We start from the raw sequence: 111,560 nt of genomic DNA, 5'->3' as shown, positions 1-111,560 counted from the left end.
CTCGAACTCCGCCCGCCGGGAATGGACAAGGGCGCCGCGCTGCGCTCACTCGCCACCGAGCTCGGCAGCGCGGCGGTCCTCTACGCCGGCGACGACCTGGGCGACCTGGCCGCCTTCGACGCCGTCGAGGCGCTTCGCGCCGAGGGAGTGCCGGGCGTCAAGGTGTGCAGCGGCTCCGACGAGGTGATCGCGCTGGCCGAGCGCGCCGACCTCATCGTGGACGGCCCGCCCGGGATCGTGCGCCTGCTCGAGTCCCTCACGAGCGAACTCTTCTGACGCCTCCGGTCCGGCGAACCCCTCTCAGCCCTCGTCGTCGGCGAGGATGCCGTACAACCGCCTTCGCGCGTCGTTGATCACGTCGAGGGCGCGGTTGCGCTGGTCCTCGCTGCCGGCGTGCATGACCTGGCGGAGCGCCATCGCCAGCTGTCCCATCGCCTTGTGCACGTGTGTGGCCGCCTCGCCGGCGTCCTCGGTGATCTCGGCCCACGGTGGGGCCTCCTGGGTCTCGGCCTCGGCGCGCCCGGCGTCGGCCAGCGCGAACAGGCGCTTGCCGGACGACTGCTCGCCGGAGATCAGCCCTTCGTCCTCCAGTAGCTGCAGCGTGGGATAGACCGATCCGGGGCTCGGCCGCCACAGCCCGCCGGTACGGCTCTCCAGCTCCTGGATCATCTCGTAGCCGTGCATGGGCCGCTCGGCGAGCAGCGCCAGGATCGCCGCGCGGACGTTCCCGCGCTTCGTGCGGCGACCGCCGCGGCCACCGCGTCCGCGCGGGCCGAAGCCCGGGCCGAAACCGGGCCCCCAGCCGCCGAAGGCCGCCCGCTCCTCGCTGTGCATGGATCGTCTGTGCATGACCATCTCCCCAACGATCTATTAGCGATATATCGTACGCGATCCTCGACGGAGAAGCCGCCGCACAGAGGTCAGATCGTGGCGTGGATGCTGTTGAGGATGCGTTCGGTGAGGTCCGGAGGGCCGGTCTGCTTGATCCGGACCCACATCGCGAACCTGTTCGCGGAGTCGCGCAGGCCGACCTCGTTGACGGTGATCGAGCCACCGCACTTCCACGGCGTGATCCGGCCTCTCAGCGAGCCGTGGCGGTACGCGCGCTCGGGTCCGCGCGCGCAGCGCGCGCTGTGGTTGCCCAAGCCGACCGGTGGCAGCTGGAACTGCAGGTCACGGGTCAGCCCGGCGAACACTCCGGGGACCGCCACATCGTCCCGGACGAACTGGTCATAGTCGGGTGTGGCCCGCAGCGCGGGCGCGGTCGCGCCGTCGCTCACCGAGACGGGCCACCGGTTGTGCTCTTTCTGGAGCTTCCAGGACGGCGGCACTTTGAGGCTCAGCCGCCCCGTCGTGTCGGTGACGTTGACCAGGTCCTCGCCGTGCTCGACCGTCACTTGCGGCTTGTCCGGGGAGGAGCCCGCCAGCCGGGCGATGGTGTACGCGCCGCCACCGCCGGCGACGAGGACCCCGGCGAGCCCGGCGGCGACGAGGATCCGGCTGCGGCGCGTCTCTCCGGTGCGCACCCCGTGATCGGTGTGGCCGGCCGGTTCGTGCCGGGGGAGCGGGAAGTCCACGACCGTCTTGTCCGCGGGGCCCTCCACGCTCGGCAGCGGCTGCCGCATCGTCTCCTCGTGCGAAGGCGCGCCGCGGTGACGGCCACGGCCGCTGGAGGAGGCTTCCGTCCTCGTCGGGTCGGCCACCGTAGGGTCGCCGTGCACCGGCGAGCTGCCGCTCGCGGTCGGATCGCCCGCGGTCGAGTCCTCGGCCACGGTGTGGTCCGCGGATGGGGCGGGTTCGGCGGGCGCGAACCGGATCGGGACGCTCAGTGCCGCCGCGAACGCCTCCGCGGACGGCCAGCGGCGTTCGCGGTCGGCCTCCAGGGCCCGCATCACGATGTCGTCCACGGCGGGCGGCAGGCCGGGCCGGATCGCGCTGGGCGGCACGAGCACCGGCGCCGTGCTCGGCGCGCGGCCGGTGACCAGGTGGTAGGTCAGCGCGCCCAGGCCGTACACGTCGGCGCGCACGTCGAGGCCACCGCCGAACCTCGCCTGTTCCGGTGACATGTACCCGGGGGTGCCGACCGGCAGGGTGAACGCGCCCGAGGCGTGCGCGAGCGCCTTGGCGAGACCGAGATCGGCGATCAGGAGGCGTTCGCCACCGTCCGTGGTCGACTGGAACAGCACGTTCGACGGCTTGAGGTCGCGGTGAATGACCCCCAGCCGGTTGATGACCTCGACGCCATGGGCGACCTCGGTGGCCAGCCGCAGCGCCTCGGCGGTGCTCAGGTCACGCTTTCTCATCCGATCCGAGAGCGTCCCGAGATCGGCGTAGGACATCACGAAGTACGGGCGCCCGTCGTCGAGCTCACCGATGTCGTGCACGCGCACGAGGCGTTCGGAGTCGGCGCGGCGCAGGATCTTGGCCTCTTCGAGGAACCGGTTGCGCACGTCAAGGTCGTCGAGCAGTCCGCCGGCCAGTACCTTCACCGCGACTTGGGCGTCGAGTACCTCGTCGTGGGCAAGCCACACGGAGGCGAATGCTCCTGATCCAAGAACGCGATCGATTCGGTAACGGCCGACGGCCGGAGGCATGGACACCCCCGTATCATGCCCAATACGGGGCGATGGTGAGGGCGAGGACAGGTCATGGCGTACGACGAGCGGACTGAGGAATTGGCTCAGCGGGCCGCCGACGGAGACCGGGAGGCTCTCAACGCACTACTGCGAGTGATCGAGCCCGACGTCCTGCGGCACTGCGCGCGGTTCCTGCCGTGCAGACAGGATGCCGAGGAAGCGTGTCAGGACGCGTTGATGCAGGTGGCAAGGAACATCAACCGTTTCGAGGGCCGGTCGCGCTTCACCACGTGGCTGCACGTCGTGGTGGCCAACTCCGCGCGGTCGACCTACCGCTCGCTCAAGCGCCGCTCGATGGAGCAGGCCGGCGAGCTGCCGGAGCAGCGTCCCGATCCGCGCCGTACGAGCGTCATCGCCGGCTCCCGCGTGGACATCCTCGACGCGATGGAGGACCTGGAGCGCCGCAAGCCCGACCTCATCGAGGCGCTGGTGCTGCGCGACGTGTCCCAGCTGGAGTACAGCGAGATCGCCACCCAGCTCAACCTGCCGCTCGGCACGGTCAAGTCACGGATCCACGAGGCCCGCAAGCAGGTACGCCAGTCCCTCGGCGACAGCTACACCTGACCGGGGCTACCTCAGGGCGGCGAGCTGGTCGGCGAGCCAGCGCTGCGGGGGCAGGGCGGTGGCCGCCTCGGCGAGGCGCTTGCACCTCTCGGCGCGCTCGTCCGGCGGCATGAGCAGCGCCTGGTGCAGCGCCTCGGCGGTCTGTGTCACGTCGTAGGGGTTCACCATGATGGCGTCGTCGCACATCTCGCCGGCGGCACCGGCCTCGCCGGACAGCACCAGCGCACAGCCGTTCCGTGACAGCGTTGGGCCCTCCTTGGCGACGAGGTTCATGCCGTCGCGGATCGGGTTCACCAGCAGCACGTCGGCCATCCCGTACGCGGCCAGCGAGCGCGGATAGTCGTCGTTGACCTGCAGGATCAGCGGATCCCACGAGTCACGGCCGAACTCATCGGAGATCTCCGCCGCGATCCGCTGCACGGCCGCGGTGTACTCCCGGTACTCCGGCAGGTCGTGCCGCGACGGGTAGGCGAAGGCCAGGTGCACGACCCGGCCGTGCCATTCCTGGTGCTTGGCGAGCAGCTCGCGGTAGGCGGCCAGGCCGCGCACGATGTTCTTGGACAGCTCGGTGCGGTCGATGCGCACGATGAGCCGCCGGTCGCCGACCTGCTCGCGCAGCGCGGCGGCGCGGGCGGTCACGTCCGGCTCGGCGGCGCGTGCGCGCAGCGCGTCGCCGTCGACGCCGAGGCCGTGCACGCCGACACGCGTGACGTGCCCGCGATGGGAGACCGTACGCGCCCGGCGGTCGACGCTCGCCCGCAGGACCGCGGCGCAGCAGTCGAGGAACGCCTCGGCCCACCGCTCGGTCTGGAAGCCGGCGTGGTCGGCGCCGAGGATGCCCTCCAGGACCTGCCGCCCGATGTCGTCCGGCAGCAGCCGGTAGTACTCCGGCGGGGCCCACGGCGTGTGGGAGAAGTGCGTGATCTTCACGTCGGGCCTGCGCTCGCGCAGCAGCGTGGGGACGAGCGCGAGGTGGTAGTCCTGCACGGCGATCTTCGCGCCGGGAGAGGCGTCACGGGCCAGCGCGTCCGCGAACGCCGCGTTGTACGCCTCGTAGGACTGCCAGTCGCGGCGCGAACGGGCGTCGAAGTGCGGCTTGTTCGGCGTGTCGAACAGCATGTGGTGCACGAACCACAGTGTCGAGTTGGCGACCGCGTTGTAGGCCCGGTGGAACGTCCCCGCCGGGATGTCCAGCATCCGGACCGCGCCGACGTCCGGGACGTCCAGCCGCCCGTCGGCTACGCGCCGGGCGGCGGCCCGGTCGGCGTCCGACAGAGTGGCGCAGATCCACAGGATGTCACCGCTGAGCCCGGCGAGGGCGGAGACGAGACCGCCGCCACCGCGACGCATCGACAGGGTCCCGTCGTCGGCCAGCGAGAACGAGACAGGGCCGCGGTTGGATGCGACGAGCACCTGCGTGTCAGCCATGGGGGGAGGGTAACCGGCCGTTGTTAACAGCGATCGCCAAAGGTCGGCAGCTGCCCGATTCGTAACCATACGGTTGCTGTACGTAGGTGGTATTCGTACTCTGGGGCGTCTCGTGACCTGAGACCCCGGCTGGCCAAGAACCGGTCAGTCGCGTATACAATTCCCGATACAACTTAATACCGCTCATCCAGAGGGGTGGAGGGACCGGCCCGTTGAAGCCCCGGCAACCCTCCCGGACATGCGGTCATCAGCGCGGCCATCGCCGCGCCGCAACTCGCCGAATCTGACGCGAGGCCGCCCGGGACAGGTGCCAACTCCGGCTCGTGACCAAGGTGGCACGAGTAAAGATGAGGAGAGAGGCCTCGCTCCATGTCGCTGACTGCCGTCCCGAACCTCGGCCCCGCGACCGCACTCACCTGCCGTGAGTGCGGACAGTCCTACGATCTCGGCCCGCGCTACGCCTGTGAGCAGTGTTTCGGCCCGCTCGAGGTCACCTACGACTACTCCAACGTGAGTCGTGAGCGGATCGAGGCGGGTCCCCGCAACATCTGGCGCTACCGTGACCTGCTTCCGGTGCCGCCGAACGTCACCGAGACACCCAACACCGAGCCCGGCTTCACCCGCCTGGTCCGCTCCGACAACCTCGCCGAGTCGCTCGGCCTGCGGTCGCTGTGGGTCAAGGACGACAGCGGCAACCCCACGCACTCCTTCAAGGACCGGGTCGTCGGAGTCGCACTGGCGGCCGCGCGCGAGCTCGGCTTCAAGGTGCTGGCCTGCCCGTCCACGGGCAACCTCGCCAACGCGGTGGCCGCCGCTGCGGCACGCGCGGGCATCCGCAGCGCGGTGTTCGTACCCTCGAACCTCGAGCAGCAGAAGATCGTCGCCACCGCGGTGTACGGCGGGACGTTCGTGACCGTCGACGGCAACTACGACGACGTCAACCGGCTGGCCTCCGAGATCGCCGGCGAGCAGGAGGACTGGGCGTTCGTCAACGTCAACGTCCGCCCGTACTACGCCGAGGGTTCCAAGACGATCGGATACGAGGTGGCCGAGCAGCTCGGCTGGCGCCTCCCCGACCAGATCGTGGTGCCGATCGCCTCCGGCGCGCAGCTCACCAAGATCGACAAGGCGTTCCAGGAGCTCATCACGCTCGGCCTGGTGGAGGACAAGCCGTACAAGGTGTTCGGCGCCCAGGCGACCGGCTGCTCGCCGGTGGCCGCGGCGTTCAAGGCCGGGCACGACGTCGTACGGCCGGTGAAGCCCGACACGATCGCCAAGTCCCTGGCCATCGGCAACCCGGCCGACGGTCCGTACGTCCTGGACGCGGTCCGGCGGACGGGCGGTGCCATCGAGGACGTCTCCGACGAGGAGGTCATCGAGGGCATCGGGCTCCTCGCCCGTACCGAGGGCATCTTCGGCGAGACGGCCGGTGGCGTCACCCTGGCCTCGCTGCGGAAGCTGGTGGCCTCGGGCGCGCTGGACCCGGCCGCCGAGACGGTCATGATCAACTCCGGCGACGGACTGAAGACTCTCGACGCCGTCGCGGCGGTCGCCCGGCCGTCCGCGAACATCGCCCCTTCGTTCGACGCATTCCGAAAGGCGGGCCTGGCATGAGCTCGATCAGCGTGCGAATCCCCACGATCCTGCGCAGCTACACGGGTGGCGAGTCCGAGGTGAAGGCCTCGGGAGCGACGGTACGAGAGGTCGTCGCCGACCTGGACGCCAGTTTCTCCGGGATTGCTGCCCGAATCCTTGATGAAAACGGCAAGATCCGCCGTTTTGTGAATGTTTACGTGGGTGAAGAGGATGTGCGCTTCGCCGACGGACTCGACACCGTTACGCCCGATGGCGCGCAGATCTCGATCATCCCCGCGGTGGCCGGCGGCTAGGCATACGAGCGAGTCAGGGCGTTTTTCCCTTCACTTGGCAAAGTTCCCATTTCAATGATCCTTGATTGACCAGGATCGGCCGTCCGATCATCTTGGGTAAAGGGTGTTCCACGGACGGTAGCCGTGTGTATGGTCGGCGATGGTCATCGCGGCTCGATCCGTGCTGGCCATCGGGTTCCGCGCCTCCGGCGGGCCCGTGTCGGTAGCCGTGGGAATGACCACGGGGAATTGCCTGGTGGGAGTTGTTAGGAATGGCACAAGGCACCGTCAAGTGGTTCAACGCGGACAAAGGCTACGGCTTCATCGCGGTCGACGGTGGCAGGGACGTGTTCGTGCACTATTCGGCCATCGTGGCTGATGGCTACCGCAGCCTTGAGCAGGGGCAGCGGGTCGAGTTCGAGATCACACAGAGCGACCGGGGTCCGCAGGCGGAGTCGGTCCGCATGCTCTGATCCGCATAGCTCGGACGAGGCCCGGCGCATCGAGCGCCGGGCCTCGCTGCGTGTCCGATGCCTGGTGGGAGAGTTATGGCTTGCACTCGCTGGGGTAGAGTGCTAAACACAACGTTGGCACTCTGATGTTGAGAGTGCCAACGCCAAGTAAGTGATCGAGGCGACGAGGCCTCTCACCCCGGCGACGGCATGGTAGTCGCCGGTGAGGTCGTCCGTCGCGGGCGTCGACTCGATCCAGTTGATAGCCACCCCGTTCCGGGAGGATCTGGAGCCTATGGCTGCAAAGATGATCGCGTTCGACGAGGAAGCACGACGCGGCCTCGAACGCGGCATGAACCAGCTCGCCGACGCCGTGAAGGTCACCCTTGGCCCCAAGGGTCGCAACGTCGTGCTGGAGAAGAAGTGGGGCGCCCCCACGATCACCAACGACGGTGTCTCGATCGCGAAGGAGATCGAGCTCGAGGACCCGTGGGAGAAGATCGGGGCCGAGCTCGTCAAGGAGGTCGCGAAGAAGACCGACGACGTCGCGGGCGACGGCACCACCACGGCAACCGTTCTGGCTCAGGCGCTGGTCCGCGAGGGCCTGCGCAACGTCGCCGCCGGCGCCAACCCGATGTCCCTCAAGCGGGGCATCGAGTCCGCCGTCGAGCGCGTGAGCGAGGAGCTTTCCAAGATTGCCAAGGATGTGGAGACCAAGGAGCAGATCGCTTCCACGGCCTCCATCTCCGCCGGCGACCCCTCGATCGGCGAGATGATCGCCGAAGCGATGGACAAGGTCGGCAAGGAAGGCGTCATCACCGTCGAGGAGAGCCAGACCTTCGGCCTCGAGCTTGAGCTCACCGAGGGCATGCGCTTCGACAAGGGATACGTCTCCCACTACTTCGTGACCGACCCGGAGCGTATGGAGGCCGTCTTCGACGACCCGTACATCCTGATCGCCAGCTCGAAGATCTCGGCCAACAAGGACCTCGTGCCGGTTCTCGAGCAGGTCATGCAGAGTGGCAAGCCGATGGTCATCATCGCCGAGGACGTCGAGGGCGAGGCCCTGGCCACGCTGATCGTCAACAAGATCCGCGGTGTCTTCAAGTCCGTCGCCGTCAAGGCTCCGGGCTTCGGTGACCGCCGCAAGGCCATGCTGCAGGACATCGCGATCCTGACCGGTGGCCAGGTCGTCAGCGAGGACATCGGCCTCAAGCTGGAGAACACCACGCTCGACATGCTCGGCCAGGCCAAGCGTCTCGTGGTGACCAAGGACGAGACCACCGTCGTCGATGGCGCCGGCAACTCCGAGGACATCGCGGGCCGGGTCAACGAGATCCGGGTCGAGATCGAGAACAGCGACTCGGACTACGACCGCGAGAAGCTCCAGGAGCGCCTCGCCAAGCTGGCCGGCGGCGTCGCCGTCATCAAGGCCGGCGCGGCGACCGAGGTCGAGCTCAAGGAGCGCAAGCACCGCATCGAGGACGCCGTCCGCAACGCGAAGGCAGCCGTTGAGGAGGGCATCGTCCCCGGTGGTGGCGTCGCGCTGCTGCAGGCGGGTGCCGGTGCGTTCGACAAGATCGAGCTTGAGGGCGACGAGGCCACTGGTGCCACGATCGTCAAGCGCGCTCTCGAAGAGCCGCTCAAGCAGATCGCGATCAACGCCGGCCTCGAGGGCGGCGTCGTGGCGGAGCGGGTTCGCTCGCTCCCGCCGGGCGAGGGCCTCAACGCCGCGACCGGTGAGTACGTCAACATGTTCGACGCCGGGATCATCGACCCGGCCAAGGTGACGCGTTCGGCACTGCAGAACGCCGCTTCCATCGCGGCGCTCTTCCTGACGACCGAGGCCGTCATCGCGGAAAAGCCCGAGAAGAACGCGGCTCCGGCCGCTCCTGACGCGGGTGGCATGGACTTCTAGGTCCGGCAAGCAGAAGGGGCGGTCCTCGGTGCTGGGGCCGCCCCTTTCGCATGCGCGCTTTAGGACATCTCTGCCGAACATGCCCTAATTACCGATCCGATATCTGTCCCGTATGTGCCGGTCCGGCCGGAGTCGTAAACTTCGCGCGTGGATCTCTTCAACTCCCCTGTGCTCGTTTACGACCAGCCGCCGGAGATGTTCTCGGTCCAGGCGAAGTACACCATCTGGAATCCGCAGGGCCATCCGGTCGCGAACGTCGCCGAGCAGGGCGTCAATGGCGCCCAGAAGGCCTGGCGTGTACTCAACCAGCGCCGTAACGACCAGGCCAAGCGGGACCTGCTGGTGACCCGGCCTGATGGCATGCCCTTTTTCTGGGTGAACAAGCCGTACTCCTATGTCGGCACGCCCAAGATCGATGTCGTCACGCCCCAGGGGCAGTTGATCGGCCATCTTCGGAAAAAGGCCCTGCAGGGGTACGAGATGCTGGATGCCTATGGCCGCCAGATCGGCTACTTCGACTACATGCGCGCCCAGGTCACGGACTGGCAGAACATCTCGATCGCGAGCTTCCGCCGGGCCGGGGGAGCGGGCGACCGCCTGGCGCAGATGTTCAGCGGAGCGGATCGGTACGTCCTCCAGCTGAACTTCCAGCTGCCCGAGCCCATCCGTACGCTGACGCTGGCCTGCCCGCTGGCCTACGACACCACCCGGTCCTCCAACCGCGGCCTGGGCGGCGTCCTCGGCGCCTAGGGCGTGTCTGACAAACCCTCGTCCGGCTGCGCGACGCCCAGGCGGCGCCTCGCCGCGTTGTCGTCGGTCGCCAGCCAACACCAGGCTGACTCCCTCCTCCGCCTTGCGACGCACCACCTGGACGCCGCTCGCTACGAACAGGATTTGTCAGACACGCCCTAGGGCCTAGAGGGGCTCACCGGACTCCAGCAGCGTCTTGAGACTGGACAGGATCACCGGCCAGCCGTTGCTGACGCCCTTGAGGATCTCGCTGCCGGGCTCGAAGCCACCGTGGGTGACGGTCAGCTTGACGGCCGACGCGGTCGGCTCGATGTCGAAGGTCACCTGGGTCCGGGGTTCCGCGGCGTAGGCCTTCAGGGTCTCCTCGGGCACGTCGCCCGACTCCGCCCACTCCGCGGTGAAGGTGTGCCAGGTGTAGGAGAGCCGCCGGTAGGGGTCGGAGACGAGGACCACCTGCTCAGGGTCGCGGGTCTCCGCGCCGCGCTCCCGCCAGACCATGGGCGCTCCCTCGGTCCAGTCGGACTCGAACTCCACGCCCCAGTAGCGGGCGGTGAACGCCGGGTCGGTGAGCGCCTGCCACAGCTTCTCCGGCGTCGTCTTGATGTGGGTGACGTAGACGAACTCGGGCTTGGTCATCGGGGCGTCCTCCAGTGCGGACTTCAGATCGGCGAGTGCGTGCACCCGCGTACGGTCGTAGCGGTTGATCCAGCGCTCGGTGATCTGGTTGATGGGTGCGGCGTTGAGGTAGTGCAGCTTCTCCCGGCCCTGCCGGACCGTCGTGACCAGGCCTGCCGCCTCCAGGACGGTCAGGTGCTTGGTGACGGCCTGCCGGCTCATGCCGGACTCGGCGCACAGCTCGCGCAGGGTCTGGCCGTTGCGGGCGTTCAGACTGTCGAGCAGCCTGCGCCGCGTCGCGTCCGCGAGTGCCTTGAAGACCGCGTCCATTCCCTGTCTCCGAACATAGGCAACCATTTGGTTGCATGACAATTTAGGCAGCCGGAAGGTTGCATGTCAAGAAACGGCTATACAACTTACCGGTTGTGCAAACCAATGGTTGTGGATACGGTCGGGGCATGGCAGTCGTTGAAGACGATTTGACGCTGGTGTTCTCGGCGCTGGCCGATCCCACCAGGCGGGCGATCCTGGAGCGCCTGGCCCAGGGCGACGCGACGGTGAACGAGCTCGCCGAGCCGTTCGCGATGACCCAGCAGGCGGTCTCCAAGCACGTCAAGGTGCTCGAGCACGCCCGCCTCATCTCGCGTACCCGGACCGCGCAGGCACGGCCCTGCGTTCTGGAGACGGTGCGTCTCGACGCGGCCGTCGGCTGGATCGCGCGTCACCGGCAGGTCTGGTCCGACCGGCACGACCGCCTGGAAGAGCACCTGGCCGTCCTGCGGGCCGGGCGGCGCGACGACGAGGAGACGACGCGATGACCGGGACGGGCGAGCTCACCTACCGGCGGGTGCATCGGGCCTCGCCCGAGCTGCTGTTCGACTGCATGACCACGCCGGAGCACCTCGCGCACTTCTGGGGTCCGGCCGGGACGAGCACGCCGGTCGGCGACATCGTCATCGACCTGAGGCCCGGCGGGGTCTTCGAGACCACCATGGTCAACGATGCCGACGGCAGCACCTACACCATGCGGGCCGTCTACGCCGAGATCCACCGGCCCGACCGCCTGGTGTGGATCGAGCCCGGCGTCGAGGGCGGCATGCGGACGACGATCACCTTCGTGGACCTGGAGGACGGGCGCACCGAGGTGGTCACCCATCAGACCAACGTGCCGGAGGCCTACCTCGGCGCCGAGGCGAGGGCCGGGTTCGCCACCAGCCTCGACCGCTTCGACGTCTACGTGGCCGGCCTGCGCGACGCCCAGGAACATCCACGGAGTTAGGGAGCACTCGATGCCGGTTGTCACCTCGGCCGACGGCACCGTGATCGCGTACGAGCGCACCGGCAGCGGGCCGGCGCTCGTCCTCGTCGACGGAGCCCTGTGCCATCGCGGGGGAGGGCCCATGCGGCCACTCGCCGCCCTGCTGCGGGACGGCTTCACCGTCTACGCCTACGACCGCCGGGGGCGGGGTGAAAGCTCCGACACGACGCCGTACGCGGTCGACCGGGAGATCGAGGACCTCCAGGCCCTCATCGAGGAGGCCGGGGGTACGGCCTACGTCTACGGGATCTCCTCGGGAGCCGCTCTCGCCCTGGCGGCCGCGGCCGCCGGCCCGTCGATCACCAAGGTGGCGCTCTACGAGCCGCCGTTCATGGCCGAGGTCGAGGACGGTGCGCGGATCACGGACTACTCCGAGCGGCTGAGCGAGCTGCTCGACGCACGGCGCGACGGCGACGCGGTGGAGCTGTTCATGACGAACGTCGGTGTTCCCGCGCCGGCCGTGGCCGGCATCCGGGCACAGCCGGGCTGGGCCGCCCTGGAGGCGGTCGCCCCGACGCTCGCCTACGACGACCAGGTGCTCGGCGACGGTGGCGTGCCGCGCGACCTGGCCGCGGCGGTCACCGTCCCGGCACTGGTCCTCGCCGGGACCGGCAGCCCGCAGGGTCTCCAGCAGGCCGCGAAGGCCACCGCGGACGCGCTCCCCACCGCCGGGCACCTGACCCTCGAGGGCCAGACGCACGACGTGTCCCCGGAGGCGCTGGCCCCCGCGCTGGCCGCCTTCTTCGCCGCCTGACGGCCGACGGCCCGGCTCAGATCTCCTTGTCGGCGAAGACGTCGTCGGCGTCGATGATGCGGTAGGCGTAGCCCTGCTCGGCGAGGAAACGCTGCCGGTGGGCGGCGTAGTCCTGGTCGAGGGTGTCGCGCGCGACGACGGAGTAGAAACGCGCGCCCTTGCCGGACGCCTTCGGCCGGAGCACCCGGCCGAGCCGCTGGGCCTCCTCCTGCCGCGACCCGAACGTGCCCGACACCTGGACGGCCACGGCCGCCTCGGGCAGGTCGATGGAGAAGTTGGCGACCTTGGAGACGATCAGCACCGAGATCTCGCCGCTGCGGAAGGCGTCGAACAGACGCTCGCGCTCCTTGATCTTGGTCTCACCCTTGATCACGGGAGCGTTGAGACGCTCACCGAGCTCGTCGAGCTGGTCGATGTACTGGCCGATCACCAGGGTCTGGTCGCCGCGATGGCGCTCGACCAGGGCCTCGACCACCGAGGACTTCGTCGGGGTGGTGGCGCAGAACCGGTAGCGGTCCTCCTGCTCGGCCGTCGCGTACGCGAGGCGCTCGGACTCGGTCAGCGTCACGCGTACCTCGACGCAGTCCGCCGGGGCGATCCAGCCCTGTGCCTCCATCTCCTTCCACGGAGCGTCGTAGCGCTTCGGGCCGATGAGGGAGAACACATCGCCCTCGCGGCCGTCCTCGCGTACGAGGGTCGCGGTCAGGCCGAGGCGGCGGCGGGTCTGCAGGTCGGCGGTCATCCGGAAGATCGGCGCCGGCAGGAGGTGCACCTCGTCGTACAGCACCAGGCCCCAGTCACGCGCGTCGAACAGCTCCAGGTGGGTGTAGACGCCCTTCCGCCGGGTCGTCATGACCTGGTACGTCGCGATGGTGACGGGACGGATCTGCTTCTTGGTGCCGGTGTACTCCCCGATCTCCTCCTCGGTCAGCGTCGTGCGCTTCAGCAGCTCCTGCTTCCACTGGTGCGCGGAGACGGTGTTGGTGACCAGGATCAGGGTGGTGGCCGACGCGTGCGCCATCGCCGCGGCGCCGACGATCGTCTTGCCCGCGCCACAGGGCAGCACGACCACTCCGGAGCCGCCGTGCCAGAAGGACTCCGCCGCGTCGCGCTGGTAGCCGCGCAGGCCCCAGCCGTTCTCGACCAGGTCGATCTGGTGCGCCTCGCCGTCGACGTACCCGGCGAGGTCCTCGGCCGGCCAGCCGATCTTCAGCAGCGCCTGCTTGAGCGTGCCGCGCTCGCTGGGGTGCACCGCCACGGTGTCGTCGTCGACGCGTGTGCCGAACATCGACTGGAGCTTCCGCGCGCGCAGTACCTCCTCCAGCACCGCACGGTCCGACGACGCGAGCACCAGGCCGTGCACGGGATTCTTCTCCAGCCGTAGCCGTCCGTACCGGCCCATGGTCTCGGCGATGTCCACGAGAAGGGCGTGCGGGACCGGGTAGCGCGCGAAGCTGATGAGCGCGTCGACCACCTGCTCGGCGTCGTGGCCCGCGGCGCGCGCGTTCCACAGCGCCAGGGGCGTGATCCGGTAGGTGTGGACGTGTTCCGGGGCACGCTCCAGCTCGGCGAACGGTGCGATCGCCTTGCGGCACTCGGCGGCCGAGTCGTGGTCGACCTCGAGCAGGAGGGTCTTGTCGGACTGGACGATGAGCGGGCCGTCGGTCACGTGGTGCCTTTCAACGTGGGGGTCACAGTGTCCAACAGCCGGAGCCCCCCTGGAGCTTCCCGCGCCGATTCGTGGCGGCGTGGCCTGGGGCCTAGTCGCTGAAACCGCCCGCCGCGAAGACGAGGACGAAGAACCCCACGGTCACCACGATGTCGGCCGCGAAGCACGCCCAGGCCGCGATGGTCAGGCGGCGGGCGGACTCGGGGTCGGTGTTGACGCGGTTCAGCGCGATCGCGGAGGTGATGATCCCCGGGATCCAGGCGATGCCGGAGCAGAAGAGAACGGCGGCGATGATGTTGGCCACGAGCGCGGCCACGGTCGCGCCGCTGCTGCCGGACCGCGGAGCACCGGCCGGTCCGTACCCGGCGTAGGGGTACTGCCCGTACGGATCCGGTGAGTACGGGGTCTGCGCGTACGGGCCCTGTGGATACTGGCCCTGCGCGTACGGGTCCTGGGGGTACGGTCCCTGCGCGTAGGGGGTCTGGCCGTACGGGTCGGGGCCCCATCCCGGTGGCGGCGTATCCTGCGGCTCCTGTTGCCCGTAAGGGCCTTGCTGGCCGTACTGACCGTACGCGTCGCGCCAGTCCGACTGACCTTGCGGATCCTGCCACGTCATGGTGGGTCCCCCACGTGGATGTCCAGAGGCGGTAAAGCCACCTTCAAGCATGACCTGTGGATAGGACGCCTGGGATCACAGTTCGGTTCAATCTCGACTGCCGTTTCGCGGCGGAATGTCAGCCCGAGCCGTCGACGTCGGCGACCCCCGTGATGCGGTGCAGGGCGAACCGGTGGATGGCGGCGCGGGTCGCGTCGTACGCCGTGAGGAAGCCGCCCTCGATACGCGCGGGTTCGATGATGCGGCTGGACGCCTGTCCCTGCTGGTCGAGGTAGCCGATCCAGACGCGCGCGCCGCGGTCGGCGGCCTCGCGCAGATGCTGGACCATCGCCGCCGCCGGGGAACGCGGCGGGGCCCCGTACGGCACGGAGACGCGCGCGGCCTCGTCGCCCGCGCGCAGCGCGCGTACCGCCGCGGTGATCACCGAGACGTCCGGCCCGGAGCCGCGTGCGGCGTGGCGGGCCTGCTCGTACGTGCCGTGGCCGGCCGACTCGGCGCGCTGGGCGTCGAGGCGGGTGATCACGACCGAGCCTTCGGGGGACTCGGCCACCGGTGCGTACCCGAGCTGGCGGAGCGCCTCGAGCAGCTCGGCGCGGGGCACGCGCGAGGCGAGAACGGTCGGCGCGAGCCGGTGCAGCCGCAGCTCGTCCGACCGACGGTCGGCCATGATCTCCCCGAGCACGGCGGGGTCGTCGCTACGGACGTACGCCGAGGCGATGCCCACGCGCAGCCGGCCGTGCCGCCGGGCGACGTCCTCGATCAGATAGGTCAGCGGCTGGGGCAGGTCGGTGGCCGAGTGCTTCGAAAGCAGGTCGATCAGCTCGGCGGCGCCTCGGCCGGCGTCGAGCGCGCGGCGTACGGACTCGGGGGTGAAGCGGTAGACCGTGGCTCCACCCGTCGACTCGACGTCTGCCGCGAGCGCCAGCTCACGGGCCAGGTCGGCGACCAGCGGGCCGGGTGCGACGGCGGTCAGGTCGGCCTGGATCAGCACGTGGTCGACCGGCATGGGCAACACCTTGAGCAGGGCCTTGGCGGCGCCCTCACCGGCCAGCAGCGCGCCGGTGTGCGCCGCCGCCGCCCGGAAACCGGTCACGCCCAGCGCCTCGGCCTCGCGGAGGGTCCAGCCGACGAGACGCTCACGCAGCGTGCCGCCCCGCCGCGGCTGGAGCCAGGCGAGATGGGCATAGACGCCCTCGACCGTCGGCGCGGTGCCGGGCGGGGCGTCGGTGAGAGCGGCGAGCACCGACCGGCGTACCTGCGGGGCACTGGCCCGGATCGCCTCGTCGGACAGCGCGTTGATCAGGCGGTCGCGGTCGTCGCGTTCGCCGGCGAGGCCGGGGACGCGGTCCATCCGCAGCCAGGCCTCGGCGAGGGCGACCCAGCGGCGGTCGGTGTCCTGGAGCCGCCACAGGTCATACGACTGCGTCGGCAGCCACAGGGCGTCGCCTCCGCGCCCGCCCGTGCCGGACCCGTCGTAGTCGCCGCTGCGCGAGAGCAGCCCGGCGGCGTACGCGACCTCGATCAGGAGCGCCGCCGTCCACTCGGGCAGATCCAGGCGTACGGCGGCCGCCCTCAGGTCGCGGATGCCGAGCCCGCCGCTGCGGAGCACGCCGGGAGGGTCGATGCCCCAGCGATCGAGCATCTCCTCGACGGTGCGGACGGTGGTGAAGGCCTGGCCGCCGGCGGTGCGGTCGACCAGCGACCGGTTGCGTACGGTGCCGTCGAGCGGCGGGGCGGTGGTCTCCAGGTCGCGGAAGACGCGGCCGCCGCGGAGGTATCGGCCGATCTCGCGGGGGAGCGTCACGGTGCGGTCGTCGGTGGCGACCAGCAGCCCGCGGGCGAGGAGCCGCTCGATCGGGGAGCTCGCGGTGACGAGCGTGACGGGACGGCGCGCGCCGTCGACCTTGCCGATCGGCGGGCCCCAGGCGAGCCGGTCGAGCGCGGCCCGTGCCTCGGGTCCGGCCTCCTCGACCAGGGCGCCGATCCGCTCGCCGATGGCGTCCACGGAGTCCAGGCCGAGGTCGTCCAGCAGCATCGCCAGGCGGTCGGACGGATAGGACGCGAAGGCCTCACGGATGGGCGGGCCGAGGCCCGCCGGATGAGGAATCGCCTGCCGCGCGCCGGGCGCGGCGCGCAGCTCCTGGTCCGGGCCCCAGACCAGGGCGAGGGCGCGCAGCCGGTCGAGCGGGCCGTGCACGTCGGCGCCGACCGCGGCGGCGAGGTCGTCACGCGTCGTGGGAGTGGGGAGCACCAGCAGCGCCTCGAAGACGTTCAGCGCGAACCGGTCGAGCCGGTCGAGCGCCCTCGACAGAGCCGAGGGCGCCGAGGCGCGCGAGGACAAGGCGGTGATGTCCGAGGGAACCGGGGTGATCAGTTCAGGGCGGCACGAGAAGAGCGCGCGCAACTCGTCGTCATCGCGCGCCCGCAGCCATTCCGCGTAGGTTTCCGTGCTCACTCCCACAACGGTATTCGGGGTCGGGACACGCCGGACCCTCAGACGGCTTCGGCCGTCTGGCCGGTCAGTCCCATGGCGAGACGGGCCCACGCGTCGATGAAGCGTTCTTCGTCCACGCGCTGAGGGGGTTCGTGCAGGGCGTCACTCGCGAGCCAGTAGTTGACGATCGAGCCACCGAGGGCCAGGGCGATCGCGTCCCAGTCCTCGTCCATGCCGGCCATCTCCGGCTGGGCGGCCAGCCACTTGGTGATCATGTCGTAGAGCGGGTTGACGATGCCCTCGCGCATCTCGGCGACGAGGTTGGGGAACTTGTCCAGGTCGCGGAAGAGCACACGGATGAGGTCGGCCTCCTCGCGCATCTTGCCCATTCCCATGGACGCGGCGAGCCGCAGCCGGTCGACCAGCGGCTTGTCCTGGATGCCGGAGGCGTGCTGGAAGGTCACCGAGACCTGCTTCGAGGTCCGCGTGATGTGCTCGCGCACCGCCGCGGCGAGCACCTCTTCCTTGGAGCGGAAGTGGCGGTAAAGTCCGCCAGCGCCCGGTGACAGGCCCGAGGCGGCCTCGATCTCCGCGACGGACGTCGCGGCGTAGCCCCGTTCGGCGAACAGCCGAAGCGCCTCGGAAACGATCCGTTCACGCGTCGATCTCTGCATTGTGTGTGCTCCTCCCTGAAAAGCGTAGGCCATGAAAGCGCTCACTGACGTCGCGTTGTGGCGCCGAGGCTCTTACGTGATGTGATGCGCTGCGGCAAGATGCGGGGAAATGCGCGAGGAGGCGGCCATGTCCCAACCGTCCTACAGCCACGGAACGTCGGATCTTTCACTGCTCGGCCAGACCATCGGCCAGAACCTTCGGCATGTCGCGTCCGTCGTCCCGCACCGCGAGGCGCTCGTCGACGTGCCCAGTGGCTGCCGGTGGACCTACGGGGAGTTCGACGAGGAGGTCGGCACACTCGCCCGCGGACTGATCGCCGCCGGGATCGACAAGGGCGACCGGGTGGGCATCTGGTCGCCGAACAACCCCGAATGGGTGCTGCTGCAGTACGCCACCGCCGAGATCGGCGCGATCCTCGTCAACGTCAACCCGGCGTACCGGACCCACGAGCTGTCCTACGCGCTCCGGCATTCCGGCGTGAAGCTCCTGATCAGCGCCGTGGCGTACAAGACGAGTGACTACCGGGGCATGGTCGAGGAGGTACGCGGCGACCTGCCCGCGCTGGAGCGGGTGATCTACCTCGGCACGGACGAGTGGACGGCACTGTCGGCCGCGGGCGCCGCGCTGGACCCCTCGCGTCTCGTCTCACGGATGGCGGCGCTCTCGCCCGACGACCCCATCAACATCCAGTACACCTCGGGCACCACCGGCTTCCCCAAGGGCGCGACTCTCTCGCACCACAACATCCTGAACAACGGCTTCTTCATCGGCGAGCTGTGCCGCTACTCCGAGATCGACCGGGTGTGCGTCCCGGTGCCCTTCTACCACTGCTTCGGCATGGTGCTCGGCAACCTGGCGATCACGACGCACGGCGCCTGCATCGTCATCCCCGCCCCGGTCTTCGACCCCAGGGCCACGCTGGAGGCCGTGCAGGCCGAGCACTGCACCTCGCTGTACGGGGTGCCGACGATGTTCATCGCCGAGCTGGGACTGCCGGACTTCTCGTCCTATGACCTGACCTCGCTGCGTACGGGCATCATGGCGGGCTCGCCGTGCCCGGTCGAGGTGATGAAGCGGGTCGTCTCGGAGATGCACATGGACGAGGTGACCATCTGTTACGGCATGACCGAGACGTCACCGGTGTCCGCGCAGACCCGGTACGACGAGGAGCTCGACCGCCGCGTCTCCACCGTCGGCCGCGTCCATCCCCACATCGAGGTGAAGATCGTCGACCCGGACACCGGCCTGACCGTCCCGCGCGGCACCCCCGGAGAGCTGTGCACCCGCGGCTACTCGGTGATGCTCGGCTACTGGGAGGAACCCGACCGGACCGCCGAGGTGATCGACGCCGCCCGCTGGATGCACACCGGCGACCTGGCCACCATGGACGAGGCGGGGTACGTCAACATCGTCGGCCGGATCAAGGACATGGTGATCCGCGGCGGGGAGAACCTCTATCCGCGGGAGATCGAGGAATTCCTGTACGGCCACCCCGACATCGAGGACGTGCAGGTCATCGGCGTACCGGATGTGAAGTACGGCGAGGAGCTGTGCGCCTGGGTCAAGCCACGGCCGGGCTCCACCCTGACGGAGGAGGGCGTAAGGGACTTCTGCCGGGGCAAGCTGGCACACCACAAGATCCCGAGGTACGTCCGCTTCGCCGACGGCTTCCCGATGACGGTCACCGGAAAGATCCAGAAGTTCAAGATGCGCGAGACCTCGATCGCCGAACTCGACCTGGAAGCCGCCTCGACGACCGAAACCGCCTGAGCCTTCCGGGCCACGGTGGCCCGCGTCCTGCGCGCGCCGTGCCCTCCCAGGCAGCCCTTCCCGTGCGGTCCCCGCGTCGCGGGGGAGGGGCTGCCCGGCTCCGTCTCAGCGGATGCGGCGGATGAGGCTCGAGACGACGCGGCCGGCGACGAGGTAGACGACCGCGGCGATTCCGTAGTTGACGAGCACCGCGACGCGTTCGTCCTTGGGGACGAACATGTCGCGGAATCGCCACGCGAACCAGTCGGCCCAGTCGTTGACCGTCCGGACGATCGAGTTGTCGTCATTGGCGCTGAAGACGACGAAGGCGATGTGCAGGGCGAGCAGAACGCAAATGATCATCGCGATGACGCGGACGGCGGCGGCAGCGGTGTCCGAGACGCGTCTCATGCCCGTACGCAGGCCGTTGCCCTCGCGGGCCCGGCGGCGGGAACCCTGCCGCTCGGGACGCGCCGAATCCCCGGTGTCCGGCGCGGTTCTCGGGACGGGCACCGTCGGGGTCTCCTGCTCGTCCCCCTCTTCGGTGTCTTTAATGGTCTTGCCTGACTCTTCCCGCCATTTCGCCATATTCATTTCCTACTCGGGGGGAGTGGTCTCTCAGCGGCGTGGTTTGGATGATCGCCGCTGGGTATATCCGCATCGCGTTAACCGTTGTTTCGGGCCCGTACTAATACGAGTTCGACCGGTGACGAAATCATAGATCCAGATTTCGCGCAGACTCCGCGCCCTCCCACTCGGATCCCGTCGCATCGCCACTGCCGGGAGGGCGCGGGCTCGCGGTCCCCGGGGACGTACGTACCCTGGGGCCCGTGATCGCCATTGGCTTCGACCTGGATCTGACTCTCGCCGACACCCGGAAGGGTATCGCTGCGACCTTCGGCGAGCTCTCCGCGCGTACGGGTGTGCTCATCGACACCGACGCCGTCGTCTCCCGGCTCGGGCCGCCGCTGGAGACCGAGCTGCTGAACTGGTTCCCCGCCGAGGACGTGCCCGAGATGGCGGCGCTCTACCGAGAGTTCTACGGCGAGATCGCGGTGCCCGCCACGACCCTGATGCCCGGTGCCGCAGGGGCCGTCGAGGCGGTCAGGGCACACGGCGGTCGCGTCATCGTGGTCACCGCCAAGAGCCAGACGCACGCCGAGTCGACCGTCCGAGCCCTGGGCATGGAGGTCGACGACGTGGCCGGGTCACTGTTCAGTACCGCCAAGGGGACGGCATTGCGCCGGTTCGGTGCGACCGTCTACGTGGGGGATCACGTCGCCGACGTCGACGCGGCACGTGCCGCCGATGCCCGCAGTGTGGCCGTCGCCACCGGCCCGTACGACTCGGCTGCGCTCTTGGCGTACGGAGCCGATATCGTGTTGCCCGATTTGCGGGTTTTCCCGGAGACTTTGACCGAACTGATCAACCCAGGTCCCTCATCGAGGCAATAACCTTGATATGGCCTGTCCGGACAAGAGCTAGCAACGAGGTCACCTGTGCCCAGTGGCAAGGTCAAGTGGTATAACGCCGACAAGGGGTTCGGCTTTCTCACCCGTGACGACGGCGGTGAGGTCTTCGTTCATTCCTCCGCGCTGCCCGCGGGGGTCGAATCGCTCAAACCCGGTCAGCGCGTGGAGTTCGGTGTCGTCGAGGGGCGTAAGGGACAGCAGGCGCTGAGCGTACGTCCGATCGACGCGCCGCCCTCGGTGGTCAAGTCCAAGCGCAAGAAGCCCGACGAGATGGTCATTCTCGTCGAGGACCTCATCAAGCTGCTCGAAGGCGTCTCCGAGACGTACCGCAGAGGCAAGCACCCCGAAGGCAAGATGGCCAAGAAGCTCGGTGACGTGCTGCGCGCGGTCGCCGACGACTTCGAGGCGCAGTAGCCGCCCCCTGATCAGGCGGCGGTGTCGGCCACGGTCGGCTCGCCCTCCCTGCGCCTGCTGCGGCGACCTGCGACGCGGCGGGTCGCCCGGCGGGTCAGTAGCCCCACCAGGGTCACGGCGAGGGCGGCGGCGATGATCGCCAGGGCGATGTGGCCGTTCGGGGCGATGATCGACATGCCCAGTCCGGCCAGTCCGCCGACCACCCACACGAGCTGGTGGATCGTCTCCGACACCGCGAACGTCGAGGAGCGGACCTCCTCGCCGATCTCGCGCTGCACGATCGCGTCGAGCCCGAGCTTGCCCAGGCTCTGGCCGAGCGCACCGACGAAGGCGACCGCCAGCGCGGCCACCAACCCGAAGAACACCGCGCACACCGCGGCGGTCAGCGTCGCGACCAGGAGCGTGGAGAACACGATGCCCAGCGGCGCGCGCGCCTTGAGCAGCGCGCCCAGGCCCGTGCCCACGAGGCCGCCGAGGCCGGCCGAGGCGGCCAGCATGCCCAGCGCGATGTTCGGCGACACACCGTGGACGAAGCCCTTGGTGCGCAGCAGGAAGGCCAGATAGAGGATCAGGAACCCGGACAGCGCGCGCAGCGCGGCGTTGGCGCGCATCGCCTCGCCGACCACCGGGCCGACGCGCAGCAGGGTCCGCCAGCGGCCCGGCGTACGGGACGGGGCGGCCTCGGGTATGGCGTCCGGGGCGGGGGCCGTCTCGGGGGTGTCCACGTGGCTCGGCAGCCGGATGCCCAGGATCGCGCCGGCGATGAACACGAGTGTGGCGATCCGCAGCGCCCAGCCCGCGTTGGTCACCGCGATCAGCCCCGCGCCGAGCGGGGCGGCGATCGAAGCCGCGACGGTGCCGCAGAATGATGCCCGGGCGTTCGCCGTGACCAGATTGAGACCTTCGGGAAGCACCCGCGGTGTGACGGCGCTGCGTGAGACGCCGAACGCCTTGGAGAGCACGAGCGCGCCGAACGCGGCGGGCATCAGGGTCACCGGATCCTTGTGGAGAACGGCTCCGGCCATGCCCCAGCACAGCAGCCCGCGGGCGAGCATGGTGCCGGCGATGGCGATGCGCCGGGCGTGACGCATGTGGTCCAGCGCGGGTCCGATGAGGGGCGCGACGAGGGCGAACGGGGCCATCGTGACGAGCAGATACAGCGCGACCTGGCCTTGTGCCTGCTCGACGTCGAGGTTGAAGAACATGGTGCCCGCGAGGGCCACGGCGATGAGCGCGTCACCGGCGCTGTTGACGGCGCCCAGCTCGATCAGGTTGCCAAGGCCCGTACGGCCTGCCCCACCCGCATGGGTGGCCCGGCGTGTCGCATGCCCGATGCTCTGTGTCATCGTGCGCACCGCCCGCCCGGCGTTGCCCGTCCGTGCCCGCAAAGTCATAGCGTAAGTCTGCCTCTTCGGGGCAAACCCATGCCCGTCTATGGGCGACAATCGTTTATGTGAGCCCAGTGCGTTCTACCAGTCCGGTCGCCGCGAGGCGGACCCGCACGCCTACGGTCGACGCCGCCGCGGCCGCCGCCGTCGACGTGGCGCGTGCCGCGGCCGAAGAGACCTCATCGCCGGAGTACGTCGGCGAGCACCTTGGCCTGCTCCCTGAGGGGGAGCGGGTCGTCACCCACTACTTCACCTGCCTTGATCCGGCCTACCACGGCTGGCGCTGGGCGGTATCGGTCGTACGCGCCTCGCGCGCCAAGAACGTCACGGTGAGCGAGAGCGTGCTGCTCCCCGGAGACGGCGCCATGCTCTCGCCGGCCTGGGTGCCGTGGAGCGACCGGCTGCGCCCGGGCGACCTGGGCCCCGGCGACCTGCTGCCGACCCAGGCCGACGACCCCAGGCTCGTGCCCGGATTCACCGACACCACCGGTGAGACCGACGAGGAGCTCTTCTGGGAGCTCGGCCTCGGCCGCCCTCGGGTGCTGTCCGCCGAGGGCCGCGACGAGGCCGCGACGCGCTGGCACTCCGGTGACGCCGGTCCGGCGACACCGATGGCCCGTTCGGCCCCGGCACACTGCGAGACCTGCGCCTTCTTCGTTCCGCTGGCCGGTTCGCTGCGGCAGGTGTTCGGCGCGTGTGCCAACGAGTACGCGCCCGACGACGGCAAGGTGGTCTCCCTCGACCACGGCTGCGGCGCGCATTCGGAGGCGGTCGTCCTGCCGCCCACGTCAGAGTCGGCCCCGCCGATCGTGGACGAGCTGGGATACGACGTCATGCCGTCCGCGACGCTGACCGACGAGGAGGCCTTCGGTCACAGCTGACCGAAGACGGCCCTATCCCGTACACGGTCCGCGCGAGCTCCCCGCCCGGTCGCCGTAGCCGGCACGCCGCCCATCGGCGTGCCGGACAGTGATCACCGACGGCTCATCCGCGGTGACTTCAACGGCCCCGGCCGGTGAAAGGTGCACGATGGAGGATCCGTACGGCACTGCCGCGATTCGCGAGCGCGTCCTGGCGGCGTGGTCGGCGTCGCCGTCCCGGTTCCGCGAGGACGCGAACGCCGAGGAGGACCACGCCCGCGGCGGTTACCGCGACCGCGTGATCATCGAGCTGGCCCAGAACGCCGCCGACGCGGCCGTCCGCGCCGGGGTGCCGGGGCGGATCCGCCTCACCCTTCGCGACGGTGTGCTGACCGCCGCGAACACCGGCGCCCCCCTGGACGGCGCGGGTGTGGACGCCCTCAGCACGCTCCGCGCCTCGGCCAAACGCGACGAGACGGCCTCGACGGGCCGCTTCGGAGTCGGCTTCGCCGCCGTGGTGGCCGTCAGCGACGAGCCCTCCATCGTCTCCCGCCGCGAGGACGGCTCAGCCGGTACGGGAGTGGCCTGGTCGGCGGAGAGGACACGGCTCGCGGTGGCGGCGGTTCCGGAACTCGCGGGGGAGCTGGAGCGCAGAGGCGGCGACGTGCCGGTCCTGCGCCTGCCGTTCCCCTGGCCGGGCCATCCCGTCCCGCCGGGCGACGACGGATTCGCCGCGGGGTTCGACACCCTGGTGCGGCTGCCCCTGCGGGACGCCGACGCCGAGACGCTCGTGCGGCGCCTGCTCGACGAGACCGGCCCTGCGCTCATGCTCGCGCTTCCGGCACTCGCCGAGATCATCATCGACACCGGCGAACCCCGTACGCTCACCGCCGCCTGGGACCGTACCGGCGAGTCCCGCCACGGCACGGCCATCGGCACGGTGGCCATCAACGGGAGCACCTGGCGTACGGCGGAGACGCACGGTAAGGCCGACTCGTCCCTGCTGGCCGACCGCCCGGTCGAGGAACGCGCCGAATGGCAGGTGCGCTGGGCCGTCCCGGACGCGCCGGCCAAGGGTGAGCTCCCGCAGGGCGTACCGGCCGTGGTCCACGCGCCGACGCCCAGCGACGAGCCGCTCGGCCTGCCCGCCCTGCTCCTCGCCACCTTCCCGCTGGCGCCCGACCGGCGGCACGTCGCGCCCGGCCCGCTCACGGACTTCCTCGTCGAACGCGCGGCCGCGGCCTACGTCGAGCTGCTGCCGCCCACACCGCGGCTGCTCGACCTGGTCCCCGGCCCCGTCGCCACCGGCGAGCTGGACGCGCGGATCCGCCGGGCGATCCTCGCCCTCCTCCCCGGCACGCCGCTGCTCCCGATCTCCGCCCCGCCCGCCGGCGGCGGCGAGATGGCCGGCGACGACCCGGCGGAGCTCGGCCTCGCCCCCGTCGGCGAGGAGACCGTTCTCGTACGCGGCCGGGACGCCGTCGCCCTGGACGGGCCGGCCGCGCTGCCGAACGTGCTCGCCGACGTCGTGCCAGGGCTGCTTCCGCCGGACTGGCCGGCCCGGCATCCGGCGCTCGCGGCGCTCGGCGTACGGCGGCTGAGTGTCGCGGAGCTGGTCGACGCGCTCGCCGGGCTGGAGTCCGGCCCCGGCGGGGACCCGTCCTGGTGGCGGCGGCTGTACGCGGCGCTCGAAGGCGCCGACCGGGAGGCGCTGACCGGGCTGCCGGTACCCCTGGCCGACGGCCGTACGGTGCGGGGTCCGCGCGGCCTGCTCGTCACCGACCCGGCCGGCCTCGACGCGCTCAGGCTGCGGGTCGTCCATCCCGGCGCGGTGCACCCGTTGCTGTTCCGGCTCGGCGCCGTGGAGGCCGGGCCGCGTGCCGTACTCACCGACCCGGCCACCCGCGCCGCGGTGGCCGCGTCCTTCGACGAGGACGACGCCGAGTCGATCTGGGACGCCGTCCTGACCCTCGTCGCCCGCGCCCACCTGCGCCCCGGTGAGGAGCCGTGGCTGGCCGAGCTGGCGCTGCCGGGCGACGACGGCGAGCTGTACCCGGCCGGTGAGCTCCTCCTGCCCGGCGCCCCGCTGGCCGGCGTGGTGGCCGATGACGCGCCGTTCGGGGTCGTGGACGCCGCGCTGGTGGAGCGGCACGGCGCCGAGACCCTCGAGGCGGCAGGGGTGCTGCGGACGTTCGCCCTCGTACGGGCCGAGGACGTCATCGAGCCCGAGCTCCACCTCGACGGCGAGGAGGAGTGGGCCGACGAGCTCGGCGGCGGGTTCGTCGTGCCGGAGTTCACGGCCGTACGCGACCTGGAGTTCGTCGCCGACTGGACCGGGGCGTTCGCGCTCCTCGCCGAGCCGCCGCTGCGCGCCGCCCTCACCGACCCGGTGCGCGTGCTCCTCGCGGACGGCGGGCAGGTGACCGTCCCGTCCTACACGGCGTGGTGGCTGCGCCGCCATCCGGTGCTGAACGGGCGGCGGCCGGGCGAGCTGTGCGTGCCCGGCGACCTCGACGGCCTGTACGACCCGGCTCCCGTGGGCCTGGACCCGGAGATCCTGCGGGCGCTCGGCGTGCGCACCTCTCTGCGGGTGCTGCTCGAGGATCCGGACGGCCCCGCCGAGCTCCTGGACCGGCTGGCCGACCCGGCCCGTCTCGTGTCCGGAGACCGGCTGCACGGGCTCTGGCAGGCGCTGTCCGCGGTCGAGCTCGACGTGGACGCACCCGAGCGCGTACGCGCGTTCGTGTCCGGCGAGCCCGAGGTGGTGCCCGCCGGCGACGCGATCGTGGTCGACCGGCCCGATCTGCTGCCGCTGCTCGTGTCGCAGCCGCTGCTGTTCGTCCCGGTGGAGGTGGCGGACGTGCTGGAGCTGGCCCTCGGCAGCGAGGAGGTGCCCGGCGTGATCGAGTCGGCCGGGACGCGGGAGCCCCTGCCGGCGGTGCTGCGCGCGGTGCTCCCGGAGGCGCCGGAGTCCTATGTCCGGCACGACCGGCTCGTCGTGGACGGCGAGGAGGTCCCGTGGTGGTTCGAGAACGGCACGGTGCACGCCGGCGGCCCGGCGGGACTGGCCCGGGGCGCGGCGTGGGCGTGCGGGCGCTGGAGTGACCGGCTGCTCGCCGCGGCCGTGCTGAACGACCCGTCCCACCTGCCGACGCTGCTCGCCGAGGCCGTCTTCGACTAGACGCTGGATCGGCCGCACCCTGCGGTGCCCGCGAGCCCGCACGGACCCGTCGTCCGTCAGGAAGCGGCTTTCACGCTTGGTCGACCTGCTCGGCCTTTTTGGCCGCGGCGTGGCGTTCGGCCGCGGCGGCGCGGCCCCGGTGGAGGCGGGGGATGTACCAGCAGCCGAACAGGCCCATCGCGAAGCCGGTCACGCAGACCCAGCGCCACCAGTGCTGGTCGGGGTCCAGCGGCACGATGAGCAGGACGACGAACGCGACCGCGAACGCCACCGCGCCGACGGCCGAGACGAGAACGTCGTTGGTCTCCAGCGGGGGCGGGTCGGGATGCCGCGGTTGCGTCATGTGATCAGCGTATCCGCCGACGCCTGATCGGCTCCAGAGCAGCGGAGATCACGTCAGAAAGGTCTTCCATCCTGTATGCCGCTTCTGTCACTCTGCGTAGGTAATTTTCGGGCTCGGGGCCACGTACGAGGAGAGATGGCACGTGACGACGACTGTCGGCGCTGAGCCGCGGAGCGGCCTGGATCGGTATTTCAACATCTCCGAACGCGGCTCGACCATCGGCCGGGAGATCCGTGGTGGTCTGGCGACGTTCTTCACCATGGCCTACATCGTGGTGCTGAACCCGCTGATCATCGGCACAGTGCCGGACAAGTCCGGCGCCGTCCTCGGCATCCCCAAGGTCGCGGCGGCCACCGCTCTTGTGGCGGGCATCATGACGATCGCCATGGGCGTCGCCGGCCGGTTCCCGCTCGCGATCGCCACCGGCCTTGGCCTGAACGCCTTCGTGGCCACCACGCTCGCCCCGTCGATGACCTGGCCGGAGGCGATGGGCCTTGTGGTGATCGAGGGCATCGTGATCGCCGTCCTCGTGCTCACCGGCTTCCGGCTCGCGATCTTCCGCGCGGTGCCCGAGGGGCTCAAAGCCGCCATCGGCGTCGGGATCGGCCTGTTCATCGCGCTGATCGGTTTCGTGGACGGCGGCTTCGTACGCCGGGTGCCGAACGAGGCCGGCACGACGGTGCCGGTCCAGCTCGGGATCCAGAACAACCTGCAGAGCTGGCCGGCGCTGGTGTTCGTGATCGGCCTGCTCGTCACCGCGGTCCTGGTCGCCCGCCGCGTCAAGGGCGCCATCCTCATCGGCATCGTCGGCACGACGATCCTGGCCATCATCGTCGAGGCGATCGCCAAGGCCGGCCCGACCGTCGTGAAGCCGGGTGTGATCAACGACAAGGGCTGGAGCCTGAACGTCCCGAAGCTGCCGGGGATTCACCACATCGCCGGCACGCCGGACCTGTCGCTGGTCGGCCACTTCACCCTGTACGGGGCGTTCAGCCGGGTCGGCGTCCTGGCGGCGGTGCTCTTCGCCTTCACCCTGATCCTGGCCGACTTCTTCGACGCCATGGGCACGGTGGTCGGCATCGGCAGCGAGGCGGGCCTGCTGGACGAGCGGGGCACGCCGCCCAACATCGGCACCATCCTGTTCGTGGACGGCGTAGCGGCGGCCGCGGGCGGTGCCGCGTCGGTGTCGTCGGCCACGGGCTACGTCGAGTCGGCGGCGGGCGTCGGCGAGGGCGCGCGCACGGGCCTGGCCAACGTGGTCACCGGCGTGCTGTTCCTGCTCGCGATGTTCCTGGCCCCGATCGTGGCGATCGTCCCGTTCGAGGCCGCCACCCCGGCGCTGGTCGTCGTCGGCTTCCTGATGCTGAGCCAGATCAAGCGGATCGACTTCAGCGACTACGAGATCGCCATCCCGGCGTTCCTCACGATGGTCATCATGCCGTTCACCTACTCGATCACGAACGGGATGGGCGCGGGCTTCATCTCCTACGTCGTCATCAAGGCGGTCCGCGGCCGGGCGCGCGAGGTGCATCCGCTCCTGTGGCTGGTGGCGGCGCTGTTCGTCGCCTACTACGCCATCATCCCGATCAAGTCCATCCTCGGGGTGAGCTGACCGCGTCCCCCGCTCCGCCGTGGTGCGGAGCGGGGGCCAGGGGTCAGCCGGTCTCGGCCGGGCAGAAGGCGTCGCGTGCCGGGCGGTGTCCGGTGACCAGGAAGTCGGTCACCAGCCGGTCACCGCAGGCGTTGCCGTGCGCCAGGTACACCTCGTGGCCGCCGGAGTCCACCGAGACCATACGGGCGCGGTCTCCGAAGGCCCGGCGCATGGGGCCGGCCCGCCGATCGGACCTCGGGCCAGCCCTACCCGGACGCCTCTCCGGCGGGGGCCGCGGACACCCTGCGTACGCCTGGCCGGTACGTTGCGGATACGGGATCGACCGAGGTGCGGAGGGGTACATGGAGTTGGTGCATTCCGGCAAGGTCCGGGACGTCTACGCCGATGGCGAGGACCTGATCCTGGTGGCATCGGACCGCGTGAGCGTGTACGACGTGGTCCTGCCGACGCCGATCCCCGACAAGGGCGCGATCCTCACCCAGCTGTCGCTGTGGTGGTTCGAGCAGCTCGCCGAGGTCGCACCGAACCACGTGATCTCCGAGGACGTCCCCGCCGAATGGGCGGGGCGTGCGATCCGGTGCCGGCGGCTGGAGATGTACCCGGTGGAGTTCATCGCCCGCGGCTACCTGGCCGGTCTCGGGCTGGAGGAGTACGAGAAGCAGGGCACGGTCTCGGGGGTGCCGCTGCCGCCGGGGCTGGTCGAGGGATCGCGGCTGCCCGAGCCGATCTTCACCCCGACCACGAAGGCGACGGTCGGCCACGACGAGTTCATCACGTTCGACGACGTCTCCGCCGAGATCGGTGCCGAGACCGCCGGACGGCTGCGCGACCTGACCCTGGAGGTCTACCGCCGCGGCGCGGCGCTGGCCCTCGAACGCGGCATCATCATCGCCGACACCAAGCTGGAGTTCGGGCGCGCTCCGGACTGCACCCCGGTCCTCGCCGACGAGGTGCTGACGCCGGACTCCTCGCGGTTCTGGCCGGCCGACGAGTGGAAGCCGGGAGGTCGCCAGCACTCACTCGACAAGCAGTTCCTGCGGAACTGGTCGGCCTCGGTCACCGGCTGGGACCGTACGCCTCCGGGCCCGCAGATCCCCGACGACGTCGTGTCGGCCCTGCACGCACGGTACGCGGACGTCTACGAGCGGATCACCGGCTCCCCGTGGGCTCCCTGAGCGGCCAGCGGTGCAGGGTCTCGTAGCGCACCTCGGCGCCCAGGTGACTCTGGACGAGGTGGATCTCGCCGGCCGTCCACGGGGTTCCCTCATAGGTCCTCAGCGCCTCGACGATCGGCCGCAGATCGAGCGGTGAACGGCAGCGCGCGACCGTGAGGTGAGGATGGAAACGCAGGCTGCGGCCCGTGTCGATCCTCTCACGCCGCCCTGCCGCCAGGCAGGAGTCCGCGAGGCCCTTCAGGTCGGTGTGGACGCCGGTCCACAGGGTGCGGGCGGTCTGCGCCCTCGGGAAGGCGCCCGCCCCGGCGAACGCCAGCTCGCGCCGCGGATGCCGGCCGGCGGCGCGTTCGAGGCGTGGCAGCAGCCGCGGGACGGTGCGGTCGCCGACCTCACCGTAGAAGGCGAGCGTCACGTGCCAGGACTCCCGGCGGGTCCAGCGCAGCTCCGGCCGTTCGTCGCGGCAGGGGGCGAAGGCCGCCTCGATCTCGTCAAGGGTGTTCGCCGGCGGGATGAGGGCGACGAAGAGTCTCACCCCGCCAGGGTCTCACTCCGTGTCGCCGAGCCCGTCGGCCATGCGCGGCCGTGGCCGCAGGGCCTCCAGCGCCGTACGGGGAGCCATGACCGCGACGACGCCCATGACGGCGGCGACGGAGACGACCCCGCCGATGACCAGACCCGAGCGCGGCCCGAAGACCTCGGCGAGCCAGCCGAGAAGCGGCGCGCCGATCGGTGAGCTGCCCGCGAAGACCAGCATGTACAGGCCCATCACCCGGCCGCGCATCCACGCCGGCACGCTCAGCTGCATGACGGCGTTCGCGGTCGTGTTGAACGTCAGCAGCGCGACGCCCGTGGGGATGAGCATGACGAGGAACAGGCCGTAGTTCGGCATCACACCGCTGACGATCTCCAGCACGCCGAAGAACGCCGCGGCGATGAGCATCAGCCGCATGCGCGGGCGCTTGCGGCGCGCGGCGAGCAGCGATCCGGACACGGCGCCGACCGCCAGCATGGTCGAGGCGAGGCCGAACGAGGAGGCTCCGCTGTGGAAGACCTCGCGGCTCATCAGCGCGGTCGTCATCTGGAAGTTCATCCCGAACGCGGCGACGAAGAAGACGATGATCAGCAGCATGACGAGGTCGCGGCGCTCGCGTACGTAGTGCAGTCCCTCACGGAGCTGGCCCTTCGCCCTCGGCACACGCTCACGGACGTAGAGCTCGTCCTCGCGCATGAGGTAGAGGCCGAGCAGCACCGCGCCGAACGAGGCCGCGTTGACGATGAAGACCGGGCCGGTGCCGATCAGGGCGATCAGCACGCCGGCGATGGCCGGGCCGACGATGCGCGCCGTGTTGAAGATCGCGCTGTTGAGCGCGATGGCGTTGGACAGGTCGTTCGGTCCCACCATCTCGACCGCGAACGTCTGCCGGGTCGGGTTGTCCACGACCGTCGCGACGCCCAGCCCGAACGCCAGCGCGTACACGTGCCACACCTGCGCCGTGCCGGTGAGGGCGAGGACGCCCAGCAGGAGCGCGAGCGCCCCCATCACGGCCTGGGTGATCATGAGGATCCGGCGCTTGGGGAACCGGTCGGCGAGCACGCCGCCGTACAGCCCGAAGAGCAGCAGGGGCAGGAACTGCAGGCCGGTGGTGATGCCGAGCGCGGTGCCGCTGCCGTGGGTGAGGCTCAGGATCAACCAGTCCTGTGCCACCCGCTGCATCCAGGTGCCGCTGTTGGAGACGACCTGGCCGGTGGCGAACAGCCGGTAGTTGCGGTTGCGCAACGACCGGAACAGGCTTACCCCCTGCTGATCCGCTCCAGGATCGGCGCCGCCTGCCGCAGGATCGCCCTCTCCTCCGAGGTCAGCTCCCCGAGTCTCTGCGCCAGCCAGGCCTCCTTGCGACGCCGCTCCTCCTTGAAGAGCTTGTCGCCCGCCGGGGTCAGGCTGAGAATCACCTGGCGCCGGTCGGTCGGATGCGGACTCCGGGTCAGCAGGCCCTTGTCCTCCAACTGTGCGATCACCCTCGTCATCGAGGGCGGCTGCACTTTTTCGTGCTCGGCGAGCTCGCCAGGAGTGAGCGCCTCGTGCCGGGCCACCGCGCCGAGGGCGGCGATCTGCGTGGCGGTCAAGGAATGACCGCCCTCCGCGCGCATGCGGCGCGAGAGTCGTGAGATCGAGACGCGCAGCCCCGCCGCCAGGCCCGCACGGCTTCTGGTCTGTGACGTTTGCATGTTCATTAGCTGAAGTCATTACTCTTGCTAACGATATATGAGGCGTTGTCATTCCGCCAGCTCGTTAGCGATGCTTACGACCTCGGCCCTCTCCTTCTGCTGGGAACGGCGGCGCGCTCATGGTCGCCGGACGGGACCGCGCACCACTCGGCCGTCCGGCGCCGGCGTCGGCGACCGGGCTCGACGGGCCCACGTCGACGGTCGCGTTCGCCGGTGGAGAAGGGATGTCATCTGGGGCGCTCGGACCACCGTCAGATGGAGCCAATGCTCGCATATGACGATGAAGCGCCATGTATCTCCCCAAACGTCCTTCCTGTCGCGGGAGTTCCGCACTAGGGCGGAGCGGGGGCCTGGAGGCGATGGGTGAGGGACGTGTGGCGGCGCCCGGCTCCCGCGGTGCGCACGGCGGCCGCCAGCGCGCGGCGTGAGCCGGTCAGGACGACGAGCCTCTTGGCACGCGTGACCGCGGTGTAGAGCAGGTTGCGCCGCAGCATCATCCACGAGCTCGTGGTCAGCGGGATGACCACGGCCGGGTACTCGCTGCCCTGGGAGCGATGGATCGTCATTGCGTACGCGTGGGCGAGCTCGTCCAGCTCGGCGAAGTCGTAGTCGACGTTCTCGTCCTCGTCCGTGCGCACGGTCAGCGTCCGCTCCTCCAGGGAGAGACCCGTGACGACCCCCACCGTGCCGTTGAAGATGCCGGCGGCGCCCTTGTCGTAGTTGTTGCGCAGCTGGGTGACCTTGTCCCCGACGCGGAAGACCCGGCCGCCGTAGCGGCGTTCGGCCCGGTCGTCGCGGTGCGGGGTGAGGGCCTCCTGCAGCAGGGTGTTGAGGGTGCCCGCGCCGGCCGGTCCGCGGTGCATCGGGGCCAGCACCTGGACGTCACGGCGCGGGTCGAGGCCGAAGCGGCGCGGGATGCGGCGGGCCACGATGTCGACGGTCAGCTCGGCGGTGGGCTCGGTGTCCTCGCAGGGGAACAGGAAGAAGTCGGGAAACCCCTGGACGTGCGGGGACTTCCCGGTGTTGATGCGGTGCGCGTTGACCACGATCCCGGACTTCTGGGCCTGCCGGAAGATCTTGGTGAGGCGTACGCGGGGGATCGCGTCGGCGGCGAGCAGGTCGCGCAGCACCTCGCCGGCGCCGACCGAGGGAAGCTGGTCGACGTCGCCGACCAGGAGCAGGTGCGCGCCGCGCGGGATGGCCTTGACCAGCTTGTTGGCCAGGATCACGTCGACCATCGAGGTCTCGTCGACCACGACCAGGTCCGCGTCGAGCGGGTCGTCGCGGTCGTAGGCGGCATCGCCGCCCGGCTGCAGTTGCAGCAGCCGGTGCACGGTCGCGGCCTCGTGGCCGGTCAGCTCGGCCAGGCGCTTGGCCGCCCGCCCGGTCGGCGCGACCAGGACGATCTTGGCCTTCCTGGCGGCCGCCAGCTCGACGACGGACCGGACGGTGAAGCTCTTGCCGCAGCCGGGGCCTCCGGTGAGCACGGCGACCCGTGAGGTCAGCGCGAGACGTACCGCCTCCTCCTGTTCCGGGGCGAGCTCGGTGCCGGTGCGTCCGCGCAGCCAGGCCAGAGCCTTGTCCCAGTCGACGTCGCGGAAGCCGGGCAGGCGATCCTCCTTCGCGTGCAGCAGGTCCAGGAGGCCGCCGGCGAGAGAGCGCTCGGCGCGATGGAAGGGCAGCAGGTACACCGCGGGCACTTCGCCGCCGGCCACGGGCACCCGCTCCCGCACGACCTCCTCGGCGGCGACCGCGTCCGCCAGGCACGGGCCGACGAGCTCACGTGGCACCTCGAGGATCTTCGTGGCCTCGGTGACCAGATTGGGCTCGGGCAGGTAGCAGTGCCCGTTGTCGGCCGCCTGCGAGAGGGTGTACTGGAGCCCGGCCTTGATCCGTTCGGGGCTGTCGTGCGGGATGCCGATGGCGCGGGCGATGGTGTCGGCGGTCTTGAACCCGATGCCCCAGACGTCCGCGGCCAGGCGGTACGGCTCCTTGCGTACGACCGCGATCGACTCGTCGCCGTACTTCTTGTAGATCCGCACGGCGAGCGAGGTCGACACGTCGTGGCCCTGCAGGAAGACCATGACCTCCTTGATGGCCTTCTGCTCCTCCCACGCGGCGCCGATCCGCTTCGAGCGCTTGGGCCCCAGCCCGTACACCTCGACGAGCCGTGCGGGCTCCTCCTCGATCACCCGCAGGATGTCCGTGCCGAAATGGCCGACCATCCGGTCGGCCATGACCGGGCCGATTCCCTTGATCAACCCCGACCCCAGGTAACGCCGGATGCCCTGTACGGTCGCCGGCAGCACGGTCGTGTAGGAGCGCACCTCGAACTGGCGGCCGTACTTCGGATGCGTGGTCCACAGCCCGGTCAGCCGCAGGCTCTCGCCGATCTGCGCGCCGAGGAGCGGTCCCACCACGGTCAGCAGGTCCGGCCCGGTCCGGTCCGTCGCGACGCGCGCGATGGTGTAGCCGGTCTCCTCGTTGGCGTAGGTGATCCTCTCGAGCACCGCCTCCAGCTCACGCAACCCGGCGGCGTCAGGCGCGTTGGTCACGGGAGACATCGTGCCGCAAATGGCGGCACGCGGTGATTCGCGGGGGACCGCCGGGAAAAGGAGAGCGACCCCGCGGCCGATGCCCTCGTACCGGCCGCGGGGCCCGGGGCGTGTCCGGCGGACACGCCCCGTGGATCAGGCGGCGCAGACCGCGCTGACGCGGTGGCGGCGCTGGGCGAAGTCGCGCTCGCGGTCGGCGGCGTCGAAGCCCAGCCACACCTTGTCGGGCATCCGCAGATCGCCCGGCCGCGCGGTCGGGACGAAGGTCTCGCTGCGCATGACGCCGTCCTCGATCGTGAGGTGCGTGCCCTCGCGGATCAGGACCGCGGACTGGAAGCGCACACGCGTGCCGCGCTCCAGGGTCCGGAACCAGGCCGGGTTGGAGGCCCAGTAGATGTTCCGCTCGCCGTCCATGGCCACGCAGAGCGGGCTCAGCGCGGCGCGTGCCAGGTGCAGGCGGCCCGGGTCGGCCCGGTCGACCCAGGCGAGCGCGGTACGGCCGTGCAGGGCGCTCAGGACCTCTACCGGCCGGTGCCCGGCGGCCAGCGCCTGGTAGATCACCTCACTGTCGGTGGCCCCGATGGCGGGCGGCAGGGCGAACCGGGTCCGCAGATCCGCCGCCTCGACGTCGCCGTTGTGCGTGCCGGCGAGCGAGCCGACCAGCAGCGGACCGGCGTTCACGAGCTGGTCCGGTGAGCCCTGTGTGGCCCAGCGGGTGTGGCCGAGCGCCACCGGTGCCCGGTCCAGGTCGGCCAGCAGATCGGACCGCCACACCGCGGTGAACCGGCCGCGGCCCTTGACCACCCGGCAGCCGCCGTCGGTGACGTCGCCCTGGATCGTCGGTGTCACGACGTTCATCGCCCCCGGCCGGCCGAACAGCGCCACCCCGGCCGATTCGACGCCGCGTTCTTCGGCGAGCATGCCGAGCGCCACGAACGCGTCCGAGGCCCATTCCGGGTGTCGCGCCCCCGAAGCGCGCAAAAGACCGAACAGTCCACACATGGATCGCACCCCCATCTGTCCCCCTGCTGCTCCCATATGACGCGTCGATCGCTCCGGCGGTTCGCCGCATTCGCCGACCGCATAGGCTCATCACGTGAACCGTGCTCCACGATGGTTGCTGCCGGCCGTCCTGGCGGTCCTCGTGTCCGCCGTGATCGTCGGCACGATTCTCCATTGAGTCGCCCGCGCCACGCTTCGCGTCCCCGGCGAGCGGTGAGGATTCCGAGCATGCCGCTCACCAGCCTGTTCCTCGTCGCCTTCGCCGCGCTCGTCACAGCGGCGATCCCGGGCGCCGCCGCGGCGGCCGATGACGGCCCGGCGAAGCTCTGCACGATCAAAAACCCGCGGATCGATGAGTCGAGCGGCCTGGCCGCGAGCCGGCGCCATCCCGGCATCGTCTACACCTTCAACGACTCCGGCGGCCGGGCCCAGGTGTACGCCCTCGGACCCGACTGCCGCACGCGGGCGACGCTGACGCTCGCCGGGGCGAGCAACCGCGACTGGGAGGCGATGGCGCTCGGCCCGGACGGCATCTACGTCGGCGACATCGGCGACAACCTCGACGGGGCCTGGCCGTACGTCACCGTCTACCGGATCCCCGAGCCGACGGTGCTGCGCAGCCAGACGCTGCGCGCGACCGCCTACCGGATCAAGTACGCCGACGGGCCGCGCAACGCGGAGACGATGATGATCGATCCGCGCAGCGGGCGGCTCTACATCGCGAGCAAGGCGTTCGGCGACTCGCTGTACGAAGGGCCGAAGAAGCTGCGCACGAGCGGCTTCAACGTCATGCACAAGGTCGGCGGCGCCCCGTTCTACGCGACCGACGGGGCGTTCTCCCCGGACGGCCGGACGTTCGTGATCCGCGGCTACTGGGACGCCGAGATCTACAGGGCGCCCGGCAAGAAGCTGACGGACGTGTCGATCCCGAACCAGAAACAGGGCGAGGGCATCACCTTCACCGCCGACGGCCGGTCGCTCCTGGTCAGCTCCGAAGGAGTGCGGCAGCCTCTGTGGAAAGTGCCGGTTCCGGCCAGCGCACTCCCGCCGAAGGCCAAGTCCGCGGCCCCCTCCGAGCAGTCCGGAAAGGGGCACGCAGGGGGTTCTACCAGCGGTTCGAACAAGTTGTCGGTGACCGCGATGGTGGCGGTCGCGGGAGTGATCGTTCTGATCGCCGCCTTGTTCGCTCGCAGACGAGGGTCATGACGGGATGGGCGCTGACATGTCACGATCTGTTCTCGTGAACCTCGAGCTGATCGGCCTCCGCGCTCCGGCGCGCCGGCTGCGTCCGGTGGCGGCCGGGCCCTTCGCCCTTTTGTCGCTGGTCGTCGCGTTGTTGCCGATCCGGCCGGCCGGGGCGTGGCTGGCCGCCGTGGTCGCGTGCAACGTGGTGCCGTGGCTGCTGGGCCTGCGTGAGGCACGGCCGGGGAGGTGGCGGCTGTCGGCGAAGGGACTGGAACGCCTCGCCGCCGACGGCTCGGTCCTGGAGGCGTACGCGCTGGACCGCGTGGAGGAGTTCGCGCTGACCGCGGACGACGGGATGCTCACGATCTTCCACCGCTTCGGCGTCACCGTGGCCGGATCCCTCGCGGACATGGGCTTCGATCCGCTGACCTTCTACGTCACGGCCCGCCGCCTCGGCATCACCACGCACGTGATCGACGGTGACCGGTCGGTCTTCGAGGACGAGAGCCTCCCCCCGGAGGACGACGCTCCCCGCGCGCTCGGCCGCCGGGCCGAACAGCGCCTGCGCGACCAGGAGGCGGCACTCCTCGCGATCGTGCACGAGCCGCGGACCGCCGGGCGTACCGACGCCGGGCGGCTGAGCACGACGGCGACCGCGTGGCGGCGTACGACGACGGTCGGCCTCCTCGTGACACTGCTCTCGCTGACCATGGTGGCCCGGATCGCGCTGGGAGGCGGCCTGGAGTTCGGCAGCCGGCTGATCGGCGGGCTGTGGGCGCTCGCCGGCGGGGTGGCGCTGATCGCCGCGCGCCGCCGCCGGCTCGCGGGCGCGCCGCTGACCTGGAACATCACGCCATCGGAGCTTCGCGTACGGCACGCGACGGTCGGTGAGTGGCGTGTGCGCGCGGACGCCGTCGCCGCGGCGGTCGTCGGCCCGGGTTCGGCCATCGACCCGGTGACGGGCGGGCCGGTCGCCGACCAGACGGTCGTCACGGTGTTCGGCCACCGGCTGGAGATCATCGCCCGGCTGCCCGCACATGGCCTGGACGCGTTCCAGCTCACCCACGCGCTGGACGAGCGCGGCTACCACGTCATCACGCCCGACCAGGGCACCGTACGCCCGTCGGAGTACGGCCTGGCCGGCCTGCCGGAGATCTTCTCCCGCGTCCCCGGCGGACGGCTCGTGGTCGACGACGACGGGATCGGCTGGGCCGACGGTGCGGGCGACGTCATCCTGCGGATGCCGCGCGACCGCATCGGCGGGATGGAGCTGCTCACCGTCGACGGCCACGCGTGGCTGCGGATGTACGACGACGAGGGCGATGAGTTCCTCGCCGCGCCCCTGTCGATGCTGCGCATCTCGCGTACCGACCTGCGCGACGCCGCGCGGCGCGTCCAGCTCCCGATCACCGACGCGGAGTACGACGCGTACGTCAACGCCACCTTCTACGGGTCGATGACGCACGTCGAGGCGGTCACCGGGCCCTCGCCGGAAAAGCCGAAGGCGCTGCCGGCGGCCCAGCTCGACGTGCCGCCGCGTACCCGCGCTCTCGCCTACGCGGTGACCGCGACGCTGTGCGAGCTGGTCGCGGTGCTCGGCTCGCTGTGGCTGCGCGTCGACCTCGGCGGGTTCTGGACCGCGCTGGCGTGGGCGGCGCCGTCCGGCCTCGCACTCGGCCTCGCGGGCGCGTGGCTGTACGACCGCAACCGTCCGCAGCTGCGCGTCTCGGCGTCCGGCATCTCGTCGGTGACGCGGCTCGGGCGCACCGAGTGGAGCGTCACCCGGCAGGCCCTGGGCGGGGTCGGCATCGACGAGGCCGAGGCGCCGAGGCTGGTGGTGTGGAGCCCGGCCGGGCGAGTGCTGCGGCGTGTGTCGTTCCCGCCCGACCTCGCCGAGCTACGCCGCGAGTGCGAACGTCACGGCCTTCCGTGGGGGCCGCCCGACGCCGGGCACAGCGCCGCGCCGCCTCCCGAGCTGTGACCCGTTGTTGTCCGGACGCCCGGACAACGATGATCTGGCCGTCCGAGCGCGAGTCGTCTCCATGCTGCCGCAGGAACCAGGCCGCCACGGACGGTTGGGAGAGCGTTGTTCCAGGCTGGACACCGGAGCCAGGCATCCGCAGCGCCTTGTCGGAGGGCGGCGGGGAACTGGTCGAACGGGTATAAGAACGACGAGTCAACCGCCTGAGGTTCAGTCGCTGTGAACTCGCCGACGGGATCCACACGTATGTCAAGGTCGAGCTCCGCGTAGGTAGGTACGCTTCTGGAGCTATTGCGTTTGCTTCGTTTGCTGCACATACTGCGATTAGAAGGGGGGACGGGGATGAGCAACCTGACAACAAAGCGTTCGATCCAACCGGGCGAGATCGACGCCGCGGTCGCAGCGCGCGCGGTCCGAAGGATCAAGGACTATCTCATGCGTCATCCTGACCAGCAGGCGATCGAGGTCGGGGGCGAGGTCGGAGATGAGGATCCGCTGATCGTGCCGCGCGACGCGGTGGCGATGCTCGCCTACATCCTCACGGAGGCGGCGGATGGCCGGGGAATTTCGATCATTCCCTCGCACGCCGAACTGACCACCCAGCAAGCGGCTGACATGCTGAACGTCTCTCGCCCTTATCTGATCAAGCTGCTGGAATCCGGCAAGATCGACTTCCGGACCGTCGGGACACATCGCCGTGTCACCGCCCAAGCGCTCATGGAGTACAAACGGCATGACGGCCTCAAGCGCCGTGCCGCCGCTGACGAGCTCGCCGGCCTCAGCCAAGAACTGGACCTTCCCTGATCCTGGCCTTCGTTGTCGTCTATGACGCGAGCGTTCTGTACGGGAACACTCTTCGGGACTTGCTCATTCGCATCGCTCAAACAGGCATGGTGCAGGCGAAGTGGACCGAGGAGATCCTCGATGAGGCGTTGGGAACCTTGTGAAGGATCGCCCTGACATCCCGCACGAGAAGCTGCGGCGGTTACGCGAGCTGATGAACAACTCCGTCCCGGACTGTCTTGTCGACGGCTATGAGGCACTGACCGACGGCCTGAAGCTGCCCGACCCCGACGATCGACACGTGCTCGCCGCCGCGATCAAGGCCCATGCGCAGGTCATCGTCACGTCCAACCTGGTCACCGGACGACTTCGTACTCGACCAAATCGAACTCGATGACAGGATCGTCTGGGCATGCCTCCAGCAGAGTGTTGATTCCCGCGTCAACCACCGGAGACGATTGAGGACGTGCTGACCGCGCTGGAGCGCGCGGGTCTGGTGGAGTCCGTCGCCGCGCTACGGACACGACCCGAGCGGTAGGTCACCCTCCCTTCCTCACGGGGCCGCATCGTCACTGCCGGTCGTCCATCGACCCTCTCGAGGCGCCCTAGTCGGCTCCCGTAGGGAGAAAGCGCACGCCGTGCCGGCCCACGGCGGCCGTATGAGTGATCAGAGCCTCTCGACGACGTGGTCGACGCAGGCGGTGAGCGCCTCGACGTCGGCGGGGTCGACCGCCGGGTACATCGCGATGCGCAGCTGGTTGCGGCCCAGCTTGCGGTACGGCTCGGTGTCGACGATGCCGTTGGCGCGGAGCACCTTGGCGACCTCGGCGGCGTCCACGCCCTCGAAGTCGATCGTGCCGACGACATGTGAGCGGCTGGCCGGATCGGTCACGAACGGTGTCGTGTAGGAGGTCTTGTCGGCCCAGGTGTAGAGCCGCTGGGCGGAGTCGGCGCAGCGGCCGGTCGACCAGGTCAGCCCGCCCTGGGCGAGGAACCAGTCGATCTGGTGGGCCATGAGCAGCAGCGTCGCGACGGACGGGGTGTTGTACGTCTGGTCCTTGCGCGAGTTGTCCAGGGCGACCTTCAGGTCGTAGAAATCCGGGACGTAGCGGCCGGATCCGGCGATCTCCTCGATCCGGGCCAGCCCGGCCGGCGAGACCAGCGCCAGCCAGAGCCCGCCGTCGGAGGCGAAGCCCTTCTGCGGCGCGAAGTAGTACACGTCGGTCTCGGCCACGTCGACCGGCAGGCCGGCGGCTCCGCTGGTGGCGTCCACGAGGACCAGGCCGTCCGCTCCCGCCGGCCGCTCGATCGGCATCGCCACACCGGTCGAGGTCTCGTTGTGGGTGAAGGCGTAGGCGTCCACGCCCTCCTCGGCCACCGCGCGCGGGTGCGTACCCGGCGCGGTCTCGATCACCGATGGGTCCGACAGCCAGGGGGCCTTCTGGGCGACCTTGGCGAACTTGGAGGAGAACTCCCCGAACACCAGGTGCTGCGACCTGTCCCGCACCAGGCCGAACGCCGCGGCGTCCCAGAACGCGGTCGTGCCGCCGTTGCCCAGCACGACCTCGTAGCCGTCGGGCAGCGAGAACAGCTCGGACAGGCCCTCACGTACCCGTCCGACGACGGACTTGACCGGCCGCTGGCGGTGCGAGGTGCCCATGTAGGTGGCGCCGGTCGCGGCCAGGGCGCTCAGCTGCTCCGGGCGGACCTTGGACGGGCCAGAGCCGAATCGGCCGTCGGCGGGCTTGAGGCTTTCCGGGATCACGATGTCGGTCACTCAACGAAGCCTAATGAAGTCACGCCGGTGTTCTCAGCCAGGTCCGCGATGTGAGACCACGTCCTGACGCCGGCCGCGCCGCCGCAGCAGCGCCCGTCCCGCGAGTGACACGAGCACCAGCAGGCAGATCACCGAGACGCTCGCCGGGTACAGCCACGGTCTGCCGGCCCGGTGCGCGTCGACCGCCGCGCCGCCGGAGTCGTAGGACAGCAACGCGAGCGCGCCGGCCATCACCCAGGCCACGATCGCCCAGGACGCACGGTTGCGCCGCCCGGCGCGTTCGGCGCGGGCACGCTCCTCCCGCAGCTCGGTGTCGTCGGCGTCTTCGTCTCGTGGGCCGGTGTACATGGATCCCATTTTTCACCCCTGTCCCAGGGGCTGTCCCGAAGTCCCGCCGGGGACTTCGGGACAGGCCCGGCGGACGCGTACGGCCCGCTGATGCCTTGGCATCGCGGGCCGTCGTGTCCCCTTGGACGGGCCGGCTCAGACCTTGTGCGTGAGCTCGGCCGAGCCGTCAACCTCAGCGACCGGGCGGGGGGCCGGGCCGATGTAGTGCGCGCTGGGCCGTACGAGCCGGCCGGTGCGCTTCTGCTCGAGAATGTGCGCGGCCCAGCCCGCCGTGCGTGCGCACGTGAACATGGCCGGCATCATGTGCGGAGGCACCTCGGCGTAGTCGAGGATGACCGCCGCCCAGAACTCCACGTTCGTCTCGATCGGGCGGTCCGGGCGGCGCTCGCGCAGCTCGGCCAGCGCCGCGTCCTCCAGGGCCTTGGCCGCCTCGTACCTCGTGGCGCCCAGTTCCTTGGCGGTGCGTCGCAGTACGCGGGCGCGTGGGTCCTCGGCGCGGTAGACGCGGTGGCCGAAGCCCATGAGGCGCTCGTGGTGGTCGAGGATGTCGGCCACGACCTTGCGGGCGTCTCCGAGCTGCTCGACCTTCTCGATCATCGGCAGCACGCGTGCGGGAGCACCGCCGTGCAGCGGACCGGACATGGCGCCGATCGCGCCCGACATCGCGGCCGCGACGTCGGCGCCGGTGGAGGCGATGACACGGGCGGTGAACGTGGAGGCGTTCATGCCGTGCTCCGCGGCGGACACCCAGTAGGCGTCGATCGCCGTGATGTGCTTGGGATCCGGCTCGCCGCGCCAGCGGATCATGAACCGCTCGGTGATGGTGCGCGCCTCGTTGATGCGGTCCTGGGGGACCATCGGCAGGCCGAGACCGCGAGCGCTCTGGGCGACGAAGGACAGGGCGGTGACCGACGAGCGGGCCAGGTCCTCCCGTGCCTGCTCGTCGCTGATGTCGAGCAGCGGACGCATGCCGTAGGAGGGAGCGATGATGGGGAGGGCACTCTGGACGTCGACGCGCACGTCGCCGGAGTGCACCGGGAGGACGTGGGGTTCGGCCGGGGCGAGCCCGGGGTCGAAGCTGTTGTCGACCAGCAGGCCCCATGCGTCACCGAAGGAGACGTGGCCAACGAGGTCTTCGATGTCGACTCCCCGGTATCGGAGAGCGCCGCCCTCCTTATCCGGTTCCGCGATCTCAGTCTCGAAGGCTACGACGCCCTCGAGACCGGGTTTGAAGTCGGACATGTTCTGTCCTGCCTTTCGTCCCCTGTGGTGTACAGACCCGATTGATAATTGAACCTCTTCTTGCCCGGTGGTCTGTACCCCTGGGGGTGTGATATGCGCAATTTTTTCGTTTCCGGCAACTCTATGCGGGAACCCTGCCGTGTCACCCCCCGGGGGACGCGAGAGAATGTCCTGTCGTGGAGCAAACTGATCCCGCCGGCCTCCGGAGGTCCTACAAGGATGCCCCGTTGGACGAACGCGACCTCGCCCCCGACCCGTTGAGCCAGTTCGACACCTGGTTCGCGGATGCGGTGGCGGCGGAGTTGCCCGAGCCCAACGCCATGGTCCTTGCCACGGTCACCGCAGACGGTACGCCCACCCTCCGTACGGTCTTGCTCAAGGGGTACGGTCCAGAAGATTTTCGCTTCTTCACGAACCACGGATCGCGCAAGGCGCGGGCCATCGCGGAGAACCCCCGGGTGTCACTTCTCTTCCCCTGGCACCCCATCCGCCGGCAAGTGATCATCGAGGGGATCGCGGAGCGCCTGAGCCGCGAGGCGTCCGCCGCCTACTTCCGCACCCGGCCGCACGGTTCGCAACTCGGGGCGTGGGCGAGCGAGCACCAGTCCGCGGTGATCACCCGTGAGGAGCTGGAGCAGCGGTACGCCGAGCTCGCACGCCGCTGGCCGGACGAGGTGCCGCTGCCGGACTTCTGGGGCGGCTACCGCGTGGTGCCGACCAGTGTGGAGTTCTGGCAGGGGCGGCCCGACCGGCTCCATGACCGGCTGCGATACCGTCGTGTCCACGCGGACGAACCAGACAAATGGGTGGTGGAGAGACTAAGCCCGTGAGTTCCGACCCCCAGCCCTCATCCCCCGACCGGCATGCGACGGCCTCCTCAGCCGACATCGACGGCGAGACCGATACCGACATCGGCGACGTCCGGAGCGACCCCCGCGCCGCGCGCGGATCACTGTCCGGACGTGCCGGGCGGCTGGCCCGGCGGGCCGCGATCGACACGCGCCCGCTGGGGCATGTGGCGTTCCGGCGGCTCTGGCTGGGGCAGGCGGTGTCCTTCACCGGCTTCCAGCTCACCTCGGTCGCCATCTCTGTCCAGGTCTATGACCTGACGAAGTCCTCGCTGTGGGTGGGCCTGCTCGGCCCCGCCAACCTCATCCCGCTGATCATTTTCGGGCTGTGGGGCGGTGCGGTGGCCGACACGATGGACCGCCGCAAGCTCCTGATCATGGCCTCCATCGTGACGTGGACCGCCACCCTCGGCCTGCTCGTGCAGGCGATCCTGGACGTCGGCAGTGTCTGGCTGATCATCGGTCTCGTCGTGGTGCAGGCGATCGGTTTCGCGATCAGCTCGCCCACCCGCGGCGCCGTGATCCCGCGCCTGCTCCCGACCGTCCTCGTGCCCGCGGCCAACACCCTGAACTTCACCGCCTCCCAGGTCGCCACGTTCGTCGGGCCCGTGCTCGCGGGCGTGGTGATCGGGCACGGCGGCTACGCGGTCGCGTACGGCATCGACGCCGTGCTGTTCACCGTGGGGTTGTACGCCGCGCTGCGGCTCCCCAGGCTGGCGCCGATCGGCGGAGAGATCCGGCGACCCGGGCTCCGCTCGGTCATCGAGGGCCTGCGCTTCCTGGTCACGCGGCCGGTGCTGATGATGTCGTTCGTCGTGGACATCATCGCGATGGGCGTCGCGATGCCGCGCGCGCTGTTCCCCGAGGTCGCCGACACCCGCTTCGGGGGAGAGGAGGCGGTCGGCTGGCTCGTCGCGGCGATCGCCATCGGCGCGGTGGTGGGCGGCCTCGTGTCCGGCTGGATCGGCCGGATCCATCGGCAGGGCATCGCTCTCATCGCCGTCATCGCGGTGTGGGGCCTGGCGGTGGCCGCGTCGGGACTGATGGGCTCGCTGTGGCTCGCGGTACTCCTGCTGGCCGTGGGGGGCGCCGCCGACCTCGTCTCCGCGGTGTTCCGGCAGACGATCCTGCAGACGTACGCCCCGGACGAGATGCGCGGGCGGCTGCAGGGGGTCTTCACCGTCGTCGTGGCCGGCGGGCCGCGGCTGGGCGACCTGCGCGCCGGCGCGACCGCCTCGGTCGTCGGGGTGACGGCCTCGTGGACCGGAGGCGGCCTCGCCTGCGCGGTCCTGGTCGTCGTCATCGGGCTCGCGGTGCCGTCCTTCCGCCGCTACACGACGGCGGCGCGCGGCCCGGTGGCCGAGCGGCCGGACCCGTGACGGGTCAGCCGAGGACCTCGGCGGCGACCTTCAGGTCCGCGACCAGCCCGGCGTACGCCGCGTCGCGGTCGTCGGCGCGCAGCACGGCCGAGGGATGCACGGTCGCCACGTAGCAGGCGTTCTGCCGCGCGGTCTCGTCGTCGATGGGCGGGCGCGGGATGAGCCGCCCGCGCTGCCGCGTCACGCGGAACGACGGGCCGAGCAGCGCCTTGGCGGCCGTGGCACCGAGCAGAACGATGATCTCGGGATCGATGATGTGCAGCTCGGCGGCGAGCCACGGGCGGCAGGCGCTCATCTGGGCCGGGTCCGGCGTCTGGTGGATGCGGCGCTTGCCCGGGCCGTCCTGCTTGAACCGGAAATGCTTGACGGCATTGGTGACGTACGCGTCAGACCGGTCGATGCCGGCATCCACGAGGGCCTTGTCGAGGAGTTTGCCGGCCGGGCCGACGAACGGTGCTCCCTGCCGGTCCTCCTGGTCGCCGGGCTGCTCGCCGATCATGACGACGCGTGCGGCGGCCGAGCCCGAGCTGAAGACCGTCTGGGTCGCGTCGGCGTACAGGTCGCAACCCTGGCAGCCCGCCGCGGCGCGGCGCAGCCCGTCAAGTCCGGCTCCCGGCGGGACGTATCGTCCCGCTCCATCGAATCGTGACATGGCGGTCCCAACCTACCGTCAAGAAAGGTCTTCTGCCTGGCGGGAAGACCACAAGGCCGATTCACGTTCGGGTATATGAACAGACAAGGATCGCTCTTGCCGGTGCCGACTCCCCGCAGAGTCGCGTTCAGCCGTAGCATCAGAGGGCGAACTGGAGGAAACCTTGACCGCACACGGCTTGATCGACACAACGGAGATGTATCTCCGTACGATCTTCGAGCTCGAGGAAGAGGGCATCGTCCCGCTTCGGGCCCGAATAGCCGAGCGGTTGTCGCAGAGCGGCCCGACGGTGAGCCAGACGGTGGCACGCATGGAACGCGACGGGCTGGTGACGGTCGAGGGCGACCGTCATCTCGACCTGACCGATACCGGCCGATCCCTTGCGGTCCGGGTGATGCGCAAGCACAGGCTCGCCGAGTGCCTTCTCGTCAACGTCATCGGACTCCCGTGGGAAGAGGTCCATGTCGAGGCCTGCCGCTGGGAGCACGTGATGTCCGAGGAGGTCGAGCGCCGGCTGGTCTCCCTGCTCGGAGACCCTTCGACGTGCCCGCACGGCAACCCGATCCCCGGCCTCGGGGAGCTCGGCGCGGACGTGCCGGAGGCGCCGCCCGGCGAGCCGCTGGCACTCATGACCGACGTCGCGACGGCCACCGGCACACCCGTCACCGTCCGGCGGATCAGTGAGCAGGTCCAAGGCGACACGGCGCTCATGCTTAGACTCAAGCAGGTTGGGATACAACCGGGACGTGAGGTGACGCTTGCCGCAGGCGACGACGGTGTCAGGGTGACGCGTGACGATGAAGCCGACAGCCCCTCGACGGAGATTCCCAGCCGTATCGCCTCTCACGTCTTCGTGTCCAAGCGCTGAGTTGCCCATTCCACGTATCCGAAGCCTCGGTTCGTCGTTCAATAGAGATGAGGACGGCGCGGGGAGTCCGACGATGACCACCCGGAGCCGGCACGCAACGCCCGGGGTCAACGGCGCGAGGGACGGCAAGGTGGCAGGCCAATGAAGCGCTGGGGTGAAACTCCCATGGACGCGCTCCTGCCGCCCGAGACGGTGCTGAACCAGGCGGAGATGGCGGTCATCGTCTGCGACCGCTACAGCAACCTGCTCTACTGCAACGCCTTCACCGAAAAGCTTCTGGGGTTCGGCGGCAGCGAGTACATCGGCCGGTCCATCCTCTCTCTCGGCATCGCCGAGGAGGATCACGACCTGGCCAAGGAGCTGGCCCGGCACGTGCTGAAGGGCGCGGTCTGGGAGGGCACGTTCTGCAATCTGCGCGCCGACGGCAGCACCGTCTACACGCGCGCGTACGCGGTACCGCTGCGGCACCCGTCCGGGTCGGTCGAAGGCACCGTGATCTTCGCCCGCGAGGCGCTCCGCAGCAACCAGCGCGACCAGGACCGCTACGGCCTGCTCGAACGCATCGGTGAGCGGCTGGCCGCGTCGCTGGAGCTCCGGCAGACGCTGCGGAGGGTGGCCGACACCCTCGTGCCGCAGTTCGCCGACCACTGCTTCATCGACCTGTTCAGCGGCGAAAAGCTCGTACGCCGCGCCTCCCGGCACGGCAACGCCTGGGTGGCGCCGCCCGGCACGTGGGCCGAGGTCGGCGAGACCGTCGCGTACCCGCCCGGCCACCCCGCCGCGAAGGCCCTGGCACGCAGGGACGCGGTGGTCATCGAAGACGTCGTGGCCGAGCGCATGACCGCGCCGAACGCCGCGAGCAAACAGCTCGGCGACGACCTCGGCATCACGTCGGTGATCTCGGCACCGCTGCTCGCCCGCGGCGAGGTGCTCGGGGTGATGAGCCTCGCCCTCTCGGGCATCAGCCGCCGGCCCGACCCGCACTACGACGGCTTCGACCGCGACCTGATGGGCGCGATCGCCAGCCGGGTCGCGCTCGCCATCGACAACGCCATGCTGTTCGAGGAGGAGCGCGAGACGGCGCTCGCGTTCCAGATGAACCTCCTGCCCGGCGAACGCCCGCCGCAGCTCGACGGCCTGGAGATCGCCTGGCGCTACGAGCCGGCCAGGCCCCTGGAGTCGCACGGCCAGGGCATCCAGACACAAGTCGGCGGCGACTGGTACGACGTCATCCCGCTGTCGGCGGGCCGGGTCGGACTCGTCATCGGCGACGTCGAGGGACGCGGTCCGCGCGCGGCGGCCGTGATGGGGCAGTTGCGCGCCGCGCTCCGTGCCTTCGCGCAGGACGACAAACCGCCGGCCGACATCCTGCTCAAGCTCGACGAGTGGGTCCGTACGATGGTCAGCCCCCGCCGTTACCGCGAGTCGGTCCGCGGCCAGCCGGACGAGGCGCTGGAGCGCCACCCGCTGGTGTCCTGCACCTACTTCGTCTACGACGCGTGGTCGCGCACCCTGTCCTTCGCCAACGCCGGGCACGAGCCGCCGCTGCTGCTGCTCGACGGCGAGGTCATCGACATGGAGTCGGTGGGTAAGGGCGCGATGCTCGGCGTACGGGAGCCGGGAGTGGGCGGCGAGATCCTCTACGAGGAGGAGACGCGCGAGCTGCCCCCGGGCACCACGCTCGTGCTCTACACCGACGGGCTGATCGAGCGCCGTCCGAAGGACGACGGCGAGCACTACACCCGCGAACAGGCCCGCGAGATGCTGCGCGAGTCCGTGCGCGGTGCCGACCGCAAGGACGTCGAGGCGATCGCGAACGCCGCCTTCGACGCCGTCCCCGGCGACATCGACGACGACGTCGCGATCGTGGTCGTCCGTACCGCACCGGTCCGGCTCCAGGTCGAGGAGCGCACCTTCCAGGCTGAGCCGATCATGGTCTCGGAGGCGCGGCGCATGGCCGCCGAGACGTTCGCGAGCTGGGGCATGCTCGACGAGCAGTCCGAGCTCGCGTGCCTGCTGGTCTCCGAGGTCGTCACCAACGTGGTGCTCCACGCGGCCAACACACCCGCGCCGCGCCGCGAGCTCGTCCTGGAGGGCGCGCTGACGCTCGACGGGCCCGCCGGCTTCGACGACCCGTGGGACGAGCTGCCCGATCTCACCCGGCGCGAGCCCGCCATCAAGGAGTTCACGCTCCGGCTGCGCCGCGGCGAACGCTCGATCTGGGTCGAGGTACTCGACAAGGACCTGCGACTGCCACGCATCCGCAGTGCGGGGGAGACCGACGAGGGCGGCCGTGGCCTCTACCTCGTCGACCAGCTCGCCGCACGCTGGGGATCCCGGCCCACCAACGACGGCAAGGCCGTCTGGTTCGAGATTCCGCTGAAGTCCTAGCCGGGGCGCCGGAAGCCAGGGCCTGTCTCATAGTCATGCTGTCGGCGGCGCCTGGGTGGCGCCTGGGTGGCGCCTGGGTGGCGCCACCTAGGGTTATCCACAGAACCCCGCTCTACTTTCGCCCGCCGCTGTTCTGGCTGGACAATGAGAGTGGGATGGCACCCCCGGGCGGGTGGGCTCCAGGGGGGTGGGCTCCAGGGGGGTGGGCTCCAGGGGGGTGGGCTCCACGGCGGGTCGATCCCACGGCGGGTCGATCCCACGGCGGGTCGATCCCCACGGCGGGTCGATCCCCACGGCGGGTCGATCCCCACGGCGGGTGGGCCCCACGACGGGGCGGGCCCAGACCGGGGACTTCGAGACAGGCTCTACGCTGGAACTGTGCTGGCGTGGGAGGTTCGCAGGCCCGGTCCGGTCGAGACCGGGCCGCTCGAGGCGGTCACCCGTGACGTGCCCGAGCCCGGACCCGGTGAGGTGCTGGTCCGCGTGCTCGCCTGTGGCGTCTGCCGTACCGACCTGCATGTGGCCGAGGGTGACCTGCCGCCGCGGCTGCCCGGCGTGACGCCCGGTCACGAGATCGTCGGAGAGGTCGTCCGGCAGGGGCACCGCTTCGCCGAGGGCGACCGCGTCGGTGTGGCGTGGCTGCGCAGCACGTGCGGCGTCTGCGCCTACTGCCGTCGCGGCGCGGAGAACCTCTGCCCCTCATCGCTCTACACCGGCTGGGACGCCGACGGCGGTTATGCCGAGTACGCCGTCGCGCCCGAGGCGTACGCCTATCCGCTGCCCGGAGACCGGCCGGACATCGAGGTCGCGCCCCTGCTGTGCGCGGGCATCATCGGATACCGCGCGCTGCGCCGTGCCGAGCTGCCGCCCGGCGGACGGCTCGGCATCTGGGGGTTCGGTGGCTCGGCGCACCTGGCGGCGCAGATCGCGCTGGCCGAGGGTGCCGCGGTGCACGTCTTCACACGCGCGGCGGCAGGGCGTGAGCTGGCTCTCGAACTCGGCGCGGCGTCCGCGCAGGACTCCTTCGATCCCAGCCCCGAGCCCCTCGACTCGGCGATCATCTTCGCGCCCGCCGGAGAGCTGGTGCCGGCCGCGCTGCGCCGCCTGGACCGCGGCGGCACGCTGGCCATCGCCGGCATCCACCTCAGCGACGTGCCCGTACTCGACTACCAGGACGACCTGTTCCAGGAGCGTCAGCTCCGCAGTGTGAGCTCCAACACCCGCGCCGACGGCGAGGAGTTCCTGCGGCTCGCGGACCGGCTCGGCCTGAAGGTGACGGTGACGCCGTACCCGCTGGACCAGGCCGACCGCGCGCTCGCGGACCTGTCCGGCGATCGGGTCAACGGAGCGGCTGTCCTGGTGCCAGGCGCGGCCGGCTGACCGGCTCGACCGCGAAGAAGACCCACGACTGGGCGAACCACAGCTCGTTGCCGATCATGCGGGGCTGGGCGCCGGTCCTGGGGCCGCCGTCGAGCTCGGCGATGAGCTCCCGGCGGATCCGCTCGGGCTTGGGCGCGTCCGCCAGCCAGGGCTCGACGGGCCGTTCGATGGTGAACATGTCGAGCCTGCGGGTCCAGCCGCCGGCCCGTTTGAGCACGTCGAGCAGCTCGGTCAGGGTCCGCTTCGTGGTGTAGGCGGGATCGCGGAGCCGTTCGATGCGGTCACTGTCTCCGCCGCGCGTGCGTACGAGGTCGGCGAGTACGAGACGTCCACCGCAGACCTGGAGCAGGTCGTGCACGAGCGCGATCTGGTCGTCGGACCTGCCGAGGGCGAGCGACGCGGTGACCAGGGTGAACTTCTCGGTGGGCAAGGAGCCGGGTCGGGCGGTGATGACGTCGCGGACCCACGGGCGGATGGCCAGGGCGAGGCCGGAGCCGCCGGGCGTGATGTCGAGGCAGATGTCGTCCCGCCGGGGCTCGGCGAAGTCAACAAGCCGGCGCAGGTGCCAGGACGTGGCGTTCGCCTGGCTGTTCGCCTGCGAGCTTGCTTGGGGCACGGGGTCGCCTCCCACGGCGGTATCGGGGCTTCGCATCGGGTATGACGTGTTCCCCGTGCCGGGAGTTCGGGGAAATCGCTACTTGTTGAGCGTCTGACCCCAGACCATCAGCACGACGACCACGAAGAAGAACATGAAGCCGAAGGTGTTGCTACGCGACATGCCCAGGCCGATGCGCCGCATGATCCGGGTGATGATGAACGCCCCCAGGATCGCCAGCAGTGCGAGCGTGACAAGACCACTCAACGACTCTCTCCTCCGGACGACCGGCCCCAGCGTAACTCCAAACGCCGGCCGTTCCGGGCGTCACGGGGCGAATTCCGTGCGGCGGCGTGGCGTCGCCGGGACACGGGTACGCCGGTACCAGCGAGGCCGCCGCCGAGAGCGGACGCGGCCGTGACAAGGACCTCACCGGCAGGGGAGAGCGCCCCCCGATCCCTTTGACGCATCCGGTGAGATGGGGGGACCTCATGACATGTCATCCGTACTCCTACGCCGCCGTGGGGCTGCTGCTGACCGCGCTCGGCGCGTGCGGCGCCGCCGGAGGCGGCCGGCAGGTGGCCGTGACGGCGCCCGTCTCCTCCGGCAGCGCGGTCTCCTCCGGTGACCGTGCCTGGCTGGCGGCGACGCACCAGGCCGACCTGGCGGACGTGCAGTACGGCAGGCTCGCCGAGAGGAAGGGCGCGACCGCGGCGGTGCGCCACGCGGGGAGCATGCTCGCCGCCGACCACACCGCGTTCGACCAGAAGGTGACCGCGGTGGCGGGCGGCCTGGGCATCGAGCTGCCCAGGAGCGAACGGCCCGCGCAGCTGGCCCTGGCCCAGCGACTGCAGAAGGAGTCGGGCAGCCGGTTCGACCGCGACTTCGTGGCCGCGATGGTCGAGGAGCACAAGAAGGCCATCACGGCCGCCGGTGAGGAGATCAGGAGCGGGTCCTCGCCCGAAGTCACCGCCCTGGCCCACGCCGCCCTCCCGGCACTGCGCGAACACCTGAGCATGCTCCGGAAGGCGAGCCCCGTCGGCTGATGAGCCGGGGGTCCACCCGGGGGTGGAGGCCGGACCACCCGTACGCCGATGACGCGAGGCCGCAGGTCGCCTTTACTCAGAACATGGACCAGATGCTTCGTGCCGCTGACCGGGACCGCGACGAGGTCACCGAGATCCTGCGGGAGCACTACGCACAGGGACGGCTCACCCTGGAGGAGTTCGGCGAGCGCAGTGCCGCCGCGATGGCGGCCCGGACCATGGGGGAGCTCCAGGCGCTGACCGCCGACCTTCCCGCGTCCGCCGAGCCGGAGAACACCGCCTGGTCACGGACCAGGATGCGGTGGATAGCGGTGGCCGGAGTGGTCGCGACCGCGATCGTCCTCGGCATCGTGACCTATGCCGGTCACTTCGCACTGGCCTGGCCGACCTGGCTGGTCATCCTGGTCGCCATCCGGCTCCTGCACGGCCGGCGCCGCACACCGCACCTGCGCGGATCACACGAGGGCCGGCACGCGCCCTAGGAGGCCGGCGGCGGGTCGGTGAGCAGGCGGCGCGGGCCCGGGCCGAGTGCGCCCAGACGGTCGGCGGGGTTGGCGAGCCGGCAGTGGTGCAGGGACAGGCAGCCGCATCCGATGCAGCCGATCAGGTCGTTGCGGAGCCGCTGCAACTGCTCGATGCGGACGTCGAGCTCGCCGCGCCACGCGGACGAGAGGCGTGCCCAGTCCCGCGGCGTGGGCGTGCGTTCCTCCGGCAGCTCGGCTAGGGCGTCCCGGATGTCGTTCAGCGGGATGCCGACGCGCTGTGACACCCGGATGAAGGCGACGCGGCGGAGCACGTCGCGGGCGTAACGCCGCTGGTTGCCCACCGTACGGCGGCTGCCGATCAGCCCCTTCTTCTCATAGAAGTGCAGTGCGGAGACGGCGACGCCGCTGCGCGCGGCCACCTGGCCGACGGTCAGCTCGTGCGCGTCCCATGGGGGGTTCTCCATGCGCCCAGCCTAGGAGCCGCGAGCACCAACCTCAGCATTGGTCGAGGTTGCCGTGGACGGGAGAGCAGGGTCACATGGAAGACGCGGTCAGGCGAGGTAACCTCGTACTGACCGAATAGTGTTCGGTTGTTAGGGACGGAACCCTCAACAGAAGACATTGGAGGCGTCGTGGCCGAGGCGTACATCGTCGGAGCGGTCCGTACCCCGGTCGGTACGAAGAAGGGTGCGCTGGCGGCGGTGCATCCGGCCGACCTGGGCGCGCACGTGCTGAAGGAGCTCGTCGAGCGTACGGGCGTCGACCCCGAGGCGGTCGACGACGTGATCATGGGCTGTGTCATGCAGGTCGGCCCGCAGTCCCTCGACATCGCACGTACGGCGTGGCTGTCGGCCGGGCTGCCCGACCGGGTCCCGGGCGTGACCATCGACCGGCAGTGCGGCTCGTCGCAGCAGGCGATCCACTTCGCCGCCCAGGGTGTGCTGTCGGGCACTCAGGACCTTGTCGTGGCCTCAGGCGTGGAGAACATGGGCATGGTGCCGATGGGCTCGAGCGTGGCCATGGCCCTGGAGAAGGGCATGCCCTTCCCGTACGGCGAGGGCTGGAACGAGCGCTACGGCGACCAGGAGATCTCCCAGTTCCGCGGCGCGCAGCTCATGTGCGAGAAGTGGGGCTTCAAGCGCGGCGACCTGGAGCAGTTCGCGCTGGAGAGCCACCGGCGCGCGGTGAACGCGATCGAGAGCGGTCACTTCGACCGTGAGATCGCGCCGATCGCCGGCGTGACCAAGGACGAGGGCGCACGCCCGGACACCACGCTGGAGAAGATGGCGGGCCTGAAGCCGCTGCGCGACGGCTGGGAGCTCACCGCGGCGGTGGCGTCGCAGATCTCCGTCGGCGCCGGCGCGCTGCTGATCGCCTCCGAGGAGGCCGTCAAGCAGCACAACCTGACGCCGCGGGCGCGCATCCGCACCCTGATCGTGGAGGGCTCGGACCCGGTCTACATGCTGACCGGCCCGATCCCGGCGACCGAGAAGGCACTGCGCCGCGGCGGTCTTTCCATCGACGACATCGACGTGTTCGAGGTCAACGAGGCGTTCGCCCCGGTGCCGCTGGCCTGGGCCAAGGACACCGGCGCGTCGCTGGAGAAGACCAACCCGAACGGCGGCGCGATCGCGCTGGGACACCCACTGGGCGCCACCGGCTCGATCCTGATGACCAAGCTCCTGCACGAGCTGGAGCGTACGGGCGGCCGTTACGGCCTGCAGACGATGTGCGAGGGCGGCGGCCAGGCCAACGCCACGATCATCGAGCGCGTCTGATCTCGTAGCCGCCGCAAGGCGGCGGCGAAGGGGCGGGGTGCCTGTGCGGTACCCCGCCCCTTCGTCATTCCCGGGGAAGTGTTCTCTCACCTCTTGGAGAGCTTGTTTACGGCTGACGAAGATGGAAATATACAACTCAGCTTGAAGGTTAGCTCTCGACAAGAGAACAAGAAACCTGGAGGTGTCTTCCATGCTGTTGACGTCGATCGACCCGTTCATGCAGGAGTTCGAGCGCCAGTTCGACCGGTTCACCCGCCGGCAGCCCACGGTCATGCCGATGGACGGCATCCGGCGCAAGGACGAGGTGGTCCTCCGCTTCGACCTGCCCGGCATCGACCCGAGCTCCATCGAGGTCACCGTGGACCGAGGCGTCCTCACGGTCGGCGCCCGCCGCGAGGAGGAGTACGCCGAGGACGAGCAACTCTTCGTCCGCGAGCGCACGATGGGCACCTACACCCGGCGCGTCTACCTGTCCGAGCACCTCGACGCCTCCGGCATCGACGCCGCGTACGACGACGGTGTCCTGGCGGTCCGCATCCCGGTGCTGGAGCAGGCCAAGCCGCGCAAGGTCGAGGTCCAGACCAGCGGCCGCAAGGCGCTCAGGAAGTAAGCCCGACATCCCGGGCGGGCGTCCTCTGCCGGGAGGCCCGCCCGGGTGCATTATGGGGGCACCATGTCCTCACTGCCGATCGATGACAGTCAGGCCGCGCTCTACACCGTCGGCCAGGTCGCGACCATGCTCCGCGTACAGCAGGCCTTCCTGCGCCGGCTCGACGAGCACGAGGTCGTGCGGCCGAGCCGGTCCCCGGGAGGGCAGCGGCGCTACTCACGGCACGAGATCACGCTCGTCCAGTACGTCGTACGGCTCACGGACGAGGGGATGACCCTGGCGGCGATCCGCCGCATCCTCGAGCTCGAACACGAGCTTCGGGCGGCCCGCCGGCGCATCGCCGAGCTGGAGGCCGAGCGGGCCGGCGGCGATCCGGCTCAGGCGTCGCGGCGGCGCACCACGAGGTAGCCGCCCGCGACGGCGGCCGCCGCCCACAGGATGAGGATGCCCAGTCCGGTCCACGGGCCGAAGCCCCGGTAGGTGATGAACGACGGGTCCGGCCGCACCACTCGCATCATCACGACGCTGACCTGGTCGGGTAGGTACTGCGCCACCATACGGATCCTGCGCACGTTGCCGAGCCCCTGGGAGCCGAGGAACAGCAGCGGGATCATGATCCCCAGCGGCAGCGCCGTGCCTCGTGCCATCGCCGCGACCCCCATCGCGAACACGCACATCAGCGTCAGGTAGGCCGCCGCGAGCAACGTCGCCCGCAGGGCGCCCGGCGCGCCCAGCGACACGCCGTGCGGCCCGAGCGCGGCCTGAGCCACGAAGAACGTGACGAACGCGGTGACCAGCGAGAACACGGCAGCCGTCAGAGCTCCGGCCAGGACCTTGGCGCCGTAGAACAGGCCCCGCCGGGGCACCGCGACGAGCGAGGCGCGGATCATGCCACTGGTGTACTCCGTGCCGACGAGCAGCACGCCGAACGCCACGAGTGCGATCTCGCCCATCGTCAGGCCGGAGAAGCCGGCCAGGACCGGGTCGAAGTTCGCGCGGGCCTCGGCGTCCATCCGGCCGAAGCCGTTCCGCAGGGTGAGCCCGAACAGAAGGGCGACGCCCACGCAGAGCACGAACGTCAGCAGGAGAACCCAGACGGTCGAGCGCACCGTGCGGATCTTGACCCATTCCGCCCGCAGGGCCGCCCTCGCGGCGCTCATCGCGTGCCTCCGGCCTGGGACGTGTCCCCGGTGAGCCGCATGAACGCCTCTTCCAGCGAGGCCTCACGCAGCGCGACCTCGTGCACGACCAGCCCGCGGGCGGCGGCCAGCTCCCCGATCCTGGCCGGGTCGGCGCCCTCCGCCTCGAGAGCGCCGTCCGGCGCCTGGCCGACGGCGATACCCGCACCGGCCAGCACGTCGCGCATCCGCTCCGGCTCGGGCGTACGGATCCGGACGCATGAGCGGCTGTTGGCGGCGATGAACCCGGCCATCGTCGTGTCGGCGAGCAACCTGCCGCGGCCGATCACGATGAGATGCTCCGCGGTGACCGCCATCTCGCTCATCAGATGGCTGGAGACGAACACCGTCCGGCCCTCGGCGGCGAGCCTCTTCATCAGGTTCCGGATCCACAGGACGCCTTCGGGGTCCAGGCCGTTGACCGGCTCGTCGAGCAGGAGCACCGGCGGGTCGCCGAGCAGGGCGGCGGCGAGCCCGAGCCTGCGGCCCATACCGAATGACAGGTGCTTGATCCGCTTGCGTGCGACGCCGTCCAGCCCGGTCAGCCGCAGCACCTCCGTCGGCCGCCCCTCGGGTATCCGGTTGCTCCGCGCCAGCCAGAGCAGATGGTCGCGCGCTCTGCGGCCGCCGTGCGCGGGAGTGGTCTCCAGGAGCGCTCCGACGCGCCGCAGGGGTTCGCGCAGACGGGCGAAGGGTGCGCCGTCGATGAGGGCCCGGCCGCCGGTGGGCCGGTCGAGGCCCAGCAGGATCCGCATCGTGGTGGACTTCCCCGCGCCGTTGGGCCCGAGGAAGCCGGTCACCCGCCCGGGCCGCACCGTGAACGCCAGGTCGTCGACGGCGGTCGTCCCGCCGTAGCGCTTGCTCAGATTCCGTACTTCGATCACTCTGCTCACGCTAGGAACCGCGCGGGCGCGCCACAGTCCTCGAAGGTCGACGGTCCGGCCGACCAAAGTAGACGTGAACGCGCGGGAAGTAGCCTGCTGCGCATGGGCCGACACCTGCTCGCCGCCGCCGTGGTCGCCGCCGACACCGCCCTGCTGGCGGCCGCGCACTGGGACGTCCTGCACTGGTGGGGGATCCCGGTGTTCGTGCTCCCGCTCGCGCTGGTCGTGGCTCTCTGCCGCCGGGCTCCGGTCGCCGCCTTCGCGCTGGCGCTGGCGTTCGTGGTGCTGGCCGGCGGGGCGTACGTCCTGCTCCTGTGGGCCGGCTACCAGGCCGGGCGCCACGTCAGGTCCCGTACGGGCATGGCGGTCGTCGCCGGTGCGGCGCTCGGCGGGCTGGGCGGAGAGCTCCTGGTCCGTCCCCCGGAGCCGCGGCTGGTCCCCAACCTCGTCTTCGCGTACGTCATGTTCGTGGCGCTTCCCCTGCTCGTCGGCCGGTACCTCGCACAGCACGAGCGGCTGGTGTCGGCGCTCGACCGGAACAACCGGCGGCTCCGCTGGGAACGCGAGCTTCTCGCCGAACAGGAGCGGCTGCGCGAACGGCTGCGGATCGCACGGGACATGCACGACTCACTCGGCCACCACCTCAGCCTGGTGTCGATCCAGGCGGCGGCGCTGGAGGTGTCCGTGCCTCCGGCGCAACGCGACGCGGCCCGGCGGCTGGGTACGGCGGTGAGCGGCGCCGTGGACGAGCTGTCCACGGTGGTCGGCACTCTCCGCCGGGACGAGACACGGTCCCCCGCCACGATCGACGAGGTCGTGGAGGAGTTCCGGTCGGCCGGTGTGCCGGTGACGCTGCGGCGGGAGGGGGAGCCGCGTCCGCTGGGCGCGGACGCGGAACAGGCGGCGTACCGGGTCGTCGAGGAGGGGCTGACCAACGCGGCACGGCACGCGTACGGACGGCCGGTCGCGGTGAGCCTCGAATGGCAGCCGGACGGCCTGCTGGTCACGGTCGTCAACGCTCTCGCCGACCAGGTCCCCGGCCGCGCCGGCCATGGCCTGACCGGCCTGGAGGAGCGTGTGCGCGCGGCCGGGGGGTTCCTCGACCACAGGCCGGACGACGGGCGGTTCCGGCTGGTGGCGACGCTGCCCTTCGTAGCGGAGACCGAGGAGACGCCCGCGGCGGGAGAGGTACGCACGGCCGCGCTGGGCTTCGTCACAGCGGCCCTGATGTTCGTGGTCCTGCCGGCGAGCATGCTCCTCGGAGTCGGCTGAGATGATCAGAGTGCTGGTCGCCGACGACGAGGCGCTCATCCTGGCGGGCATCCGTACGGTGCTCGGTTCGGCGCCCGACATCGAGGTCGTCGCCCAGGCGAGTGACGGGCGGACGGCGGTGGAGGAGGCGGTCCGGCACCGGATCGACGTCGCCCTGATCGACATCAACATGCCGGTGATGGACGGCCTGAGCGCGATCGACGAACTGCGCCGCCGGGCGCCCGGCGTGCGCTCGGTGGTCCTCACCTCCTTCGGCGCCGAACCCAATGTGGTGCGCGCCGTGCAGAGCGGCATGGCGGGGTTCGTGCTCAAGAACTGCGGCCCGGAGGAGCTGATCCGTGCGGTGCGGGCGGCCCACGACGGCGAGGCGTACCTGTCGCCGGCCGTGACCCGCATGGTGCTGGGCATGGTCACCGAGCCCGGCCGCCGCCGGGAGGCGGCCGAGCGGCTGGCGGCCCTGTCCCCGCGCGAGTCGGACGTGGCGTACCTCGTCGCCGAGGGCCTGTCCAACGCCGAGATCGGACGGCGGCTGCACATGAGCGAGACGACCATCAAGACCTACATGACGCGGATCCTGGCGAAGCTGGACTGCGCGAACCGCGTCCAGGCCGCCCTCCTCGTTCGCGACGCCGGCCCGCGGGCGTGATGGGGGATTGGCGTAGATTCTGGGGAATTCGCCTTGATTGATCGGGAGTGAGTCAGTGCTGCGTCCTCAGGAGACCCCCAGCCGCGAGCGTGTCAGCCTCAACGGGCTCTGGGCCTTCGCGCTCGATCCCGGCGACCGCGGGCGCGCGGAGGAGTGGTGGCGGGGTCCCCTACCGGACGCGTCGGAGATGCCGGTGCCGGCGAGCTTCAACGACGTGCCGGCCACCAGGGACGCCCATGACCACGTCGGGGACGTCTGGTACCAGCGGCAGGTACGGGTCCCGGCCGGGTGGGAGGGACGGCGCGTCGTGCTGCGGTTCGACGCGGCGGCCCATCGCGCGGTGGTCTGGTGGAACGACGTCGAGGTCGCACGGCACGAGGGCGGCTACACGCCGTTCGAGTGCGACGTGACCTCACTCGTACGCCCTGGCGAGGCAGGCCGGGTGACCGTCGTGGTCGACAACCGGCTGACCCCGGCCTCCATCCCGCCCGGCATCGTCGACGTCCTGCCGGACGGACGCCGCCGTCAGCGCTACTTCCACGACTTCTTCAACTACGCGGGCCTGCACCGGGCCGTCTGGCTGTACGCGACCCCGCACACGTACGTGGAGGACATCACCGTCACCACGTCGGTTCACGGAACGTCCGGCCAGGTGCACTATCGGGCGTCGGTCGCGGGCGGCGAGGTCGCCGAGGTCGTGCTGCGGGACGCCGAGGGGGTCGAGCGGGCGCGGGCGGCCACCGCCTCGGGCACGCTCGACGTCCCGGACGCGTCGTTGTGGCAACCCGGCCATGGCTACCTGTACCGGCTGGAGGTACGCGCGGAGGGATCCGACTCGTACGAGCTGCCGGTCGGCATCCGGAGCGTGGCGGTCGACGGCGACCGGTTCCTGATCAACGGTGAGCCGTTCTACTTCAGGGGGTTCGGCAAGCACGAGGACAACCCGGTCCGCGGCAAGGGCCATGACGACGTGCTGATGGTGCACGACTTCGCGCTGCTGGAGTGGATCGGCGCGAACTCCTTCCGCACCTCGCACTACCCGTACGCCGAGGAGGTGCTGGAGTACGCCGACCGGCACGGCATCGTCGTCATCGACGAGACCCCGGCCGTCGGCCTGAACTTCGAGATCGCCCACACCCTGGTACCGGGCGACCCACCGCACATCTTCGCCGCGATCGACGACGCCACCCAGGCGGCCCACCTGCGCGCGATCGAGGAGTTGGTCGCCCGCGACAAGAACCACCCGAGCGTGGTGATGTGGAGCATCGCCAACGAGCCGGACTCGGCCCGCCCGGAGTGCCGAACCTACTTCGAGCCCCTCGTCCACGCGGCGCGTGCCGCCGACACCAGCCGCCCGATCTGCTTCGCCCAGGTCCAGCTGCCCCCGGCGCAGGACGTGATGAGCGACCTGTTCGACGTCATCTGCCTCAACCGCTACAACGGCTGGTACATCGACACCGGTGACCTCGTCACGGCCGAACGCGAACTGGAGGCCGAACTGCACGAGTGGGCCCGCCTGCACGGCAAGCCGATCATCATCACCGAGTACGGCGCGGACGCCATACCGGGCGTGCACTCGGTCTCGGCGGGCCCCTGGACGGAGGAGTACCAGGTGGAGTTGCTGGAGGCGTTCCACCGGGCCTTCGACCGCGTCGAGTCCGTCGTGGGGGAACACGTGTGGAACTTCGCCGACTTCGCCACGGGGTACGGGGTCAACCGCGTCGACGGCAACAAGAAGGGCGTCTTCACCCGCGACCGCCGCCCCAAGGCGGCCGCCCACGCCCTCCGCCGGCGCTGGACCGAAGAAAAGGCGGTTTGACCACTCGGCGTGACGACCCCGGATTCGGGGATTGCCGGATCGTACGGCGATCACGACCCTTACAGAGAACACCGGTCAAGTCATTTTCCTCCGCCATGGGAGCAGGGGAAAGTGCCGGTTCGACCGACGGCCTATTGCATTGAGGAGAGTACGGGGGCCTCAATGCCCGAGCTGCCGCGCGGACGACGCGATGTTGACGGGTGTGACGGGCCGGGGGGCCGAGTGAGGGGAGATTTCAGATGGGCGGCAAGACCGGTTTCTCTTTTACGACGAGCTCCTTTGGCTGGACCGAGGAAGACGTCGGCGTGCAGACATGTTCCGAGCCGGACTGTGATCCAGAGCAGGTACACCCGACCGATGTGTACTGCGACACTCACGACCGGTTCCTGCCCATCGTCAGCGACTGGTCGAACAGTGCGCGAGTGACGACGATGATCGCGTGCACCGGCATTCTGCTCGCGGCGCTCGCACTGACCGCCGAGTTCGACTCCTGGGTTCCGGCATTCTTCGTGTTAGGTCTCTCCGGCCTTGGCGTACTCGCATTTCCGCTCAGAAACTTTCCCATGACCGTCAGGGGCGGCGTAGCGCTGTGGATCTTCGCCGCACTCGCCGCGCTGACCTGTCACGTGGGAAGTCCGCACACGGATGCCGAGGTGGTGGCCGGCCTGCTCGTGGCGGTCGGCTGCATGCTGGCGGCGCATGCCGCGTATTTCTCCGCCTCGTCGGTGCTGGTCGATCCCTCTCTCGACCCCCAGAAATGGGAGGGCCGGTCCAGGCGGGCCATTGCGCTCATCTCTGCGATTTTCGCTTTCTCGGGAACGGGAGGCCTCGCGTACCTCGCCTTCTTGGTCACCCCTATGATCGCTGATTCGGTCGTCGGTGGAGCCGTACTCTACATTTCGGCAGGAGCGTTGATCCTGGGTCTCCTGTTCGCCATCCTCGCCGGGACCGTCAATGGCCCATGGGGCATGTCGATCGAGGTGCGGAACTTCGAGGACTGGGACGGATTCGCTCGTGTGCACTGGCGTCCGGAAACTAAGCCCATCAACCGGACATCGGTCATCGGCATCGCCAAGATTTATGCGATCACGGAACGGGCCATTACCCGGATCGGCAATACCTTCAACCGCGTCGCATACGCCGTGGCGGAGAAAGCGGTGAACACGTTCTTTGCCATTGTCCGATTCTTGGTTAACTTCGCGATATACATGGCCAATTTCGCTGTGACCCTTGTCGTGTTGACTTTCAGGGCGATGGTGGCCGCGGCCGTGGGCATCTTCGGCATCGCCGCCCGTTCCGTCGGGGCTGCGCTCTGGTCCATCGTCTCCGCGCTGGTCGTGCTGGGCATTCCGGTCGTGGCCATCGGACTGGCCGCCGGTCTCGTCCCCACGCTGGCCGAAGAAGAGCGTGGTTACCTCGTTGACGGATCACTGGGTTCGCTGACGGGCTTCATCGCGGTCTCGTTCCTCGGAGTCGTTTCGCTGACCTTCACCTGGATCATGCTGGCCAACCAGCGTCTCCGCGTAAGTCTGGAGTCGGCGAAAGACACGGCGACCAACACCGGTATATACGGGGTGATACTTCTGTCGGTCGGCGGCTGGATCGTCGGTCTCCCTGGCACCTTGGGATACGGCCGCATCCACGTCGGCTGGGTGACCTTGGTATCGACGGGCTTCCTGGTCGCGGCCCTCATCTGGTTCCATCTTCAGCGTCGCGGCGAGCCGAAGCCGACGAGCGGGGGGTCCGAGCCCGGCAGCCGGCCCAGCCTGCCGTGAACAGATCGCAAAGCCGCCCTCGTGGTCAGGGCGTGGCCGAGATCTCAGGTTAAAGAGCTCACAACCGAAGGCGTGTGCCGGGCGCGTGGGGGGCGGGGACATGCTGCGATGGCTCGCGCCATGGTCCTTACCGAAGAAGAGCACCGGCCGCGCTACTCGGTCGGGCAAGCCGCACAGATACTCCGCACCCGGCCCAGATTCCTGCATCGTCTCGACGCCTACGAGGTCGTACGGCCCAGTCGTACGGCCGGCGGTCATCGGCGCTACTCCCACCACGAGCTGGGCCGGATCCGCCGCGTGATCCAGTTGGCCCAGGAGGGCATCACCCTCGTGGCCATCCGGCACATCGTCGTGCTGGAAAGGCGCGTCCGTGAGCTGGAGGCTCAGCGTGACGCCGCATGGGAGCGGCTGACCGAACGCGATTACCGCCAGCCCAGGATGCGAAGGGAGCGCGTTCCGCCGATCCCGCCGATCGTCCCGCCGCAGTCGAGGGGGCCCGATCAGGTCAAGGCCCAGGTACGCCGCGCTCGGGACGGGGAGGACGGCCCGGACTAAGGGCGCGGCGGGCGCGGGGTGGCCCGGCCGACGGGCAGAGGTGGTCCCCACACGAAGGCTGGGCAGAAGACCGGCCGCCCGAACGGCGGCCCGTAAACGCAGAGTGGCCCCGACCGAGGTCGGGGCCACTCTCACGAGTACGGAACGAACTACTCCGGGACGCGGGCGACGCAGAACACCGTCTGGCCGAAGGGCGGCCGGACGACGCGCTCGATGGCGCGTGTGGTCGGGACGACCGTCCGGTCGTAGATCTTGACGAGCTTCGGGTCCGGGTAGCCGGCGCCGCCGCGGCGGACCGCCAGCCACCAGGCGATGCCGCCCAGGAAGTTGATCGGCTTCAGCACGTCGATGCCGAGTCCCGCGCCGGTGACCGTGGCCTCCAGCGTCTTCGGGGTGTAGCGGGTGACGTGGCCGACCTTACGGTCGAAGTCGCCGTAGAGCTGCATGTAGCCGGGCACCCAGATCACGATGCGGCCACCGGGCTCCACCACGGAGGCGAGGTCCTTCAGCGCCTGGACGTCGTCCTTGATGTGCTCCAGGACGTTCATCATGACGACCGTGTCGACCTTGCGCCTGATGTTGATCTCGGCGGGGAGCGCCAGGTCGAGGACCTCGACGTCGTCGTTGCCGGCGTAGCGCTTGGTCAGCTGTTCGACGCAGTAGGCGTCATTGTCGCTGACGACGAGGTAGTCGAGCCGCCCGGCGAACTGCTCGGAGAAGTGGCCGAGCCCGGAGCCGACCTCGAGCAGCGACTTTCCGACATGCGGTGCCACCATGTCGTACTCGTACTGGCGGTAGTTGCGTGCCTCATCACCACCGAGGTGGTTTTCCAGCTGACCCTCGCCGGCGGCGGGCTGCTCCTCGCCGTCAAAGGTCTCGGGAGTGTCCCGGCGGCTGCCGAGCAGGCCGAGGAGAGCGCTGGTGACGGAATTCTTCTTGGCTGCTGGCATGCGATCACTCGCTGATGTCGACGATTTTCGGGATCCCGGCAACGGCAATGGCAACGGGCGCGCGTCAGTCTATCCACAGAGCGGACCGGGGCCGTACGACTCGAGCTGACGCACGACTCCCATCGAACTCCCAGACATCTCCACCAAGCCTCTGAGACGCGTCGGCTTCAGTAGGGAGCGTCAAACCAAGGAGGGACACGAAGGTGAACAAGAAGGTTCTCGGTGGCGTTTCCGCTCTGGCCATTGGCGTGGTGGGCACGGGTGTCTACCTCGCGGTTCCGGCCTCCGCGGGCTCCCCGCAGGCCGAGCCCGCCGCGGCGTCCAGCCAGCAGGCCAAGCAGGGCAAGCAGGCCAAGCAGGGTCAGAAGGCCAAGCAGGCCCGCAAGCGCCGCGTCGGCGTGCACGGGGACGCCACGGTCCGTACCAAGAAGGGCTTCGTTCAGGTCACCTGGCAGCGCGGCGTGCTGACGTCGACGAGCGGTGGCACCCTCAGCGTCCGTAGCCTGGACGGCACGACCTGGCAGTGGAAGACCGCCAAGGCGACGAAGTTCCGCAAGGACGGGCAGAAGTCCGCCGCCGCCAAGCTGGCCTCCAACGACTACGTCCTCGTCATGGGCCGCTCCAGCGGCGGCACCCGTACCGCCAACCGGGTGATCGTCCCGAAGAAGGTTCCGGCCAAGGCGACCCAGTCGCCGGCGCCGGCGCACAGCTGACCCCTTTTCGAGGGAACGCCCCCGGGTGGCCAGGACCACCCGGGGGCGCCACGCATCCGGCACGCCGTACACGGCGCGATGATGGGACCGATGGACAATCCACGCGTACTCGTCGTTGACGACGAGCTGAACATCCGGGACCTGGTGGAGGTGGCGCTGCGCTTCCACGGGTTCGACGTGACCACGGCCGGCACCGGGGAAGAGGCGCTGACGCGGGCGCGGGACGCCGGTCCGCAGCTCATCGTGCTCGACGTCATGCTGCCCGACTTCGACGGCTTCGAGGTGTGCCGACGGCTGCGCTCCCGCGGTGACGAGACGCCGGTCATCTTCCTCACCGCCCGCGACACGCCCACGGACACGGTCACCGGGCTGACGCTCGGCGGCGACGACTACGTGACCAAGCCGTTCTCGGTGGACGCCCTGGTCGCCCGCGTACGCGCGGTGCTGCGGCGGTCCGCACGGGAGACCGGGGATGAGATCCTGCGCGTCGCTGACCTGGAACTGGACGAGGCGCGCTGGACGGTACGCCGGGCCGGGGCCGAGATCGAACTGTCCCCGACCGAGTTCCGGCTGCTGGCCTACCTCATGCACAACGTAGGCCGGGTGCTGACCCGTACCCAGCTCCTGGAGAACGTCTGGGGCTGGGAACACTCGCCGTCCTCGCCCGTCGTGGAGACCTACGTCAGTTACCTGCGGCGCAAGATCGGCCCGGACCTGATCCACACGCAGCGCGGTGTCGGGTACGCCCTGCGGCCGCCGTCATGAGGTCGCTCAACTCCCGGCTGATGGCCGGTCTGCTGGCGGTCACCGCGGCCGGGATGGTGCTGATGGCGCTGGTCAGCACGGTCGTGCTGCGCGGTTACCTCATGCACCGGGTGAACAACCAGCTCCAGGCCGTGCAGAGGAAACCCGCGCTGGCGCGGGTCGGCGACAGTGTGGCCCCGGCCCGCTACATCATCCTCAACATGGCCCCGGACGGGACCGTGCGCGCGGTCAGCGGCGACGACCCGGATCCGTCGGCCGCCCTGGAGCAGGCACAGCGGATGGGTCCCGGGGTCCTGCGAGACCGGGCCGCGGGAGGCCGGCCCTTCGCCATGGGAACGATGCGCGCCGTCGCCCGTGTCGGCCAGCGCGGTCGCGTCACGGTCGTCGTCGCGCCGCTCGGGGAGATCCGTGCCTCGCTGGTCTGGCTGATCGTCACCGAGCTGCTCACGAGTGCCGCGATCCTCGGCGTGCTGGCGCTGCTCGGACGTTGGCTGATCCGGCGCGGGCTCGCCCCGCTGTCCCGTATGGCCACGACGGCGCACGAGATCGCCGGTGGCGGTGACCTGCGCGCCCGTATGGAGGAGTCACCATCGGAGGTGGGGCGGCTGGCGGGTGCGATCAACGTCATGCTCGGCCGGATCGAGCAGGCGTTCGTGGCGCGGGTGCGTTCGGAGGCCAAGGTACGTGAGTTCGCCGCCGACGCCTCGCACGAGCTACGTACGCCGCTCACCACCATCCGCGGCTACTCCGAGCTGTACGAACAGGGCGCGGTCGACGCGGACGAGGCGATGCGCCGGATCTCCGCCGAGTCCGAGCGCATGCGGCGTCTTGTCGAGGAGCTGCTCGAGCTGGCCCGTCTCGACAAGGGCTCGGCGCTGACGATGGAACACGTCGACCTCACCGCGCTGGCCCGCGACGCGGTGGCCGACGCCGCCGCCGTGGAGCCGGACCGGCCGCTGACGCTGGACGCCCCGGACTCGCTGGTCGCCCTGGCCGACGAGGGCCGGATCCGTCAGATCCTGGCGAACCTGCTGGCCAACGTGCGCGCGCACACCCCGAGCGGGACCCCCGCGGTCGTACGCCTGGTCCCCACGTCGACGGCGATGGTGATCGAGGTGGCCGACGACGGGCCCGGGATGACGCGGGACGAGGCGGCGCGTGCGTTCGACCGGTTCCACCACGCGTCCGGCGGTGGCGGCTCAGGGCTCGGGCTGGCGATCGTGGCCGCCATCGCCACGGCGCACGGCGGGCGGGCGATGCTCAGGTCCTCACCCGGCGCCGGCACCGGGGTCCGGGTCGAGCTGCCGCGCGACCGGGAGGTGCTCGAAGGCGTAGTACACCGCGAGCACCCCGAACAGGATCAGCGCGGCCAGCGGTGAGACCAGCGCGAGGAACGTCGCGATGACGTAGCCGGCGAAGCCGGCGCCGAACCTCGGGATCGACCGGCGTACGGCCGCCGTCTCCAGGCGTTCGCTGAGCATCCGCGGGTGGAACACGAGGTACCACCACAGCGCGGAGAAACAGATCGACATCGCGATCATCACCAGGCCGTACGTGACCATGATGGTCTTGGCGTCGTCGCCGTGCAGATGCTTCGCGAGTTCCTCGCCGACCAGCGCCGTCGGGAACGGCACCACCGCGACGACCATGAGCAGCAGCAGGTTGAGCAGGAGGAGCACCCGGTCCACCCGGACGATGTGGGTGAAAATCGTGTGGTGGTTGAGCCACATGATGCCGATGGTCAGGAAGCTCACGACGTACGCCAGATAGGACGGCCAGATCGTCAGCAGGCGGTGCAGCAGGTCGCCCTCGCCGGCGGGCGCCTTCAGCTCCAGTACGAGCAGTGTGATCGCCACCGCGAACACGGCGTCGCTGAAGGCTTCGGCCCTTTTCCCATCCATGGGGGGAGTTTGTCGCATGCCGTAGCTACTGGCGGGTAGAACTGAAGAGTAACTTCCTTGTGAGGTGATCGTCGTGACACACGTTGACGAACGCACGGCCCGTCGCGTGGCCGAGGAGGCCCGCCAGACCGAGTGGGAGCTCCCCAGCTTCGGCAAGCAGCTCTTCCTCGGCGACTTCCGGCTGGACCTGATTCATCCGCATCCCCAGGGTTCGGAGGAGATGCGGCGTAAAGGAGAGGAATTCCTCTCCCGGGTACGGGAGTTCTGCGAGACCAAGGTGGACGCCCGGATCATCGAACACGACTCACGCATCCCGGATGACGTGATCAAGGGCCTGAAGGAGCTGGGCGCCCTCGGGATGAAGATCCCGGAGGAGTACGGCGGTCTCGGGCTCAGCCAGCTCTACTACAACCGGGCGCTGATGCTCTTCGGCTCGGCGAGCCCGGCGATCGGCGCGCTCCTGTCGGCCCACCAGTCGATCGGCGTGCCGCAGCCCGTGAAGCTGTTCGGCACCGAGGAGCAGCGGCGCACGTACCTGCCCCGCTGCGCGAACGAGATCAGCGCGTTCCTGCTGACCGAGCCGGACGTCGGCTCGGACCCGGCGCGGCTGCGTACGACCGCGGTCCCGGACGGGGACGACTACGTCCTGGACGGGGTGAAGCTCTGGACCACCAACGGCGTGGTCGCGGACCTGCTCGTCGTGATGGCACGCGTACCCGAGTCCGAAGGGCACCGCGGCGGCATCACCGCGTTCGTCGTCGAGGCGACCGCGGACGGGATCACCGTGGAGAACCGCAACGCCTTCATGGGCCTGCGCGGGATCGAGAACGGCGTGACGCGCTTCCACAAGGTACGCGTGCCCGCGGCGAACCGGATCGGCCGTGAGGGCAAGGGGCTGAAGATCGCGCTGACCACGCTGAACACCGGGCGTCTCTCCCTGCCGGCGATGTGCGCCGGCGCGGCGAAGTGGGCCGCGATGATCGCGCGTGAGTGGTCCAGCGTCCGGGTGCAGTGGGGGCGCCCGGTCGGGGAGCATGAGGCGGTCTCGTCCAAGATCGCCTTCATCGCCGCGACGTCGTACGCGCTGGAGGCCATGCTCGACCTGTCCAGCTCGCTCGCGGACGAGGAGCGCGGCGACATCCGCATCGAGGCCGCGCTGGCCAAGCTGTACTCCTCGGAGATGGGCTTCCTGATCGCCGACGAGCTCATGCAGATCCGCGGCGGACGCGGTTACGAGACGGCCGAGTCGCTCGCCGCGCGCGGCGAGCGCGGTGTGCCGGTGGAGCAGCTCGCGCGGGACATGCGCATCAACCGGATCTTCGAGGGCTCGTCGGAGATCATGCGGCTGCTCATCGCCCGCGAGGCCGTGGACGCGCACCTGTCGGTGGCCGGGGACATCATCGATCCCGAGGCGGACCTGACGCGCAAGGCGGCCGCCGTACGCAAGGCCGGCGGGTTCTACGCCAAGTGGCTGCCGACACTGGTCACGGGCGCGGGACAGCGGCCGGGCTCGTACGCGGAGTTCGGGTCGCTGGCCAAGCACCTGCGCTACGTCGAGCGCACCTCACGCAAGCTGGCGCGTTCGGTGTTCTACGCGGCCGGCCGCTGGCAGGGCAAGCTCGAGCGCAAGCAGGGCTTCCTCGGCCGGATGGTCGACATCGGCGCCGAGCTGTTCGCGATGAGCGCGGTCTGCGTGCGCGCCAAGGCCGACGACCGGCCGGAGGCCTACGAGCTGGCCGAGGCGTTCTGCGCCCAGGCACAGGTGCGGATCACCGAGCTGTTCGAGCGGATGTGGCACAACACGGACGATCTCGACGCCAAGCTCGCCAAGCAGGTCATGGCCGGCCGGTACACCTGGCAGGAGGAGGGCGTCATCGACCCGTCCATCCCGGGTCCTTGGATCGCCGCGGCCGAGCCCGGCCCGTCCGAGGCGGACAACGTCCACCGGACGGTGGGCTGAGGCCGCCGGGCTTCCTACCTTCCTGGTCCGCTCAGATGTCCCGGGGCAGGAAGGTACGGAGCTCGTCCAGTACGGCGCCGGGGTGCTCCTCGGCGAGGAAGTGCCCGCAGTCCCTGATCACCGTGCCGCCGACGTCCTCGGCGTAGTCGCGCCAGATCTCCAGGGCGTCGATCGACTGGAGGAAGCTGTGCTCGCCCCACAGTGCGAGCAGCGGCATGGTGATCTTCCGGCCGAAGTCCGCGTCGTCGTGCTCGGCGTCGTACGGGAAGGCCGCGCGGTAGTCGTCGAACCCGGCGCGGAGCGCACCCGGCCGTTCGAACGCCCGCACGTACTCGGCGATGTCCTCCTCGGGCAGCGGCACATGGGACCAGGCGTCGATCAGGTAGCGGAGGTAGGCGCCGGTGTTCGCGCCGACGAGGAGCTCGGGCAGGTCGGGCTGGAGGTGGAAGAGCCAGTGCCAGATGCCGCGGGCCAGGTTCGCGTCCATCCGGCGCCACATCTCGCGGGTCGGGATGACGTCCATCACGACGAGCCGTTCGACGTCGCCGGGGTGGTCGAGCGCCCAGCGGTGTGCCACCCGGGCGCCGCGGTCGTGCCCGATCACGGTCGCCGACTCGTGGCCGAGCACCCGGATGAGCTGGTGCAGATCCTCGGCCCTCGTGCGTTTGTCGTGCCCGTCTCGCGGCAGGTCGCTGTGGCCGTACCCGCGAAGGTCGGGAACGAGGACCGTGTACGCGCGGCTGAGCGGCCCGACGAGATGGCGCCAGCAGTGCCCGGTCTGCGGCCAGCCGTGCAGGAGGACCAGAAGCGGGCCCTCGCCCTGCAGCCGGTAGTACATCTGGATCCCGTTGACCGTCGCGATCGGCATATCTCTAACCCCTTAATCTGGTTAGAAGCCATCCTAACCGTATGATCGGGTTATGGGCGATTGGGTGTGGGACGGCGGCCGGTTGAGCATCGACCTGCTCAACACCGTCCGCCACCGCGCTCGCTCGCCCCGTGAGACGCTGCGAACCCCCGCCGACCTGGCCGTGTGGCTACGGGAGGCGGACCTCCCGCACGGCGAGGACGCCGTCGGCGAAGCCGCCCTGAGCGCGGCCCGGAGACTCCGCGCCGCGATCGACGCCCTGACCGGAGTGCCGTCGGCGGAGGAGCTCGCAGGCGAAGTCACCCTTCCGGTGGCGGTGGCACTGGTCAACGCGATGGCGGCTGACGCGCCGACCGGCCCCAGGCTGGCACTGGACGGCGCGCGGCCGGTGGCCGTGCCGCCGGAGCCCTCGGTGGCCGCCGCGCTCGGCCGGGTCGCGCTGGACGCGATCGACCTGCTCACCGGCGGCGAACGCATCGGCGTCTGCGCGGCGGACGACTGCGGCGTCCGCTTCGCCGACCGTTCCCCGGCACAGAACCGGCAGTGGTGCTCCATGCGCCGCTGCGGCAACCGCTCGAAGGCCCGCCGCCACTACACCCGCAGCACGACCTGACCGCCGCGGCCGTGCCGGTCGTGGTCAGGTGAGACGGAGGCGATGGGCGGTGGCGGCGGCCTCTCCCCGGCTGGACACGCCCAGCTTGGCGAGGATGTTGGACACGTGCACGCTGGCCGTCTTGGCGGAGATGAACAGCTCCTCGGCGATGTCCCGGTTGCTGCGGCCCAGGGCGACCAGCCGCAGGACCTCCTGCTCCCGCGCGGTCAGGCCGAAGGCCGCCCGGCCGGCGGCACCGCCGGAGGCCGCGCCCCCACCCACCGTGAGCCGCGTACGCCGGGCCAGCAGGTCGATCTCGGCGCGCAGCGGCCGGGCGCCCAGGCGGCCGGTCAGTCCGACCGCGCGGGTCAGCAGCGCCGCCGCCTCGTCACGGTCGTCATCCGCGACGGCGGCCTCAGCCGCCCTCAGCAGCGCGTACGCCAGCGGGTACGGGCGCCGCAGCTCGTCCCAGGCGCTCACCACGGCCTCCCACGCCGGCCGGTCGAGGACGCCGGCCGCCCGTGCGGACTCGGCGGCGAAGGTCGCGCGCCGCGCCTCCATGACCGAGCCGTACGCCGGCGTCTCGGCGGCGATGGCACGCAGCTTGTCCGCGACCGCGTCGTCCGGCCCGGCGATGCACGCCCGTATGCCGGCCACCAGGATCGGCCACGTGTGGCGGGCGTCGCGGTCCAGCTCCTGTTCGGTGATGGCATGCCGCGTCGCCTCGATGGCGCCGGGGACGTCGCCCTCGGCGAGCCGCCACTCGATGACCAGACTGGCCAGCGGGAGCACCTGCTGCGGGTACGGGTCGTCCGCCGCGTACAGCGCCTGAAGCTCGTCGACGGTCCTGGTGGCGACCTCGGTCTCACCGCGGGCGACGGCGATCGCGCCGCGGTTCAGCAGATGCTGGCCGCGCAGGCCCGGCGTCGGCGAGAGCTCCATGATCCGTTCGAACGTCCCGATCGCGTCATCCCAGTGCCCCAGCGAGATCTGCCCCTCGGTCAGGTTGTTCGCCGCGAAGTTTCCCTTGGTACGGGCCAGGCCGAGCGCCTCGGCCAGCGTGACCCCCTGCTGGGCGATCTCGATCGCCGCCTCGGACTCGCCGGTCGCCTCGAGTGAGTCGGACATGTTGACCAGCGACCGGAGCCTCGTGTCGCCGTCCCCGGCGCGTTCGGCACGGGCGAGGGCGACGCGCAGCCGGTCCAGCCCCTCGGCGAAGCGGCCGTCGACCCCCTCGCCGATGGCCAGGTTGTTCAGCGCGTCCGCGGCCGTGCAGTCGTCGCCGAAGCGGTCGGCCAGGGCCAGGGTCTCCTCGCTGATCGGGCGCGCCTCGTCATGCCGGCCGAGGAGCATGAGCGTACGGCCCAGCGGCGCCAGCACCTCGGCGCGGACGACCGAGGCCTCGGGTACGAGCCGCTCCGCTCGGCGCAGGTCCTCCACGCCACCCGTGCGGCCGAGAACGTAGGTGAGCGCGGCCCGCCGCCGGAGCAGCAGCGCGACGCGTTCGGGGTCGGTCTTCTCGTCGACCTCGGCGAGCGCGGCGCGTACGAACGCCAGGCCGCGTTCCGGCTCGCCGCAGGCGCCGGCGGCCTGTGCGGCCCGGCGCAAGACGTTGACGTGGTCCTCGCCGATCCGCGCCTCGGCGTCGGGCACCCGGTCCCACAGCTCCAGAACGCGTTCGAGCAGCTGCAGCTGCTCGGCGTACGCGAACGCCGAGGCCGACTCGGCGGCCGCCTTCCAGGCCGAGGGCAGCGCGCGCTCGTGGTCGTGGGCCCGCACCCAGTGCATGGTGATCTCCACGGCGGGGCGCCCGGCCAGGCTCCGCGACGGGTCGGCCTCGAGCGCCTCGGCGAACCGCCGGTGGGCCCGGCCGTGCTCGCCGGGCAGCAGGTCGTCGTGGATCGCCTCCCAGATCAGGGCGTGCCGGAACGCGTAGGCCTCCTCGTCGGCGACGAGCACGTTCGCGTCCACGGCCGGGCGGAGTGCCGATGCCAGCGCCGTGTCGCCCAGACCGGAGACCTCCGACAGCACCGCGTGCCCGAACCGCACCCCGCCGGTGCTGGCCAGGCGCAACAGGTCCTGGGTGTCCTCGGACAGCTGGTTCACGCCGACGAGGACCAGGTCGCGTACGGACTGCGGCATGCCGGCCGTGGGATGGTCGGCGGTCGCCTCGACGAGCAGCGGGATGCCGGAACTGCGCTCGTAGACCATGTCGATGAGCCGCTGCTCGGGGACGCGGCCGAGGATGCCGGCGAGCTGCCCGGCCGTCTCGGCGCGCGTCAGGCGCGGCAGGTCGATGCGTACGACCCCTTCGATCCGCTCGAGCTCGGCGATGACCGACCGCATCGGATGGCCGCGGTGCAGCTCGTCGGATCGGAACGTGATGACCACGAGGACGGCGGTGTGCCGCAGGTTGCGGAGGAGGAAGATCAGCAGGTCGCGGGTGGACCGGTCGGCCCAGTGCGCGTCCTCGATGACCAGGACCAGAGGGCGGCGTTCGGCGAGGTGTTCGAGCAGCACGAGCATCTGCTCGAACAGCCGGGCACGCGCGCTGTCCGGGTCGCGGTCGGCGGGCGGCTCCCCGAACTCCGGGAGCAGCCGCGCCAGGTCGCGGGCGCCGTCGCGGGGCATCAGTGTGGCGATCTCCGCGGCGCCGGCCTCCCGTACGAGCTGCCGCAGCGCCGCGGTGAACGGCGCGTACGGGAAGCCGGCCGTGCTGAGTTCGAGGCAGCCGCCGGCCAGCACGAGCGCGTCCTTTTGCGCGCGCTCGGCGAACTCGCCGACCACCCGTGTCTTGCCACCGCCGGCCTCGCCGCCGAGAAGAACGGCCCCGGGAGTGCCGTTACGGGCGCGTCCGAAGGCGTCGGTGAGCGTCGAGAGCTCGGGCTCGCGGCCGACGAAGGCGGGGCTCACCTCATGTGCGCGCACGCCTCCCAGCATGACAGGCATGGCGCCTCATACCGTTCGGGTCGTCCATGCCGCACGCGGTCGCGGGTAGCGGGACAGCCAGAGCCGGGGACGGCGTACGCGGTCCCGCCGGTGGGTCACGGCGTCCGCGTGGCTCTGCCGGACGCGCTCGGCCATGAGCGCTTGGATGATCTCGGGATGCATGGTGTCCTCCTGTGTTGTTCCTGACACCATTCACATTCGCCGTAAGGCGGGTGCCCCCACATCCGGCGTGTGCCCTATCTCCCGTACCGGTCCGGCCGGCGCCGCGCCTAAGCGCCCCTAAGAACTCCCAACAAAATGATCTTTGAATGCTGTTCGGACGGTTACTGTTATTTCGACGTCTACGGCACCGGGACCGGCATCCGCGCGGTCGCCGCCGATGACCGACCCCGCATCGAGGACGACTTGCGGCACGGCCGCCGTCCTTGCTCGCGACAAGGAGGGTGAGGATCTTGGACGATGGGACAACCGACACCGACGCGAATCTGGAGCGGCTGGTGACGGACTTCTTTGCGGCGGTCTCCTTCGAGCCCGGAGCGATGCCGGACTACACCAAGCTCTACGGTTTGTTCATCGACGGAGGGAAGTTAATCAAGAACTCCACCGAGGTGCCGGAGATCTCGAATGTCGATGAATTCATCGAGCCGCGTCAAAAGATGATCGATTCCGGAGAGCTCACGTCATTCGCAGAGTTCGAGATCGGCCACATCACCGAGATCTTTGGCAACGTCGCGCATCGCATGAGCACTTACGGGAAGCGTGGGACGATGAATGGAGCGGCTTTCGCGGCGGAAGGCGTCATCTCCACCCAGTTCATCCTGACACCGCATGGCTGGAAGATGACCTCGATGGCCTGGGACGACGAGCGACCCGGTCTGATCATCCCCGACCGCTACCGCTGATATCGGATGCGGAGTCCGCGGAACCAGTGCGACAGCGCGACACTTTGTTCGACGACCCACCGATGTACGCCCAGGCCTGAACCGTGCTCGGTACCGCGCCCACGGCTTACCGGCCGGGGTCGGCAAAGGGTTCTCAGACGAGGCCCAGGCGGTGCGCCGTCGCTGCGGCCTCGCCCCGGCTGGCCACCTCGAGCTTGGCCAGGATGTTGGAGACGTGCACGCTGGCGGTCTTGGCCGAGATGAAGAGCTCCCCGGCGATCTCGCGGTTGCTGCGGCCGTCCGCCACGAGGCGGAGCACCTCCAGCTCGCGCGGGGTCAGCCCGAGCGAGTGACCGCCGGCCACCCCGCCGAGCGGGACGCGGGCCCGCCGCGCGGACGCCTCGATCCACTCGCGCAGCGGCCGGGCGCCCAGGCGGTCGGCGAGCTCGGCGGCGCGCCGCAGGCGTATCGCCGCCGCCTCGCGGTCGGCCGAGCTGCTCGCGGCCCGCCACAGCGCGTACGCCAGCGGATGAGGCTGGCACAGGTCGTCCCACGCGGCCGCGACCTCGTCCCACTGCGCCTGGCCGGCGTCGCCCGAGGCGCGGTCGGCCTCCGCCTCGAACACGAGTCGCTGGGCACGCTGCGGGCGGCCGTTGGCGGGCATCTTCTCCGCCTCGTCGCGCAGGCGGCCCAGCAGCCCGGCCGAGCGTTCGCCGGGGACCTCGGCGCAGGCGTGTGCGGCGGAGGCCATCAGCGGCCAGCCGTAGCGGGTGCTGACCGACGGATGCAGCTCGCCGACCACGAGCTCGACGACGTCGAGCGCGCCGGTGAGGTCACCCTCGGCGACCCGTAGGTCGAGCCGGAGCCGTACGAAGGGGAAGAGCTCCTGCGTGCGGGAGAACGTCGGCGCGAGTACGGCGTCGAGTGCGGCGATGGCCCGTGCCGCGCCGGTGAGATCACCACGGGCCAGCGCGATGTCGCCCAGCGCGTGGTGGAGCGAGGCGCGGGTGAGCGGCGGCGGGGAGAGCTCGAGCGCGTGCTCGGTCATCTCCAGGACCTCGTCCCAGCGCCCGAGCGCCTGCAGCGGCTCGGTCAGGTTGATCGTGAGGAACGCCCCCGACGTGCGAGCCTGGCCGTGCTTGCCCGCGAGGGAGATGCCGCGCTGCGCCGCCTCGATGGCGCGCTCGTGCTCGCCGATGCTCTCCAGGATGTGGGACTCGTTGGTCGCCACGCGCAGCATCGCCGAGTCGTCGGCGCCGCGGCGGTAGACCTCCGCGGCCTCGGCCAGGACGGCGAGGTGACGCTCGGCGTCGGTCTCGACGAAGTCGCAGCCGGCGAGCGTGGTCAGCGCGTGTGCCTCGACGGTCGCGTCACCGGCCTCGCGAGCCACGCCGAGAGCCTCCGTGGCCAGCGCACGCGCCTCGTCCGTGCCGTTCGGCAGCAGGTAGAGGTGCTGGGCGAGGGTGGAGAGCACGCGTGCGCGGGGGACGCTGGGCGGGTCGGCCGGCACCAGGCGAGCCGCCTCACGCAGATCGTCCAGGGCGGTGCGGTGGCCGAGGCGGATCTTCAGCCGGCCGCGCTGCTCGAGCACGCCGGCCGCGCGGATCGGGTCGCTGATCTCCTTGAGCGCCACTTTCGCGAACGCCACACCGCGCTCGGTCTCACCGGCAAGGTCGGCGGCCTCGATGGCCTTCTCGAGCACGTCGGTGTGCTCGGCGCCGATGCGCTCGGCCGCGTCCGGCACCCGGTCCCACAGGGTGAGGACCCGGTCGATCATCCGCAGCCACTCGGTGTAGGCGGTCGCCTCCTTGGCGACCTGCGCCGCCTGCCAGGCACTGACCAGCGCCCAGGTGGTGTCGTGCGCGGAGTACCAGTGGTGGGCCAGCTCGGCGGCGGCACGTCCCGGCGGCACCAGAGTCGGGTCGGCCTCCAGCGCCTCGGCGAACCGCGTGTGCGTGCGTGTGTGCTCGCCGGGAAGCAGGTCGCCGTGGACCGCCTCGCGCATCAGGGCGTGCCGGAAGCCGTAGGCGTCACCGTCCACGACCAGGACGTTGGCGGCCACGGCGGGCCGCAGCACCCGGGACAGCCCGGTGTCGTCCAGCCCGCTGACGGCGGCGAGCAACGCGTGCTCGACCCGGTCGCCGCCGGCGCTGGCCACCCGCAGCATCTCCTGGGTCTCCTCGGGCAGCCGCTGGACGCTGCCGAGGATCAGGTCCCGCAGGGACTCGGGCAGCTCGCAGTTGATCTCGCCGTCGCGGCCGAGCAGGGCCTCGACGAAGAGCGGGTTGCCCTCGCTGCGTTCGTAGATCTCGTCGAGGAGGGCGGCATCGGAGTCGCGGCCCAGGATGCCGCGCGCCTGCTCGGCGACGGCGCGGCGCGGCAACCGGTCCAGGTCGAGCCGGCGCACCCAGTCGGCCCGGTCGAGCTCGGCGAGCAGCGGCCGCAGGGGATGGCTGCGATGCAGCTCGTCCGAACGGTAGGTGACGATCACGAGCAGGCCCGGCGGGAGGTTGCGGATCAGATAGCTGAGCAGGTCACGGGTTGACCGCTCGGCCCAGTGCGCGTCCTCGATCACCAGGACGGCGGGCGTCTCCTCGGTCAGCCGCTCGAACAGCAGCAGCACGTGGTCGAACAGGCGGGTGCGCGCCTCGGTGGTGGCACTCTCGGTGTCCGGCTCGCCGAACTCCGGCAGCAGCCGGGCCAGGCTGCCCGGACTGCCGCCGGGCAGCAGGGCCGTCACGCCCTCCACGCCGATCTCGCGCACGAGACGGCGGAGCACGGCACTGAAGGGCGCGAACGGAAGGCCCTCGGAGCTGATCTGCAGGCATCCCCCGACGAGCACGCGCAGGCCCGGCGAACCGGACCGGCCCTGCGCGGTCTCGAGGAACTCATTGATCAGCCGGGTCTTGCCGACACCCGCCTCACCGCCGACCAGCAACGCGGTCGGAGTGGAGCGTAGAGCCGAGTCCAGAAAAACCAGCTCGTCGGCTCGGCCGACCATGACGGCACTGATCCCCTGCTGAGTCGGCACCTGTTAAGCATGCCATCAGGGCCGGACAAAACAGACCGATTATCCGGCCCGTCACCCCACCGTGTAGTGCAACGTGTCCGAACAGCCGATCGAGGGGGTGATGAGCAGGCTGAGGCCGACGACCGGCTTGGTGCCCGGCAGGCTGGTGACGCCGAACTCGCACACCGCGCCCTGGCCGGTCAGCGGGTACCAGAACCAGTCGCCGGGTACGCGTTCGCTCCACTGCGAGCCGTGGCTGGAGAACGCGAGATAGACGTTGGCGCTGGATTCTCCGGTCCGCTGGGCGCGTACCGTCACGGTCAGGTCGGTACCGACCGTGGCCGAGGCGAGCTGCCTGCTCTCGCCCGCCGCGACGGCCGTGGCGGTCGTGCCGGCCGTGGCGGCGCCGGTGCTCGCGACGAGCGCCGTGCCCGCGAGGACGGCCGCGCCGCCGGTCGCGAGCAGTTTGGTGATCCGCATGATGACTCCCCGATGAATGGGGGAGAGGTGCGGCGGGGGGCACCGTCCCCGAATGATGATGTCGATTATGAAGACGTCGTTCACTGGGCTCTGGTTGGCACAGGCTGCCGGATCGTGGGACGGAACGGCACGCCCATGGCGCGGAGCACCTCGTGAGGCGCCGCTACGGTGACGCGGGGAGGTGTTCCATGGCACAGACGACGCCGCACCGGCTGCCGGAGGCACCCGCGGCCCTGTTCGCGTACGGCACCCTGCGGTTTCCCGGTGTCCTCGAAGCGCTGCTCGGGCGGGTTCCGGAGCACTCGCCGGGGATCGTCGAGGGGTGGCGCGTCGCCGCGCTGGACGGGCGCGTCTATCCGGTCCTCGTGCCCGGCGAGGGGGCCGCCGGCGGGGTCCTGATCTCCGGGCTGACCGCCGCGGAGTGGCGCGTCATCGACGCGTACGAGGACGACTTCTACGCCCTCGAACGCCTCACGCTCGTGGACGGCCGTCAGGGATGGGCCTACCTCACCCGCGACGGTACGGCGGCGCTGCCGGTGGACTGGTCGCCGGGCGACTTCACCACCCGTCACCTGAGCGCGTTCACGGGTCGGTGCCGCGCCTGGCGGAGCACCTACGGCTGACCTCCGTGCCGCGCCGCCCGCAGCGCGAGCTGGGTGCGGTTCTGGCAGCCGAGGATCGCCATCAGCCGGGAGACATGGCCCTTGACCGTGCCCTCGCTCAGGTAGAGCCGCGCCGCGATGTCGGCGTTGGATCGTCCCTCGCCCAGAAGCGCCAGCACCTCGCGTTCGCGTGGGGTGAGCGCGTCGATTTCCGGGTCCGGCGCGGCGGAGCGATGGTCGCGCAGGTGCTGGACCGCCTCGGGCGACAGCACCGACGCGCCCGCCGCGGCCGCCAGGACGAACGGGATCAGCCGGGACGGCGGCGCGGTCTTGAGGAGGTACCCGCTCGCGCCCGCGTCGAGCGCGGTGAGGACATGCTCGTCGGTGTCGAACGTCGTCATCGCCACGACGGCGGTGGGCGCGGGAGCGCGCGGATCTCGGCGGTCGCGGTCACTCCGTCCACGCCGGGCATGCGCAGGTCCATCAGGACGACGTCCGGCCGGTGGCGTACGGCGGCCTCGGCCCCCGCGGCACCGTCGCAGGCCACCGCGTCGACGACGACCTGCCCGGTGGAGGACAGGATGGTCCGCAGGAACTCGCACACCATCGGCTCGTCGTCGACCACGACGACGTGGACGACCGCCTCGTCCGGCGTCTCCGCTCGCTCCACGTCCCGTCCCGGTCGTCCGTACGCTCTGTGGCAGTTCGGTCCGCAAAGCGTAGCCGCCGTCCGCCGTGGGCGCGTGCGTACACGCGCCGCCGAGCAGCGCGACCCGCCGCCGCAGGCCGTCGAGTCCGCGGCCCGTCCCCGGCCCGTCCCCGGCCCGTGGCCCGGCGCCGTGCCCGGCCCGTTGCGGACGACCGCGCCGACGGTGTCCGCGGTGACGGTCACGACGACCGTCACCGTGCCGCCGGGAGCATGCCGGCGGGCGTTCGTCAGCCCCTCCTGCACCGTCCGGTGGACCGTGCGGGCCAGGACCGGTGCGACACCGGTGTCCTCGCCCTCCCACACGAGGTCGACGGCCTGACCGGCGGTCCGCGCCTCGTCCGCGTCGAGCGAACCCGACGTAGCGAGCGGAGTGGGTCGCCGAGGCACGAGGTGGCCCGTGCAGCGAGTGAGGAGGGTGAGCGAGCAGTGAGCACGACTCCAGCGACGGCCGCAGGTCCTCGGCCGGGACTGGGGGCCCGGCGGGGATCGCGCCGGGCTCGCTGAGCAGGTCGAGCAGCGAGCGCAGCGCCGCGAGGCCCTCGTTGCCCAGGCGGCTCATCTGTTCGGCCGCCGCGCCCGGGGACGGGGTCGCTCGTGCGCACCGTGAGGGCGTTGGCGTGCAGACCGGCAGGGTCAGCACATGCCCCAGGGTGTCGTGCATTCCGGCCGCGAGGCGGCGGCGTTCGTCGGCGCGCGCGGTATGTGTCACCGCCGCGCGTTCGCGTGCGAGTGCGGCGAGCCGGTCGCGACGGGCCTGGTTCAGCCGCTGGGCGAGCGCCAGGGCGGTGAACGGGCGGGGGAGCACGGCCGCGCCGAACGCGGCGCCGAGGACGGCGACCGCCACAGTGATCGCCGGCAGGCGCCGCACCACACGGCCGGGGCGGCTGTCCGTCACGCCAGGACCGTAGCCGACATACCGCGCTGAGCGGCCGATCCGCGATACTCCGGAACTTCGACCGTGTCTTTCGTCGTGCCGGGGTGCCGGACGTTCGCCGCTGTCGGCCGCTCCGCCCGGCGTGCGCGCTGGGGAGTCATGGCGAAACAACGCTCAAGAGGCGCGCGGGCTCACGCTGCTCGTCATGGCGGTGACCCTGATCGGGGCCGGTGTCACCGGCCTGAGCACGGGACACCTGGCCGCCACCAGGGTCGGCGCGGCCGCCTCGATCCTGGCCGGCCTGCTCTTCCTGCGAATGAGCGCGCGCGCCAGAACGTAGGGGACATTTGTCCTGCCCGGCCGTGGATCGATGACTCTGCCCCTCCGCGCGGCCGGGCCGCAGGCTTGTGGCCATGACGATGCGATTCGGTCTCCGGCGGTTTCCCGTGGTGACGGCCGTGGTGTTCGCCGTGACAGGGCTGTCGAACGCCCTGCAATTCCTGGTGCCCGGCATGCTCGCACGCCTGGAGCGTGCCCCCGCCGGACTACACGGCGACTGGTGGCGTACGGGCACGGCGCTGTTCGTGCAGGACGGCGGCGTGGCCGGCACGCTCTCCAACCTCGCCTTCCTGGTCGTCGCCGGCGCCGTCGCCGAACAGGTCACCTCCCGGCCGCGCTGGCTCCTGGGTTACTTCGGCACCGCCCTGGCGGGGGAGTTCACGGGGTACGCGTGGCAGCCGTACGGGGGCGGCAACTCGATCGCGATCTGCGGGCTCGCCGGTGTCGTGGCGGTCGCGCTCTGGCGGGGCGACGTACGGCTACCGCCGTACGCGCCGGTGGTCCTGCTGATCTGGTGCGGTGCTCTGGCGGCGGACCTCTGGTACCCGCTCGTGACCATCGGCGTCGCGGCGAGCGTGCTCGCGAACGTGGCCGCGGACCGTGGCGTGCCGGTCGCCCGCTGGGCCGTCGCCGGCGCACTCCTGACCGGCGCGGCGATGACCGTCGCCGAGAACATCCACGGCGCCGCCCTGCTGACCGGGATCGCGATCGCGGCCCTTCTCGCGGGCGGGCGGTCAGGCACGGTCCGTGGACCTGCCGCGTGTCAAGGACCAGGAGAGCAGCCGGCGTACGACCAGGATGGCCGCGGCACTGGCGGCCCGCCGGTAGCCGGGGTCGCCGGCCAGGTGCAGGAGCCCGGCGGCGGTGAGCAGGTCGAGCAGCACGGGCAGGGCAAGGGTGGCGCCCCGGCCGATCACCAGGACCACCGCCGCGGCGAGTACGGCGAGCGCGACCACCAGGGTGCTCACCAGGTCGATCAGTCCGTGCACGGTCACGGGGGTGATCCGGCGTCCGGGACGGCCGGCCGCTCGGCGACCTGCCGGCGTTCCTCCGCGATCTCACGGGCCAGGACGTAGTTGAGGGTGGTCCGGATGGCCGCGATCGCCGCCAGCTGGCCGATCTCACGGAAGCTGGGGGCGATCGCGGTCCGCAGCACGTCGCTGGCCAGCTGGAACTCCAGGCCCAGCGCAAGGAACCGGCCGAGGGTCAGCCGTACCGGCACGAAGTCGCGAACGCGCTGCCTGCGCGCCGCGATGACGAGGATCGTGCCGAAGGCCCAGACGGCGCCGACCGCGATGATCACTGCTCCGCACACCTCGACGACCGTGACCAGGACACTGACACCGTCGGAGACGGTGTTCTCCACGCTCACCGTCGTTCGCCCCGCCGCTCAGGAACGGTCATCGGCCGCCGGGGCCGGATAGGGGTCCCCGAAGTACGGGAAGCCGGGCCGGATCCGTGACGCGTCCGGGACCGCGCCGTCGTTCAGCGCGGTGTTGGTCATGAGAGTGAGCATCACGTCCATGACGTCGTCGGTCAGCCCGCGGCCGTTGAATCCCGCGTGGTCGAAGGAACCGACCGTGCCGACCTCGTACGGCAGGACGGTGGGGCAGAGCCTGGCGGCCAGGCGCTCGGCGTATCCGGCCGGATCGGCGGACGATCCCGCGAGCCGGGTCATGTCCTCTGCCTTTCGCCGGATGTGCGCGGCGAACCGCCCGGCGTCCTCGGAAGGGAGCGAGTGGTTGTAGTCCTCCTGCGCGTCAGGGTCGGTGATGAACAGGTTCGTGATGAGCGGCAGGCCCCACCGCGACACCTGCGTCTCGGGCGCGTGACCGCGCAGCGACACTGTGGCCCAGCCGTGGACGGTGCCCTCGCCCACCAGGGCATTCGGCACCTCGAGGACGATGGCCGTCACGTTCCTGCCACCGAACCAGTTCTCCCGGTTCTCGAATGCCCCCGGGAAGAACCTGCCCTCGCCGTAGGCCGCGCGGAAAGCGCGCAGACCGTCGCGGTTGCCCGCGAACAGGTCCGGCGCGAGGCCGACGAAGGCCTTCACCCCGTCCTCGGAGGCGGACACCCGGCCGGTCTCGCCGGAGAGGATGGGCTCACTGTGCTGGTCGACCGTTCGGCGAACCTCGAATCGCTGTACGCCGCCCTGCCCGTCGCCGGAGGGGGTGACTTCGCCGAACCCCACCTTGAAGGCGACGTCCTCCCTGGTGTCGCCGTCGAGGTCGAACCGGAATGCGTAGAGGCCCTCCTCGTGCAGGCTCGCCGGCCTGGTCTGGCCGGCGCCCGGGTTCACCGTCAGCGCCATCGTCGTGACGCCGGGGGCCGGGCTGAAGAGGTAGAGGTCCGTCAGGTTGAGCCGGGGATCGTTTCTCGCCGTGGTCGTGTCGAAATGGTGGGACATGGCGGGGGGCCTTTCGTGACAGGCACGGTTCACGGCGGAGTGGGCGGCTCGCGGCTGAGCGATCGAGGCGCGGATGCCGTGTGCAGTGATCACTTTTCTGGACGATATGGTCCATACCTTGCCGCTGTCCCGCCGAAGCTGTCAACTGCCGGGTAGGGTCGCCGGTCTGGACCGGTCGTGGCCTTGATCTGGTCTCCGACGTACGGATGGATGCCCATTCCATGGACCATGACGTCCAGTGCTCTGGGGGGAGTCGTCCGGCTCCGGCAGGCGGCGGACGCCCACCCGTACGCGATCGGCGTCCCCTCGTAGCGGTCTTTCGCGGCGAACCCGGTGGCTTCCGGTGCATGATCTTGTCTGGCCACTGAAGGTGTGGCCGCCATCGGAGCCGGGCCCCCGCCGAGCGCGGGCCCGGTCCCGCGCACATCCGGAGGTTGGACAGATGACCGAACGTGAACCCCGCAAGGTGACCAACCTCGATCGTTACGGCTTCTCCGCCCTGCCGTGGAGCCGGCCCAGGGAGCTTCTCGCGGCGAGCCTGCCGCACCCCGGCACGCCGGTCTTCCTCGGCACCGCCCGCCCGGACGGCCGTCCCCACGCCGCCGGGGTCGGTGCCATCTGGATGGACGGCGACGTGTACTTCAACAGCGGTCCGGAGACCCGCAAGACCCGCAACCTGCTGGCCAACCCGGCCTGCACGATCTCCGTACGGCTGAAGGGGCTGGACCTGGTCCTCGAAGGAGAGGCCAAGAGGATCACCGACACCGAGACACTGGAGCGGGCGGCCGCCGTGTACCGCGACGGCGGGTGGCCGGCCGAGGTGGACGGCGACGCGTTCACGGCACCGTTCAGCGCGCCGAGCGCGGGGCCGCCGCCGTGGCACCTGTACCGGTTCACGTTCCAGACGGCGTTCGGCGTCGCCACCGACGAGCCCTACGGCGCGACCCGCTGGACCTTCTAGGGCCTCATCCGAGTCCCGCCTGTCCTGCCGCGCGGCGCTCGGGGACTTCGAGACAGGCGCTCGGCTAGCCGGTCTGGTGGTCGGCGACGAGGTCGTCGAGCCGGCTCCGGACGCGGGCCGCGCGTTCGGGGTCGCCGCCGGACAGATCGGCCGCGGTGGGCAGGCACGCGGTCAGACCCCAGGCGCGGCCACGGGCCCAGGTCGCGTCGTCCACGGGCAGTGCGGCGCGGAAGACGTCGCGGGTCTCCGCGGTCAGGAACGCCCACGCGACGATCAGGTCGCAGGCGGGATCGCCCACGGCCATGGTCCCGAAGTCGATGACGGCGCTCAGCCGGCCGTCGCGCATCAGCATGTTCGCGGGGGCCGGGTCTCCGTGGATCCAGACGGGTGGCCCGTCCCATGCCGGTGCCGCGAGGGCGGCCTCCCACACGGCCGTCACGGCGCCGGTGTCGACCAGGCCCTCCAGCGCCCCGATCCTGGCGCGCATGCGGGTCGCCACGACCGCGGAGTCGCGCTCGTCGTCCACGGGCACGCCGCGGAACCCGTTGCTCGCCTCCGGGGGCGGGCCGCCGGCGGGGTCGAGGCTCTGCAGGGCGCCGAAGAACTCCGCGAGCCCGGCCGCCGCGCGGCGCGGGTCGGCGATGCCGTCGAGGTCGGCGTTCTCGCCGTCGAGCCACCGGTAGACCGACCAGTCGAAGGGGTAGCCCTCACCGGGGACGCCCCGTGCGAGCGGGACGGGCACGGGCAGCGGCAGCCGCGGGGCGAGCCAGGGCAGCCAGCGCTGCTCACGCTCCACCTGGCCGAGCCAGCGCGGCAGGCGCGGTAGCCGCACGGACATCTCCTCGCCCAGCCGGTACGTCGCGTTGTCCAGGCCGGACAGGCCGACCGGTTCGACGGGAAGCCCGGCCCACTGCGGGAACTGCGCCGCGACCAGCCGTCGTACGAGGCCGGCGTCGATGGCGACCTCGCCGGGGCGCAGGTGGGGCATGGAGAATCTCCTCCGGCTCTTCGGGGACGCCTCATTCCAAGCGACCGCGGCGGCGGCCGTCCACTCATTTACCGGTTTGACGGGACTCATGGCTAGCCGTTATCTATATGGCTAACGGTTAGAGGTGGGCTGGTGCAAGACGTCGTACTCGCGCTGCTGGCGAAGGAGCCGTCCCACGGCTACGAGCTGCGGGCGCGGCTCCAGGAGGCGCTGGGGCCGTTCCAGGACGCGCTCAACGCGGGTCAGGTGTACGTGACCCTGACCCGGCTGGAAAAGGCGGAATTGGTAACCGCCGAATTCGTCGGCCAGGTCGACCGGCCGGATCGGAAGGTGTACGCGCTGACGGCCACCGGGCAGCAGCGCGTCCAGGCGTGGCTGGCCGACGTGAGCTGGGCGCGGCCGACCGACTTCCATCTCAAGCTGGTCGCGGCGGCGGCCGCACGGCTGGCCGACCCGGTCGAGATCGTCGACGCGCAGCGCCGGGAGCTGCTGCGCCGGCTGGCCGACACGCAGCGCGCCGCGCTGACGGAGCCGGACGGCTCGGCGGCGGCCCTGCTTCTCGAAGGCGTCGTGCTGCGGCTCGAGGCCGATCTGCGCTGGCTGGACGCCTGTGCCCGCCATTGGGACCGAAAGGGATGACATGACAGTGCTGCGAGCCGTGGGGCTGCGCAAGGAGTACGGCCGGGGCCCGGCGATGGTCCGCGCGGTCGACCAGGCGGACCTCGAGGTGGAGCCGGGCGAGACCGTGGCCGTCGTCGGGCCGAGCGGCTGCGGCAAGTCGACACTGCTGTACCTGCTCGGCGGCCTCGAACGGCCCAGCGGTGGTGAGGTGCACCTGGCCGGCCGTCGGCTCGGCCGGATGTCGGAGACCGAGCTGGCCCGGCTGCGGCGTGACGCCGTCGGCTACGTCTTCCAGGCTTTCCAGCTCGTCGACGAGCTCACCGCGCTCGAGAACGTCGAACTGCCCGCGCTGCTGGCCGGGGTGTCCCCGCGTACGGCCCGGCGGCGTGCCCAGGTGCTGCTGGAACGGGTGGGACTGGCCGACCGCGCCGGTCACCTGCCGGCCGCGATGTCCGGCGGACAGCGCCAGCGGGTGGCGGTGGCCCGCGCGCTCATCGGCAGGCCGCTCGTCCTGCTCGCCGACGAACCGACCGGCAACCTCGACAGCGAGGCCACCACGTCGGTGCTGCGGCTCTTCGCCGCGTTGCGGGCCGAAGGGCACACGCTGGTGATCGTCAGCCACGACTCTCGTGTCGCCGCCACGGCCGACCGCGTGATCACGATGCGCGACGGCATGCTCGTCGGCCAGACACGTCTCACCGGCGGCGGGCTCAGTGCCCTGGCCGGGATGGAGGGCTGAATGGGCGCGCTGAGCCTGGTGATCCGGCTGGCCCTGCGTGACCTGCGCCGCCGCCGTACCGAGGCGCTGCTCCTGCTCGTCGCCATCGCCGCGACGACGACCACTCTCACTCTGGGACTGACCGTACGCGGGGCGACCGAGCGGCCCTGGGACCGCACCCGCGCCGCGACGGCCGGCCCGGACGCGGTCGCGGCATCGGCCCACTCCCTGACCGCGCTGGCGCACGCACCCGGCGTGACCGGCAGCGCCGGGCCCTACCCCGCCCTGTCAGTCGACGACCTGCGCGTACGTGACGTTCGCGTCGCGGCCGTCGTGCAGGGACGTGACGCCGACCCGGGCACGGTCGACCGGCCCGTGGTGACCGACGGAACCTGGGTACGCCACGGGGGTGCCGTGGTCGAACGCGCCTTCGCGAGCGCACTGGAGGTGCGGCCGGGGGACGAGATCACGATGGCGGGCCACCGCCTCCGCGTCGCCGGGATCGCGGTCACCGCGGCCAGAGTGCCGTACCCGTCCGCCACGCCCGGTCTCCTCTGGGTCACCAGGACGGACCTGCGGCGACTGGGCCCCCCGACCTCGCAGGTGATGCTGCTGCGGCTGGCCGATCCCGCGTCGGCTCCGGCCTTCGCCGCCGCGCACCCCGGCGTCCGCTCCTGGCAGGACATGGGCGCGTACGCCACCGCCGAGCTGCACCTCGTCAACGGGGCCCTGCTCACCGGCACGTGGGCGCTCGCGCTGCTCGCCGTGGCCTGCGTCGCCGTCCTCGTCGGGGGCCGCCTGGCCGACCAGACCCGGCGTGTGGGCCTGCTGAAGGCGGTCGGAGCGACACCGAGGTTCGTCGCCGCGGTGCTCCTCGCCGAACACCTCCTGCTCGCGCTCGCCGCCACCGCGGTCGGCCTGGTCGCGGGCTGGGCGACCGCGCCGTTGCTCATACGGCCGAGCAGCGGGCTGCTGAGCGTCGGCGCCCGGCCGGCGGTGACACCCGCCACCGCGGTCATCGTCACGGCCGCCGCCGTCGCCGTGGTCTGCGCCGCGACCCTGCTCCCGGCGATTCGCGGCGCCCGTACGAGCACGGTACGCGCGCTGACCGACCGGGCCAGGGCACCTCGCCGTTCGCCCTGGCTGATCGCGCTGTCCGCCCGGCTGCCGGTGCCCCTCCTGCTGGGCCTGCGGCTCGCGTCCCGCCGCCCGCGCCGGTCGATACTCGCCATGACGAGCCTCGCCATCACGGTCGCGATGGTCGTCGCGGCGATCGCGATGCACGGCGACCTCGCCCGCAAGGACGCGCGGACCGCCGGCCTGGACTTCGTACCGGGCGCGCGGAACCCGGTGACCGAGCAGGTCGGCCAGGTGGTGTTCGTCCTGATGCTGGCGCTGCTGGTCCTCGCCGCCGTGAACGCCGTCGTCATCGCGTGGGCCGCGTCGGTGGACGCACTGCGCTCGACCGGCCTGGCACGCGCACTGGGCGCGACGCCGTGGCAGGTCACGGCGGGCCTGTCCGCGGCCCAGCTGTTCCCGGCCGCGGGTGCGGCGATCACGGGCATCCCGCTCGGGCTGCTCGTCTATGCCGTGGCCCGTACGGCGGGCGGCGCACCGGGCGGAGCCGCGATCCCGTACGGCTGGCTCCCCGCCGTCGTCCCGGGAACGCTGCTCGTGGTGGCCGCGCTGACCGCCCTCCCGGTCCGTGCCGGGTGCCGGCGCCCGGTGGCGGAGGCCATCGGCGCCGGCTGACCCGCTCTCAGACGTAGCCGGGCGGCGGCGCCATCAGCCGCCGCCGGTGCGCGTTACGCCGCACGGCGGTGACGATGGTGATCACGAGGGCGATCGCCAGCGCGCCGACCGGAATCAGGATCGCCACGGCGATGCGGGCGGCCTTGGGAGGCGTGCCGATGCCGTACCGGGCGCCCGCGTTCGTCGCGGACTTGAGGCAGGTCACCTGGTAAGTGCCATCCGAGGGAAGCCGCAGGCGGGAGAGGACGTGCCACTGCGTCCCGTTGTCGTTGACGGTGATGTGGGTGTTGGCGGACAACCGGCGCGGGTCGATGCGTTGACCATCGGGCCCCTGCGCGTAGCAGCTGTCGTCCGGCGAGCCCGCGTCCGTCACGTAGAAGGCCGGCTGGGGGTCACGCTTCAGCGAAACGCTCACCGTCTCGCCCGGGGCGAAGGTCTGACGCGGAAAGGCTCCGGTCACGGCGGTGATCAGAAGCACGGCGCCGGTGATGAGGCCGGCCGCCGCGATCACCCCCGCGACCACCCACCACAGACGCCGCGGACGAAGAAGCCGCCCTGGAGGGGAAGGCTGCCGTGGGGGAGGCGCGTAAGCGGACATGTCAAATAGACGCGACATGTGCCCCGCGCGTTCACTCCGGGATCAGACTTCTGCGACGGCCCGGAACGCGGACGTGAGATCGGCGAGATCCTTGACAGAGATCCCGGGCGCCGCGATCGTGCCCATCGTGGAGCCGTCGACCCAGACGCACATGGTCAACTCGCCGGAGTCGCCCTTTCCGGCGCCGCACCGGAGCACACCACCGAGTTGCCCCGGGCCGAAGTCCTGGTTGTCGGGGAACTTGCCCCCGCCGAGGAATGCCTGGTCGACGATGCGCGACGGCGTACCCGAGCGCAGCGATCGATCGGCGGCGCCGATCCGTACGGCTCCGGTCCTGTCGTCTCGTCGCTCTTGTCCGCGCTCATGCCGCCCGTTCTGTCGATCACAATGCCGGCGGCGGTGAGAGCCACGCCGTACCCCCGATCGGGGTTTTATGCGAGGAGCTTTTTGTAGACCGTGGACGACTTGATGTAGTCCTCGTCGCCGTACGTGCCCTTGTCGGTCCACTGCCAGACGGTGTAGGACTTCCACGCCGAGGGGACCGGGACGCCGGTGGCGCTCGCCTTGTGGTCGTTGACCCACAGCGGATACGTGGCGCCGAAGGTGCTGCCGGACTTCGCGCCCGCGTTTCCCGTGCAGGCGATCCACCAGTCCTTGAACGTGTTGATGACCGCGTGCCTGCCCGTACGGGCCCGGTATTCGTGCAGGAAGGCGGTGATCCAGGAGTTCATCTTGGCGTGGCTCATGCCGTAGCACTTGTCTTTGCCGTAAGGGTTGTTCTCTATGTCGAGTACGCCGGGCAGCGTGTGCCCGTCCGCCTTTCCGCCACCGCCGTGTGCGACGAAGTAATCGGCCTGGGCGACACCGCTCGCGGTGTTGGGAGTGGCGAAGTGGTAGGCGCCGTGGGCGAGCCCGGCGCTGCGGGATCCGGTGTACTGCGAGCTGAAGGTGGAGCTCTTGTACTTCACGCCCTCGGTCGCCTTGACGTAGGCGAACTTGGCCCCCTTGGCCTTGACGGAGGCCCAGTCGACGTGCGGCTGGTAAGCGCTGACATCGACGCCGGGCACCAGACCTTTCGGCGTCGCCGCGGACCGTACGGTGCTGTCCTGCGGCACGGTCGCCGGTGCGGTCTCGTGCCGGGAGGGTACGGCCGACGAGCCCGATGAGCACCCGGTCAGGGCGCCGCAGGCGAGGGCGGTCCCCGCACCGATGACGGTGAGGACGAGGCGATGACTTCGGGGCGTCCGCACGGACACGCTCCTTCGAGTATGCCTTTCACGGGACGATCCAGGCATCGAAGAACTTAGCGCGGCTCTCGTCGCGATCGCCCTGCTTTGCCGCATATCTCAATGTGTGTCTCAGGAGAGACGCCGGTAGGCGTATCCGGCTCGCAGGGTCCGGTTGACGGCCGACCACGGATGCGGCTGAGCCCTGACCATCTCCTCGTAGATGCTCCCTGGAACCTCGAAGTACTGGTAGATCTCCCCTCCCTTGAACTGGACCGACAACGTCCGGGTCGTCGAGTCGTAACCCGCGGCGAGTAGATGGCTAGATGAAATCGGCGTAAGGACCATGGTCACTCATGGTCCTCTTAAGCGTCATTTCGGCTTAAGTGACACACCGGGGTATACACCTTCAATTCAGCGTGGAGTCATGGCCGAACAGAAGGAGTTCCCGGCTCAGAGTGGTGTGCCTGTTCACCTGCCCGACAGCTGTTGACGCCACGTCCAATCAGGGTGAGGCTAGCCGGGTATGGCCAGGTAGAGCGCTGTCTTCGCTGGTCGGGCTCTCGGAGGTGTTCGAGGTACGGTTTGGGATCTTCTACGAGCACCAAATTAGATAACGAATCCCTAGACTTGCCTGCATGAGCGACGGTCTCGACTCGCGTACGCACGTCCCCTCGTCTGTCCCGGCAAGCGCTGTGGTCCACACGCTCGGACGCGGAGGGCTGTCGTACTGGCTGCTTCTAGATCCAGCGACCTACGCCTCTGGTGGACCGGTGATCGCGGGCGGCTACGCCCGCATCTCCAGAGATGAGGACAAAGGGCTCAGAGGCATAGGCAAGCAGATCGAGGACGACCGTGAGCGAGCCCTGGAACTCGGCTGGACCCTGGCGCGGCTCTACGTGGATGACGACCTGACTGCGGCGAAGTACGACGTACGGCGGCCCGCGTTCGAGCAGATGATGACCGATCTGGCTGATGGGGTCATCAATGCCGCTCTCGTATGGAAGTCCGATCGGTTCACCCGGCTGGACTATGACCTGACGAGGTTGTTCCGCGAACATGCTTTCAAAGCGAAGGGGCGGCATGGCGGCATCAAGTTCGCGTCCAAGGCCACCGTCTATGACTTGGATGACCCCGCGACTCATCAGCGTCTGACGATCGAGGTCTCGATCATCGGGACCGGTGAAGTGTCGGCGATGAAGGAGCGGCAGACGCGCGAGCACGCACGCAAGGCCGAGCAGGGGGTACCCACCGGCGGACGACGGGGATTCGGTTACCAGGCGACTCCGGAGACGCTGGCCGAGCTGGACGTCGCCAAGAAATCCGGTGACAAGATCCGTATCGAAGCTGCAAACAAGCGCGTATGGTCCGAGCTTCGCTACCGGCAAGACCCCCGGGAAGCGGCAGCGCTGCGAGACGCGCGTAACCGCCTGCTCGGAGGGGAAAAGGCGCCGACCATCGCCCGGGAGTGGAACGCCCAGGGGCTTCTCACCCCCCTGGGCAGGCTGTGGCACCCGAGTGTGCTCAGATCGACCATCAAGTCGCCGAGGCTTGCCGGCTATCGCATCTATCGCGGTGAGATAGCGCTGGATCGCAACGGGCAGCCCGTGTTCGTCGAAGGCCAGGAGCCGATCTTCACCGTAGAAGAACACGAGGAGATCGCCGCGTACTTTGCGGGGACGCCGCGTACGCGCAACCAGGTTCCGCACGGAAATCGAACGTTTCTTCTCTCAGGTCTGCTGCGCTGCGGGCTCTGCAAGCAACCGATGTGGGGCAACGTCGTGAAGGGTTACGTCAAGGAGACCGGCGGCTGGGAGGACCGGGCTCGTCGAATCTACAGATGCTCAGGTGCAGTTACGTCATGTGGAAAGCAGAGCATCAATGCCCCGAAAAGCGAGGCTCACGTGATCGAGCTGGTAGCCCGTCACATCGACCAGCTCACGCCGGAGATCGTCTCCCAGAACGTGGCCGCGTGGGACAAGGCCGAACAGCTCAAGCACGCTGAGATCAAGCGAAACGAGTGGGCCGACGCGATCGACTCGGGAGATGCGCCGCCGGCGTTCGGCTTCGCCAAGGTCTCCGAGTGGGACGAGAAGATCAAGGAGCTGAAGCGCGAACGTCAAGACTGGCAACGGGGCCACACGGCCGCCAAGGGTCGGGTCGTCGACAGCGGTAAGGATCTACGTGCCATGGGAGACCAGGTCGACCAGCAACGAGCTGTGGTCGACCGCTACCTCTCCGCCGTCCTGGTTAAGAAGCTCAAGCAGCGAGGGCCTCACTTCCAGCCGAAGCGACTGGAGCCGATTTGGATTGAGCAATGATCCTGATCGTGTCTCTGGCCTGCGCCTCACTGATGGGCGGAGCTTTGGCGAGTTGTTCCGCGAACCAGCATTCGGACTCGTCGGAGAACACCTGTGTCCTGCATCCGGCTGTCTCTTGCGCTAGACAAAGCCGAGTCAAGCTGCGCGCCCTTCGATCTGGGCAGCAGTGGGTAGTCGTGTGGCGGTGATGGCTGCGGCGAGGAGGGCTTCTCCGGTGGTGAGTCCTTGGCCGACGTAGGCCCAGTGGGAGGTGACGAGGACGGTGTCGTCGTCGAAGGGCAGGCGGCCGGTGGTGATCTGGTGTTCGGTGCGTTGGTGTTCGGCGCGTGCGGCGCGGAGTGCGGCGAGGGTGGTGGAGTAGGCGCGGCTTTTGGTGGAGAAGTGGCCGCGGAAGCCGAGCATGTGAGCCCAGGCGGTCAGCCGCAGGTCTTCTAGCTCGGGCAGTGCGCCGAGGCGTAGGCATTCGGCGATGAGGCGTCGGGCGTGGGGTCGGATGTCGAGTTGGTCGAGGTCGTCGGTTGGTCGGATGCGGCGGTCGAGGGTGCCGACGCATTCGGCGGCTTTGGTGGCGTACTTGGCGACGTAGCCGGCCACGGCCTGTTCGGTCAGGTCTCCGCTCGTGGCGATGGTTCGCAAGTCGACTTGTGAACCCCAGGCCAGCGTCCGTGCGGGCAGCTCGGTGGCTTCTGGTGTGGTGACGACGACGTGTGTTGCGGCTTCGGTGATGGCGTCGGTGAGGTGGGTCAGCGTCGCCCAGGCGGGCGGCGTCGTGGTTGGTCCGTCTGGTCCGTCGAGGCGGATGATGGCGTGGAAGTGCACGACGCCGCGTCGTTGGTATTCGGCGACCTTGGCGAAGGAGACCTTGAGGATCTGGCCGAGTTCTTTGACGGTCAGGCCGCAGTTGCGGGCCAGGACGCGGCGTAGGCGGATGGTGAAGCGCCGCCATAGTTCGGGTGCGAGGGCGTTGAACAGGACCGAGCCGGTGTGGTCGTAGCAGTCCGGGCAGATCGGCTCGCCGAGCCGGGAGTCGTCGGCGCTGTGGCGTTCGTTGCAGGCCACCGGGAGGCCGTGTGGGCAGGTGCCGCCTTTGCGTCGTGGTCGGCAGCGCAGGACGTGTCCGTCGCGTTCACATCGGTTGTGGACGGTCCCGAAGGATGGTGCGGTCAGGGTGAGGAACACCGCGGGGTGTTCGGCGACCTCGGTGGGGACGCCTTTGCCGCCGACCAGGCCTGCGCGGATGAGCTGGTAGGTGTCGGCGCGGTAGGTCTCGGCGCATGACGGGCAGCGCGACGCGCGCCGTGTCTTGCACGCTAGGCGCAGTACGCCGCCGGGTTCGCCTGCTGTGCTGTAGCGGTGGAGCAGGTTGCCGTTGAGCGGGTCGCGGTACTCGACTTTCCCGCGCAGGTGGACCGGCTGTGCGCATCCCCCGGTGCGCCGGATTTGTGCGGCCCATCGGTCGTAGTCCGGGGCGTTGTAGCGGGTGACCATGCCGTTGATGGCGTGTTGGTCGAGCTGGTTGGGCAAGATGGGTGGGTCCTCTCGCAGTGGTGATGCAGATGGGATGGCCCCCGACGTGGCGGACGGCTTGGCGGTTGTACGACCACGCCGGGGGCGCTTACGGGTCAGCAGAACCCGAGGCCTTCGCAGTGGCCGCAGGTTTCGCCGTGGCTGTCCAGGCCGGTGCCGCCGCAGTGGCAGCACTGGTAGCGCTTGGGCTCCAATCAGGCCGCCTCACGGTCCGGGATGACCGAACTGGCGTAGGACTGGCCGGCCTGGTGCAGCGCCATGACGGCGGCCGGGATGGCGACGCAGTGGTATTCGACTGGCCCGAACCAGCGGACGGCTTTGTAGTGGCCCCCGCGGCCGGTCCGGTCACAGACGGCGACGCCGAGCAGCGCCGCGACGCGGTCGACCTCGGCGAACGCTTCCTCATCCGTTCCGCGAGCGTGCGCCAGGACGTCGGTGCTGAACTCCGGGACCGGGACGGCGGGGTTGGCGTTGAGGTAGTCGGCCAGGGCGTGCAGGCCAGCGATGAGGTCGGCGCGATGTGTTGCGGACATGGTGGTTTCCCTTTCAGGCGGTGCGGATCTGGCGGAGTAGGTCGGAGGCGAGCTGGTTGGAGACACCGAGCCGGGCACGGAGCGCGTCGCGGGTGATCGGCCGTCCGTGGCGGTCCTGGTGTTCGGTGGCGACGCGGCGGGCGTAGGCGACCAAGGGGTCGCCAGGTGTCGTGGTCGAGGACGGCGGTTGGTCGGGCACGGGGACGAGTTCGCCCTGACGCGGTGCCTCGTCCTGAGGCTCGTCCTGGGGTTTGCCGAAGGACGGCGGGATCGGGAAGGTCAGGACGGCCGAGGACGAGGCGGGACGTTGGCCGGTGGAGCGGCGTTCGATCATCGAGATTGCGACGAGGAATGCCCCGGCCGGTGTCGCGGCGGTCAGCCAGCCCCACACGGTGGTCTCGGCTTGGGCGAGGTTGGCGGCTAGGGAGAGCAGTACCCCGCCGGCCAGGACGAGGGCGGGCCAGGACACCCGCCGGGTGGTGCGGCCGGTGCGCCGGTCGCGTTGGCGTTCGCGGGCAGCCATGACGCAGGTCAGGTCAATGCACACGGCGATGGCCCAGGCCATCGGTCCGTGCTGGCCGTGTTCGTTGGCGGTGTCGCGGATGTGGGTGAACGAACCCGCTCCGGCGATGCCGGCCAGGACCGCCACCGGCCCGGAATCGACCACCACGGCCGCGATCTTGCGGCGGGTACTCATGCGGCGACCTGGTTCAGGACTGTGGCGAGCAGCGCCGCAAGTTCAGGGTCGCAGCGGTGCGTCTCGGCCCATCCGTCCGCGTCTTCCAGCCGGTACATGGTCGCCCACTCACAGCACCGTTCACAGGCCAGGATGTACAGGTCCCGTCCCTCGTCCCACTCGACCGAGACCGGGACGGTTGCAGGACGGCCGGTAGGACGAGGACGGCGCAGGGGGAGCGGAGTCACGTTGGTCATGGCGATCACCTCGGTTTTGGGCATGGCTCGGGTAGGGACTTGGCGCGATGGCGCCGGCTGAGCGGGTGGGGGTTATGCGGCTTCGGTGAGCGGCGCGGTGTCGACGGCGACCAGGTCAGCCCACGCGGGGGCGAGAGCGGCGTACTGGCGGGCGGCGGCTTCGGCGTCTTCTTCGCTCACGAACACCGAGCGGGCGCGATGCCAGCTGCCGTCTTGTCCGGCGACGATGGCCATGCCGGGTGTCTCGGCCGCGATGGCGCGTGCGGCGTCGAGGGCGTCGGGGTCCATGTCGCCGAGGGTCAAGTTGGCGGTCTCGGGGTCGTTGACGCGGTGGCAGATCCGCCCGGACAACTGTGAGCGCAGTGCGGTGACGCCGGGGCCGAGGTCGGAGCCGATGCGCTGCCCGCAGACGATCAGGTAGACGGCGAACGCGCGGCCGAGCTGGGCGATCCGCAGGAGCGCGGTGGCGGTCTTGGCGATCTCGTCCTTCTCGCTCTTGTCGGCCATCAAGAACAGCTCGGCGACCTCGTCCACCAGGACGACGATGGGGGTGGGTCGTGCGTGGTCGGGCAGTTTCCAGACGTTGCGTGCTCCTGCCTCGCGGCAGATGCGCATCCGGTCGGTCAGCACGCCCACCAGGTCATCGAGCAGCCCGACGCACTCACCGCGGGTGGTGCCCAGTGCGGACAGCCGCGGTTTGTACGGGGTGAACTCCACCCCTCCCTTGAGGTCGAGGCCGACGATGGCGATCGGTTGCGGCGCGAGGCCCTTGATGATCGCGTTGGCCAGGTTGGACTTGCCGGACTGCGTCGCGCCCGCGTTCAGCCAGTGCGGCACGGTCCGGAAGTCGATGACCCAGTCCCGGCCGTTCTCCAACCGGCCCGGCCGTACCGTCAGCAGGTCACCAGTCTCGGGTGTGACGTCGATAGTGGTCAGCGGGTCCCGCATGGTCGCCAGCAGCGTCACCGAGCCGGGCGCGGAGTCGACCACCCGCACCGCGTAGACCCGCCAGGCGTGCGCGAGCCGTTCGGTGACCTTCACGTAGTCATCGGGGATCTGGCCGTCATGCAGGCGGACACGGACCCGCCAGCCCATGACGGTCGGCCGCATGATGCCGAGGCGCGGTGCGCGTTCGATGTCCACCCGCCGTACCCGCCGACGCTCTTGGATGACGACCGAGGCCGTACCCAGACCGGGGAGCGCATCGAGGGAGAGCCGCCAGACGCGGCGCTTGCGGGTGAGCGTGCAGCCGTAGGCGACGTGTCGCCAGGTCAGGTAGACCCGGACGGTCTTGAGCGGGAATCCGACGAGGTACCAGAAGGAGCGGGGGAGCCAGTGGCGCCAGGCCCAGGCCCCGGCCGCCGAAGCGGCCAGGAACCCGAGCGCGGCGTACATCGTGTGGGTCACCGTCTGTCCGTTCAGGCGGCGGCCGGGACGGCGACGGGTGCGAAGGAAGCAGCCCGGTAGGCGATGCCCCACCGCGTCTGTCCGCCTCGGGTCTGCTCCCAGGCGAACCCGACCAGTCCGGCCGGCTGGACGACCTGGCCCACGTTCAGGCCAGGGTCACCGGAGATGTTGACGTTGATCAGCTCGACCCGGCCGGAGTCGTTCTCCGAGACCGACAGGCCGACCTGGAACACGGTCTGGCCTTGCTTGTCGACCTTGACCTCACCGGTGTCCTTGTCGACCAGCCGCGGGCGCGGTGCGGAGACGCAGACGAAGGTGAGCTTGTTCGTGTCGATCGGGATCGGGATGTTGCGCACGTACTGTCTCCTCCATGAACTAGGACAACTAGTTACCTAGGATACCTAGAGAGGTGGACGAGTCAAGCGGATGGCCGAATCTTTCCTATGCACCTAGAGACCTAGGGCGAGGCGATACACTCGCTGACATGGGAAATCCCGGCCCTGTAGACCGCCGCAAGCAGTACGTCCGCATCGCCGATGACATCCGTCGCGACATCGCGTCCGGTCAGTACGTGGTGGGGGACCCACTTCCGTCAGTGGCGGACCTGGCCATCCGGTTCGGCGTAGCGAAGATGACGATCAGCAACGCCATGGCCGCCCTGCGGGACGAGGGGCTCATTCAGACCCGGCAGGGGAGTCCGAGCGTTGTCGTCTCCGTGCCGGGCGAGGCCGGCGACGAGACTGGGGAACACAGCGAGGAGTTCGAGATCATCTCCGCGCAGCTCCAACAGCTCAAAGCCATCGTCAAGAAGATCAGCGCACGAATGGACGAGCTGGACGAGCGGACCAAGAACCTCGGCGACGCCTGAACTCGCTCAAGCAAAAGGGCCTGCCGCGTATCGCGGTCAGGCCCTTCTCTTTCGGGTGAGCACCTCGTCTGCGGTTCAAGTCCTGTTGCCGTGATTGGTGCCGGTGTAGGTTCCGCCGCGGTTTCGCAGCGTGACGTTCATGCCGAGGATGCGACGCATGGCGTCGTAGCTGTGGTCGAACTTCGCGGCTACCTGGCGGATGCTCCAGCCCTGGTCGTACAGACGGGCCGCGTCTTCGGCCAGCTTCTGTTTGGCTTCATCCGGTGCAGCGTCCTCGGCGAGTAACCCGCGGATCTCCTGCCGGCTATAGCGGCGGTGGCCGCCGGGTGTACGGAGCGACGTCAGCTGTCCGTCGCGTGCCCATCGGGCAATTGTGCTTGGGCGGACGCCGAACAGCTCCGCCACCTCTCGCGGTCGCAGTAGGTCATCAGAGTCGGGGTAGTCAGTAGGCATGGGAGAGCCTTGATCGTTTGTGGTTGGTGAGGGGCCCGGCCCTGAGCCGCTCCGCTTCCCCGTGGCCGGCTGCCGGGTTTGGGGGAGTCCGACGGTGACCACAGCGCACTCAGGGCCGGGAGTCTTTGCGGCCGACTCGTCACATCCGTACGGCGCGCGGTGGCGGGATCTCGGAGGCATCCGGCTCGGCGTCGAGGTCGCCGACACGCGCCCAGATGGTCTTGCCTCCTCGGTTCTCTAACCGCCAGCCCCAGTCCTTCGCACAAGCCTCGACCAGCAGTAGGCCGCGCCCGTCGACTCGGTCGAAGGATCGCTGCTTGCGGTCGGGAGCTGCTTCGCTGCTGTCCCAGACTTCGACCAGGACGGTACCGTCCTGCTGAGACAGGGTGAGGTGAAGGACCTCGCCGATCTTCACGGCGTTGGTGACGAGTTCGGCCGTGATGATCAGCGCGTTGTCGACGATGGCGTTCATGCCCCATTCGGCGAGTGCAAGCCTCGTCATGATGCGCGCCTGTTCGGCGGCGATCGGATGTGGAGGAAGCGGAATCCGGTACGTAGGGCTGTCGGAGGTAGCGGACCTCTGCTCATCGAGAGTGCGAGCGTTGTCCGTAGCCATGTCGTCTATGCCGACCGCGCGAGACGAATGGATGTACGGCGTGCCACACGAGCGGTGATCTCGGCCGTTCGCTCCTGTATCGCGTCGAGCTCCGCTGTGATCTCGGCGAGTTCAGCAAGCAGGATCAGACGCTCTTGTTCGGTGAGTGCCATCTGCCTCTTTCTCATCGGAGACCGGCCACCAGCCGGATGGATCCGCCGAAAGTCATTGCTCCGGACGTGTGGCCGGAAATCTCGGGGATCGGTCATGCTTGCTCACCACCGAGGTCTCGTGCCGTTTCGGCCAGGTGTCGGCGTATGCGCTTACGCAGCTCAGCCGCGTTGTGGGCGCGGATGCAGATGTTGCCGCGGATCGCGAGCCATCGTCCGGACTCTGTCTGGTGGATTGCCCAGTCCGCGAACTCGTTTCGGAGCCTTGGCAGGAGCGTCGAGATGCGGGCGGCCAGCTTGTTGAGGGTGCTCACAGGTGCCCGCTTTCGGCCAGGAACGCCTTGATCTGCTGTGCGGCTCCGGCCGCGTCGTTGATCGGGTGTTGTCTGACGCTGGTGTGCCAGACGAACCATTGACCGGTCGTGCTGATGAAGACGTACACGTACACACCCGGCGTGGAGGTACGGACGGCCAGGCCGGGAAGACTGTCGCGCATCTCCGAACCGACCCCGGCCAGGTTGAGTTCCTTGCACAGTGCGGCCAGGGCGCGTAGCTCCGGCCCGATATCCCAACTCACGTCCGCCTCCCGGTGGTAGAGACAGGACCGATGAAACGGGGACACGGGTAGCCGGCTCCCCTGCCTGGGGGAAGTCGGGGAGGCTGCGCGGGCGATCCGCTCGGGTCGTGTCACCGGCCCTGTCGCTTGTCACGGGTACGACCTTGCCGACGTGCGGTGTCACGTATCGATACCGTTCCGCTCCCGCCTGGAGCTTTCGGTACTCGCCTTGTCTCGTTTCGTGCTCGCCTCGTGTTAAGTTCGGCAAGCTGTGAGGTCAAAGGGAAGGGTCAAACCGGTGACCGCTGCGCCGATACGTCTCAAGGCAGTGCTTCGCCAGCAGCACCTACAGACGCACACCGGGTTCTGCCGGGAGTACGACAAAGTCGCCCGCATGATCGACCCTGAGTTGGTCGGAACTTATCCGAGCAGGGCGCAGTTCCACCGGTGGCTTTCCGGGGAGCTGAAAGGGCTGCCGCACCCGCACCACTGTCGCGTACTGGAGAAGATGTGCCCTGGCTACTCGGCCGCCCAGTTGTTCGAGCCAGACCAGCCCGACGCGTCGAGGAGCGTTGTGGACCCGGCAGATGATGGCGGACTGTTCGACGTAATTGAGGACCGCATCGACCAGCCTGCAGCCGGTGCCGTCGAGTGGGGACCCGAACAGCCGGCTGACATCGGCCGCTCCTACGCGGGGTTGTCCGCGAGCGCGGCGACGGGAGTAAGTGAGGGTACACAGCGACTTGGGCAGCGGTTGTTAAAGCTGAAGAAGGTTCAGCGCCTCAGCGACCGCGACATCAGCCAGTTCGCACACCTGGCCGGTCACATCATCGACCTGGACACCCGCATAGACATCGAGATCAGCGGCGACGGAGCGGCCCGCGTGACCTACCGCTACGAGCTACTCAACATGACCGACCGGCCACTGGTTCGACTGCCGCGTGACCTGTGGTTCCAATACACCAGCGGCGAACTCACTATCCGCCCCTTGATCGACAGCACCAGGCGCGTTGCGATCCAGCGCGTACACGACACCCCGAATCTAGCCAAGTTCGCTTGCCAGCTCTCACCCGCCATCAAGTCGGGCGAATCCGCGGTGATCGGTTACACCTGTGAGGGTGGCCGGTTCGAGGATGCCCTGTACTGGCGGCAGGCGATCCCCCGTTACACGCGGCACTTCACGATCAACCTGCGACATGGGGATGCCGGCGATTTGATCAGTTGCTCGGCCATCGAGGAACATGAAGACGGTTCGGAGAACTCCGCCACCGAAGAACTGATCTGGGACCACGAAGGAGACGACGTCATCATCACCCTCACCCGTGACTACCTGCGCCCCAACCAGTCGGTCACACTGCGTTGGACGGTCACCCGTGAGCACGCGTGACGCCGTAGAGACCACGATCCGAGCGTGGAACGCCCACGAGCTGAGCCGCGGTGCCCCAGCTGCTCTCGACTTCGACTTCCACCCGATCGAGAGTGAGCCGCCGGCCCCGGCCGATCGGCTGACGACGTTCTACCGGCTGCAAGAGCTTGCTCAGGACGCCGATGAGCCGGCTGTCGCGCAGCGAATCGGCGCGGATCTGGCCTATCTGCGTGCGCTGATGGGTGAGCGGCAAGGCCTGGACGCCTACGTTCGTGCGACCCAGGGGTGTCCAGCCGCCGGGTGGCCCGCTGAGTACGTGACCGCTGCTGGCGTCGTGGCCCGCCAATGCGTCGAGGCCCGAGGCGTCCATTGGGGGAGTGCCACTGCGGCCGACCTCGCCCAGACTGAGGGTCCGATCGACGCTGAAGCCGCCCCGGACGCCATCCGCCAGGCCGCCGACGAGTATGAGCCCGCGGTCCGTGAGGCGACCGGTTCGGATGCGTCCTACGAGCTGACGATCGAAGAGACCGTGGTCGACGCCTATTGGGCGTACTGGCTCGATGGCGCGGGCCAACACGTGCGGCTACGGCTCAACATGCCGAATGCGACCTTCACCAAGGTCCAGGCCCGCCAGTTCGCCCTACATGAGGTTCTGGGTCACGGCCTCCAGGGCGCCAGCATCTCCGCTCACTGCGCCACCGAGGAAGTGCCGTGGGTGCGCCTGTCATCCGTCCACGGCCCCCAGCAGGTTCTGCTGGAGGGGTTGGCACAGGCTTTCCCACTGTTCGTGGCCCCAGAGGATGACGCGTTGATCACCCGTGTCCGCGTCGACCACTACATTCAGCTCGTTCGGTCCGAACTCCAGCTCATGGTCAACACCGGATCGTCGGTGGAGGAGTGCACGGACCACGCCCGCTCGCGGGTTCCGTGGTGGAGCAACAGCCAGATAGCCGGGATGCTCGCCGACCGCAGCACCGATCCACTGCTACGCACCTACATGTGGGCCTACGCCGCCGGCATCGACTGGTTCACCAACCTCGCCGACGCCGACGAGACAGCGATCCGGCAGGTCCTCCATGCCTCATACCGCGCCCCACTCACACCAGCCGAACTCGAAGCCCTCTGGCCACAAGGCCCCACCATCGGTGGTTCCAGCAGGCCCGCTCATAGCCCCTGAAAAGGCAAAACGGCCTCATCGACGCTGATCGGTGAGGAGTTTCTTTACGTCTATCAAGGGCGCCGCTTCGCGTCGCCTGCCGGTCGGTCCGGTCCGGGCATGCGGCCTCTTTCGGGCCGACCCGCCCCGGCCGACCGGCTCCGGCCACATCGTGCCATCGAGTGCAAGCCTGCCCAGCCACCCGGTACACCTTCTATACAGGAAGTCCTATCCAGCGGGCTAAGGCGCCTTCTAAGGCACGGCCGGAAATCGCAAGAAGAGTCATTTTGCACCTAGAGAGGTCCGGAAAATGCCCACCCCACTCGTAAATATGGATGCACTTATCCCCCGAGAGGACTTTGAGGCGGCAACGACAGAGCCTTCGACCCAGTCATCAATCCTCAGCACAACTATGAAAATAACTGATCTCGGTCCCGATAGTCTCATGTATAACGTGCTGCGCAAGCCGGATTTTCAACGTGAGACGGCAAACTGGTCACCCGAAAAGGTGGCTGAACTTGTCGGCAGTTTCCTTGAAGGTGACCTAATTCCATCAGTCATTCTCTGGCGTTCCACAATCAGTGGAAATATCTTTGTCATTGACGGCGCCCATCGGCTCAGTGCGCTCATTGCTTGGGTTCATGACGATTACGGCGACAGGCACACTTCCATTCGCTTCTTCGACAGCAATATTCCCCAAGAACAGCAGAAAGCCGCTCAAGCCACCCGCGATCTAATCCGGGAGAGTGTCGGCTCATATAGCGAGCTAAGCCTTGCGCTTCGAAATTCAGACACGACCCCTAAGGAACGGCTGCGGCTTGCACGAAACCTAAGTGCCTTCGCAATCAATCTGCAATGGGTGGCCGGCGAGGCCGAGAAGGCTGAGAGCTCATTTTTCAAGATCAATCAGCAGGCCACGCCGATCGACGATACCGAGTTGGACATGATCAAGGCTCGGCGCAAGCCGAATGCGCTCGCGGCGCGTGCGTTCATCCGAGCTGGGACGGGGCACAAGTACTGGTCCGCGTTCGACGAGTCAGTGCAGTCCGACATCGAGAAGCTTGCGAAAGAGGTCTATGACCTCATCTTCAAGCCGGATCTCGATTCTCAGATCAAGACCTCCGATCTACCCGTAGCAGGGAGGGGCTATTCGGCCGACAGTGTTAAGATGGTCTTCGAGCTTGTCAACTTCGTGAACGATTTCGAGCCCGAGATGTGGCGCGATGAAAGTTCGAAGCGAAAGCGCAAGGGCTCGCCCCTCAGGAGGCTTGATGATGACATGGATGGCCACGCCACCATAAGATGCATGCGAGCTGTAAAGAGGGCCGCGAGTCGAATCGCCGGGAAGGATCCTGCATCACTAGGGTTGCATCCAGCGGTCTATTTCTACAGTGCCACAGGCCGCTTCCAGCCGGCAGCCTTTCTCGCGGCAATAGCCTTCATAAAGGATCTGGAGCAGCGGCGGGCGGTGGCCAAGTTCACCGATATCCGGGCTGGCTTTGAGGATTTTCTGATCAGGTACAAATACTTCCTCAATCAGATCGTACAGAAGTATGGCAGCTTGCAGCGCTCGGTGCCACCGATACTTACGATGCACAAAAGCTTGTATCAGGCCCTACAAGAGGGATTGACCGAGCATGATGCGATAGAGCGACTCAAGAGCCAGTCACCCCTCAGGTCATCGCTGAAGGTAACGACCGAGGAAGACAAGCGTCACGGAAGAAATTTTTCGGCCGAGACTAAAAATTCGATAGTCATCAAGAACATCATTGAGTCTGCACCTAAGTGTGCAATCTGTGGTGCGAGGCTAAATCTTAGGTCGATGACTTTCGATCATATTCTAAGGCGAGAAGATGGCGGCACGGGAGCGCCTGATAATGCGCAGCTCTCACACCCATATTGCAATTCGGGCTACAAGGAGGGGGCCCACGCTGCCGAGACCAGGCTCTGAAATATAAGCGAGCGCGGAGCGGGGGTCTCGCGACCCCCAGCCCCCCCGCGAGCCGGAGCACTCACCCGCGCGAGACCGCCCGTAACACCGTCCCGCCGTTCGCGCGGGCGAGCACGCCGGGCCGATGTCTCCGGCGTGCGTCGGCGCCTTGTCAGAGCCTCTAAAGCTTTAGGTATCGGCGCGCCAGGATGGTGGACTAAACCTTTAACGAAGATCGGAACCCGGTCGCTCTTCTCCGGATGCTCGGACCCCAGGTGTTCTGGAGACCGGGTTTTGATCCGATGGGGGTGGGGTTTTTTCGATGTCGGGAATATTTAGACTCAAGCGCGTGGCTGTGTAATAGATAGCACGCTGGTCGCGATAAAATGCATAAGCGGCATTCCATTTCTGCTCGCCTGTGGCACTCAGTCCCCTCGCAGCGTCGCAAAGTTCCCATGTGCTGTACCGCAACATATCAGCCGCATTGACGACTGTGTTGGCCCCCAACAGTCTTACTGACTCATATGTCGCAGCAATCTCGTAATCGGCCTGCAACATGCGCTCCTCGATCTCTTCAAGAGGAATGGGAAATGGGCCATTCATTAAACCGCGATCAGTCGCTAGACTGCGCGATAGGGCCGAGGACAAACTTATCGCTTGTGCAAAATTACGATAGGCTTCGAGTCTTCGATCTGCCCACCGTGCGTGATGCTCTCGCTTCCATTTAATTCGCTCGGACATCGTTGTAGCGATTAGAGATATCGCGCCACCCGTAACTACGCTGGCCAGAGTAATAATCTGAGTCCCGACATCCACGTGCGCTGCCTCGCTTCGCCTTAAAATTGGAGTGCGTCACTATTAACGCTTACCGACTATCCAGATTATAGATAGGGTGCGGCATCGCCGCTGCGTGCCGAAGGAGAATAGCCAGGCGTGGAGGGTAGGCTCGTCGTCACGTGACGGTCGAGCAGGGGGCTCGTGCCTTGTGGCTGAGATGCCGATCGAGGCGATGTCGAACTGTACGAGTTCGCCTCTGAACCTCGGGAGCTGTTGATCGATCGGGCTCAGCGTTAGCGAGCCGGGCAGTAGGAGCGCCAGGTGTGTCGGCCTCAGCAGCGCCGCGCACAGTAAGACTGCTAACGCCTCTGCTAACGACGGCCCTGGACTGTGCCGGATGTCGGTGGCCGGCTCAGCCATCTGAGGCCAGGTCAACGGACCGATCTGGACCACGCTGGACGCCTCTAGCCTCACTCGTAATGAATAGGCCGAGACGATCTCCGTGAATTGCTGGCGACTGACTGATTTTGGATGATAACCAGTTTTCCGATCCGAACCAGTTCGTCACGGGATTCGGAAGGCCGTTCGTGCGCTCGATAGAGAGGGTTAACTGAGGGCGCTTGAGCGTCATTAGAGATGAGCATCAGACTCCTGAGGGTATGTAAGTGCTTGACGGTGTTGTACGCACAGGTAGGCAATACCTCGATTTTCAGGAAGTTGGCGAGGCCTCAACCCGCCGAAATCGGGGTCGATGTCGAGAAGAGCTTGGCGGAGCTCAGCGAAGTTAGCGGTGACGCGTTGCACTTGGTGAGTTCGTGTGTCGGGGAAGGCGTCGTCGATGCGTTGCCCTACATCAGGAATTGCGGTAATCCCCTCAAGAAGTTTGCAAGAGGCTTCGAGCTGAGCCTTTTCGACTTCGGTCAATGCGATGCCGGCGATTCCGGTCAGGGCGGGTCCGACGATGGGCAAGGCATAGCGCAGCCCAATGAGGACTAACTGCAAGTAGGGGGCGTACTTCTTGAGCCATGCCGGGACGTTGCGTAGTTCGTACATGCCGTCGCCATCCTGCAAAGGATGGGGATTATCCGGTTGTTCGCAGTACAGCTGCAGTTGGTAACGTGTGTTACCTACTTTCACGAGCGTAAAGATACTCGGGCAGTTGATCCCCTGGGAGGCTCTGTGGCCTAAAAGATCTCTAACAGTATCGAGTACTTGTAGTTGGAAGCGTTCGATACGTGTGGTTACGTTTTTGACATCGTCGAGGTTCTCTTTGACTGCATGTACGTCATCATCCAGTCGGGTGAGAATTGACTCCAAGGATGCTGGGCGCAGACCGAGCAGCAGGGAGCGGACATCAACCATGGTGAATGTCTTGGGGCACTGTAGCGGAAATCCGTGGTCCAGTGCTCGTTGGGCGTCAGAGCCGTCAAACTCGTGCTCACATGGCGTGGTAGTTGGGCTGCATATACAGGGAATCATACGGCGTGGTCGTAGGCCGGGATAGCGCTCCTTGATAGTGCCGGTAAATCCTTCGTCGAGAATGGAAAAGAACGCGTATGGCGCACGACCGCGGACAGTCAACGTTACGGTTGGTTGCGCCATCCCGTCGTCGGTCAGAAGCGCCCAGGCTGGAATCGTCTGCCCGCGATACTGGAGCAGTACACCTCGGGACCAAGCGGTGCCCGTAGTGAAGCGGTGTTCGCGTGCAATAAACCAGGATGGGATACCGGCCTGGCGGGATTCCAGCTTGTAGCGTACTTGCACCTGGCTTGCACCCGGCTGGTCAAGTGCATTGTCCCACCCGGCGGGAAGACGGGTTGGTGCCCCAGCAGGCAGCCGTTCAACGACCAGCGCAATATCGCTGTGTCCGGAAGCATCGACACGATACGCCAAGTCGAATCGCTCCATTAGTGCGGTCAGCATCTCCCGCAGGCCGGCGTCGTCTATGTCGCGCCATAGCTGAGCGCGGTGCTCTCGGGACAGCAGCCCACCTCGGTCAACGATCTCCTGGCTGTCAAGCACCCGGGTTATCATCGTGTCTACCCATGCTGGCTGCAATATCACCGTGTCGGCCAATTCTGGATCATAGGGAAAATGCAAGATTTCTCCGCGATCGTGCAACGCGGCCCGGATAATCGCCCGCATCTGCGCGTCATCAACACCAACGGCTTCCATCAGTTGGTCACAGCGGGAGACGCTAATGTGCCGCCGGTCCTCAGAAGACAGCGCGTCCGCCGCCCTAGTCCATGCGTCAGGCCAGCGTTGCCCCATCAACGGCAGCAGTGCTGCCTGAGCGGCCAGTCGCTCCCGCAATTCGCCGATTCCAGTGCCGTCAGAACAATCAACGCGCGCGAAGCCAACAATACGAGGATAGCGGCGTTGTAGATCGACCTCGTCCAGATCGACCACCGACTCAGCAGCATGGGTTGCTACTACAAAAACTGGAGAACTTGGCGCGACCGTGCTAATCGCCTGCAACCATTCTTCTATCTGTCCGCCGACTCGCCATCCGCGTCGACTATTCCAGACCAGGACGAACAAGGATCGGTCGGATAGATAGAATCGTTGCGTCGCCCGGTACTCCAGCTGGCCACCGAAGTCCCATACACTTAGGCGCATTTTGATTTTTGATCGAGATGGGTGCGTCAACACTAGTGGATCTACATGCACTCCATGTGTTTGTGGCTCCGATGGATCGTAGGGTAGTCCGCAAAGCACCTTGGTCACAGAGGTCTTTCCAACCGCCGCCTCTCCGACCACTAGCATCTTCGATACCCATTGTTCGCTAGCTTCCGCCCACAAGGACCGCAAAAACGCCTGCAGACCTGTCGTTCCCAACGCCTGCACCTCTCGAGGCGGGAATACGAGGTCGTTTTCGTGCCAATGCAGGCTGGTGAGTTCGCTAAGATTCCCGATCGACACGGGGAGGGTGCGCAAGTGGTTTTTCTGTATCTGGAGGGAGCGCAAAGAAATGAGATTACCGATCGATTCTGGAAGTGTGTCAAGTCGGTTTTCGCTTAGATTCAGCCTGGTTAGTAAGGTGAGATGGCCGATCGACTCGGGTAGAGTCCGTAATTCATTTCCCTGGAGCTGGAGCGAGCGCAAAGAAGTAAGACTGCCGATCGATTCAGGAAGTTTGTTTAGCTGATTGTCCTCTGCGTCTAGATGACTAAGAGCAACGAGATGGCCGATCGATTCTGGAAGTACGTGCAGCTGGTTGCGCTGTAGCTGGAGAAAGTTCAGTCTGGTGAGCTTATCGAAGAATTCAGGTAGGGCAGTCAACTGGTTATCGCTCAGGTCAAGATTGGTTAGACTGGTGAGATTCACCATCGAATGTGGCAACGCACTCAGTTGATTTGCCTGCAGCTGAAAAGTACGCAGTTTGGTGAGTCTACCGATCGCCGTAGGTAGGGCGGCTACTTGGTTATTGCTCACGTTAAAATTAGTCAGTCGAGCGAGATTTACTATTGAATCAGGTAGCTCGCTTAGTTGATTGTCCTGCAGCTGGAGCAACCGCAAAGAGCCAAGCTTTCCGATAGAGTCAGGTAGCGTGCGCAGCCGGTTACTCTTTAGTTCCAGAGTGTGTAGCTTGGTAAGTTTGCCGATTGATGAAGGAAGAACGCTCAGTGAATTTTTCTGTAATTTAATAGAGCGGAGCCCGGTAATATTGAATATCGACGCCGGGAGAACGGTAAGCTGATTGCCGCTCAGGTCCAGGGTATTCAATGTAGTAAGGTTTCCAATTGATTCAGGCAACGCTGTTAAGTCGAGGCCGGCCAGGTTGAGCGAGGTAGAACGGTAGCGGGCCGCAAAAGTTATCCTGCGCTCTACCATGGCCATTTTTCCGCTCTCCATGGTCACTCCTATCTGTTACCTTTGCCGCGCGGGCGCAGAATCGGCCCTAGCTCTAAGCGAACGACCAATGGTTACGTTGCGATCGTCGCAGCAATTTGGCACTTGACTGTTCGTTCTCCCGACCCTCGTCAGTACGGCAAGCGAGAAGGAGGGAATCAGCGTTGTCAGACTCCCACTTGTCATAGGCTCAGGCAAGCGTTGGCGTAAAGATTGGCACCAATCGTTATTCTGAGGCAACAGCGTGACGCAGGGGATATGGTATGCCCCTCTATCAGGGTTTCGGTCGGCCAGAGTTGTGCTGAGTATGGACGTCCAGGCTAACGGCGGACGGAATTCCCGTAGCGTGGCGGTACGCGACCTCTTGACGTCTTGAAGCAACCCCCGCCTGGGGTACGCCGGATCTCGTGCAGGGTCTGTTGCTCTTGGCGGGATTGTTCGTACTGGATGGGGCTGAGGTAGTTCAAGGCCGAGTGCTGGTAGCGGTTGTAGAACCCCTCGATGTAGGAGAAAACCTCGGTTTCAAGTTCGTGGCGGGTGGGCCAGGCTCGGTGGTGGATGAGGTCGGTCTTCACGTGGCGAAGAACGCTTCAGCCATCGCGTTGTCGAACGCGTCTGGAGATGAGGGTGAATCGCCCTGGCTTCGATAGAGACTCCGCTGCGGCCGATGCTGGCGGACGGCCATCATCGCCCGGAGTTGGGCGGGATTGGGCCCGAAACTTGCCGTGCGAATGGTCGACTGCAACGACTGCGCCACAAGCAATCACGGACGTACGGTCGACTCCCTCCACATGCCGTCCGTATTCCTTGTAAGCGGCAGGTCGCCCTCTTCAAGACCGAGCGGGCCGCGGCTGGTCCGGCTCCGGCGCAGACTGCACCCGAACACGGGGGAGTCGCGACAGCTGAGGCCGACTGCTATACAGCTCGGAAGTACAGCAACGCCGCCGCACGACCGCTCCCAGCCGCTTTTCGCATAACACTTCTGACCTCGGCAAGTAGACTGATGACCTGGGAGTGCGTGTAGTTCGCATCGAGGGGGTCACGTATCGCATGGCCCTCAATGGCCTGAGCGAGTGTGAAACGGAGCACGCACAGTCTCAGGTTCCTGCGGACTGGAGGGCACGCCCGTCGGCTAGAGGTGCGGGCTAGGACTTGCCGCACGAGGTACCTTCTTAGCAGCCCGAAGAGGTGAAACCAGGCCATCAACGGTCGACCTCAGGCAGAATGTGACCATGACTGCTTGGGCTGGCGTTCTCATCCCTGCTGGCGCCGGTCTCTTCGGCACTGCAGTTGGCGGGAGCTTGACTGTCTACGGGCAACGTCTCTCCGATCAGCGCCTGAACAGGCGCGAGCAAGGAACTCGTGAACATGCTCTGTTGATCAGGCGCCTTGAAATCGAGCGAGACACCGTTCTCGCGCTTCAAGACGCAATTGAGAAACATGTACGCCTGGTAATAGCCAACAAGCCAATAGGGGATCCGTCCAGGGAGCCGGCTGGACGTGAGGATGAAGAGAGCGAGCTTAACGGGAGCATCCTCAAACTACGATCTCGCCTGATGCATGCGGGGGCCACAGATGCTGTAGGTGACTACCTTGATACTGTGGCCGCTTACGAGGATCAGTCGACGAGCGAGAATCAAGTGCCATTGGGGCTTGCCTATGCGGAGGCTCAGGAGGCCCTCGGAGCGGCATTTAGGAGCGATGGCCCCCGGCCTCGGGTCAGCCCTTAGCAATCGTAATTATTCGTTGTGTTTCGAAAAAGCTTCGTGGCGGAGAGTGAATGCCAGCGCCACCCCCGGGTGCCTCGTCGGCCCAACGGGGACCAGAAGCCCATGGGAGTCCGAGCGGCGTAGCAAAGCGGACGACGACCAACGGCATATGTCCCAGTCGCTGGACAGTGTCGCCACGCTGCGTTTCGGGTTGGCTTGTCCTAGGCTTTCGGCCTATTAGGCCACAGACTGGAGAGCCTGCTTTTGCAACCCAGATGTGCGTACTTGAAGGCATCGTCCTCAGATGCTGAGCCGTTTCCGTATAGAGCGTAGGACGACGCGAGCGGTCCGAGTGGCCAGCAGGGCCGCGGTAAGGATCACGCAAGCGGCGAGGACGACGCCGAAGGTCCAAGGGTTGTGTGATCCGAGAGCTTGGAGGAGTGCCAGGGCAATGCTGACCGGAACGGTGGTCAGAGTGAACAGCACGAGCGCATTGTTTACGTGGCGTTTCTCGTTGTCTCTGGCCATGCGGTTGAAGTCGCTGATCTCTGTCAGTACCCGGTCGAAGCGTTCATGGAGCCGATGTTGCCGCTGGTAGGCGCCGAGAATCTGGTTGGGAACGCCATGGGTTGATAGATGCTGCCACCACAGTTCGTTCCGGAAGATGGTGACTCGTTGTTCGAGTTCGGCCATCGACGTCTGTGGCGGGTCGTCGAGCGCCGAGGCGAGGGCGTCTTCGAGCTGGCCGATGCCGTGAAACTGGAGAATGCCAATAAGGACGGCGTCGAGGTAGATGCTGTGGACGTATACCTCAGCGTGGTTGTAGAACGGGTCCTTCGCGCCGTCGTCCGAACGGCATCCCACCAATGCGGTGCCGCTGCGGAGGACGAGACCACGCCAGTCGGCGGACATCCGGATGCCCTCGAAGTCGGACGCGGCGCGCCATACTCCCGGGACGTCGCGTGGATCGGGTGGATGGTCGGTGCCGTTCGTGCGGGATGCCAGCGCCCAGAGCCACTGATCGGTGGTCGGCCATAGCGCGTACCGAGGGTGCCGGTACAGCCGCGGCAGGCGCCGACCCGTAGCCGTGACGAAGGCGAGGGTGTAGGGAACGTCCGATTCCACGATCGCCTGCTCGCCGAGTAGCCCTCGCGGATCGAATCCGTCGAGCTGGGCGCCCTGCCGTCGGGCGAGTGCCCGTATGACCCTGAGTGGGTTCGACCGAGCGGCATCGAGGTGGACGACGACCAGGCCGGACGCATTGGGCTCGTCGCTCAGCCGTATGGCTTCGAGGCCGATCACCCGAAGCCGGCCCACCGGATGATCGAGGGGCTTATGCCAGCGTCGGGCACGGTCGGCCGTGCCGTACAGGATGCGGGCGGTCCGCCG

Annotated in this window: 111 protein-coding genes, 3 pseudogenes and 1 riboswitch (2 of these 115 cut by a window edge); of the genes and pseudogenes, 56 read left to right on the top strand and 58 right to left on the bottom strand. The window is 69.0% G+C overall.

Features of this window, described 5'->3' with window-relative positions; genetic code table 11:
- A protein-coding gene (gene otsB / locus FB559_RS08580) for a trehalose-phosphatase (protein ID WP_141955096.1) crosses the window boundary here: on the top strand, positions 1-276 show its 3' portion. The gene continues 531 nt to the left of window position 1, outside the view; the window shows 276 of its 807 coding nt (coding positions 532-807); its start codon lies beyond the left edge, outside the window; it ends in the stop codon at positions 274-276.
- Between the two features lie 24 nt (positions 277-300).
- Here otsB and FB559_RS08575 read toward each other — a convergent pair whose 3' ends face one another.
- Both FB559_RS08575 and FB559_RS08570 read right to left on the bottom strand, forming a co-directional pair.
- Positions 301-849, bottom strand: a complete 549-nt coding sequence (locus tag FB559_RS08575; RefSeq protein ID WP_246121447.1) for a PadR family transcriptional regulator — start codon at positions 847-849, stop codon at positions 301-303.
- 71 nt (positions 850-920) lie between these two features.
- Complete coding sequence (locus tag FB559_RS08570; RefSeq protein WP_141961576.1) at positions 921-2,594, bottom strand: serine/threonine-protein kinase; 1,674 nt, start codon at positions 2,592-2,594, stop codon at positions 921-923.
- Between the two features lie 54 nt (positions 2,595-2,648).
- Here FB559_RS08570 and FB559_RS08565 point away from each other — a divergent pair, with 54 nt between their 5' ends.
- Positions 2,649-3,200: an RNA polymerase sigma factor gene (locus tag FB559_RS08565; RefSeq protein WP_141955092.1), complete on the top strand. Its 552-nt coding sequence runs from the start codon at positions 2,649-2,651 to the stop codon at positions 3,198-3,200.
- Between the two features lie 6 nt (positions 3,201-3,206).
- Here the strand turns inward: FB559_RS08565 and FB559_RS08560 are convergent, their stop codons facing one another.
- Positions 3,207-4,628 (bottom strand): alpha,alpha-trehalose-phosphate synthase (UDP-forming), encoded by a 1,422-nt coding sequence (locus tag FB559_RS08560; protein ID WP_141955090.1) that lies wholly within the window; start codon positions 4,626-4,628, stop codon positions 3,207-3,209.
- Positions 4,629-4,808: 180 nt separating this feature from the next.
- Positions 4,809-4,982, top strand: a riboswitch (SAM riboswitch).
- Between the two features lie 15 nt (positions 4,983-4,997).
- Between FB559_RS08560 and thrC the strand changes: the two genes are divergently transcribed.
- The 5 genes from thrC (at position 4,998) to FB559_RS08535 (ending at position 9,616) form a co-directional block, all read left to right on the top strand.
- On the top strand, positions 4,998-6,242 hold the full coding sequence (thrC, locus tag FB559_RS08555; RefSeq protein ID WP_141955088.1) for a threonine synthase: 1,245 nt from the start codon (positions 4,998-5,000) through the stop codon (positions 6,240-6,242).
- On the top strand, positions 6,239-6,517 hold the full coding sequence (locus FB559_RS08550; RefSeq protein ID WP_141955086.1) for a MoaD/ThiS family protein: 279 nt from the start codon (positions 6,239-6,241) through the stop codon (positions 6,515-6,517). The genes thrC and FB559_RS08550 overlap by 4 nt, the downstream gene beginning before the upstream one ends.
- Before the next feature lie 251 nt (positions 6,518-6,768).
- Positions 6,769-6,969, top strand: coding sequence for a cold-shock protein (locus FB559_RS08545; protein ID WP_141955084.1), 201 nt, complete (start codon positions 6,769-6,771; stop codon positions 6,967-6,969).
- A gap of 274 nt (positions 6,970-7,243) precedes the next feature.
- Entirely contained in the window at positions 7,244-8,866 is a 1,623-nt protein-coding gene (gene groL / locus FB559_RS08540) for a chaperonin GroEL (RefSeq protein WP_141955082.1), read from the top strand.
- Between the two features lie 147 nt (positions 8,867-9,013).
- Positions 9,014-9,616, top strand: coding sequence for a hypothetical protein (locus tag FB559_RS08535; RefSeq protein WP_141955080.1), 603 nt, complete (start codon positions 9,014-9,016; stop codon positions 9,614-9,616).
- A gap of 165 nt (positions 9,617-9,781) precedes the next feature.
- On the opposite strand, the gene FB559_RS08530 is transcribed toward FB559_RS08535, so the two are convergent.
- Positions 9,782-10,561 carry an ArsR/SmtB family transcription factor gene (locus FB559_RS08530; RefSeq protein WP_141955078.1) on the bottom strand — a complete coding sequence of 260 codons (780 nt, stop codon included), beginning with the start codon at positions 10,559-10,561 and terminating at the stop codon, positions 9,782-9,784.
- A 128-nt stretch (positions 10,562-10,689) separates the two neighbouring features.
- Here FB559_RS08530 and FB559_RS08525 point away from each other — a divergent pair, with 128 nt between their 5' ends.
- From FB559_RS08525 to FB559_RS08515, 3 genes are read left to right on the top strand one after another with little or no spacing between them, the layout of a single operon-like run.
- Positions 10,690-11,049, top strand: coding sequence for an ArsR/SmtB family transcription factor (locus FB559_RS08525; protein ID WP_141955076.1), 360 nt, complete (start codon positions 10,690-10,692; stop codon positions 11,047-11,049).
- Positions 11,046-11,510, top strand: a complete 465-nt coding sequence (locus tag FB559_RS08520; protein ID WP_141955074.1) for an SRPBCC family protein — start codon at positions 11,046-11,048, stop codon at positions 11,508-11,510. The genes FB559_RS08525 and FB559_RS08520 overlap by 4 nt, the downstream gene beginning before the upstream one ends.
- 10 nt (positions 11,511-11,520) lie before the next feature.
- The gene (locus tag FB559_RS08515) at positions 11,521-12,303 is read left to right on the top strand and encodes an alpha/beta fold hydrolase (protein ID WP_141955072.1); all 783 of its coding nucleotides are present in this window, start codon (positions 11,521-11,523) and stop codon (positions 12,301-12,303) included.
- Between the two features lie 16 nt (positions 12,304-12,319).
- On the opposite strand, the gene FB559_RS08510 is transcribed toward FB559_RS08515, so the two are convergent.
- The 4 genes from FB559_RS08510 to FB559_RS08495 all read right to left on the bottom strand — a co-directional run bounded on the left by FB559_RS08510 (position 12,320) and on the right by FB559_RS08495 (position 17,696).
- Complete coding sequence (locus tag FB559_RS08510) at positions 12,320-13,972, bottom strand: DNA repair helicase XPB (RefSeq protein ID WP_141955070.1); 1,653 nt, start codon at positions 13,970-13,972, stop codon at positions 12,320-12,322.
- 91 nt (positions 13,973-14,063) lie between these two features.
- Positions 14,064-14,588: a hypothetical protein gene (locus FB559_RS08505; protein WP_141955068.1), complete on the bottom strand. Its 525-nt coding sequence runs from the start codon at positions 14,586-14,588 to the stop codon at positions 14,064-14,066.
- Positions 14,589-14,706: 118 nt separating this feature from the next.
- Positions 14,707-17,043, bottom strand: coding sequence for a helicase-associated domain-containing protein (locus FB559_RS08500; protein ID WP_141955066.1), 2,337 nt, complete (start codon positions 17,041-17,043; stop codon positions 14,707-14,709).
- Between the two features lie 38 nt (positions 17,044-17,081).
- Positions 17,082-17,696 (bottom strand): TetR/AcrR family transcriptional regulator, encoded by a 615-nt coding sequence (locus FB559_RS08495; RefSeq protein ID WP_141955064.1) that lies wholly within the window; start codon positions 17,694-17,696, stop codon positions 17,082-17,084.
- Between the two features lie 127 nt (positions 17,697-17,823).
- Between FB559_RS08495 and FB559_RS08490 the strand changes: the two genes are divergently transcribed.
- Positions 17,824-19,467 (top strand): AMP-binding protein, encoded by a 1,644-nt coding sequence (locus tag FB559_RS08490; protein WP_185792099.1) that lies wholly within the window; start codon positions 17,824-17,826, stop codon positions 19,465-19,467.
- Positions 19,468-19,572: 105 nt separating this feature from the next.
- On the opposite strand, the gene FB559_RS08485 is transcribed toward FB559_RS08490, so the two are convergent.
- Positions 19,573-20,034: a hypothetical protein gene (locus FB559_RS08485; protein ID WP_141955060.1), complete on the bottom strand. Its 462-nt coding sequence runs from the start codon at positions 20,032-20,034 to the stop codon at positions 19,573-19,575.
- A 242-nt stretch (positions 20,035-20,276) separates the two neighbouring features.
- Here FB559_RS08485 and FB559_RS08480 point away from each other — a divergent pair, with 242 nt between their 5' ends.
- Positions 20,277-20,900, top strand: coding sequence for an HAD family hydrolase (locus FB559_RS08480; protein ID WP_246121443.1), 624 nt, complete (start codon positions 20,277-20,279; stop codon positions 20,898-20,900).
- A 45-nt stretch (positions 20,901-20,945) separates the two neighbouring features.
- Positions 20,946-21,332, top strand: a complete 387-nt coding sequence (locus tag FB559_RS08475; RefSeq protein WP_141955056.1) for a cold-shock protein — start codon at positions 20,946-20,948, stop codon at positions 21,330-21,332.
- Between the two features lie 11 nt (positions 21,333-21,343).
- Here the strand turns inward: FB559_RS08475 and FB559_RS08470 are convergent, their stop codons facing one another.
- Complete coding sequence (locus FB559_RS08470; RefSeq protein WP_246121441.1) at positions 21,344-22,726, bottom strand: MFS transporter; 1,383 nt, start codon at positions 22,724-22,726, stop codon at positions 21,344-21,346.
- Between the two features lie 68 nt (positions 22,727-22,794).
- On the opposite strand from FB559_RS08470, the gene FB559_RS08465 reads away from it, so the two are divergent.
- Both FB559_RS08465 and FB559_RS08460 read left to right on the top strand, forming a co-directional pair.
- On the top strand, positions 22,795-23,601 hold the full coding sequence (locus tag FB559_RS08465) for a DUF3027 domain-containing protein (protein WP_425455057.1): 807 nt from the start codon (positions 22,795-22,797) through the stop codon (positions 23,599-23,601).
- 148 nt (positions 23,602-23,749) lie between these two features.
- Positions 23,750-26,761, top strand: a complete 3,012-nt coding sequence (locus FB559_RS08460) for a sacsin N-terminal ATP-binding-like domain-containing protein (protein WP_141955051.1) — start codon at positions 23,750-23,752, stop codon at positions 26,759-26,761.
- 70 nt (positions 26,762-26,831) lie between these two features.
- Here FB559_RS08460 and FB559_RS08455 read toward each other — a convergent pair whose 3' ends face one another.
- On the bottom strand, positions 26,832-27,104 hold the full coding sequence (locus tag FB559_RS08455; RefSeq protein WP_141955048.1) for a DUF2530 domain-containing protein: 273 nt from the start codon (positions 27,102-27,104) through the stop codon (positions 26,832-26,834).
- 142 nt (positions 27,105-27,246) lie between these two features.
- Between FB559_RS08455 and FB559_RS08450 the strand changes: the two genes are divergently transcribed.
- Positions 27,247-28,716: an NCS2 family permease gene (locus FB559_RS08450; RefSeq protein ID WP_246121439.1), complete on the top strand. Its 1,470-nt coding sequence runs from the start codon at positions 27,247-27,249 to the stop codon at positions 28,714-28,716.
- A 43-nt stretch (positions 28,717-28,759) separates the two neighbouring features.
- Here FB559_RS08450 and FB559_RS45345 read toward each other — a convergent pair whose 3' ends face one another.
- Complete coding sequence (locus FB559_RS45345; RefSeq protein WP_281286238.1) at positions 28,760-28,927, bottom strand: alpha/beta hydrolase; 168 nt, start codon at positions 28,925-28,927, stop codon at positions 28,760-28,762.
- A 130-nt stretch (positions 28,928-29,057) separates the two neighbouring features.
- On the opposite strand from FB559_RS45345, the gene FB559_RS08440 reads away from it, so the two are divergent.
- Complete coding sequence (locus FB559_RS08440) at positions 29,058-29,891, top strand: phosphoribosylaminoimidazolesuccinocarboxamide synthase (protein WP_141955042.1); 834 nt, start codon at positions 29,058-29,060, stop codon at positions 29,889-29,891.
- Here the strand turns inward: FB559_RS08440 and thpR are convergent.
- The 5 genes from thpR to FB559_RS08415 all read right to left on the bottom strand — a co-directional run bounded on the left by thpR (position 29,866) and on the right by FB559_RS08415 (position 35,674).
- A complete protein-coding gene (gene thpR, locus FB559_RS08435; RefSeq protein WP_141955040.1) occupies positions 29,866-30,423 on the bottom strand; it encodes an RNA 2',3'-cyclic phosphodiesterase in 558 nt (185 codons plus the stop codon). The two genes, FB559_RS08440 and thpR, sit on opposite strands and share 26 nt — an antisense overlap.
- Positions 30,424-30,435: 12 nt before the next feature.
- Positions 30,436-31,680 carry an MFS transporter gene (locus tag FB559_RS08430; RefSeq protein WP_141961574.1) on the bottom strand — a complete coding sequence of 415 codons (1,245 nt, stop codon included), beginning with the start codon at positions 31,678-31,680 and terminating at the stop codon, positions 30,436-30,438.
- Between the two features lie 2 nt (positions 31,681-31,682).
- Positions 31,683-32,123 (bottom strand): MarR family winged helix-turn-helix transcriptional regulator, encoded by a 441-nt coding sequence (locus tag FB559_RS08425; RefSeq protein ID WP_141961573.1) that lies wholly within the window; start codon positions 32,121-32,123, stop codon positions 31,683-31,685.
- A 326-nt stretch (positions 32,124-32,449) separates the two neighbouring features.
- Entirely contained in the window at positions 32,450-34,681 is a 2,232-nt protein-coding gene (recD2, locus tag FB559_RS08420) for an SF1B family DNA helicase RecD2 (protein WP_141955037.1), read from the bottom strand.
- Positions 34,682-34,807: 126 nt separating this feature from the next.
- On the bottom strand, positions 34,808-35,674 hold the full coding sequence (locus tag FB559_RS08415; protein WP_185792098.1) for a class II glutamine amidotransferase: 867 nt from the start codon (positions 35,672-35,674) through the stop codon (positions 34,808-34,810).
- A 228-nt stretch (positions 35,675-35,902) separates the two neighbouring features.
- Here FB559_RS08415 and FB559_RS08410 point away from each other — a divergent pair, with 228 nt between their 5' ends.
- From FB559_RS08410 to FB559_RS47000, 5 genes and pseudogenes are all read left to right on the top strand, one after another.
- Complete coding sequence (locus tag FB559_RS08410) at positions 35,903-36,880, top strand: hypothetical protein (protein ID WP_141955033.1); 978 nt, start codon at positions 35,903-35,905, stop codon at positions 36,878-36,880.
- Between the two features lie 34 nt (positions 36,881-36,914).
- Positions 36,915-38,840 (top strand): hypothetical protein, encoded by a 1,926-nt coding sequence (locus FB559_RS08405; RefSeq protein ID WP_246121433.1) that lies wholly within the window; start codon positions 36,915-36,917, stop codon positions 38,838-38,840.
- A 342-nt stretch (positions 38,841-39,182) separates the two neighbouring features.
- A complete protein-coding gene (locus FB559_RS08400; RefSeq protein WP_141955029.1) occupies positions 39,183-39,644 on the top strand; it encodes an excisionase family DNA-binding protein in 462 nt (153 codons plus the stop codon).
- A 139-nt stretch (positions 39,645-39,783) separates the two neighbouring features.
- Positions 39,784-40,020: a PIN domain-containing protein gene (locus FB559_RS45340; protein WP_246121431.1), complete on the top strand. Its 237-nt coding sequence runs from the start codon at positions 39,784-39,786 to the stop codon at positions 40,018-40,020.
- Positions 39,950-40,161 (top strand): annotated as a pseudogene (locus FB559_RS47000) (VapC50 family PIN domain-containing toxin). Before FB559_RS45340 ends, FB559_RS47000 begins: the two are co-directional and overlap by 71 nt.
- A gap of 129 nt (positions 40,162-40,290) precedes the next feature.
- On the opposite strand, the gene serC reads toward FB559_RS47000, so the two are convergent.
- From serC to FB559_RS08380, 3 genes are all read right to left on the bottom strand, one after another.
- Positions 40,291-41,400 carry a phosphoserine transaminase gene (gene serC / locus FB559_RS08390; protein ID WP_141955027.1) on the bottom strand — a complete coding sequence of 370 codons (1,110 nt, stop codon included), beginning with the start codon at positions 41,398-41,400 and terminating at the stop codon, positions 40,291-40,293.
- Between the two features lie 33 nt (positions 41,401-41,433).
- Positions 41,434-41,757, bottom strand: a complete 324-nt coding sequence (locus FB559_RS08385; RefSeq protein WP_141955025.1) for a hypothetical protein — start codon at positions 41,755-41,757, stop codon at positions 41,434-41,436.
- Between the two features lie 126 nt (positions 41,758-41,883).
- Positions 41,884-42,990: a citrate synthase 2 gene (locus FB559_RS08380; protein ID WP_141955023.1), complete on the bottom strand. Its 1,107-nt coding sequence runs from the start codon at positions 42,988-42,990 to the stop codon at positions 41,884-41,886.
- A gap of 227 nt (positions 42,991-43,217) precedes the next feature.
- Here FB559_RS08380 and pdxH point away from each other — a divergent pair, with 227 nt between their 5' ends.
- On the top strand, positions 43,218-43,820 hold the full coding sequence (pdxH, locus tag FB559_RS08375; RefSeq protein WP_246121430.1) for a pyridoxamine 5'-phosphate oxidase: 603 nt from the start codon (positions 43,218-43,220) through the stop codon (positions 43,818-43,820).
- Complete coding sequence (locus FB559_RS08370) at positions 43,817-45,217, top strand: MFS transporter (RefSeq protein ID WP_246121428.1); 1,401 nt, start codon at positions 43,817-43,819, stop codon at positions 45,215-45,217. The genes pdxH and FB559_RS08370 overlap by 4 nt, the downstream gene beginning before the upstream one ends.
- 4 nt (positions 45,218-45,221) lie before the next feature.
- Here the strand turns inward: FB559_RS08370 and FB559_RS08365 are convergent, their stop codons facing one another.
- Complete coding sequence (locus tag FB559_RS08365) at positions 45,222-45,869, bottom strand: UdgX family uracil-DNA binding protein (protein ID WP_141955016.1); 648 nt, start codon at positions 45,867-45,869, stop codon at positions 45,222-45,224.
- Positions 45,870-46,032: 163 nt separating this feature from the next.
- Here FB559_RS08365 and FB559_RS08360 point away from each other — a divergent pair, with 163 nt between their 5' ends.
- The 3 genes from FB559_RS08360 (at position 46,033) to FB559_RS08350 (ending at position 50,508) form a co-directional block, all read left to right on the top strand.
- Positions 46,033-46,737: an iron-dependent transcriptional repressor DtxR gene (locus FB559_RS08360; protein ID WP_141955014.1), complete on the top strand. Its 705-nt coding sequence runs from the start codon at positions 46,033-46,035 to the stop codon at positions 46,735-46,737.
- Positions 46,738-46,878: 141 nt separating this feature from the next.
- On the top strand, positions 46,879-49,128 hold the full coding sequence (locus FB559_RS08355) for an ATP-binding SpoIIE family protein phosphatase (protein ID WP_141955012.1): 2,250 nt from the start codon (positions 46,879-46,881) through the stop codon (positions 49,126-49,128).
- A gap of 378 nt (positions 49,129-49,506) precedes the next feature.
- Positions 49,507-50,508 carry a zinc-dependent alcohol dehydrogenase family protein gene (locus tag FB559_RS08350; RefSeq protein ID WP_246121426.1) on the top strand — a complete coding sequence of 334 codons (1,002 nt, stop codon included), beginning with the start codon at positions 49,507-49,509 and terminating at the stop codon, positions 50,506-50,508.
- On the opposite strand, the gene FB559_RS08345 is transcribed toward FB559_RS08350, so the two are convergent.
- The gene (locus FB559_RS08345) at positions 50,468-51,124 is read right to left on the bottom strand and encodes a hypothetical protein (RefSeq protein ID WP_141955008.1); all 657 of its coding nucleotides are present in this window, start codon (positions 51,122-51,124) and stop codon (positions 50,468-50,470) included. The two genes, FB559_RS08350 and FB559_RS08345, sit on opposite strands and share 41 nt — an antisense overlap.
- Before the next feature lie 78 nt (positions 51,125-51,202).
- Positions 51,203-51,370, bottom strand: a complete 168-nt coding sequence (locus FB559_RS43725) for a hypothetical protein (RefSeq protein ID WP_185792097.1) — start codon at positions 51,368-51,370, stop codon at positions 51,203-51,205.
- Between the two features lie 224 nt (positions 51,371-51,594).
- On the opposite strand from FB559_RS43725, the gene FB559_RS08340 reads away from it, so the two are divergent.
- Positions 51,595-52,149, top strand: coding sequence for a DUF4142 domain-containing protein (locus tag FB559_RS08340; RefSeq protein WP_141955006.1), 555 nt, complete (start codon positions 51,595-51,597; stop codon positions 52,147-52,149).
- A gap of 83 nt (positions 52,150-52,232) precedes the next feature.
- The gene (locus tag FB559_RS08335; RefSeq protein WP_141955004.1) at positions 52,233-52,631 is read left to right on the top strand and encodes a DUF1707 SHOCT-like domain-containing protein; all 399 of its coding nucleotides are present in this window, start codon (positions 52,233-52,235) and stop codon (positions 52,629-52,631) included.
- On the opposite strand, the gene soxR is transcribed toward FB559_RS08335, so the two are convergent.
- Positions 52,628-53,098, bottom strand: coding sequence for a redox-sensitive transcriptional activator SoxR (soxR, locus tag FB559_RS08330; protein ID WP_141955002.1), 471 nt, complete (start codon positions 53,096-53,098; stop codon positions 52,628-52,630). The genes FB559_RS08335 and soxR overlap by 4 nt on opposite strands.
- Before the next feature lie 168 nt (positions 53,099-53,266).
- Here soxR and FB559_RS08325 point away from each other — a divergent pair, with 168 nt between their 5' ends.
- From FB559_RS08325 to FB559_RS08315, 3 genes are all read left to right on the top strand, one after another.
- A complete protein-coding gene (locus FB559_RS08325) occupies positions 53,267-54,412 on the top strand; it encodes an acetyl-CoA C-acetyltransferase (protein ID WP_141955000.1) in 1,146 nt (381 codons plus the stop codon).
- A 190-nt stretch (positions 54,413-54,602) separates the two neighbouring features.
- Positions 54,603-55,022, top strand: coding sequence for an Hsp20/alpha crystallin family protein (locus FB559_RS08320; RefSeq protein WP_141954997.1), 420 nt, complete (start codon positions 54,603-54,605; stop codon positions 55,020-55,022).
- A 63-nt stretch (positions 55,023-55,085) separates the two neighbouring features.
- Entirely contained in the window at positions 55,086-55,430 is a 345-nt protein-coding gene (locus tag FB559_RS08315) for a MerR family transcriptional regulator (protein ID WP_141954995.1), read from the top strand.
- Here the strand turns inward: FB559_RS08315 and FB559_RS08310 are convergent.
- Both FB559_RS08310 and FB559_RS08305 read right to left on the bottom strand, forming a co-directional pair.
- Entirely contained in the window at positions 55,400-56,182 is a 783-nt protein-coding gene (locus tag FB559_RS08310; protein ID WP_141954993.1) for an ABC transporter permease, read from the bottom strand. The two genes, FB559_RS08315 and FB559_RS08310, sit on opposite strands and share 31 nt — an antisense overlap.
- Positions 56,179-57,084, bottom strand: a complete 906-nt coding sequence (locus FB559_RS08305) for an ABC transporter ATP-binding protein (RefSeq protein WP_141954990.1) — start codon at positions 57,082-57,084, stop codon at positions 56,179-56,181. The genes FB559_RS08310 and FB559_RS08305 overlap by 4 nt, the downstream gene beginning before the upstream one ends.
- 102 nt (positions 57,085-57,186) lie before the next feature.
- Between FB559_RS08305 and FB559_RS08300 the strand changes: the two genes are divergently transcribed.
- The 5 genes from FB559_RS08300 (at position 57,187) to FB559_RS08280 (ending at position 63,151) form a co-directional block, all read left to right on the top strand.
- Complete coding sequence (locus FB559_RS08300; RefSeq protein WP_141954988.1) at positions 57,187-58,356, top strand: sensor histidine kinase; 1,170 nt, start codon at positions 57,187-57,189, stop codon at positions 58,354-58,356.
- 1 nt (position 58,357) lies between these two features.
- Positions 58,358-59,002: a response regulator gene (locus tag FB559_RS08295; protein ID WP_141954986.1), complete on the top strand. Its 645-nt coding sequence runs from the start codon at positions 58,358-58,360 to the stop codon at positions 59,000-59,002.
- A 55-nt stretch (positions 59,003-59,057) separates the two neighbouring features.
- Positions 59,058-60,821, top strand: coding sequence for a beta-glucuronidase (gene uidA, locus FB559_RS08290; protein WP_141954984.1), 1,764 nt, complete (start codon positions 59,058-59,060; stop codon positions 60,819-60,821).
- Between the two features lie 239 nt (positions 60,822-61,060).
- A complete protein-coding gene (locus tag FB559_RS08285) occupies positions 61,061-62,596 on the top strand; it encodes a hypothetical protein (RefSeq protein ID WP_141954982.1) in 1,536 nt (511 codons plus the stop codon).
- A 108-nt stretch (positions 62,597-62,704) separates the two neighbouring features.
- Positions 62,705-63,151 (top strand): MerR family transcriptional regulator, encoded by a 447-nt coding sequence (locus FB559_RS08280; protein WP_221639927.1) that lies wholly within the window; start codon positions 62,705-62,707, stop codon positions 63,149-63,151.
- Positions 63,152-63,300: 149 nt separating this feature from the next.
- Here FB559_RS08280 and FB559_RS08275 read toward each other — a convergent pair whose 3' ends face one another.
- Positions 63,301-64,101, bottom strand: a complete 801-nt coding sequence (locus FB559_RS08275) for a class I SAM-dependent methyltransferase (RefSeq protein ID WP_141954980.1) — start codon at positions 64,099-64,101, stop codon at positions 63,301-63,303.
- Positions 64,102-64,304: 203 nt separating this feature from the next.
- Here FB559_RS08275 and FB559_RS08270 point away from each other — a divergent pair, with 203 nt between their 5' ends.
- The 3 genes from FB559_RS08270 to FB559_RS08260 all read left to right on the top strand — a co-directional run bounded on the left by FB559_RS08270 (position 64,305) and on the right by FB559_RS08260 (position 66,958).
- A complete protein-coding gene (locus FB559_RS08270) occupies positions 64,305-64,814 on the top strand; it encodes a hypothetical protein (RefSeq protein ID WP_141954978.1) in 510 nt (169 codons plus the stop codon).
- Positions 64,815-64,904: 90 nt separating this feature from the next.
- Entirely contained in the window at positions 64,905-65,579 is a 675-nt protein-coding gene (locus tag FB559_RS08265; RefSeq protein WP_246121424.1) for a response regulator transcription factor, read from the top strand.
- Positions 65,576-66,958, top strand: coding sequence for a sensor histidine kinase (locus FB559_RS08260; protein WP_141954974.1), 1,383 nt, complete (start codon positions 65,576-65,578; stop codon positions 66,956-66,958). Before FB559_RS08265 ends, FB559_RS08260 begins: the two co-directional genes overlap by 4 nt.
- Here FB559_RS08260 and FB559_RS08255 read toward each other — a convergent pair.
- Positions 66,848-67,480 carry a TMEM175 family protein gene (locus tag FB559_RS08255; protein ID WP_141954972.1) on the bottom strand — a complete coding sequence of 211 codons (633 nt, stop codon included), beginning with the start codon at positions 67,478-67,480 and terminating at the stop codon, positions 66,848-66,850. The genes FB559_RS08260 and FB559_RS08255 overlap by 111 nt on opposite strands.
- 73 nt (positions 67,481-67,553) lie before the next feature.
- Here FB559_RS08255 and FB559_RS08250 point away from each other — a divergent pair, with 73 nt between their 5' ends.
- Positions 67,554-69,440, top strand: a complete 1,887-nt coding sequence (locus FB559_RS08250; protein ID WP_246121422.1) for an acyl-CoA dehydrogenase family protein — start codon at positions 67,554-67,556, stop codon at positions 69,438-69,440.
- A 31-nt stretch (positions 69,441-69,471) separates the two neighbouring features.
- On the opposite strand, the gene FB559_RS08245 is transcribed toward FB559_RS08250, so the two are convergent.
- Positions 69,472-70,308: an alpha/beta fold hydrolase gene (locus tag FB559_RS08245; RefSeq protein ID WP_141954968.1), complete on the bottom strand. Its 837-nt coding sequence runs from the start codon at positions 70,306-70,308 to the stop codon at positions 69,472-69,474.
- A 52-nt stretch (positions 70,309-70,360) separates the two neighbouring features.
- On the opposite strand from FB559_RS08245, the gene FB559_RS08240 reads away from it, so the two are divergent.
- Entirely contained in the window at positions 70,361-70,921 is a 561-nt protein-coding gene (locus tag FB559_RS08240; protein WP_141954966.1) for a CGNR zinc finger domain-containing protein, read from the top strand.
- Between the two features lie 24 nt (positions 70,922-70,945).
- Here the strand turns inward: FB559_RS08240 and FB559_RS46120 are convergent, their stop codons facing one another.
- Positions 70,946-73,828 (bottom strand): ATP-binding protein, encoded by a 2,883-nt coding sequence (locus FB559_RS46120; RefSeq protein WP_281286237.1) that lies wholly within the window; start codon positions 73,826-73,828, stop codon positions 70,946-70,948.
- A 27-nt stretch (positions 73,829-73,855) separates the two neighbouring features.
- Positions 73,856-74,011: a hypothetical protein gene (locus tag FB559_RS43720; RefSeq protein WP_185792096.1), complete on the bottom strand. Its 156-nt coding sequence runs from the start codon at positions 74,009-74,011 to the stop codon at positions 73,856-73,858.
- A 290-nt stretch (positions 74,012-74,301) separates the two neighbouring features.
- Between FB559_RS43720 and FB559_RS08230 the strand changes: the two genes are divergently transcribed.
- On the top strand, positions 74,302-74,751 hold the full coding sequence (locus tag FB559_RS08230) for a DUF4440 domain-containing protein (RefSeq protein WP_221639926.1): 450 nt from the start codon (positions 74,302-74,304) through the stop codon (positions 74,749-74,751).
- On the opposite strand, the pseudogene FB559_RS45325 reads toward FB559_RS08230, so the two are convergent.
- The 3 genes and pseudogenes from FB559_RS45325 to FB559_RS08220 all read right to left on the bottom strand — a co-directional run.
- Positions 74,745-74,864, bottom strand: a pseudogene (locus tag FB559_RS45325) (IS5/IS1182 family transposase); the annotation flags it as partial. The gene FB559_RS08230 and the pseudogene FB559_RS45325 sit on opposite strands and share 7 nt — an antisense overlap.
- A gap of 20 nt (positions 74,865-74,884) precedes the next feature.
- The gene (locus tag FB559_RS46115; protein ID WP_281286235.1) at positions 74,885-77,761 is read right to left on the bottom strand and encodes an ATP-binding protein; all 2,877 of its coding nucleotides are present in this window, start codon (positions 77,759-77,761) and stop codon (positions 74,885-74,887) included.
- A 51-nt stretch (positions 77,762-77,812) separates the two neighbouring features.
- Positions 77,813-78,220: a hypothetical protein gene (locus FB559_RS08220; protein WP_141954964.1), complete on the bottom strand. Its 408-nt coding sequence runs from the start codon at positions 78,218-78,220 to the stop codon at positions 77,813-77,815.
- Between the two features lie 188 nt (positions 78,221-78,408).
- On the opposite strand from FB559_RS08220, the gene FB559_RS08215 reads away from it, so the two are divergent.
- Complete coding sequence (locus FB559_RS08215) at positions 78,409-78,843, top strand: gamma-glutamylcyclotransferase family protein (protein ID WP_141954962.1); 435 nt, start codon at positions 78,409-78,411, stop codon at positions 78,841-78,843.
- Here FB559_RS08215 and FB559_RS08210 read toward each other — a convergent pair.
- The 3 genes and pseudogenes from FB559_RS08210 to FB559_RS46630 form a co-directional block, all read right to left on the bottom strand.
- Positions 78,834-79,223, bottom strand: coding sequence for a response regulator transcription factor (locus FB559_RS08210; RefSeq protein WP_246121420.1), 390 nt, complete (start codon positions 79,221-79,223; stop codon positions 78,834-78,836). The two genes, FB559_RS08215 and FB559_RS08210, sit on opposite strands and share 10 nt — an antisense overlap.
- A complete protein-coding gene (locus tag FB559_RS45310) occupies positions 79,220-79,918 on the bottom strand; it encodes a response regulator (protein WP_246121418.1) in 699 nt (232 codons plus the stop codon). Before FB559_RS45310 ends, FB559_RS08210 begins: the two co-directional genes overlap by 4 nt.
- Positions 79,919-80,087: 169 nt before the next feature.
- A pseudogene (locus FB559_RS46630) lies at positions 80,088-80,192 on the bottom strand (hypothetical protein); the annotation flags it as partial.
- Between FB559_RS46630 and FB559_RS08200 the strand changes: the two are divergent.
- The 3 genes from FB559_RS08200 (at position 80,172) to FB559_RS08195 (ending at position 81,820) form a co-directional block, all read left to right on the top strand.
- Positions 80,172-80,456 carry a hypothetical protein gene (locus FB559_RS08200; RefSeq protein ID WP_141954960.1) on the top strand — a complete coding sequence of 95 codons (285 nt, stop codon included), beginning with the start codon at positions 80,172-80,174 and terminating at the stop codon, positions 80,454-80,456. The pseudogene FB559_RS46630 and the gene FB559_RS08200 overlap by 21 nt on opposite strands.
- A 154-nt stretch (positions 80,457-80,610) precedes the next feature.
- A complete protein-coding gene (locus FB559_RS46110) occupies positions 80,611-80,745 on the top strand; it encodes a hypothetical protein (RefSeq protein WP_281286234.1) in 135 nt (44 codons plus the stop codon).
- Between the two features lie 73 nt (positions 80,746-80,818).
- Positions 80,819-81,820, top strand: coding sequence for a rhomboid family intramembrane serine protease (locus FB559_RS08195; protein WP_141954958.1), 1,002 nt, complete (start codon positions 80,819-80,821; stop codon positions 81,818-81,820).
- Here the strand turns inward: FB559_RS08195 and FB559_RS08190 are convergent.
- Together FB559_RS08190 and FB559_RS08185 are read right to left on the bottom strand one after the other, a co-directional pair.
- Complete coding sequence (locus tag FB559_RS08190; RefSeq protein WP_221639925.1) at positions 81,736-82,116, bottom strand: DUF1622 domain-containing protein; 381 nt, start codon at positions 82,114-82,116, stop codon at positions 81,736-81,738. The two genes, FB559_RS08195 and FB559_RS08190, sit on opposite strands and share 85 nt — an antisense overlap.
- 18 nt (positions 82,117-82,134) lie before the next feature.
- On the bottom strand, positions 82,135-83,154 hold the full coding sequence (locus FB559_RS08185) for a DUF4331 family protein (RefSeq protein WP_141954956.1): 1,020 nt from the start codon (positions 83,152-83,154) through the stop codon (positions 82,135-82,137).
- 442 nt (positions 83,155-83,596) lie between these two features.
- Between FB559_RS08185 and FB559_RS08180 the strand changes: the two genes are divergently transcribed.
- Positions 83,597-84,115, top strand: a complete 519-nt coding sequence (locus tag FB559_RS08180) for a pyridoxamine 5'-phosphate oxidase family protein (protein ID WP_141954954.1) — start codon at positions 83,597-83,599, stop codon at positions 84,113-84,115.
- Positions 84,116-84,179: 64 nt separating this feature from the next.
- Here FB559_RS08180 and FB559_RS08175 read toward each other — a convergent pair whose 3' ends face one another.
- Positions 84,180-85,103, bottom strand: a complete 924-nt coding sequence (locus FB559_RS08175; protein ID WP_141954952.1) for an aminoglycoside phosphotransferase family protein — start codon at positions 85,101-85,103, stop codon at positions 84,180-84,182.
- 132 nt (positions 85,104-85,235) lie between these two features.
- On the opposite strand from FB559_RS08175, the gene FB559_RS08170 reads away from it, so the two are divergent.
- The 3 genes from FB559_RS08170 to FB559_RS08160 are packed head-to-tail and all read left to right on the top strand — an operon-like array spanning position 85,236 to position 88,194.
- The gene (locus tag FB559_RS08170; protein ID WP_141954950.1) at positions 85,236-85,742 is read left to right on the top strand and encodes a PadR family transcriptional regulator; all 507 of its coding nucleotides are present in this window, start codon (positions 85,236-85,238) and stop codon (positions 85,740-85,742) included.
- Between the two features lies 1 nt (position 85,743).
- Positions 85,744-86,463, top strand: coding sequence for an ABC transporter ATP-binding protein (locus FB559_RS08165; protein ID WP_141954948.1), 720 nt, complete (start codon positions 85,744-85,746; stop codon positions 86,461-86,463).
- A complete protein-coding gene (locus tag FB559_RS08160) occupies positions 86,464-88,194 on the top strand; it encodes an FtsX-like permease family protein (RefSeq protein WP_141954946.1) in 1,731 nt (576 codons plus the stop codon). It abuts the gene before it with no gap.
- 7 nt (positions 88,195-88,201) lie between these two features.
- Here the strand turns inward: FB559_RS08160 and FB559_RS08155 are convergent, their stop codons facing one another.
- From FB559_RS08155 to FB559_RS08145, 3 genes are all read right to left on the bottom strand, one after another.
- On the bottom strand, positions 88,202-88,717 hold the full coding sequence (locus FB559_RS08155; RefSeq protein ID WP_141954943.1) for a hypothetical protein: 516 nt from the start codon (positions 88,715-88,717) through the stop codon (positions 88,202-88,204).
- Positions 88,718-89,223: 506 nt separating this feature from the next.
- Entirely contained in the window at positions 89,224-90,042 is an 819-nt protein-coding gene (locus tag FB559_RS08150) for a GH25 family lysozyme (protein WP_185792095.1), read from the bottom strand.
- Positions 90,043-90,150: 108 nt separating this feature from the next.
- Positions 90,151-90,366 carry a KTSC domain-containing protein gene (locus tag FB559_RS08145; RefSeq protein WP_281286324.1) on the bottom strand — a complete coding sequence of 72 codons (216 nt, stop codon included), beginning with the start codon at positions 90,364-90,366 and terminating at the stop codon, positions 90,151-90,153.
- A gap of 290 nt (positions 90,367-90,656) precedes the next feature.
- Here FB559_RS08145 and FB559_RS08140 point away from each other — a divergent pair, with 290 nt between their 5' ends.
- Positions 90,657-92,339, top strand: coding sequence for a recombinase family protein (locus FB559_RS08140; protein WP_141954936.1), 1,683 nt, complete (start codon positions 90,657-90,659; stop codon positions 92,337-92,339).
- A gap of 135 nt (positions 92,340-92,474) precedes the next feature.
- Here the strand turns inward: FB559_RS08140 and FB559_RS08135 are convergent, their stop codons facing one another.
- The 6 genes from FB559_RS08135 to FB559_RS08110 form a co-directional block, all read right to left on the bottom strand.
- Positions 92,475-93,863 carry a replication initiator gene (locus FB559_RS08135; RefSeq protein WP_342780921.1) on the bottom strand — a complete coding sequence of 463 codons (1,389 nt, stop codon included), beginning with the start codon at positions 93,861-93,863 and terminating at the stop codon, positions 92,475-92,477.
- Positions 93,864-94,060: 197 nt separating this feature from the next.
- Positions 94,061-94,399, bottom strand: coding sequence for a hypothetical protein (locus FB559_RS08130; protein ID WP_141954934.1), 339 nt, complete (start codon positions 94,397-94,399; stop codon positions 94,061-94,063).
- 13 nt (positions 94,400-94,412) lie between these two features.
- Positions 94,413-95,096, bottom strand: a complete 684-nt coding sequence (locus tag FB559_RS08125) for a DUF2637 domain-containing protein (RefSeq protein ID WP_141954932.1) — start codon at positions 95,094-95,096, stop codon at positions 94,413-94,415.
- Positions 95,093-95,332, bottom strand: a complete 240-nt coding sequence (locus FB559_RS08120) for a hypothetical protein (protein ID WP_141954930.1) — start codon at positions 95,330-95,332, stop codon at positions 95,093-95,095. Before FB559_RS08120 ends, FB559_RS08125 begins: the two co-directional genes overlap by 4 nt.
- 72 nt (positions 95,333-95,404) lie before the next feature.
- A complete protein-coding gene (locus tag FB559_RS08115; RefSeq protein WP_425455056.1) occupies positions 95,405-96,739 on the bottom strand; it encodes an FtsK/SpoIIIE domain-containing protein in 1,335 nt (444 codons plus the stop codon).
- A gap of 11 nt (positions 96,740-96,750) precedes the next feature.
- Entirely contained in the window at positions 96,751-97,095 is a 345-nt protein-coding gene (locus FB559_RS08110; protein ID WP_141954928.1) for an SCO3933 family regulatory protein, read from the bottom strand.
- A gap of 128 nt (positions 97,096-97,223) precedes the next feature.
- Here FB559_RS08110 and FB559_RS08105 point away from each other — a divergent pair, with 128 nt between their 5' ends.
- Complete coding sequence (locus tag FB559_RS08105) at positions 97,224-97,607, top strand: GntR family transcriptional regulator (RefSeq protein WP_141954926.1); 384 nt, start codon at positions 97,224-97,226, stop codon at positions 97,605-97,607.
- Between the two features lie 75 nt (positions 97,608-97,682).
- Here the strand turns inward: FB559_RS08105 and FB559_RS46625 are convergent, their stop codons facing one another.
- From FB559_RS46625 to FB559_RS08085, 5 genes are all read right to left on the bottom strand, one after another.
- Positions 97,683-98,060, bottom strand: coding sequence for a BldC family transcriptional regulator (locus tag FB559_RS46625; protein WP_141954924.1), 378 nt, complete (start codon positions 98,058-98,060; stop codon positions 97,683-97,685).
- 139 nt (positions 98,061-98,199) lie between these two features.
- Complete coding sequence (locus tag FB559_RS08095; RefSeq protein ID WP_141954921.1) at positions 98,200-98,562, bottom strand: ATP-binding protein; 363 nt, start codon at positions 98,560-98,562, stop codon at positions 98,200-98,202.
- 119 nt (positions 98,563-98,681) lie between these two features.
- On the bottom strand, positions 98,682-98,828 hold the full coding sequence (locus tag FB559_RS43715; protein ID WP_185792094.1) for a hypothetical protein: 147 nt from the start codon (positions 98,826-98,828) through the stop codon (positions 98,682-98,684).
- A 92-nt stretch (positions 98,829-98,920) separates the two neighbouring features.
- On the bottom strand, positions 98,921-99,139 hold the full coding sequence (locus tag FB559_RS08090) for a hypothetical protein (protein ID WP_141954919.1): 219 nt from the start codon (positions 99,137-99,139) through the stop codon (positions 98,921-98,923).
- Positions 99,136-99,402: a hypothetical protein gene (locus tag FB559_RS08085; protein ID WP_141954916.1), complete on the bottom strand. Its 267-nt coding sequence runs from the start codon at positions 99,400-99,402 to the stop codon at positions 99,136-99,138. Before FB559_RS08085 ends, FB559_RS08090 begins: the two co-directional genes overlap by 4 nt.
- A 373-nt stretch (positions 99,403-99,775) precedes the next feature.
- Here FB559_RS08085 and FB559_RS08080 point away from each other — a divergent pair, with 373 nt between their 5' ends.
- The 3 genes from FB559_RS08080 (at position 99,776) to FB559_RS08070 (ending at position 103,854) form a co-directional block, all read left to right on the top strand.
- Entirely contained in the window at positions 99,776-100,768 is a 993-nt protein-coding gene (locus FB559_RS08080; RefSeq protein ID WP_141954914.1) for a hypothetical protein, read from the top strand.
- Positions 100,755-101,924, top strand: coding sequence for a hypothetical protein (locus FB559_RS08075; protein WP_141954912.1), 1,170 nt, complete (start codon positions 100,755-100,757; stop codon positions 101,922-101,924). Before FB559_RS08080 ends, FB559_RS08075 begins: the two co-directional genes overlap by 14 nt.
- A gap of 433 nt (positions 101,925-102,357) precedes the next feature.
- Positions 102,358-103,854, top strand: coding sequence for an HNH endonuclease family protein (locus tag FB559_RS08070; RefSeq protein WP_221639924.1), 1,497 nt, complete (start codon positions 102,358-102,360; stop codon positions 103,852-103,854).
- Positions 103,855-105,240: 1,386 nt separating this feature from the next.
- Here FB559_RS08070 and FB559_RS08065 read toward each other — a convergent pair.
- The 4 genes from FB559_RS08065 to FB559_RS08050 all read right to left on the bottom strand — a co-directional run.
- Positions 105,241-108,465 carry a leucine-rich repeat domain-containing protein gene (locus FB559_RS08065; RefSeq protein ID WP_141954907.1) on the bottom strand — a complete coding sequence of 1,075 codons (3,225 nt, stop codon included), beginning with the start codon at positions 108,463-108,465 and terminating at the stop codon, positions 105,241-105,243.
- Positions 108,466-108,782: 317 nt separating this feature from the next.
- On the bottom strand, positions 108,783-109,037 hold the full coding sequence (locus FB559_RS46620) for an IS3 family transposase (RefSeq protein WP_141954905.1): 255 nt from the start codon (positions 109,035-109,037) through the stop codon (positions 108,783-108,785).
- A 627-nt stretch (positions 109,038-109,664) separates the two neighbouring features.
- Entirely contained in the window at positions 109,665-109,886 is a 222-nt protein-coding gene (locus FB559_RS08055) for a hypothetical protein (protein WP_141954903.1), read from the bottom strand.
- Between the two features lie 585 nt (positions 109,887-110,471).
- Positions 110,472-111,560, bottom strand: partial view of a hypothetical protein gene (locus FB559_RS08050; RefSeq protein ID WP_141954901.1) — the 3' portion only. It continues 141 nt past the right edge of the window; 1,089 of the gene's 1,230 nt are visible here — the last part of the coding sequence; its start codon lies off the right edge, out of view; the stop codon is at positions 110,472-110,474.

The organism is Actinoallomurus bryophytorum (assembly GCF_006716425.1).
In the GTDB taxonomy this organism is placed as follows: domain Bacteria; phylum Actinomycetota; class Actinomycetes; order Streptosporangiales; family Streptosporangiaceae; genus Actinoallomurus; species Actinoallomurus bryophytorum.
Note: the sequence above shows the minus strand (reverse complement) of the source record. Positions and strands in the feature narration are given on the sequence as shown.

Excerpts from the sequence above, each read along its gene's own strand:
- FB559_RS08575 (WP_246121447.1), bottom strand. The coding sequence starts at position 849 with ATGCACAGACGATCCATGCACAGCGAGGAGCGGGCGGCCTTCGGCGGC.
- FB559_RS08570 (WP_141961576.1), bottom strand. The coding sequence starts at position 2,594 with ATGCCTCCGGCCGTCGGCCGTTACCGAATCGATCGCGTTCTTGGATCA.
- FB559_RS08565 (WP_141955092.1), top strand. The coding sequence starts at position 2,649 with ATGGCGTACGACGAGCGGACTGAGGAATTGGCTCAGCGGGCCGCCGAC.
- FB559_RS08560 (WP_141955090.1), bottom strand. The coding sequence starts at position 4,628 with ATGGCTGACACGCAGGTGCTCGTCGCATCCAACCGCGGCCCTGTCTCG.
- thrC (WP_141955088.1), top strand. The coding sequence starts at position 4,998 with ATGTCGCTGACTGCCGTCCCGAACCTCGGCCCCGCGACCGCACTCACC.
- FB559_RS08550 (WP_141955086.1), top strand. The coding sequence starts at position 6,239 with ATGAGCTCGATCAGCGTGCGAATCCCCACGATCCTGCGCAGCTACACG.
- FB559_RS08545 (WP_141955084.1), top strand. The coding sequence starts at position 6,769 with ATGGCACAAGGCACCGTCAAGTGGTTCAACGCGGACAAAGGCTACGGC.
- groL (WP_141955082.1), top strand. The coding sequence starts at position 7,244 with ATGGCTGCAAAGATGATCGCGTTCGACGAGGAAGCACGACGCGGCCTC.
- FB559_RS08530 (WP_141955078.1), bottom strand. The coding sequence starts at position 10,561 with ATGGACGCGGTCTTCAAGGCACTCGCGGACGCGACGCGGCGCAGGCTG.
- FB559_RS08525 (WP_141955076.1), top strand. The coding sequence starts at position 10,690 with ATGGCAGTCGTTGAAGACGATTTGACGCTGGTGTTCTCGGCGCTGGCC.
- FB559_RS08520 (WP_141955074.1), top strand. The coding sequence starts at position 11,046 with ATGACCGGGACGGGCGAGCTCACCTACCGGCGGGTGCATCGGGCCTCG.
- FB559_RS08515 (WP_141955072.1), top strand. The coding sequence starts at position 11,521 with ATGCCGGTTGTCACCTCGGCCGACGGCACCGTGATCGCGTACGAGCGC.
- FB559_RS08505 (WP_141955068.1), bottom strand. The coding sequence starts at position 14,588 with ATGACGTGGCAGGATCCGCAAGGTCAGTCGGACTGGCGCGACGCGTAC.
- FB559_RS08495 (WP_141955064.1), bottom strand. The coding sequence starts at position 17,696 with ATGCAGAGATCGACGCGTGAACGGATCGTTTCCGAGGCGCTTCGGCTG.
- FB559_RS08490 (WP_185792099.1), top strand. The coding sequence starts at position 17,824 with ATGTCCCAACCGTCCTACAGCCACGGAACGTCGGATCTTTCACTGCTC.
- FB559_RS08485 (WP_141955060.1), bottom strand. The coding sequence starts at position 20,034 with ATGGCGAAATGGCGGGAAGAGTCAGGCAAGACCATTAAAGACACCGAA.
- FB559_RS08470 (WP_246121441.1), bottom strand. The coding sequence starts at position 22,726 with ATGACTTTGCGGGCACGGACGGGCAACGCCGGGCGGGCGGTGCGCACG.
- FB559_RS08460 (WP_141955051.1), top strand. The coding sequence starts at position 23,750 with ATGGAGGATCCGTACGGCACTGCCGCGATTCGCGAGCGCGTCCTGGCG.
- FB559_RS08455 (WP_141955048.1), bottom strand. The coding sequence starts at position 27,104 with ATGACGCAACCGCGGCATCCCGACCCGCCCCCGCTGGAGACCAACGAC.
- FB559_RS45345 (WP_281286238.1), bottom strand. The coding sequence starts at position 28,927 with ATGCGCCGGGCCTTCGGAGACCGCGCCCGTATGGTCTCGGTGGACTCC.
- FB559_RS08440 (WP_141955042.1), top strand. The coding sequence starts at position 29,058 with ATGGAGTTGGTGCATTCCGGCAAGGTCCGGGACGTCTACGCCGATGGC.
- FB559_RS08425 (WP_141961573.1), bottom strand. The coding sequence starts at position 32,123 with ATGAACATGCAAACGTCACAGACCAGAAGCCGTGCGGGCCTGGCGGCG.
- recD2 (WP_141955037.1), bottom strand. The coding sequence starts at position 34,681 with ATGTCTCCCGTGACCAACGCGCCTGACGCCGCCGGGTTGCGTGAGCTG.
- FB559_RS08415 (WP_185792098.1), bottom strand. The coding sequence starts at position 35,674 with ATGTGTGGACTGTTCGGTCTTTTGCGCGCTTCGGGGGCGCGACACCCG.
- FB559_RS08410 (WP_141955033.1), top strand. The coding sequence starts at position 35,903 with ATGCCGCTCACCAGCCTGTTCCTCGTCGCCTTCGCCGCGCTCGTCACA.
- FB559_RS08400 (WP_141955029.1), top strand. The coding sequence starts at position 39,183 with ATGAGCAACCTGACAACAAAGCGTTCGATCCAACCGGGCGAGATCGAC.
- FB559_RS08385 (WP_141955025.1), bottom strand. The coding sequence starts at position 41,757 with ATGGGATCCATGTACACCGGCCCACGAGACGAAGACGCCGACGACACC.
- FB559_RS08380 (WP_141955023.1), bottom strand. The coding sequence starts at position 42,990 with ATGTCCGACTTCAAACCCGGTCTCGAGGGCGTCGTAGCCTTCGAGACT.
- FB559_RS08365 (WP_141955016.1), bottom strand. The coding sequence starts at position 45,869 with ATGTCACGATTCGATGGAGCGGGACGATACGTCCCGCCGGGAGCCGGA.
- FB559_RS08355 (WP_141955012.1), top strand. The coding sequence starts at position 46,879 with ATGAAGCGCTGGGGTGAAACTCCCATGGACGCGCTCCTGCCGCCCGAG.
- FB559_RS08340 (WP_141955006.1), top strand. The coding sequence starts at position 51,595 with ATGACATGTCATCCGTACTCCTACGCCGCCGTGGGGCTGCTGCTGACC.
- FB559_RS08335 (WP_141955004.1), top strand. The coding sequence starts at position 52,233 with ATGGACCAGATGCTTCGTGCCGCTGACCGGGACCGCGACGAGGTCACC.
- soxR (WP_141955002.1), bottom strand. The coding sequence starts at position 53,098 with ATGGAGAACCCCCCATGGGACGCGCACGAGCTGACCGTCGGCCAGGTG.
- FB559_RS08320 (WP_141954997.1), top strand. The coding sequence starts at position 54,603 with ATGCTGTTGACGTCGATCGACCCGTTCATGCAGGAGTTCGAGCGCCAG.
- FB559_RS08315 (WP_141954995.1), top strand. The coding sequence starts at position 55,086 with ATGTCCTCACTGCCGATCGATGACAGTCAGGCCGCGCTCTACACCGTC.
- FB559_RS08310 (WP_141954993.1), bottom strand. The coding sequence starts at position 56,182 with ATGAGCGCCGCGAGGGCGGCCCTGCGGGCGGAATGGGTCAAGATCCGC.
- FB559_RS08300 (WP_141954988.1), top strand. The coding sequence starts at position 57,187 with ATGGGCCGACACCTGCTCGCCGCCGCCGTGGTCGCCGCCGACACCGCC.
- FB559_RS08295 (WP_141954986.1), top strand. The coding sequence starts at position 58,358 with ATGATCAGAGTGCTGGTCGCCGACGACGAGGCGCTCATCCTGGCGGGC.
- FB559_RS08285 (WP_141954982.1), top strand. The coding sequence starts at position 61,061 with ATGGGCGGCAAGACCGGTTTCTCTTTTACGACGAGCTCCTTTGGCTGG.
- FB559_RS08280 (WP_221639927.1), top strand. The coding sequence starts at position 62,705 with ATGGCTCGCGCCATGGTCCTTACCGAAGAAGAGCACCGGCCGCGCTAC.
- FB559_RS08275 (WP_141954980.1), bottom strand. The coding sequence starts at position 64,101 with ATGCCAGCAGCCAAGAAGAATTCCGTCACCAGCGCTCTCCTCGGCCTG.
- FB559_RS08265 (WP_246121424.1), top strand. The coding sequence starts at position 64,905 with ATGGACAATCCACGCGTACTCGTCGTTGACGACGAGCTGAACATCCGG.
- FB559_RS08260 (WP_141954974.1), top strand. The coding sequence starts at position 65,576 with ATGAGGTCGCTCAACTCCCGGCTGATGGCCGGTCTGCTGGCGGTCACC.
- FB559_RS08255 (WP_141954972.1), bottom strand. The coding sequence starts at position 67,480 with ATGGATGGGAAAAGGGCCGAAGCCTTCAGCGACGCCGTGTTCGCGGTG.
- FB559_RS08245 (WP_141954968.1), bottom strand. The coding sequence starts at position 70,308 with ATGCCGATCGCGACGGTCAACGGGATCCAGATGTACTACCGGCTGCAG.
- FB559_RS08240 (WP_141954966.1), top strand. The coding sequence starts at position 70,361 with ATGGGCGATTGGGTGTGGGACGGCGGCCGGTTGAGCATCGACCTGCTC.
- FB559_RS43720 (WP_185792096.1), bottom strand. The coding sequence starts at position 74,011 with ATGCATCCCGAGATCATCCAAGCGCTCATGGCCGAGCGCGTCCGGCAG.
- FB559_RS08220 (WP_141954964.1), bottom strand. The coding sequence starts at position 78,220 with ATGCGGATCACCAAACTGCTCGCGACCGGCGGCGCGGCCGTCCTCGCG.
- FB559_RS08215 (WP_141954962.1), top strand. The coding sequence starts at position 78,409 with ATGGCACAGACGACGCCGCACCGGCTGCCGGAGGCACCCGCGGCCCTG.
- FB559_RS08210 (WP_246121420.1), bottom strand. The coding sequence starts at position 79,223 with ATGACGACGTTCGACACCGACGAGCATGTCCTCACCGCGCTCGACGCG.
- FB559_RS08200 (WP_141954960.1), top strand. The coding sequence starts at position 80,172 with ATGCCCCAGGGTGTCGTGCATTCCGGCCGCGAGGCGGCGGCGTTCGTC.
- FB559_RS46110 (WP_281286234.1), top strand. The coding sequence starts at position 80,611 with ATGGCGGTGACCCTGATCGGGGCCGGTGTCACCGGCCTGAGCACGGGA.
- FB559_RS08195 (WP_141954958.1), top strand. The coding sequence starts at position 80,819 with ATGACGATGCGATTCGGTCTCCGGCGGTTTCCCGTGGTGACGGCCGTG.
- FB559_RS08185 (WP_141954956.1), bottom strand. The coding sequence starts at position 83,154 with ATGTCCCACCATTTCGACACGACCACGGCGAGAAACGATCCCCGGCTC.
- FB559_RS08180 (WP_141954954.1), top strand. The coding sequence starts at position 83,597 with ATGACCGAACGTGAACCCCGCAAGGTGACCAACCTCGATCGTTACGGC.
- FB559_RS08175 (WP_141954952.1), bottom strand. The coding sequence starts at position 85,103 with ATGCCCCACCTGCGCCCCGGCGAGGTCGCCATCGACGCCGGCCTCGTA.
- FB559_RS08165 (WP_141954948.1), top strand. The coding sequence starts at position 85,744 with ATGACAGTGCTGCGAGCCGTGGGGCTGCGCAAGGAGTACGGCCGGGGC.
- FB559_RS08160 (WP_141954946.1), top strand. The coding sequence starts at position 86,464 with ATGGGCGCGCTGAGCCTGGTGATCCGGCTGGCCCTGCGTGACCTGCGC.
- FB559_RS08145 (WP_281286324.1), bottom strand. The coding sequence starts at position 90,366 with ATGGTCCTTACGCCGATTTCATCTAGCCATCTACTCGCCGCGGGTTAC.
- FB559_RS08140 (WP_141954936.1), top strand. The coding sequence starts at position 90,657 with ATGAGCGACGGTCTCGACTCGCGTACGCACGTCCCCTCGTCTGTCCCG.
- FB559_RS08130 (WP_141954934.1), bottom strand. The coding sequence starts at position 94,399 with ATGTCCGCAACACATCGCGCCGACCTCATCGCTGGCCTGCACGCCCTG.
- FB559_RS08125 (WP_141954932.1), bottom strand. The coding sequence starts at position 95,096 with ATGAGTACCCGCCGCAAGATCGCGGCCGTGGTGGTCGATTCCGGGCCG.
- FB559_RS08120 (WP_141954930.1), bottom strand. The coding sequence starts at position 95,332 with ATGACCAACGTGACTCCGCTCCCCCTGCGCCGTCCTCGTCCTACCGGC.
- FB559_RS08105 (WP_141954926.1), top strand. The coding sequence starts at position 97,224 with ATGGGAAATCCCGGCCCTGTAGACCGCCGCAAGCAGTACGTCCGCATC.
- FB559_RS46625 (WP_141954924.1), bottom strand. The coding sequence starts at position 98,060 with ATGCCTACTGACTACCCCGACTCTGATGACCTACTGCGACCGCGAGAG.
- FB559_RS08095 (WP_141954921.1), bottom strand. The coding sequence starts at position 98,562 with ATGACGAGGCTTGCACTCGCCGAATGGGGCATGAACGCCATCGTCGAC.
- FB559_RS43715 (WP_185792094.1), bottom strand. The coding sequence starts at position 98,828 with ATGGCACTCACCGAACAAGAGCGTCTGATCCTGCTTGCTGAACTCGCC.
- FB559_RS08080 (WP_141954914.1), top strand. The coding sequence starts at position 99,776 with ATGATCGACCCTGAGTTGGTCGGAACTTATCCGAGCAGGGCGCAGTTC.
- FB559_RS08065 (WP_141954907.1), bottom strand. The coding sequence starts at position 108,465 with ATGGAGAGCGGAAAAATGGCCATGGTAGAGCGCAGGATAACTTTTGCG.